The organism is Gilliamella sp. wkB112 (assembly GCF_001690685.1).
Taxonomy (GTDB): Bacteria; Pseudomonadota; Gammaproteobacteria; order Enterobacterales; family Orbaceae; genus Gilliamella; species Gilliamella apicola_J.
The window spans coordinates 1-115,343 of the sequence record NZ_LZGL01000020.1; the positions used below are offsets into that span (position 1 = coordinate 1).

Consider the following 115,343-nt stretch of genomic DNA (forward strand, 5'->3'; position numbering starts at 1 on the left):
TTTCGCTGATTCAGTTTGCTGTCTCAAGGGCTGCGTATACTACGCTACACCTTCTTATTCGTCAAGATCTTTTTTCTAAAATTTCGATCTTGCTCACTAACTTGCCACTGCCTGATTGCTCATCACTGCGTGTCAGTGGATGCGCATTATAGGGGCTTCATTTTTTTTGGCAAGTAAAAAAGATCAATTATTTATTTAGTCGCATAACCTTTAAACACCCAAAATGTTAATTGATTGATATTTAATGAGATTATAGTTTACTAATTTTGGAATTAGTTTTTGCACATATTGATTATACGTTGTACTTAATACAATATTTTCTCTATCAGAACGGAATATCTTATTTGCATCATATTGTGCATTGAGTAAATTATAAACACGAAAAGCAATTGCATGACCCGAATCAATAAAAGTTGCTTTTGGGAAAATTATTTGTAGTTCTTCCTTAATGAATGGGTAATGGGTACAACCTAAAACTATAGTATCAGGTACTGTTGTTAAGCAAAGCCAAGGCTTTAATAGGTACCTCAATTGTTGCATATCTACAGCAATACCTTGTAATTTATTTTCTGCAATAAGAGCTAATTCTGACAAACCAAGCAGATTAACAGTACAATTTTTGGCAAATTCATTAATTAAATTCGTTGTGTAAGCCCGTTGTATTGTTGCTTTGGTCGCTAAAAGTCCAATACATTTATTTTGGGTAATTTGGCTAGCCGGTTTGATGGCTGGTACTACGCCCACAATTGGGAAGGGAAAATTAGCGCGTAAACTAGGTAAACATATTGTGCTTGCGGTATTACAAGCAATCACAGCTAGACTAATTGAATAAGATTTTGTAATTGCTTCAATAACCGAATTTACTCGGTCAATAAGAAACTCAGTGGATTTATCACCATATGGAAACATTTCATTATCAAATGCATAAATGTAATGTAAATTAGGCATTTTTTTGTAAATTTCATTATAGACAGATAATCCACCAATACCAGAATCAAACACTAATATCGATGGAGGTTGTCTTCTAATATTCATACCTGTTAACTAAAAATCGATTATAAAGAAGAATAAATGCGCACTATCGTAAATTGATTACAAATTAATGCAAGTAATTTTATTTAAGCTAATACTAGCTTTTTAGTTTATAAATAATTAGAATAGACGTCTAGATGGTAAAACTGCTAAAATAAAAACCTTACCGCTCTACTTCATATTTTAAGCATTACATCCGATAAATTAAGAAGGTATATCATGTCAGAATTCCTATTTACTTCAGAATCCGTTTCAGAAGGTCATCCAGATAAAATCGCTGATCAAATTTCAGATGCTGTACTTGATGCTATATTAAAACAAGATCCTAAGGCTCATGTAGCTTGTGAAACATACATCAAAACTGGTATGGCTCTAGTAGGTGGAGAAATTACGACTTCTGCTTGGGTTGATATTGAAGAATTAACTAGAAACACAATTAATAACATTGGTTACACTAGTTCAGAAATGGGATTTGATGCCAATTCATGTGCAGTACTTAATGTAATTGGTAAACAGTCACCCGATATTAATCAAGGTGTTAACCGAGGTAACCCTTTAGAGCAAGGTGCTGGTGATCAAGGTATTATGTTTGGTTATGCAACTAATGAAATGCCAAATTTGATGCCCGCAGCAATTAGCTATGCGCATGATTTAATGCGTCGTCAGGCCGAAGTAAGAAAAAATGGTTCACTACCATGGTTAAGGCCTGATGCTAAAAGCCAAGTTACCTTGATATATGATAATAATCAGATTAAAGGGGTTGATACCATCGTTTTATCTACACAGCATTCTCCCGAAATAGAACAAAAAGCACTACATGAAGCTGTAATGGAAGAAATTATTAAACCAACCTTACCTGCCGAATGGTTAACTGCCAGAACTAAATATTTCATTAATCCTACTGGACGCTTTGTTATTGGTGGACCTATGGGTGATTGCGGATTAACTGGACGAAAGATAATCGTTGATACTTATGGTGGTGCAGCAAGACATGGTGGTGGTGCTTTTTCTGGCAAAGATCCATCTAAAGTAGACCGTTCTGCTGCCTATGCAGCCCGTTATGTGGCTAAAAACATTGTTGCGTCAGGGATTGCTGATAAATGTGAACTACAAATATCTTATGCAATTGGTGTCGCCAATCCAACTTCAATTTATGTAAATACCTTTGGTACAGAAAAAATAAATCATGAAAAGATTGTAGCATTAATTAAGGAATTTTTTGATTTAAGACCTTATGGACTTATCCAAATGCTAAATCTTATTCAACCAATTTATCAAAAAACAGCATCTTATGGTCACTTTGGCCGCGATATATTCCCTTGGGAACAAACAGATAAAACAGCAGTTCTACGTGATGCAGCAGGCTTATAAACGAATACCAATCTATTTACATAATCAAGTATTGGCTTGCCTAAGACAGCACTTAGCGCAAGCCAATAACTTTTTACAGATAGAATATACTGAACCCAAAATCACCTATAGACTGAAAGGTAGTGTTGCTGGTAGTGCTTTTTTGAGTCGCTGGGAAATTCAGCTTAATACAACAATGCTTAATGAAAATGACAAAACTTTTATTGAAGAGGTAATTCCTCATGAATTAGCTCACCTAATCGTGTTCAAAAAGTTTGGTAAAGTAAAACCACATGGGAAAGAGTGGCAATATATAATGTCGGTGGTTTTAGGCAAAACACCTAAAACTACACATAATTTTAACGTGAAAAAAAGTAATAATTATTTATATTATTGTTTATGCCAAGAACATTATTTATCTAAAATAAGACATAATAAAATTCTGCACAACAAAACAGAGTATTTATGCAAGAAATGCGGTACTATACTCAAACTTAAAAATTCTATTTGATATATAGTATATTGCATGTGTAAATTAGATTTTCATTTCTACAAAAGTTCTATATTTATAGTAATTCTTAGTGGATTTCTTTATATCATAGGTAATTTTTTCCTACCTTTATATGATGGATTAACTGTAACATTAATAGAACATTCTCAATCCCTGTTTTTATTATTCATGTGTGCTTATACTTACCGTTATACTAAGCGAGTAAGTAATACTCCTGATCTTTATAAATTCTGGATTTGGACAATATTTTGGTGGTTTATGCTGTTTGGACGAGGAATTAGTTGGGGAAGAGATTTTTTTCCAGAAGTGCCTCGCTTTTATTATAAAATAATAGCTAGCATTTTAATGGCAATTCCTATACTGGGAATATTTTTGCCAACTATTCGTCGAGAGATAGTAAGGCGCTTTAAATTTGAACAGATTCCTGTTTGGCATATTATATTTGCATTTCTTTTTTTAGGTATTGCCGATATTGCTGAACATCATCGCATTGGGCACCAATTTTTAGTAATGACTAAAGAACGAAAGGATTTAATTGAAGAATTAATGGAAATACCTTGTTTACTTAGTTTAGCTTTAATCACTTTTTATATGCAAAAAAATGAACAGAAAAGGTTAAACTCATAATGTTAAGTTATCGCCATAGTTATCATGCAGGTAATCATGCTGATGTATTAAAACATATCGTATTAACACTTTGCATTGAAGCATTAAAAGAGAAAGAAAAAGCGTTTTTATATTTAGATACTCACTCCGGTGCTGGAAGGTATTTATTGCAAGGTGAGCATGCAGAAAAAACTGGAGAGTACTTATCAGGTGTTAACTTAATCTGGCAACAGCCAAACATGCCTGATTTACTCAATACTTATATTTCTATTTTGAAACGTTATAATCCTCATGAAACCTTGAAATACTATCCAGGTTCACCATTAATTGCCAAACAGCTATTACGTGAGCAAGATCAACTCAATCTTACCGAATTACATCCAGCTGATTATTCATTATTAAGGCAGGAATTTATTAAAGATAAACGCACCAGAGTTTTACGTGAAGATGGTTTTATCCAACTAAAATCGAAACTACCACCTAAATCACGTCGAGGCATTATATTGATTGATCCATCTTATGAGATCAAAAACGATTACCATCAAATTCCCACATCACTACTAGAAGCATACAAACGTTTTGCTACTGGCGTTTATTTAATATGGTATCCAGTAGTATCTCGTTCCCAAACACAGAGAATGATTGAAGGTATTGTAAATCTAGGTATTAAAAGAATTTCACAATTTGAATTATCTATAAAACCAGATAATAATCAGAAAGGGATGACCTCATCAGGTATGATTGTTGTTAACCCTCCATGGAAATTACAAGAACAAATGCAAATTATTATGCCTTGGTTAACAACTGTTCTGGACATAGAACAAACTGGTAATTTTACTATTAAACAATTAGTTTCTGAGTAGTTACTATTTTAAAAGCGAGGATATCTCGCTTTTTATAGATCTCAGCAATCAAATACTTCATAAAATAAGCACTAAGATAGGTTCGAGTAAGGCAGGATTAAGGAAAAAAGTGACAAGAAAATATATAAATCCACAAAGTCACCATCAATAATAGTGACAAACACACTGCTGCAGAACCATAATCTTTAGCACGTCCTGATAACTCATTCCGCTCACTACCAATTCGATCTACAACACATTCAATCGCACTATTAATAAGCTCAACAATCATCACTACACCAATGGATCCAAGTAATAAAATACGTTCATAGATAGAAAAATTGATTAGCATGACAGTTATATAAGCAACTATCAATAAAATCAATTCTTGGCGAAAAGCGGCTTCGTATTGAATCGCAGATTTAAAGCCTTTTATAGAATATTTAGTTGCATTAATTATGCGTTGTAATCCTGTCGCTTTTTCCATAATAACATTCCAAAATTGGTATTATCTTACATAACCATAATTCATCAGACGTTGAAATCTTCTTTCAAGTAATACTGATAAATCCATGCCTTCAAGTTCGTTAAGATCACTAATTAATTGTTTTTTAAGAGAACTAGCAACTGCAATATAATCACGATGAGCACCACCTAGAGGTTCAGGTATTACAGAATCAATCAAATTTAATTTAAATAATCTATCGGCAGTCATATTCATGGCCTCAGCGGCAATAGGTGCTTTATCGGCACTTTTCCATAAAATTGAGGCACATCCTTCAGGTGAAATAACAGAATAAGTACTATATTGAAGCATATTAACTTTATCTGATACCCCGATAGCTAGAGCGCCTCCAGAACCACCTTCACCGATCACCGTACAAACTGTTGGCACTTTTAAACGAGACATTTCACGTAAATTACGAGCAATCGCTTCAGCCTGTCCACGTTCTTCAGCACCAATACCAGGATAAGCGCCAGGAGTATCAATAAAAGTAATAATTGGCAGTTTGAAACGCTCTGCTAATTGCATTAATCGTAAAGCTTTACGATACCCCTCTGGTGCTGGCATACCAAAATTTCGATAAACCTTTTGCTTAGTTTCGCGACCTTTTTGATGACCGATGACCATTACCGGACGCTCATCAATACGAGCTATTCCACCAACAATTGCTTTATCATCAGCATAGGCTCTATCACCCGCTAACTCATCAAAATCAGTAAAAATTTCTTTAATATAATCTAACGTATAAGGTCGATTGGGATGTCTAGCTAATTGTGCAACTTCCCAAGGAGATAAATTTGAAAATATTTTTTTAGTTAGCTCACGGCTTTTTTGATTTAACTGTTTAATTTCTTTATCTAAATTAATATCTAATTCCACTTGTTGTGAATCAATATTCTTTAAGGAATTAATTTTTAGTTCTAATTCCGCGATCGGCTTTTCAAATTCCAAAAAATTGTTCATAACGATTATGATTGCCTCTTGTTTTATTTTGTATTTTTTATAAATACACAACTATATTTAATATACTGACTATTTCTTAAAATAAAATTAAGCCAATTCTACTATGTAATACTCATTGAAGTCATCTATATTTATTTCATTTACATTAATAATAAAAGATCATATTTATGCTAAATAAGATGACATTATTTATTTTAACCAAATGTTACTAATTAATTTTCACCTATTAAAATTCAAACTCAATACGATCATTACCAAGTAATGTCTTTAATTCAATAATAAGTGCATCTTCTGGTACAATTCTCCAAGCTGTTCCAAATTGGATCCTTACAACGCTATCGTCTCTCTGGTAATAAAGATTAACTGGCACACTACCATGTCGGAAAGATTCAAACACTTGTTGTAAACGCGGTAACATTGCATGGTTTACCTCATTTTCAAGTAAAGTAATGGCTAGTCCTTTAACATATTTAGTCCGAGCATCTTTCAAATCAACAATCTCTCGAACTGACATTTTAAGCCCACCATTAAAATCATCATTGCTGACTTGCCCTGTAACTATTAAGATTTTATCCTTTACTAACAAGTGCTCAAATTTTTCTAATGTATCTGCAAAAAGCATAGCATCTATACGACCAGAACGATCATCTAAGGTGAATAAACCAATTCTATTACCTTTCTTCGTGATTCTTACTCTAGCATCAACTACAATACCAGCAAGAGTTATCATTTTTCCCCACCCAGTTGGAGATGCCTCACTAATACGTACACCTCCGGCATAACGATTTAGTTCCTTTAAATATTGGGTAACTGGGTGCCCAGTTAAATAAAGGCCTAATGCATCACGTTCACCATCAAGTAAAACTTGTTCAGGTAATTCCGGAACAGCGGCATAAGCATGTTCTACTTGTTCTGGTTCTTCTGCTAAAACACCAAACATATCTTCTTGACCAATATCTTGAGCTTTAGCATATTGATCAGCAGCTTGCATTGCGTCACTAATACTATGTAGAATTGCCGCCCTATGAGGTCCTAATTTATCAAATGCACCAGCCATGGTTAGTTTTTCAAGCACTCGACGATTAATTTTCTTCATGTCACTACGAGCACAAAGTTCAAAAATATTTTTGAAATAGCCACCACTATTACGTGCTTCAACAATTGCCTCAATTGGACCTTCACCCACACCTTTTATGGCACCAATACCATAAACAATTTCCCCTTTATCATTTACATGAAAGTGATAAAGTCCACTATTTATATCTGGTGGATTAACTTTTAACCCCATTCGTAAACATTCATCAACTAAACCAACAATCTTATCAGTATTATCCATATCTGCTGTCATTACTGCTGCCATGAACTCAGCAGGAAAATGCGTTTTTAACCATAAAGTTTGATAAGAAACAAGAGCATAAGCTGCTGAATGAGACTTATTAAACCCATAACCAGCAAACTTTTCTACCAGGTCAAATATGTGCATGGAAAGTTCACCGTCCACACCTTGTTTTTCAGCGCCTTCTTTAAATACGGAACGTTGTTTAGCCATCTCTTCTGGCTTTTTCTTACCCATTGCTCGTCGAAGTAAATCGGCCCCACCCAATGTGTAACCTGATAAAGTTTGGGCGATTTGCATTACTTGTTCTTGATATAAAATAATACCGTATGTGGGTTCTAAAATGGGCTTTAAAGACTCATGTTGATGATTAATATCCGGATACGAGACTTCTTCTCGACCATGTTTACGATCAATAAAGTTATCAACCATACCCGATTGTAATGGTCCTGGACGGAATAAAGCCACTAAGGCAATCATATCTTCAAAGCAGTCAGGTTTTAAGCGTCTAATTAAATCCTTCATTCCACGGGATTCTAACTGAAATACCGCAGTAGTTTCTGCCTTTAACAATAATTCAAAAGATTTTTCATCATTCAACGGAATATGGGTAATATCAATTTTTTTCTTACCTTCTCTGTCTTGACGTTCATTAATCATTTTGATTGCCCAATCAATAATGGTTAATGTTCTAAGCCCCAAAAAGTCAAATTTTACTAAACCTGCATATTCAACATCATTTTTATCAAATTGAGTCACCGGATGATTGCCTTCCGGATCACAATAAATTGGTGAAAAATCTGTGATTTTAGTCGGTGAAATCACCACACCACCCGCATGTTTACCGGCATTTCGAGTTACACCTTCTAATTGCCGGGCAATATCAATTAATGATTTAATTTCTTCATTGTTGTCGTATAATTCTTGAAGTTGTGGTTCCACTTCAAAAGCTTTCGCCAACGTCATACCAGGATCTAAAGGAATCAGTTTTGAAATCCTATCCACAAATCCATATGGATGCCCAAGCACTCGCCCCACATCTCGAATAACGGCTTTAGCTGCCATGGTACCAAAGGTAATAATTTGGGACACCGCGTCTCGCCCATACATTTCTGCAACATGGTCAATAACTAGATCGCGCTTTTCCATACAAAAATCGACATCAAAATCAGGCATTGAAACGCGTTCAGGATTTAAAAAACGTTCAAAAAGTAGATCAAACGCTAAAGGGTCTAAATCGGTTATTTTTAAAGAATAGGCAACTAATGAACCTGCCCCTGAACCTCGTCCTGGACCAACAGGAATATCGTTATCTTTTGACCATTGTATGAATTCCATAACAATCAAAAAGTACCCTGGAAAGCCCATTTGATTAATTACGGTTAATTCTGTTTCTAAACGTTCGTCATATTCTGGTCGTCTTTGTTTTCGAATTTCGGGATCTGGAAAAAGGAATTCAAGTCGTTCCTCTAATCCTATACGGGATTTATGTACTAAAAAATCTTCAGTTGACATATCTCCCGTCGGAAATTTAGGTAAAAAATATTCTCCCAACCGAATTGTAACATTACACCGTTTTGCAATTTCAACACTATTTTCCAATGCTTCTGGAAGATCAGAAAATAGTTCACACATTTCTTGTTCGGTGCGTAAATATTGTTCTGGTGAATAATTTTTGGGTCTATTCGGATCGTCTAATGTGTTACCATCATGAATTGCGACTCTAATCTCATGAGCTTCAAAATCTAAAGAATTTAAAAAACGGACATCATTTGTTGCAACAACTGGTAACGTATGTTGTTCGGCAAGCTGCACTGCTGTATGAATAAATAATTCTTCGTTCAGTCGTTTAGTTCGTACCAATTCAAAATAAAAATGATCTGCAAAATTATCGATATAAAATTGTATTGCATTATCAATTATTGTTTGATTGTTACGGATGATTCCAATACCAATATCACTATTCCGTCCAGCCAGTACGATTAAACCTTTACGGTGCTCTATTAACCATTCGTGATCAACAACAGGTAAATCACCAATATAACCTCGTTGGTAAGCCTTTGATATTAATAAAGTAAGATTCTGGTATCCTTCATTATTAACAGCTAAAATTGTTAAATGGTAAATATCATCTGGTAAATTAGCACTTTTAATTGCTAAATCAGCACCTATAATCGGCTTAATTCCTTTGGACATTGCGGAACCATAAAATTTTACCAAGCCACACAGATTACAAAAATCAGTGATTGCAAAAGCGGGCATCTGCAATTTGCTCACTTCATTTATTAATGTACTAACTTTTGCAATGCCATCAACCATTGAAAAGTCACTATGCAAATGAAGATGAATAAACTTAGGTTCTGCCATAATTACCAAAAAAGATTACAATAAAAATATTTGTAATTATAACACAAGCAGTCTAAATATTCTTATTCTCTTTAGGTAGCAATAAACTAGCAACTTCAAACTGATAATAAAAACTCTCGTATGTAAAACAAACGAGAGTTTTTTTTATTAATAAAAAATTTCAGTAGTTTCATAAAGTAAATTTAAAAATTTATTTACGACGTAACCCCTCTGCATTTGCTGCTTTTATTGCAGCAAATACCGTATTAGGATTTACTTCTGCTGGTGAATTATGAATAGATTCACCCTCTGCACAAGCTAATGTGGCTACTTTCATCAAATCTTCATCACTTACATTTGCTAAACCGATTTCAGCTAAGGTTGTTGGTAATCCAACTGATTCACAGAATGCATAAACTGTTTCTATCATATTAGGATCACTATCAATTAACATTAACATCGCTAAAGTACCAATTGAAACTTTTTCACCATGCCAATAATCATGCGTAGCTTCAAGTGCAGTAAAGCCATTATGGATTGAATGAGCAGCAGATAGTCCTCCACTTTCAAATCCAAGTCCAGAAAGTAATGTATTGGCTTCAATTACATGTTCTAATGCTGGTGTCACTATATTCTGTTCACAAGCATTTTTTGCTTGTACACCATATTTTAACAATACATCAAAACAAAATTCAGCTAAAGCAAATGCCGAAATCGGGCCCGGTCGCCCAGTCATATTTCCAGCTTTAGATTGACGACAATCTTCTGCTTCAAACCATGTAGCTAAAGCGTCACCCATTCCGGCAACTAAAAATCGTGCAGGTGCTTTAGCAATAACATTTGAATCGACTAACACCAAATCAGGATTACGTGGCAATACAAAGTAACGTTTAAACTCACCTGTTGGTGTATATATAACAGATAAAGCACTACATGGTGCATCCGTTGAAGCAAGAGTTGGCACAACAACACAAGGATGATTTAGTTCTGCAGCAACAGCTTTGGCGGTATCAATGGCTTTACCACCGCCAATACCAACTATTACATCAATATGTTCAGCTTTAACCAAAGTGCTAATTCTTGCAATCTCTTCATCACAACATTCACGATTAAAAACATCAATGGTAAATTCAATATTACCAGTTAATGACTTTTCAATTATTGCAGATAAATTTTTATGTGCTGATGGACTTTCAAGCAATAATGCTTTTCTACCAAGCCTTGCTAGTTCTTGACCCAAACAATTTTCAATTGCATTAAACCCTTGTATATAACGGTTAGGAAAAAGTGCAGTAGTAATCATAATAACAACTCCTAATATATAAAAATAAAATTAGTTCATAGATATAGCATCTCGTCTTTAACTAATATTGAAAGATACTTATCATTGGAATTAGTGACAACATACACTTTTATTTCCAATTAATCTAACAGGTTATTTTAAAAATGTGGTATAACCCACATTTTATTTAACTACGATTAGCTGTTATTAAAAATAGGCAACGGTGGGGGATTTTCCCATCACTTTTAGTAATGGGAAATAAAAATAAAATTAGATTTTTTTAAACAAAATTGAACCGTTGGTTCCACCAAAACCAAAAGAATTACATAAAGCATATTCTAGGTTGTTAACTTGACGGGCAGTGTGTGGTACATAATCTAAATCACAGCCTTCATCAGGATTATCAAGATTGATTGTTGGTGGCACTGCTTGATCTCGCAATGCAAGTACTGTAAAAATTGATTCAACAGCTCCGGCAGCCCCAAGTAAATGACCAATCATTGATTTAGTAGAACTAACCAACACTTTGTGAGAATTTTCTTTAAAAATACTTTTTACTGCTTGAGTTTCAGCCTTATCACCTGCAGGTGTTGATGTGCCGTGTGCATTAATATAACCCACTTGCTCAGGAGTAATGCCTGCATCTCGGATTGCACATTTCATTGCTAATGCTGCGCCGCTACCATCTTCTGGGGGAGAAGTCATATGATATGCATCTGCACTCATACCAAAACCAACAATCTCTGCATAGATTTTAGCGCCTCGTTTCTTGGCATGTTCATATTCTTCTAAGAACAAAATGCCAGCGCCATCACCAAGCACAAAACCATCACGGTCTTTATCCCATGGGCGGCTAGCACCTTTAGGATTTTCATTATTAGTCGATAATGCACGTGCAGCACCAAATCCACCAATACCTAATGGCGTACTAGCTTTTTCACCACCACCTGCTAGCATAGCATCCGCATCACCATAAGCAATAATACGCGCTGCATGGCCAATATTATGCACACCTGATGAACATGCTGTTGCAATAGTTATACTTGGTCCTTTTAAACCATAAATAATAGACAAATGACCAGCTATCATATTAACAATGGTTGAAGGCACAAAGAATGGACTAATTTTACGAGGACCACCGTTAACTAGTGCACTATGATTTTCTTCAATTAAGCCTAATCCACCAATACCAGAACCAATAGCACAACCAATACGTTCTGCATTTGCTTCGGTAATATCAATACCAGCATCTTGCATGGCTTGCATACCCGCAGCGATACCATATTGGATAAAGTAATCCATTTTACGTGCATCTTTACGGGAAATATTATAATCTTCGCCATTAAAGTTTTTAACCATTGCGGCGAAACGGGTAGCGAAAGGGGCAGTATCAAAGTGTTCTATGAGTTCAACACCACTTTGACCTGCTAATAATGCTTGCCAGGTGGATTCAACTGTATTGCCGACTGGAGATATCATGCCCATTCCAGTAACAACAACTCTGCGTTTAGACACATTGTCCTCCAGAAAAGGATTGAAATGAAATTTGAATCAATGAAAATTTTACTTCTTGATTTTCACTGTTTTGTATCATATCTACATTAATTTTAAAAAATAGACATAAATACAAACTAGGCGATCATCTGACCGCCTATTATGAAAACGCTGGTAACCTTACTGATTTGCAGTAATATAATCAATTGCTGATTGAACAGTAGTGATTTTCTCAGCTTCTTCATCAGGAATTTCAGTATCAAATTCTTCTTCTAAAGCCATAACTAGTTCAACAGTATCAAGAGAGTCAGCGCCAAGATCTTCAACGAAAGAAGATTCATTTTTAACTTCTTCCTCTTTCACACCAAGTTGCTCAACAATAATTTTCTTAACTCGCTCTTCAATAGTGCTCATACTCTTTTTTTTCCTATAAAAATCGCCGAAAGTGGCAGTGAATGTAAGTTTATAAAATGTTGAAAAAGATGCAAACTATTTTTCAACCCAATTGCTTAGTTTTTGTACAAAACATCAAAATTTTAGTCTATTTTACACTATTCTAACTCATTACACCATATACATGCCACCATTGACATGTAAAGTTTCGCCGGTAATGTAAGATGCCTCATCGGAAACCAGAAATGCTACCGCATTAGCAATTTCTGCTGGTTCACCTAAACGTCCAGCTGGAACTTGTGCCAGAGTTAATGCTTTTTGTTCATCCGTGAGTGCTTCTGTCATATCGGTTGCAATAAAACCTGGCGCCACTACATTAACAGTAATACCTCGTGATGCTACTTCTCGTGCTAGTGATTTACTAAAACCAATTAATCCGGCTTTTGCTGCTGCATAATTAGCTTGTCCAGCATTTCCCATAGTACCAACCACTGAACCAATTGTAACAATTCGTCCATTACGTTTTTTCATCATAGTGCGCATTAATGCTTTGGACAAACGGAATACCGAAGTTAAATTCGTATCTAAGATATCTTGCCATTCCTCTTCTTTCATTCGCATTAATAAATTATCACGAGTAATACCTGCATTATTAACTAAAATATCAATATCACCAAATTCTGTTTTGATTGCGCTAATCACTGACTCAATAGATGCTTCATCGGTTACGTTTAAAGCAAAACCTTTACCTTTTACACCTAAATAATGGCTAATAGCTTCAGCGCCATTTTCAGTTGTTGCTGTACCAATAACAGTAGCACCACAAGCAACCAGCTTTTCTGCAATTGCTTTACCAATACCACGGCTGGCGCCAGTCACTAAAGCAATTTTTCCTGATAGATTCATAACTACCCCTGTTTATCTTTTACTTTGTATTTTCAAGTGCAACATCTAATGAAGCTTTATCATTAACAGCACAACTTGAAAGTGAATCAACAATACGTTTAGTTAACCCAGTTAGTACTTTACCTGGCCCTATTTCCACTAAAAGAGTTACCCCTTGTTTAGCCATAAATTCTACTGTTTCAGTCCAGCGAACTGGACTATACAGTTGAGCAATTAAAGCCGCTTTTATATTTTCAGCAGACGTTTCCACTTTCACATTAACATTGTTGATGGCAGCAAATTTTGGCACACTAAACTCGATACTTTTTAAAGTGGTGGCTAATTTATCGGCTGCCGGTTTCATTAACGCACAATGAGACGGCACACTCACTGCAAGTGGCAGTGCTCGTTTAGCACCAGCTTCTTTACATAAAGCTCCAGCACGCTCAACAGCCTCTTTATTACCAGCGATAACAACTTGACCTGGTGAATTAAAATTTACAGGAGCAACCACTTGACCTTGAGCTGCTTGGTCACAGGCGTTGCTGATTGACTCATTATCTAATCCAATAATAGCATACATTGCACCAGTTCCGCTTGGTACCGCTTCTTGCATTAATTTTCCACGAAGTTCAACTAACTTAATTGCATCTTTAAAATCAATAACTCCAGCACAAACTAATGCTGAGTATTCACCCAAACTATGGCCGGCCATAAATTCCGGTTGATTTCCATGTAAACTTTGCCAAACTCTAAAAATAGCTACCGACGAAGCCAGCAATGCTGGTTGTGTTTGCCAGGTTTTATTTAATTCATCCGCCGGGCCTTGTTGTACTAGAGCCCATAAATCATAATCCAAAACATCAGAAGCTTCATCAAATGTTGACTTCACAATCGGATAGTTATCGGCTAAATCTTTTAACATACCGACAGTTTGTGAGCCTTGTCCTGGAAATACCATTGCAAATTTGGTCATCATTAAATCCTTGATCATTCGAAAATTATCTTACTATTAAAATCTAATTAGGGCTGATCCCCAAACAAAACCACCACCAAAAGCCTCTAATAAAATTAATTGGCCTCGTTTAATGCGCCCATCTCGGACACCAACATCTAAAGCACATGGAACTGAAGCGGCTGAAGTATTGCCTTGTTTATCTAAGGTAACAATAACTTTGCTCATATCCATATCTAAACGTTTAGCTGTTGCAGTAATTATTCTTAAATTAGCCTGATGAGGGACTAGCCAATCCAAATCAGTTTTATTGAAAGCATTTTCAGTTAAAAGCTCATCCACTAAATTTGAAAGCTCTTTAACTGCAATTTTAAACACTTCATTTCCGTGCATTGTCATATAAACAGGATTAGTGATATCACGACGATCTACATATGGATATTTTAATAAATCACCATAACGACCATCTGCATGTAGATGTGAAGCAATAATGCCTGGTTCATCGGATGCTCCAACTACAACTGCTCCGGCACCATCACCAAAAATAATGACGGTTCCTCTATCGCTTGGATCAACGCCTCGAGTTAACATGTCAGAACCAACAACTAAAGCATATTTTATGGCGTCGCTTTTGATATATTTATCGGCAATATCTAATGCGTAAACGAATCCTGAGCATGCAGCTGATACATCAAAAGCAATCATGTCAGCAATATCTAATTTAGCTTGTAATTCAGTAGCGGAACTTGGAAAAGCATTAACTGAAGTTGCTGTTGCAACAATTATTAACCCAATTTCGTTTTTATCAATCTTCGCCATATCAATGGCATTTATTGCCGCCGCGTAAGCCATACTAACTACAGTTTCATCTGGATCTGCTATACGCCTTTCTTTAATTCCTGTACGCGTGGTGATCCACTCATCACTGGTATCAACCATTTTTTCCAGATCGGCATTGGTTCTAATGTGTTTGGGAAGATAACTCCCTGTTCCTAATATCTTTGTATACATCTATTTATTCGCTCTTAGGTAGTGCGGAAGAAAGACTGCTAGCAATCTTCTCTGGTATATTTGTTTGTATAGCCAAAATAGCTTGTTCTATTGCTGCAAAAAAGGATTTTTGATTGGCACTACCGTGACTTTTGATCACAATACTTCGAAGTCCAAGCAAACAAGCTCCATTATAACGTCCGGGATCTAAATAACCAAAATCTTTTGCGATCTTTCTTTGTAACCACTTACTCAACAATTTCATGAATAACGAATTTTTCTGTAATGATAATTTAAATGATGACATAAAAATTTTAATCAATCCTTCTACCGTTTTAAGTGTCACATTACCAACAAAACCATCACATACTAATACATCTGTTTTACCCGTTAACAATTCATTACCTTCCAAATAACCGATAAAATTAATTTGGTCATTTGCTTTCAAAATAGTAGCGGCTGAACGGATCTTATCCAACCCTTTAATATCTTCTTCACCAATGTTTAATAATGCTACTCGAGGATGAGGGATCTTAAGCACTGTTTTGGCCAGAATTTCTCCCATTATTGCAAATTGCACTAACATATTAGTATCACATTCGGCATTAGCACCTAAGTCCAGTACTACAGTGTTTTGATTATTTAGTGCGGGTATAGTTGCAACTAATGCAGGACGATCAATACCGGTTAACGAATGAAGCAGTAATTTAGACAGTCCCATCAACGCTCCAGTATTACCAGGACTTACGCATGCTTGAGCCTTATTGTCTTTAACTAACTCGAGGGCTATTCTCATTGACGAACCTTGGCTATGCCGAATGGCATAAGCAGGTTTCATATCATTAGTAATAATAGATGTTGATTCTATGATAATTAAACGATTACTATTTTGATATTGGGTAATAAGTTGAGCGTTTTCTTTGGACAAAAAAATACCAATTTCTGTTGGTTCACCCACCAAGAGAATTGTAAGATTTGGATAACGATTTAGTGCTTGTATTGCAGCAGGAACAACAGTACGAGGACCGAAGTCCCCACTCATAGCATCTAACGCAATGGTTAGATTATCCAAAATGTCACCTAAGGATTTCTAATTATAAGCTAATTACTTAGAAATCACTTTACGACCACGATAATAACCATCAGCGGTTACGTGATGACGTAAATGTGTTTTACCTGATTCATCAACTGAGATATTAGCAGCAGTTAATGCATCATGAGAACGACGCATACCACGTTTTGCACGAGTTTTACGATTCTGTTGAACAGCCATGGACTTACCCCTTATTCTTTAAACTATCTAAAATTGCAAATGGATTTGTTTTTTCATTCTCAGCTGGAATTTCTCCAAATACCATATCTGCCTCTGACACTTCGCAGTGTTTACTATCATGTACCGGTGCTATTGGCAATGAGAGAATAATTTCATCCTCAAGTAATGCCAATATATCTATCTCACCAAATTCGTTTATCAGAACTGGTTCGTAATAATCCGGTAGTGTCTCTGCCTGAGCATCGCTCTTTACAGGACTGAATTTATTCATCACATGAACTTCAGTGATAAAAGGTTTAAAACAACGTTGGCAAATCAGCTCTAACGTTACTTTAGCATCAATTGTGACAACACAAAGCTTTTGCTCATCATAATCAAAAGACAAGCTACACTCAATATCACTTTTTATACTCTCAACCCTAGCTACACTTTTTGCCGGATAATATCCAACATAATCAAGTTTTTTTTGTGCTGCTTTAATTGGGTCAATAGTTAATGGTAATTTATTTTGCATAATATATGCATGCTACCTTTAATTTATTCGGTGTTGTTAAAAATTACACAAAGCCGTAAGGCGCGCATATTACCTTTAAATAAGAACTTCGTCAATGGGCGCACATGATATAATTTGTATTAGTTGCTGATTATTACTTTAATATTAATTTTAATCATCAAATCTTCTATTGTTAAAATGTTTCAGGAATGCTATACGTTTAAATATAAAACCTAATTGTAACTGTTTATTTTAATATTTTAGAAAGATATTTAGTTAAATATTATTACCGATTTTTTATGAATAAAATTGTTAAGATAGCAATTCTTAAAATTTGAATTTTTCTTGTAAAAAAGAAATATCGTTAATATTATCACCAACTTCCTGATGCTCCGCCACCGCCACTACGACCACCGCCTCCACCACTAAAGCTATTGGAACTACCACCAGAACCACCGTTAAAACTACCGCCTGAATGATGATTATTATCATCATTACGATTAATTCGTATTTTGGTTAAAAAAAGAAATCCATAAATGAAAAAGCACATAATTGCACTTGAAATAAAATTCATTAGGAAAAATTCTGGTTGTTCTAATAATGGGGAACCATTCCATAATTCAAACCCACTAATAGAAATACCATTCAAAATTCCAGTAACTAAGGCTCGTTTAATTAATGATTTAAAAGCTAAATGAGAAAAGATAAAACAGATAATAAAAGATATAACAACCCATTGAGAATAATCTTCAGCATATTTAGCAGCTTTCAGATCATCAATCCGATTTTGTTCTTGTTCTTCGGGGTTGGCTAAGGCTTTTTTCAATGCAATAATGGCATTATTGATACCTTGATAATAATTATTTTGCTTAAATTGTGGAGTTAATTGTTCCCGAATAATGCGACTAGCTAATAAATCAGTAATCGTACCTTCCAATCCATAACCAACTTCAATACGCATTCGCCTGTCATCCTTGGCAATCAGTAATAAAATGCCATTATCCAAACCTTTTCTACCTATTTCCCATGTTCTAAACACTCGTTCAGCATATTGTTCAATTGTTTCATTCTCCAGTTTAGCTATCATTAATACTATAATTTGGGCTCCATCTGTTCTTGGTTTTTCAAATTCGATTAAACTTAACTCTAAGTTAAGCACTTGCGTTGAGGTTAAGGTATTGGTAGTATCAACAACTCGTTGCTTCAAAGCAGGAATATCAGTTAAGCCATAGCTACACCAACTGATTATTAACAGAATACTGATTGCCAAATACCTTTTCATTAACTTTACTGTCCAAAATTAACTGCGGGCGCATCCGATATCTGTTTTTCATTATCGACAGTAAATTGTTGCTTCGGTTGCTGTCCTGACATGTCTGCTACCCATTTAGTTGGTAACTTACGAACATAGGTGTTAAAAGCTTGCACTGTTTCAATGTACCGACCACGAGCAACCGCAATACGATTTTCGGTACCTTCTAGTTGGCTCATTAAATCTTGATAGAGCTTATCCGCTTGAAGTTTTGGATAATTTTCACTGACCGCAATCAGATGACTTAACGCAGTACTTAATTCAGATTGTGCCTGTTGAAACTTGGCAAATATTGTAGGATCTGAAAGTTGTTCTGCATTAATTTGAATAGAACCTACTTTAGCTCGTGCTTCAGTTACTTCGGTTAATACTGTTTTTTCGTGTTCAGCATAACCTTTTACGGTATTAACTAAGTTTGGGACTAAATCTGCACGACGCTTATATTGGTTAAGCACTTCTGCCCATGATGCTGCTACTTTTTCGTCTTGAGTTTGAATACCGTTGTAGTTATTAAAAAAGACAAACGCCCCCACAATAACTAACACGAGAAGGATATAAATCGGTTTTAATTTCATTGTAAGCCCTAATAGTTAATGAATTATTAAGCAGTTTAAGGAAAGATAAATAATTATATCAAGATTTGAAAAAATTTATTTTTCCTATGCTGTAGTATTTAAAGATCTAAAACAAAATATCTTGTCCAATTTAAAGCCAACAAAAATATAGTTATTTTTCAAATTATATTCCTTATTATTTTTATTAATAGCCCCTACAAGACAACTTCAAAACATTCTAGTTCAGCTGGTTCAAAGTAAATATCTCTATTATTTGGGCGGCTACTGGTGTTTTTGTGTGTTGCATGAAACTGTTCAGAATTTACCCAAGCTTCGAAATCAGTTTTTGTTTCCCACTCGGCAAAAGATGAAAACAGCGTATATTGTTCTTCTGTTTTTCCTTTTAAGAAATAAAAGCGATTAAAACCCTTCATTTCATTCAAATGTGTTTCGCGATTACGCCATATTTCAATAAAAGCTTCTTCACTACCACGTTTAATTTTAAAACGATTCATGACAATATACATACAAATCCCCCTTTGATATACACATTATAGAAAAAAAAATAGCACGTCTATACGTGCTATTTTATAAACAAAACCTAACTTAGGTCTATTGATTTTCATCAGCAGAATTCAGTAATTCAGCTAAATTAGCTGTTGCTTCTTCTGCCGAAATAGTTGTTTGCTGTTCATCATTAGATGGCATTGCTCGTTTACGTAAACGTTCTTTATGGTAAGCATAACCTGTACCAGCAGGGATTAAGCGACCAACAATTACGTTTTCTTTTAATCCACGTAATTCATCGTTTTTACCTGCAACTGCTGCTTCAGTTAATACCCGAGTCGTTTCTTGGAATGATGCAGCAGAGATAAACGATTCAGTTGTTAATGATGCTTTAGTTATACCTAATAGATCATGTAAGTAAACAATTGGCTCTTTACCTTGCGCTTCAAGTTCACGGTTAATAATCTTCAAGCGTGAAACTTCAAGTTGTTCACCATCAAGTAGACGAGAACCACCCGGATGAATAACCGTTGCTTTACGTAACATTTGACGAACAATAACTTCGATGTGCTTATCGTTAATTTTTACGCCTTGTAGACGATAAACTTCCTGAACTTCATTAACAATATAACGAGTTACTGCATTCACACCACGTAACCGTAAAATGTCATGTGCTGATTCAGGACCATCGGAAATCACGTCACCACGACCAACTTGTTCGCCTTCAAACACGTTAAGTTGACGCCATTTTGGAATCATCTCTTCGTATGGTTCACTACCATCTAATGGAGTGATAATTAAGCGACGTTTGCCTTTGGTTTCTTTACCAAATGAGATAATACCATCAATTTCAGCAAGAATTGCAGGTTCTTTCGGCTTTCGCGCTTCAAACAAGTCAGCAACTCGGGGTAAACCACCCGTAATATCTTTAGTACCAACAGATGCTTGCGGTATACGAGCAAGAGTATCACCAACGTTAATTTCCGCACCATCTTCTAACTGTACTAATGCTTTACCTGGTAAAAAGTATTGCGCTAGCATTTCTGAACCTGGAACGTAAACATCTTTGCCTTTAGCATCGACAATTTTGATTGCCGGGCGTAAATCTTTACCGACACCCGTACGCTCAGCCACATCTAATATAGCAATTGATGATAAACCTGTTAATTCGTCAGTTTGACGAGTAATAGTTTGACCATCAACCATATCTATAAAGCGGACAAAACCTTTGGCTTCAGAGATAACAGGCATTGTATGTGGATCCCAGTTAGCAATAGTTTCACCAGCATTAACTGCTATACCATTACCTTTAGTCAAGATCGAGCCATAAGGGACTTTATAAGTTTCTTTCATTCGACCAAGATCATCGATAATAGTCAATTCCGCATTACGTGAAGTAATTACTAATTTCTTATCTGGGTTAATCACAAATTTAGCATTAGCTAATTTAATACTACCTTTATTTTTAACCTGAATACTTGATTCCGCAGCAGCCCGAGATGCCGCACCACCAATATGGAACGTACGCATGGTTAACTGTGTGCCAGGTTCACCAATTGATTGCGCAGCAATAACACCGATGGCTTCACCTTTATTCACCAAGTGACCACGAGCTAAGTCACGACCATAACATTTCGCACAAACACCAAAATCAGTATCACACGACACTACAGAGCGAACTTTTACACTGTCAATAGATTCAGCTTCAAGTAAGTCACAGTAACCTTCATCAAGTAAGGTATTGCGAGGAATTAAAATATCAGCACTTCCTGGTTTTAACACATCTTCAGCAGTTACTCGGCCTAATACGCGTTCACGTAAAGGTTCTTTAACATCACCGCCTTCAATAACTGGTGTCATTACCACACCTTCTAAGGTGCCACAGTCATCTTCAATAACCACTAAATCTTGTGCAACGTCAACTAAACGACGAGTTAAATAACCAGAGTTAGCTGTTTTTAATGCTGTATCAGCAAGACCTTTACGCGCACCATGGGTTGAAATAAAGTACTGAAGTACGTTCAGTCCTTCACGGAAGTTTGCTGTGATAGGTGTTTCAATAATCGAACCATCTGGTTTTGCCATCAAACCACGCATACCTGCTAACTGACGAATCTGAGCTGCAGAACCACGAGCACCAGAGTCGGCCATCATATAAATGCTGTTGAAAGAAGATTGGACTTCTTCTTTACCTTCACGGTTAATTACTTTCTCGGTGGATAAGTTATCCATCATCGCTTTAGCAACACGTTCATTGGCAGCTGCCCAAATATCGATAACTTTGTTATAACGTTCACCTGCGGTAACTAAACCGGATTGGAATTGTTCCTGAATTTCTGCAACTTCAATTTCAGCTTCATTGATGATCTGTATTTTTTTAGCAGGAATTTCCATATCATCAATACCAACTGATACTCCAGAACGTGCTGCATAAGCAAATCCTGTGTACATAACTTGGTCAGCTAAAATAACAGTTTCTTTCATACCTAATTGGCGATAACAAATGTTTAAGATCCGTGAAATAGCTTTTTTACCAAGTGGTTGGTTAATCACAGAAAAACTCATACCTTTCGGCATAATCAACCATAAAATTGCACGACCAACAGTGGTATCAATGACTGATGTTGTTTCTTCCCATTCGCCAACAGCATTACGATGATTTTCAGTAATCCGTACTTTAACTTTTGCATGCAACTCTACCAATCCTAAACGATATAGTTTTTCCGCTTCTTTAGGACCAGTTAAGATCATGCCTTCACCTTTAGCATTAATCTTATCGCGAGTCATATAGTAAAGACCTAATACCACGTCCTGTGAAGGAACAATGATAGGTTCACCACTCGCAGGTGAAAGAATGTTGTTAGTTGACATCATTAAAGCACGCGCTTCTAATTGCGCTTCTAGAGTTAATGGAACGTGAACTGCCATTTGGTCACCATCGAAGTCAGCATTAAATGCCGCACAAACTAATGGGTGTAACTGAATTGCCTTACCTTCAATTAGAATCGGTTCAAATGCTTGAATACCTAATCTATGCAATGTTGGTGCACGGTTAAGTAATACCGGATGTTCACGAATGACTTCATCTAAAATATCCCAAACAATTGCATCTTCACGCTCAACCATTTTTTTAGCTGCTTTAATGGTTGTTGCATAACCACGACGTTCTAGTTTACCGTAGATAAATGGTTTGAATAATTCTAATGCCATTTTTTTCGGTAAACCACATTGATGCAGTCGTAAATATGGACCTACAGTAATTACTGAACGGCCCGAATAGTCAACACGTTTACCTAATAAGTTTTGACGGAAACGACCTTGCTTACCTTTGATCATATCGGCAAGTGATTTTAATGGTCGTTTGTTTGAACCAGTGATTGCTCGGCCACGGCGACCATTGTCTAATAAGGCATCAACAGATTCTTGTAACATACGTTTTTCGTTACGTACGATAATATCTGGTGCAGCTAAATCTAATAAACGTTTTAAACGGTTATTTCGGTTTATTACGCGACGATAGAGATCATTCAAATCTGACGTTGCAAAACGTCCGCCATCTAGTGGTACTAATGGGCGTAAATCAGGAGGCAACACAGGTAATACATTTAAAATCATCCATTCAGGTTTATTTTCTGATTGGATAAATGCTTCAATAATCTTAATACGCTTAGTTAACTTTTTACGTTTAGTTTCTGAATTCGTAGTAGCTAGTTCATCACGTAGAGCTTCACATTCGGCTTGCACATCGATATTACGCAATAATTCTTGAATAGCTTCCGCACCCATTCGTGCATCAAATTCATCACCAAACTCTTCTAATGCATCTAAATACTGTTCTTCAGTTAAAATCTGACCACGTTCTAAATTAGTCATACCACCATCAAGAACCATAAATGATTCAAAATAAAGTACGCGTTCAATATCACGTAGTGGCATATCAAGTAATAGTCCGATTCGAGACGGCAATGATTTTAAAAACCAGATATGTGCTGTAGGTGATGCAAGTTCAATATGCCCCATACGTTCACGACGTACTTTAGCTTGAGTAACTTCAACACCACATTTTTCACAAATTACACCACGATGTTTTAAACGTTTATATTTTCCACATAAACATTCATAATCTTTAACTGGTCCAAAAATACGCGCACAAAACAATCCATCACGTTCAGGTTTAAACGTACGATAGTTAATTGTTTCTGGTTTTTTGACTTCACCAAAAGACCATGACCGAATCATATCAGGAGAGGCAAGGCCTATCTTGATAGCATCAAAATCTTCAGTTTTTGTTTGTGCTTTTAGAAACTTAAGTAAATCTTTCACAATTGGCTCCTATGGAGTTAAACCAATTAGATAACTTATTATTGCTAATAAGTTATCCCTATAAATAGAAATCATTTTGAGTTAGTAAAGATTACTCTTCATCTAATTCTATATTAATACCAAGCGAACGAATTTCTTTTAATAGTACATTAAATGATTCCGGAATCGCTGGTTCCATACGATGATCGCCATCTACAATATTTTTATACATCTTAGTACGGCCATTTACGTCATCTGATTTAACCGTTAACATTTCTTGTAAGGTATAAGCAGCACCATATGCTTCTAGTGCCCACACTTCCATCTCACCGAAACGTTGACCACCAAATTGGGCTTTACCACCCAATGGTTGTTGAGTAACCAGACTATATGACCCGGTAGAACGGGCATGCATTTTATCATCAACTAAGTGATTTAATTTCAACATGTACATGTAACCAACCGTTACTGGACGTTCAAATTGTTCACCAGTACGGCCATCATACAATGTAATTTGACCAGAAGTTGGTAAATCACCAAGTTCTAATAATGATTTTATTTCTTGCTCTTTAGCACCATCAAATACTGGTGTTGCAAGTGGCATACCATTACGTAGATTCTGCGCTAAAGTCATTACTTCTTGGTCAGTAAATTCAGCCACATTAACTTTTTGTGCAGCACCCAATCCAAGATCATATGCTTTTTGAATAAATTCACGTAATTTAGCTAGTTCTTGCTGTTCTTTTAACATTGCATCGATCTTTTGACCAATACCTTTAGCCGCCATACCCAAGTGTGTTTCTAGGACCTGCCCAATATTCATACGCGACGGAACCCCTAATGGATTCAACACGATATCAACAGGACGGCCTTTATCATCGTATGGCATATCTTCAATTGGATTGATCTTAGAAATAACCCCTTTGTTACCATGACGACCGGCCATTTTATCACCCGGTTGAATTTGACGTTTCACTGCTAAATAAACTTTGACAATTTTAAGTACACCTGGTTGTAAATCATCGCCTTGTGTAATTTTTATGCGTTTTGCTTCAAGTTTTTTGTTAAAGTCCGCTTTAATTTCTTCATATTGTTCAGCAAGTTGTTCTAACTGAGCTTGTTTATCTTCTTTTGCGATACCAATAGTTAGCCATTTTTCATGTGGTAAAGCATCTAATTTATCGGCTTTAATTCCACCAGATACTAATACATCACGGATGCGAGCAAATAATGCAGCCTCTAAGATTTTTAACTCTTCAGTTAAATCTTTTCTTGCTTGTTTAAGTTGCATATCTTCAATTTCTAGTGCACGTTTATCTTTTTGCACACCATCACGAGTGAAGACTTGTACATCAATAACTGTACCAGAAACACCATTTGGTACACGCAATGAAGTATCTTTAACATCAGATGCTTTTTCACCAAAAATAGCGCGTAGTAATTTTTCTTCTGGTGTTAATTGAGTTTCACCTTTTGGTGTCACTTTACCAACCAGAATGTCACCACCTTTAACTTCAGCACCAATATAAACAATTCCTGATTCATCAAGTTTGGAAAGTGCTGCTTCGCCTACATTAGGAATATCAGCAGTAATTTCTTCCGCTCCTAACTTAGTATCACGAGAAATACATGATAATTCTTGAATATGAATCGAGGTAAAACGGTCATCTTGAACTACTTTTTCAGAAACTAAAATAGAATCCTCGAAGTTATAACCATTCCATGGCATAAATGCCACGCGCATATTTTGACCTAATGCTAATTCACCTAAGTCGGTTGAAGGACCATCAGCAAGCACATCGCCACGTTCAACTTTTTCACCTAATTCAACACATGGAATTTGGTTAATGCAAGTATTTTGGTTAGAGCGGGTATACTTAGTTAAGTTGTAAATATCAATACCTGTTTCACCAGCATATATTTCATCAGCATTTACATTCACCACAATACGTGAAGCATCCACATATTGAACAGTACCGCCTCTGCGAGCAACTGCAGTAACACCTGAATCAACCGCTACTGCACGTTCCATACCAGTACCAACAAACGGTTTTTCTGCTTTCAAGGTTGGAACTGCTTGACGTTGCATGTTAGCACCCATTAGGGCTCGGTTAGCATCATCATGCTCTAAGAATGGAATCAAAGAAGCACCAACCGATACGATTTGTTGTGTTGATACGTCCATATAATGAACTTGTTCTGGGCTATATAAACCTGACTCACCATTTAAACGACATGTCACTAATTCTTCTTTGAAACGACCATTATCGTCTAAGTTTGAGTTAGCCTGTGCAATAACAAATTCACTTTCATCAATGGCAGATAAATAGTTAATTTCATCGGTTACTACACCATCTATAACTCGACGATATGGTGTTTCTAAAAATCCATACTCATTTGTACGTGCATAAACCGCTAACGAGTTAATCAAACCAATGTTTGGACCTTCGGGTGTTTCAATCGGACACACTCGGCCATAATGCGTTGGATGCACGTCACGCACTTCAAAGCCCGCGCGTTCACGTGTTAATCCACCAGGACCTAATGCCGAAATACGGCGTTTATGCGTAATTTCAGATAATGGATTGTTTTGATCCATGAACTGCGATAATTGGCTTGAACCGAAGAACTCACGAATTGCCGCTGAAATCGGCTTAGCATTAATCATATCTTGTGGCATCAATGCATCAAGATCGCCTAAAGATAAACGCTCTTTTACTGCTCGCTCTACACGAACTAAACCGATACGGAATTGATTTTCAGCCATTTCACCAACGCTACGGATACGGCGGTTACCTAAATGGTCGATATCATCTACTTCACCATGACCATTGCGGATAGCAATTAACTTCTTCATTACATCGACGATATCACCCTTGGTCAAGACGCTATCACCTTCAATATCATCACGACCTAAAGAACGATTGAACTTCATTCGCCCTACTGCTGATAAATCATAACGTTCATCAGAGAAGAATAAATTATCAAATAACGCTTCTGCCGCTTCTTTTGTTGGTGGTTCACCTGGGCGCATCATTCGATAAATTTCAACTAAAGCTCCTAATCGGTCTCGAGTTGAATCAACATTTAATGTTTCAGAGATAAAAGAACCATGATCAAGATCATTGGTAAATAATGTTTCAATTTTTTTATGACCAGCATTGGTTAATTCTACCAATAACTCTAAAGAAATAGGTGTGTTAGCTAATGCTATAACTTCGCCTGTGTCTGCATTAGCATAATTTTTAGCTAGTACTTTATTGACAATGTATTCAACTGGCACATCGATTTTGGTAATTTTATCTTTTTCTAATTCACGAATGTGACGAGCTGTAATTCGACGACCTTTTTCGGCGTAGACTTTACCTTTTGCTTCAATATCAAATAATGCGGTTTCACCACGTAAGCGCTCAGGGACAAGCTCCATTTTTAACTTGGATTTACCTACTTCAAAAAGAGTCTTTTCAAAGAAAATATCTAAAATTTCTTCTGTATCATAACCTAGTGCACGCAAAATAATTGTTGCTGGTAATTTTCGACGTCGGTCAATACGAGCGAAAAGGTTATCTTTTGGATCAAATTCAAAATCAAGCCAAGAACCACGATAAGGAATAATCCGAGCATTATATAATACTTTACCAGAAGAGTGTGTTTTACCTTTATCACTATCAAAGAACACACCTGGACTACGATGTAATTGTGATACGATAACACGTTCTGTGCCGTTAATCACAAATGTTCCATTGTCCGTCATTAAAGGAATTTCGCCCATATAGACGTCTTGTTCTTTAATATCTTTTACTGTTCCTTCTGGCGCATCCTTATCATAAATTACTAACCGTAATTTAACACGCAACGGCGCTGAGTATGTGATACCTCTAATTTGACATTCTTTTACATCAAACACAGGTTCGCCCATTTTAAAGCTCACGTATTGTAACTCAGCATTACCACTATAACTTTTTATCGGAAATATTGAACGGAAAGCGGCTTCTAAGCCATATTGACCTTCAGGATCTTGCTCAATAAATTTCTGGAACGAATCAAGTTGAATAGAAAGAAGATACGGTATATCCAAGACTTGTGGACGCTTACCAAAATTCTTACGAATTCGTTTTTTCTCGGTATAAGAGTAAACCATTAGTTCCTCAACTTGCTTATCTGCTATTTTAGCATGATTAAATATTCATCAGGGTACTGCTAACAATAACACCTGACACCTCATCGAAAATATCTATAAATATCAATTGATTAGGCTTAATAAATATACTATTTCTTTATTAATAGTCTTCAAATATAATTCTTAGACTTTTTACAGCGCAAAAAGGCTGGAGGTACAAAAACCCCCAGCCATTGATGGTGTTATCGATAATCTTACTTAAGTTCGACAGCTGCACCAGCTTCTTCAAGTGCCTTTTTAAGTTCTTCTGCATCAGCTTTGCTAACGCCTTCTTTAACTGTTGCTGGAGCTGATTCAACAAGATCTTTAGCTTCTTTTAAGCCTAGGCCTGTTGCACCACGTACTGCTTTGATAACAGCAACTTTGTTACCGCCAACATCTTTTAAGATTACATCAAATTCAGATTTTTCTTCTGCTGCTTCAGCAGGACCTGCTGCTGCAACTGCAACTGCTGCTGCTGCAGAAACACCGAATTTTTCTTCCATCATTGATACAAGTTCAACAACATCCATTACAGACATTTCAGCAACTGCATCTAAAATTTGCTCTTTAGTGATAGACATAATATAGTTTCCCAAATTTACATTTTTTTAATTAATAAAATTCACAATCATTCTGCCAATTAAGCAGCTTGTTTTTGATCGCGAACCGCTGCAAGAGTACGAACCAATTTGCCAGCGGCGGCTTCTTTCATGGTTGACATCAAGCGAGCTAATGCTTCTTCATAAGTAGGTAATGTTGCTAAGCGATCAATGTTCGCGGCAGAAATTAACTCACCTTCAAAGGCTGCGGCTTTAATCTCAAAATTATCATTTTCTTTTGCAAACGCTTTAAAAATTCGCGCTGCAGCACCAGGGTGCTCATTTGAAAATGCAATTAGAGTTGGACCAACAAACGCATCTTTTAAGCACTCATATTGAGTACCCTCAACAACTCGGCGTAATAGCGTATTACGAACAACACGCATATAAACACCAGCTTCACGAGCAGATTTACGTAATGCTGTCATTTTGTCTACAGTCACGCCACGAGAATCAGCAACAACTGCAGATAGCGCACCTTTGGCGATTTCATTAACTTCAGCAACAATTTCTTGTTTATTTTGAAGATTTAGTGCCATTGGTATTGCTCCTGGATTAAACTAGGCAAAGCCTAGACTTATTTTAACTAGCTACAAATGTAGTTAGCATAACCACGATGAGCAGAATTCCTGTATTATATCTTATCAGGTTCTGTCACCGTCTACGTAGGAAAATTAAGTAATTAAACTACAACTACACCTACGGTCTTGGACGGGGTCTGGTTAAGGCCAGACACCAACCGATTTTTTGCTTAATTATTAATATATAATTAAACAGCTGCATTCAATGTTGCTTGATCGATCGCAACACCAGCGCCCATTGTAGTTGATAGGCTAATTTTCTTAACAAATACACCTTTAGAAGACGCTGGTTTTGCGCGTTTTAAAGCAACAAGTAATGCTTCTAAATTTTCTTTAAGCTTATCTGTATCAAAGTCAGCTTTACCGATAGTAGTATGAATAATACCATTCTTATCGTTGCGGTAACGAATTTGACCAGCTTTAGCATTTTTAACAGCTTCCGCTACATTTGGAGTTACTGTACCAACTTTAGGATTTGGCATCAAACCACGAGGACCTAAGATTTGACCTAATTGACCAACAACACGCATAGCGTCTGGTGATGCAATAACCACGTCAAAATTCATTTCGCCTTTTTTGATTTGATCTGCAAGATCTTCCATACCCACTAATTCCGCACCCGCTTCTTTAGCTGCTTCAGCATTTGCACCTTGAGTGAATACAGCAACGCGAACACTACGTCCTGTTCCGTGAGGAAGAACAATCGCGCCACGAACATTTTGATCTGATTTTCGAGAATCGATACCTAAATTAACTGCCACATCAACACTTTCAGTAAACTTAGCTGTTGCGAATTCTTTTAATAAAGCGATTGCTTCATTAATTTCATATTGTTTAGTTGCATTCACTTTTTCGCGGATAAGTTTAGCTTTCTTAGATAATTTAGCCATTAATTAACCCTCCACTTCCAAACCCATTGAACGCGCCGTACCTTCAATAGAACGCATCATTGTTTCAATGGTTGCACCATTCATATCTGCAGCTTTTAATTCAGCAATTTCGCGCACTTGTGCACTAGTAACTTTACCTACTTTTTTCTTGTTAGGCTCACCAGAACCAGACTTAATCTTAGCAGCTTTTTTTAATAATACTGCGGCAGGTGGAGTCTTAGTTACGAATGTAAACGAACGGTCTGAATAAACTGTAATAACAACCGGAATCGGTAATCCTTTTTCAACACTTTCTGTTTTTGCATTAAATGCTTTACAGAACTCCATAATGTTAACACCATGTTGACCAAGTGCTGGACCAACCGGTGGACTTGGGTTTGCTGCACCAGCTGCTACTTGCAACTTGATGTAAGCTTGTACTTTTTTTGCCATTTTTTAGTTTCCTTATCTTGGGTGCAAACGCCTCTATTAATAATGACTATTAATAAATAGACAGCTCCCCTAAGTTAAATGAGGGCAGAATTATCCTATAACTAAAGAAAAATTGCAAGACTTATTTATGACTAAAAATTAATAGCAGGGCGATTGCCCTGCATATGAGGATTAAAGTACATCAATCGCGTTAAGTTCTTTGAACGCAAGCTCTAAACGAGCAACCAAAGAATCTTGACCTTTACGTAACCAAACTCGAGGATCATAATACTTTTTATTTGGCGCATCTGGACCTTCAGGATTACCTAATTGACCTTGTAAGTATGCTTCATTCGCTTTGTAATATCCTAAAATACCAGCCCAATTAGCCCACTGAGTATCTGTATCAATATTCATTTTGATAACACCATAACTAACTGCTTCACTGATTTCTTCAGCTGTTGAGCCTGAACCGCCATGGAAAACGAAATTCAATGATTTAGCTGGTAAATTAAATTTTTCAGATACATATTTTTGAGAATTATCTAAAATCTTTGGTGTTAATTTAACATTACCTGGTTTATAAACGCCATGAACATTACCAAATGATGCCGCAATTGTGAAACGTGGGCTAATGGCACTTAAACGTTCATAGGCATAAGCCACATCTTCAGGTTGAGTATATAGTGCTGAACTATCCATATGACTGTTATCCACGCCATCTTCTTCACCACCAGTACAGCCTAATTCTAATTCTAAAGTCATTTTCATGGCAGACATGCGAGCAAGATATTGACAACAAATATCAATATTATCTTTTAAAGTTTCTTCTGATAAATCGATCATGTGGGAAGAAAATAATGGTTTACCTGTTTTAGCAAAATGAGTTTCCCCGGCATCAAGCAAACCGTCAACCCATGGGAGTAATTTTTTGGCGCAGTGGTCAGTATGAACAATAACTGGCACACCATATTTTTCAGCCATAAGATGTACATGTTTAGCGCCAGAAATCGCACCTAAAACAGCACACTCTTGCCCTTCTAGTTTTAAACCTTTACCAGCTAAGAATTGCGCCCCACCATTTGAAAATTGCACAATAACAGGTGATCCTACTTTAGCTGCTGTTTCTAAAACAGCATTGATGGTATTGGTGTCAACACAGTTGACTGCAGGTAATGCAAAATTATTTTCACGTGCAACTTGAAATACTTTTTGCACATCATCACCAGTAACTACACCGGGTTTAACAACATCAGAAATCTTTGTAGCCATTCTATTTCCTATAATTTTATTTATATAAATGAAAGTAAAGGATGATCAAATAACTCATCCTTTTTTATTAAAATTTATATTTACGCTTTTGCTCTATCTTCTAACATTGCAACAGCTGGTAATTTTTTACCTTCCACAAATTCAAGGAAAGCACCGCCACCTGTTGAAATATAAGAAATCTTATCTTCAATACCAAATAAATCAATTGCGGCTAATGTATCACCACCGCCAGCGATTGAAAAGCCCTTACTATCTGCAATTGCTTTAGCAACGATTTCAGTACCACGACGGAAATTAGGAAATTCAAAAACACCTACTGGACCATTCCATAAAATGGTTTTAGCATTTTTAATAATATCAGCTAAAACTTGTGCTGATTTATCCCCTAAATCTAAGATTTGTTCATTTTCTTTAACATCTTCGACAGATTTTTCAGTCGCCGTAGCTGTCTCACTAAACTCAGTTGCAACACGGACGTCAGTCGGTACCGGAATTTCACAGTTGGCCATTAGTTTTTTTGCTTCAGGAATTAAATCTGCTTCATAAAGCGATTTCCCTACATTATAGCCTTCGGCTGCAATAAAGGTATTAGCAATACCACCGCCAACAATAATTTGATCTGCAATTTTTGATAGTGAATCTAGAACAGTTAATTTAGTAGAAACTTTAGATCCTGCAACAATAGCCACCATTGGACGGGCTGGATTATCCAGAGCTTTACCCAATGCATCAAGTTCAGCAGCTAGTAATGGCCCAGCACAAGCAACCGGTGCAAATTTACCAACGCCATGTGTTGAGGCTTGAGCTCGGTGAGCAGTACCAAAAGCATCCATTACATAGATGTCGCAAAGGGCAGCATATTTTTTAGATAAAGCTTCATCATCTTTACCTTCACCTACATTAAAACGGACATTTTCAAGAACAACTAATTCTCCTTCTTTAACATCAACGCCATTAAGATAATCTTTTACTAGACGTACCGGAAAAGAAACATGAGCTTTTAAATAATCAACAACAGGTTGTAATGAGAATTCAGGGTTATATTCTCCTTCTGTCGGGCGGCCTATATGAGAAGTAACCATCACTTTAGCGCCTTTTTTGATTGCTTCCTCAATAGTAGGTAATGATGCTTTAATACGGGCATCAGAAGTTACTTTTCCATTCTTAACAGGTACATTAAGATCTGAACGAATAAATAAACGCTTACCTTTTAGATCAAGATCTTGCATTCTAACAATAGACATGAGACTTCCTCTTGTGAAATAAAAACAAAATAAATTTTTTTGTCATTCTAACATAAAAAATCACTTTAGGTTACTCCCATTGGGGGCTAAATAATAAACATTTACAATTAATATCAATTATCACAAACATTAATTTTTTTACGCGAATGCATTGACAAAAGGCAGAAAATAAGGCATATTCACCCGCCTTATTAATGTATATTTTTTATTTTAACTTGGGAGTTGACTTTGGCTAATATCAAATCAGCTAAGAAACGTGCGGTTCAATCCGAAAAACGCCGTAAACATAATGCTAGCAACCGTTCAATGATGCGTACTTATATTAAAAAAGTTTACGCAGCAATCGCAGCTGGTGAAAAACAAACAGCTGAAGAAGCATTTAAAAACATGCAAACAGTTGTTGATCGTCAAGCGGCCCGCGGCTTAATTCACAAAAACAAAGCTGCACGTCATAAAGCAAATTTAATCAAACAGATCAAAGCATTGGCTTAATGTTTTAGTCTGTTAGTGATAATAATTATAGAAAATCATAAAAAGTGGTGAAAGCCACTTTTTTTATTTGTATACTAATCTAGTATTTAATATCAATAACATCAAAAGAAAGAGAGTATATTGTGGTTCAGCGTGATTATGTTAGAAAAAAAAGCCGAACAAAAAAAAATAAATCTCGGTTCATGCCAAAGTTAATGATATTCATCGCTATTGTTCTCATCGCTTTATTCTCTGCTGTTCTTTACGTTATTTCGAATAATAATAAAACAGACAAAGTTGTAGAACAATCTAAGAAAAAGACTGAACCTCCAGCAATAACTTTGCCTGAACAACCTCAGGAACGCTGGACATATCTAAAGGAACTAGAAACTCCTAACGCTAGTTCAAGATCCTCTTCTAATTCAGTCGCTAGTGAACGACAACAAATTTTAGATAGTTTTGTCAATAATCCTCGAGTTGTTACACCACAAACACAAACGAATCAAACAACACAAGTTGCCAAAGCAACATCAATTTCTACAACATCACAAACTAAATGGTTATTACAGTGTGGCGCCTTTAAAGACAAATTTAATGCTGATACACTAAGGGCTCAATTAGCTATGTCAGGGTTTAGTGGTAATATAACTTCGGGTCAACTATATCGTGTTACAGTTGGTCCTTATACTAATAAAAATGATGCAGATAAAGTTGTTAATTCATTAAAAAGTAATGGTATCAATAGTTGTACTGTTACCAATCAATAACAGAAGCCTATGAAAACATTTAAGCAGATACAGATATTTTCAAAAATGTTGTGGTGTCGTATCAATCAAGACCGTCTAACTACTTCATCTGCAGGACTTGCCTACACAACAATATTAGCACTAGTGCCCTTGATTACTGTTATTTTTTCGTTATTATCTGCTTTTCCAATGTTTAATGAAATTAGTCATTCGTTAAAACAGTTAATCTACAACAATCTTGTGCCCACTGCTGGTGATACTATTCAAAATTATCTTGAACAATTTATTGCCAACACTAAAAAAATGACTATTTTAGGGGTGGTAGGACTAATTGTAACGTCTTTGTTATTAATTAATTCTATTAATAATGCTCTCAATCATATTTGGAAAACTAAACGTAAACGTTCCTTTATTTATAATTTAACCATGTATTGGACCATCTTAACCTTAGGTCCAATTTTAGTTGGTTCCAGCATAGCAATTAGTTCTTATATTTTTTCCTTAAAATGGTTAGCTGCTGCTACAACGGGAAATATTTTACTTGCCACCTTACCATTCATAATTTCAATTGTTGGATTTTGGTTGCTTTATTGCATCATTCCAACAGAATCTATTCCATTCAGGGAATCGATTATTGGTGCTTTTATAGCCGCGATATTATTTGAATTAAGTAAACGTGCTTTTGCCTTTTATGTTACCTCATTCCCAACCTACCAACTTATTTATGGTGTAGTATCATCAATTCCAATTATGTTGGTATGGATTTATTGTTCTTGGTGCATAGTTCTATTTGGCGCTGAATTTGCGGCTACTCTCACTGACTATAATCAACAAAAACAACTCAATATTAATCATGATCAGAAATCGGAGTAACTAAACCATGATTGCCTTAATCCAACGTGTTAAACAAGCCAGCGTTACTGTTGACAGTCAAATTATTGGACAGATTAATCATGGACTTCTGGTTTTACTCGGCGTTGAACAACAAGATGATGAACAAAAAGCAATACGTCTTTGTGATAAGGTTTTAGGTTATCGTATTTTTAGTGATACTGAAGGAAAAATGAATCTTAATGTAAAACAAGCTAACGGTAAAATATTAGTTATTTCTCAATTTACTCTAGTAGCTGACACACATAAAGGAATGCGCCCTAGTTTTACTCGAGGTGCCAAGCCTGAAGAAGCTAATAAGCTTTATCAATTTTTTGTTCAACAATGCCAACACCAAATTGAAACCCAAACAGGCCAATTCGCCGCTGATATGCAAGTATCACTTATTAATGATGGGCCAGTAACATTCTGGTTACAAGTTTAATCTACTTAGGCATTGCGAAGAGAAAATAATAACCACTTATATATTTATTGCATTTGTTTTAACATTTCTAAGGGATTTTGTGTTTCATTCAAACCTAACTCATGTAGTTTATTTACATAAAACTGTTTAACATCCTGCCAACGATAATAAGGATAATTATTAGTTGCTATCGGAATTTTTACTTCCTGTTCATTTAATAACACTTTAACCAAAACTGGCTGATTAGCCTCCCTGCTTTGATAAAAGATCCATTGAATATTAGCTCCCATTGGAATTATTTTATCGGCATGCCAAACAGAAGGATACTCCCAAAGTGTATCTGTTATATTTGCTGTACCTTCTATTTCTAGCAACGTTGCCAAAGGTGAAATTGTTTCAGCATGGGCAAAACGTAGATTAGCATCTATATTAGAGTCAGTCACAGCCGCATCAGCAGTATGTATCATATTCCATAATAATGGTGCAGCAATTTTAATCTGAATACCATTAGAATCGAAAGCCGGACCAATTTGTAGATAATTTTTAACACCTACTACAGTATTAAACCAAATTTGTTCCTTTGTTGTAAAATACATACTCAGATCAAGATTATTATTGGCTAAGACTTGTGGTGGAAACGCTAATAATTCTTGATAAAGTTGATAAATTGCAATCACAAAACCATTGGTCTTAATTGATGACAAACCTAATATTTCAATGCCATTATCTAGTTGACGGGAAAAATCATTGGTAAATATTTTTTTAGCAATCTCATCACTCATTTGTATAGTTTGTGGAGCATATTCTAAAGATTTGATGGCATTTTTAATAGTTTTACTATTTTTATATGCTTTATAATTTGGTGAACAATCAAAAAAACGCAATAACGTTTGCTCATCATCAGGTTGCTGCATTATTTGAATATTAGGATATTTAGTACTAAAAACATGCATAAAAATTTTTGCAGTTTCTTTTGCTCTAGGTGAACTAGATGTCATTACATCAAGTTTTTGACCTTTAAAAACTGAAGGATTATTAGCTAACATTCTTTGACTGATAAAACTAATATCTTGACGACCAAGATCGGTGAGTTCGCCATAATGATTTTTATTAAGTTGTATAATAATTGCAATTTGCCTAAGTAATTCTTTACCCATATCCGTCAATTGATTGTCTTTTTCAGCTAATAGTAAAGTGTTATAAGCTATATCTTCGTATTTTGCTTTACTGATAAAGCGTGATCCATGACGCCCAACATGATCAATATAAAAAGCTTGATAACCTTTTGGTATCGGAGTTAACTTCTGTTTTGTATTGTATTGATAACTAGTTTTAGATCCAGAAACTATCATTTGCTGTGCAAAACTCATTGAAGAAAATAAAAATAATACAATAAAAAACAATTTATTAGCGTTATTCATAAAAACACCTAATTTTTAAATACTTTATTTTATTGCGTAAGGAATTGAAAACTGAGTTAATAAAAATTGTATCAATAAATCTAATTAAATATATTTTTACAAATTATTAAAACTATAGAATAGATGAAATAAATATAACTATTTTTATAACATTAAATTTCGAACAAATTTTATCCTTTAATATTACGTACGTCAAAAAATAAACGATTATTTTAACAACGCTCTTTTATTTTTCGTAAAAAAGATTATCTTATACACTATTGATGATAACCTTAGACATAATTGATTAAAAAATAATGAAATTATATGGATTCACCCGCACAAAAATTTGTTGCGCTTTTATTTCAGCATGTATAACTACACCTTACAATCTCTCCCGTTTCTTTAAAGATTTAATTGCAGGTATCACCGTTGGTATTATTGCTATACCACTAGCAATGGCACTAGCAATCGCTAGTGGTGTGCCTCCACAACATGGGCTTTATACTGCCATTATCGCTGGTTTTGTGATTGCTTTAACTGGAGGGTCACGTTTTAGTGTTTCTGGACCAACAGCCGCTTTTGTGGTTATTTTATACCCGGTATCATTACAGTTTGGCTTATCTGGGCTGTTAATTGCTACGTTGCTGTCTGGCATATTCCTAATTTTGATGGGAATAATTCGATTAGGCAGATTAATTGAATATATCCCATTACCCGTAGTTTTAGGTTTTACCTCAGGTATAGCAATCACCATTGCCACTATGCAAATTAAAGATTTTTTTGGTCTAACTCTTGAACATATGCCTGAGAGCTACATCAACAAGGTAATTGCTCTAGCTACAACTTTTCCAACAATCAATATGGCTGATACAATAGTCGGACTTGTGACCTTAATTGTCTTAATTGTATGGCCAAAAGTACGTGTTAGAATTTCTGGTCATTTACCAGCATTAATTGCTGGGATTGTTGTTATGTTGATATTTAATCAATTTGATTACCATATTGAAACAATTGGTTCACGCTTTACTTATACTCTGAGTGATAATACTGTTGGTCATGGAATCCCTTCTGTATTACCAGAATTTATTTTACCTTGGCAATATGCTGATTTTAATTGGGAATGGTCAACACTTTCAGCTCTTTTGCCAATTTCGTTAACTATGGCAATGCTTTGCGCAATTGAATCATTGCTTTGTGCAGTGGTATTGGATGAAATGACCTATACTAAACATCACTCAAACAGCGAACTGATTGGGCAGGGACTTGGAAATATTATTGCACCATTTTTTGGTGGTATTTCAGCCACCGCAGCAATTGCTCGTTCGGCAGCCAATGTTAAAGCTGGAGCAACTTCACCAGTAGCCGCAATTTTACATTCATTAATTGTATTACTAGCACTTATCTGTTTCGCACCAATACTATCCTTTATTCCGTTATCGGCAATGGCTGCTCTATTATTGATAGTGGCATGGAATATGAGTGCATTCCAAAGGGTTATGTATATAATTAAATGTGCGCCCAAAGATGATATTATAATTATGCTTATCTGCATGTCATTAACTGTATTATTCGATATGGTTATTGCCATAACCCTTGGGATTGTACTTGCTTCAATTCTATTTATGCGTCGCATTGCCCGTATGACTCGCCTAGTTGAATTAAATAAAACTAATAATAAAACCTTAGTACTGCGTATTAATGGACCGTTGTTTTTTGCTGCTGCTGAGCGTACATTTTTAGAACTGTATCAAAAAATTAATGGCTATCATCACATTATATTACAATGGGATGCCGTACCAATTTTAGATGCAGGTGGCTTAAATGCGTTAATACGCTTTATTGATGAATTACCTGAACAAGTAGATTTATCAATTTGTGAATTACAATTCCAGCCGCTTAAAACATTGGCTCGAGCAAAAATTGCACCTATTCCTAATAAATTAATGTTTTTTTCAACTCTTGATGAAGCACTGAAAGATAAAAGCTAGTTTTAAATTTTGCTTTATTATATTTAAGTTTCAACAAACACAATGATGTGATTAATAGTATCATTGTGTATACCTACTAAAGTTCTCTTCTTCTGCCAACAATTGTTGGCAGATCTATTGATTTAAAGATATTTTTACATAATTACTGAAGTTACACATAACTTAATAGGAAAATTTATATGATATCTGAATTAAAAAATATTACTGATCTTAAACAAAAATCAGGTTGGTTTATCTTAGTTGGTATAGTCTTAATTGTCTTGGGATGCTTAGCATTAGGTTACCAGTTTATTGCTACAGTTTTTTCGGTCTATTTCATCGGTTCGTTACTATTAATCGCAGGTATAGCCCAAACTATACACTCATTTAGTATTAAAGGCTTTGGTCAAAGTGCATTATGGGCAATAATGGGGGTCTTATACATTTTTACGGGATTAATGTCATTTTTCCAGCCAATTGCGGTCTCTTCTGCCTTAACTTTAATTATTTCCTTTTTATTAATAATGAGTGGTTCTACTCAAATATTTGCCGCATTTAATAATCGTAATTTCCCTCGTTGGGGATGGGTGTTAACATCCGGGATTATCAATGTTATTTTAGGGTTAGTGATTATTACTGGTTGGCCAAATGATAGTCTTTGGGTATTAGGTATGTTTTTAGGAATTGACTTAGTATTTCAAGGTTGGGCTTATGTCGCTATTGGATTTGCGTTAAAAAGTCGATAATTTTTAATATTGAGAATGCTATTGCCTACTGGTGGTATATTGTAGGCAATAAATGCAAATTAAAAGCAACCGATTTTTAATTCATTTCTTGAAGAATTTTGCTAAATTAAGTTAAGAATATTATTTATAACTTTTATTGGTTTTAGCTTTTACTTCCTGCATCGTATGTAAAATTCGATGATAATTCTCTAACCTAGATGGTGCAATTTTACCTTCTTTGACTGCCTGTTGTAACAAACATCCTGAAGTATTTAAATGGTTACAATCACGAAATTGACAGCCACCTAAATAATCATCGAACTCTTTGAAACCACTGAGAACCTGCTCTGGTTCTAAATGCCACAAACCAAATTCACGAATACCAGGAGAATCAATAATATCACCACCATTGGGCAAATGATAAAGTCTGGTCGAAGTAGTAGTGTGCTGACCTAACCCTGATAATTCAGAGACTACCCCTGTCGTAACAAATTGAGATTGATGAGGTAATAGCAAATTGATAATACTCGACTTACCAACTCCAGACTGTCCAACTAAAATGGATATTTTACCCAGCAAAACTTTTTGCAATAAGGCGATCCCTTGTTCATTTTGACATGAAACTAATAATACTGAATAACCAATTTTAGTATAAACTATTAATTGCTTCTCAACTTCGGCTCGTTGTTCTTCACTTAATAAATCAATTTTATTCAATACAATAATCGGTTTGATATTTATTGTTTCACATGCCACCAAATATCGATCGATAATATTAAGAGATAATTCTGGCAATACTGCTGATATAATTACAATCTGGTCAATATTTGCCGCTACTGGTTTAACACCATCATAAAAATCAGGACGTACCAGTTCGGAATGACGCGGATGTACTGCTTCAATAATACCATTAGTATTCGGCTCTAAACTTTCACGCCATACTACTTTATCACCGGTTACCAAAGACGGTAATGTCCGGCGGATACTACAGCGATAGATTATCCCTGCACTATCTTCAACATCTGCAGATTTACCAAAACGACTAATCACCACTCCATCAAGTGGGAACGAAAAATTCGATAGATTTTCATCTGGTTGAGTCGTTAAACGTTGTTGATGTTTTGCTGCAACACGCCTTTTTTGATTTTGAGAGAGTTTATTTTTTGCCACAATCACTAATTTTTTTCTAAAACAGTTTGTCAGTTATGCTACACTAGTTGGTATTAAAAAGAAATTTCTATAGCAAAATATGACTACACAATCTCAAATTAATAGCAATAATCTTATTTGGATAGATCTTGAAATGACAGGACTCAATCCAAGCGTTGATCGTATTATTGAAATTGCCACAATTGTTACCGATTCAGACCTCAATATTCTTGCTGAAGGTCCAGTTATCGCTGTGCATCAATCAGATGAACAACTGGCACTAATGGATGATTGGAATAAAACTACACATGGTAAATCGGGGCTAATTGAGCGTGTTCGTCAAAGTACCATTACAGAACAACAAGCTGAATTGCAAACTATTGAGTTCTTGAAACAATGGGTGCCAGAAAATAGCTCACCAATTTGTGGTAACACAATTGGGCAAGATCGTCGATTTTTATTCAATTATATGCCAATGTTAGAAAGTTATTTTCATTATCGTTACTTAGATGTAAGCACCATTAAAGAGCTAGCTAAACGTTGGAAACCAGAAATCCTAAAAACAATCAGTAAACAGAGTACCCATCAAGCATTAGATGATATTCGTGATTCTATTGCCGAACTTAGTTATTACCGTCAACACTTTTTTAATCTAACTAATTAGTTTATATGCAAATTTTATATACTATTTTAGTTTATTTAATACAACCATTAGTTTGGTTAAAATTGTTATGTCGGAGTCGCAAAGCCCCCGCTTATCGTCAACGCATACTTGAACGTTATGGCTTTTGCAAAAATAAAGTCAAACCAGATGGTATTTTAGTTCATGCCGTTTCGGTTGGTGAAACCATAGCTGCAATTCCTTTAATTAAAGATTTACAGCGGCAATATCCTGATTTACCAATAACTGTAACAACTATGACCCCAACCGGTTCACAACGAGTAAAAGATCTCTTAAATAATAGTGTTAGTCATGTCTATTTACCTTATGACTTACCTTGCGCAATCAAACGATTTTTAAAAATACTACGCCCAAAGTTAGTAATAATTATGGAAACAGAACTCTGGCCTAACTTTATTAGTCAATGCAATAAAAACCAAATTCCGTTGATTATTGCTAACGCCAGATTATCTGAACGCTCAGCTAAAGGATATCGTAAATTGGGGCGAGCTATTAGTAACTTATTGCCTAAAATTAGTATGGTGGCAGCACAAAATCAACAAGATGGCGAACGCTTTGTTTCGCTTGGTCTACCCTCCAATCAATTATCTGTTACTGGAAGCATTAAGTTTGATATTGATTTAACCGCAGAGCAACAACAAAAAATAACACTTCTAAAACAGCAATGGCAATTAAATCGGCCCACTTTGATTACTGCAAGTACTCATAGCGGTGAAGATGAAATAATTTTAGCAGCATTTAAACGCTTACTTAAACAGCATCCAAATTTGTTATTAATCATTGTACCCCGTCATCCTGAACGTTTTAGAACCGTTGAAAAACTAATTACTGATAATGGATTTAATTATCTATGCCGTAGTGATAATGCAATACCGACTGAACAAACACAAGTCGTTTTAGGCGATACTATGGGGGAACTGTTAGAACTTTATGGGCTTGCAGATATTGCCTTTGTAGGTGGCAGTTTAGTTGAACATGGCGGACATAACCCCTTAGAACCAGCTCTACACCATATCCCAATTATTAGTGGCGAGCACTTTTTCAATTTTCAAGTAATTTGTGAACAATTAATTGCAGCCAAAGGAATGATAGTTTGCACAAATGCAGTAGATTCTTTATATTCAATAATAGACCATCTGTTAAATGATAAGATTATGAGTAAACAAATGGGCGAGCACGCTTATCAAGTATTGAAACAAAACCAAGGTGCTCTTCATCGATTACTTGCAATAATCAATCGCTATCTTACTTCAAAATAAGGATCGCCTGTGGAGAAAAAACACGGCCTGTTACTGATTAATTTAGGTACCCCCAGTGACATAACACCCACTGCAATTAAACAGTATTTAACTGAATTTTTACTCGATCGGCATGTTGTTGATTTGCCATATTTTATTTGGTATCCGATTTTAAAATATATTGTGCTACCTAAACGAGTCCCATATATTATTAATCATTATCGCAAAATCTGGTTAGAAGGTGTTTCTCCTTTATTACATTACAGCCAATTATTACGTGATAAATTAAACTACTATCTACCTAATGTTAGGTGCGAACTAGCAATGACATATGGTGAACCAAATATGCAATCAGCGTTGGAAAATCTTAAATCATGTGATGAACTAACTATACTGCCACTATTCCCTCAATATTCAACCACCACTACACTTGCAGTATTTGACAAATTAAAGCAACTCACATCGACTAATCCCATCTTAGCCCGTGCTCAGTTTATTCGTGATTATGCCGATCACCCAAGTTATATCAATGCTCTATATTTACAAGTAAAACAAGCCTTTTTAAAACATGGTCAACCAGAAGTATTACTCCTTTCTTACCATGGCATCCCAGAACGTTATATTAATAAAAGGCAGGATGATTATATTGAGCGTTGTGAACTGACAACGCAACTGTTAACCGAAAAATGCCAAGCCAATGGTATTAATTTGCCTATACACATGGCTTACCAATCTAAATTCGGTAAAGGTAAATGGGTTGAACCAAATACTAGCGACGTATTGCAAAAATTAGCTAACAGTGGCATAAACAATATCCAAGTTATGTGTCCAGGATTTTCGGCTGATTGTATTGAAACAATTTATGAAATTGATGAGCAAAATCGAACAATATTTTTAGATGCTGGCGGTAAAAATTTTTACTATATTCCTGCATTAAATGATTCCGATATACAAATCAATTTACTCTCAGATTTAATACAACATACTGAAACATATAGTGGACCTTAAACATCTTTACAACACTGTAAGTTGAAATAACGTAAGCAATTCGTTGGATAAAAATAAAGTAGTTTATCATCGCCATGCAAACAAAAAGTAAAATAAAAAGGACACTAATAAGCGTCCTTTTTTAACTAAAATTGAATTAAATATTAAATTGTTTTTAGCCATGCTGTAACGTCCTCACCAAGGCTCTTATGACGCATTGCATATTGCACAAAAGTTTGTACATAGCCAAGTTTATTACCACAATCATGGCTACGACCTTTGATACAATAGGCATCTACGGGATCTTCTTCCAATAACATAGCAATAGCATCAGTTAATTGAATTTCCCCTCCTGCCCCTAATGGCGTTTTGGCTAGCATTGGCCAAATCTTTTCCGATAATACATAACGACCAACTACTGATTGATTGGATGGGGCTTCTTCAATTGATGGTTTTTCCACCACACTATACATTTGAGTAACATTACCAGCGGATAATGCTTCACCTCGGCAATCAACAATACCATAAGAAGAAACTAGCTCTTTAGGTACCGGTTCAACCATAATTTGACTATGCTTAGTTTCATGATAATTGTTAATCATTGCCGCTAAATTATCAGTAGTTAAATCACTCTCATACTCATCAATAATTACATCAGGCAACACCACTGCAAAAGGTTCATCACCGACTAAAGGATAAGCACAAAGTACTGCATGCCCAAGCCCTTTAGCTAAACCTTGACGGACACTAGTAATAGTTACATGTTTAGGCAAAATACCTTGTACTTCTTGCAATAACTGACGCTTAACGCGTGCTTCCAACATTGCTTCTAATTCAAAGCTAGTATCAAAATGGTTTTCAATTGAATTTTTTGAAGAATGAGTTACAAAAATGATTTCGGTAATACCTGCAGCAATACACTCTTTAACCACATATTGAATAAGTGGTTTATCTACAACAGGTAGCATCTCTTTAGGAATAGCTTTGGTGGCAGGTAACATACGAGTGCCGAGTCCGGCAACTGGAATGATAGCTTTTTTTACTTTTCCTGTTATAGAAATATCTAGATTTAATGACATTTTCTTTCCTTAAAACAAATTAATCTATAAAACCCTTATATATTAACTGATTATAATACCTATTAACATATATGGAATCCAATTAACGATGCCAATAACTAATTGTATTAAATTAATAATTAACTGTTATCAACCTTGTGCTGTCTTTACTATTGAATTTTCAAGTTATTTAATAATCGTTAAATCTGCCGATTCAATCAATTGAGGATTATCTCTATTGGTAGCTAAAGAATCAATTGAGATATACACGATTTCACAGTTTTGTAGTACAGCTTGTCTTACTACAAATTTGGCTTTGCGATCACGTTTTTCTTTTTGCTTTGCACTAATATAAAGATCATCATAACCATCATCATATAAAGTTGCTCGCTCTAATAAAGTTGGCGCTCGCCAAAAAGTTTCTTTCGGATAATCGCGTACTAAAATCTGATCGGTCAACTTACCTTTCATACCTGCATATGCTGCAGGCAAAACTCGACTATCTCGACTTTGAGCAACATAAATATGTTGATAACTTGATATATTTTTTGGCAATTGATTAAATAAAAATTCCACCCCCGGATGGGTTGAATATTGACAATTTTGCATGACTAAAGGTGCGGTTCGATAATTTAAAAACGAACCGCAACCAACGAGTAAAAATAGCGTTACTATGATTAAAACTCGCTGCATTTTTCCGAATCCATTTATTATTCTAAATATAAGTGTACATAATATTTGCTAACTTACATTTTTTCACTAACTTTTTCAGCTGATTTAGAAATGGCCTTACCACCAGATTGAACATCTTGACCAACTCCTTTAACAGTATTACAACCTACAACGAGGGTCGCCATAATAACACCTAACATTAGAACGAACATTTTATGAAACATAAATAATACTCCTTTCAATTAATAACGTTATTATTTTAATGCAGCAAATGCTTCTGCTACACGGTAAATATTATGGTGATTTAAACCAGCCACACACATCCTTCCGCTGCCCACCAAATAAACAGCAAAATTCTTCCTTAAATAATTAACTTGTTCTTGAGTAAAACCAGTATAACTAAACATACCTCGTTGCTTGACCAAATAATCAAAATCACGATCTGGTACTGCTTTTTTTAAGGAGTCAACTAAAGTAGATCGCATTAATGCGATACGTTCACGCATTAACGCAACTTCTTCATACCATTGCATTTTTAGGTCTGAATTATTCAACACATGTGATACCAACTGGGCACCATAAGCCGCAGGACTCGAATAATTTCGTCTTACTGTTGCTTGAAGTTGGCCAAGGATCCGATTAGCTGCTTCGCTATTTTCACATAGTACAGATAACCCTCCAACTCGCTCACCATATAGCGAAAATGTTTTTGAAAATGAATTGCTTACCAAACCACATAATTTTTTTTCAGCTGCTTTTTTAATAGCATAGACATCATCATCAATACTTTCACCAAATCCTTGATAAGCAATGTCCATAAAGGGAATAAGGTCACGAGCCAACAACACCTCAATTACTTTATCCCACTCGTCATGTGTCAAATCAGCTCCAGTTGGATTATGACAACATGGATGAAGTAACACGATACTTTTGGCTGGTAATTTATTCAATGTTGCTAACATTGCCTCAAATTTAACACCACAGGTTTGTGGATCAAAATAAGGGTATTTATTAACCTTAAATCCAGCTCCATTAAAAATCGCAATATGATTTTCCCAAGTTGGATCACTAACCCAAACCTCGGATGTTGGGAAATAACGAAATAAAAAATCAGCCCCTACTTTCAATGCGCCGGAACCACCTAAGGTTTGAATGGTAGCAATACGTTTATCTTGATATGCAGGATTATTTTCACCAAATAATAAGGATTGAATAGCTTGACAATAACTAGGTAAACCACTCATTGGCAAATAGAGTTGTGCTTGTTTTTGGTTATTATATAGATAATCACGAGCGACTTTTATACATTCTAATTGTGGAATAACTCCATGCTCGTCATAGTAATAACCAATACTTAAATTTGTTTTATCTTTTCGACTATCATTATTAAAATCAGTCACTAATGATAAAATCGGATCTCCAGCATATGACTCAACTTTTTCAAACATATTTATAACCTAGTTTCTCAATAATCTACAATAATTTATTGTAGATTATTGCACCAAGTCAAGTGGCAATCAATCACTAAATAATAGTTTATTAACAGATTATTTTATTGATTATAAAAAGTAAATTTATAGTGTAATTAGAGATATTTTAGGAAGATTATATTAATAATAACATTATTAATATTCTTAAGACTCATACTAAAGCATTAATCTTAAATGAAATATTTTTCCACATTAGATAACTAGTATTAGCACTATGATGTGCTAATACTAACAAGTCTATTTAGCGACAATCACTTCAATTTCGACTTTAGCATCTTTTGGTATTCTGGCCACTTGTACACAAGAGCGCGCAGGGAATGAGGCATTATTTTCAGTAAAGAATGCCTCATAGACACTATTTACCGCTACAAAATCATTCATATCAGCTAAAAAAATAGTGGTTTTGACAATATTATTTACTGCATAACCTGCCGCAGTAATAATTGCTTTAACATTAGCCAAACTTTGTTTAGTTTGTTCTTTAACACAACTGGGCATTTCTCCGGTAGCTGGAATTATTGGAATTTGCCCTGATGCAAACATAATATTGCCTAAATCAACAGCCTGAACATAAGGACCAATCGCAGCAGGTGCTTGGTCTGTATTAATAATTTTTGCCATATCTTTTTATCTCCTGTATAGCTATTCTTTTCCTGATGACTAAAAGTCACACTTTTAGCTTATGACATTTGAACAGGATCATAATTTTATGTCAAGGTAGTACAAAATTATGATCATGGGACTTCTAACAATTTTCTGATATGATAATCAAAATTTTTTTAATTATTGAGATTAACTATGTTTGAGAATTTGACTGACCGTTTATCACAGACATTGCGAAATATTAGTGGTCGTGGGCGATTGTCCGAAGAAAATATTAAAGAAGCGCTACGTGATGTACGTATGGCACTACTTGAAGCCGATGTTGCATTGCCCGTTGTACGTGAATTTATTAATCAAGTTAAAACCAAAGCTGTTGGTCTAGACGTTAATAAAAGTTTAACCCCGGGCCAAGAGTTTATCAAAATTGTACAATCTGAGCTCACTAACGCAATGGGTGAAGTGAATAGTTCACTTAATTTGGCAACGCAACCACCAGCTGTAATTTTAATGGCAGGTTTACAAGGTGCAGGTAAAACTACCAGCGTGGCTAAATTAGCTAAATTCCTTAAAGAAAAACAGAAAAAGAAAGTGCTGGTAGTGTCTGCTGACGTATATCGTCCGGCAGCGATTAAACAACTAGAAACGCTTGCTAAATCCATAGATGTAGAATTTTTCCCATCTGATATCAATGAAAAACCTGTTAATATTGTTAACAAAGCTATTAGTCATGCTAAATTGCAATTTTACGATGCGTTAATTGTCGATACGGCAGGTCGCTTACATGTTGATAGTGATATGATGGATGAAATTAAAGTTCTTCATCAAGCAATTAATCCTATTGAAACCTTATTTGTAGTTGATGCCATGACCGGGCAAGATGCCGCTAATACCGCTAAGGCTTTTAATGATGCCTTACCACTTACCGGGGTTATCCTAACTAAAGTTGATGGTGATGCTCGTGGGGGGGCTGCCCTCTCAATCCGTCATATTACCGGTAAACCAATCAAGTTTTTAGGGATGGGTGAAAAAACTGACGCTTTAGAGCCATTTTATCCAGATCGCATTGCTTCACGAATTTTAGGCATGGGTGATGTAATTTCATTAATTGAAGAATTACAAATTAATGTTGATCGTGAAAAAGCGGAAAAAATTGCCAAAAAGCTGAAAAAAGGCGATAAATTCGATTTTAATGATTTCCAAGATCAGCTTAAACAAATGCGCAATATGGGTGGAATGGGGGCAATGTTAGCTAAATTACCTGGCGTTGGTCAATTACCCGATCATATTAAGGCACAAATGAATGATAAAATAACGATTAAAATGGAAGCAATTATTGGTTCTATGACTTTAAAAGAACGCGCCAATCCTGAAATTATCAAAGGATCACGCAAACGTCGCATAGCCAATGGCTCTGGTACTCAAGTGCAAGATGTCAACAAACTTCTTAAACAGTTTGAAGACATGCAAAAGATGATGAAAAAAATGAAAGGCGGTGGCATGATGAAAATGATGCGACAAATGAAAGGTATGATGGGTGGTGGTATGGGGTTTCCTCGTTAATTAAATATCTCCATCTAATTTTTTGTCATTAACATAAATTGAAATTGTACCACAATAACAATTTACTGGTTTCTATTAAACAATCGCGCTTATGTATGCGCGATTGTCACATAACAATATTACGATTTAATTATTTAATCGATTTAAGTTTAGTCGGTCGATTCATAGTTAATACAGTACCTATAGAAGATATAATAATAAAACCTATAGCTAACCATTGATAACCATTTAACTGTTCATGCAAAATAATTAACCCCGAAAATGCTGCAAAAACAGGTGATAAGCTCATTAAAGTACTAAATGTTTGTGCCGGTACTCTTGGTAAAGCAATCATATCCAAACCATAAGGAATAGCAGATGCTAGTAATGCTACCACAAAAACTAATGGCAAAAGATCTACAGAAAACATCAATCCACCACATTGCCACACTCCGATTGGAAATATAAGAAACGAGGCTATTACTGAACCAATAGCAACACTTGACGAACCATGAAGAGCTCCAGCCTTACGACCAAATAAAATGTAACCAGCCCAACAACTACCTGCTCCTAATGCCAATAAAATACCAATCGGATCTAAGTCACTTGATGCTTGATGAATAGGTAATAATATTACTAAACCTGTTACAGCAATACCTAACCAAATAAAGTCAGTTAAACGGCGGGAAGAACACATTGCGACCATGATTGGTCCGGTGAGTTCAATTGCTACTCCAATACCAACTGGGATCCGCGCTATTGCATTATAAAAACATAAATTCATACACCCCATTACAATGCCGTATAAAAAAATGTACTTCAATGCTAACTTAGTTATTGGTTTACGCCAAGGCTTGAAAATGATAACTAACAGAACAGCAGAAAAGGCTAAACGCCATGCAGTCATTCCTTCCGGTCCAAGTAGCGGAAAAAGATATTTAGCCATCGATGCACTACCTTGCACCGAAATCATCGAAATAACAATTAATAAAACCGGCCAAGACCGTTTCAACATTAGTATTACCTTAATTTATGTAGTGGATTATAATTTGCACAGTTAATAACAAAATGTTTCAGGAAAGCCTTATGTTTAAGTATAAAAATGTACCATGTAATAACTAGTTTTCTCTTTTAACTGAAAGTAAAGCTAGATCTTGTAATGCTTGTTTATATGGGGAATCTGGTAAAATTGCAATAACATCAAAGGCTTTTTTTGCTTCTTGCTGTGCAGCTTGTAAAGTAAACTTAAGCGACCCACATTCATCCATTATTTGCAAAATTCGATTTAGCAAATGTCTACCATTACCTTGTTCAATAGCTTTCCGAATTAGACGTGCATCCTGAGTATTTTTAGTATGATGCATAGCATGTAAAAGTGGTAATGTAGGTTTACCTTCATTAAGATCGTCACCCAAATTTTTACCTAATTTTTGATTACTGTCGGCACTATAATCAAGCAAATCATCAATAATTTGAAAAGCAGTTCCTAAATATTTCCCATACTCTTTCAGAGCAAATTCTTGACGTTCATCTGCTCCAGCAAGTACTGCGGCTGAATGTGAAGTAGCTTCAAATAAGCGGGCGGTTTTACGATAAATAACTTCTAAATATTTCTCTTTGGTAATATCAGGATCATTACAATTGATTAATTGTTGTACTTCACCTTCAGCTATCACATTGGTTGCCGCTGACATAATAGTTAATACTTTAAATGATTCAGTACGGACCATCATTTGAAACGAACGAGTATAAATATAATCCCCCACCAAAACACTAGCAGCATTACCAAAAAAAGCATTAGCTGTCGATTTACCACGACGTAAATCTGACTCATCCACCACATCATCATGTAACAAAGTTGCAGTATGAATAAACTCAATAAAAGCGGCAGTAATAATATGCTTATCACCCTGATAATTAAGAGCTTTTGCTACCAATAAAGCAATAATTGGACGAATACGTTTACCACCACTACTAATAATGTAATTACCTAATTGATTAATTAAAGCAACATCAGAGCTCAGTTCTGCTTGAATTGCTGTATTAACTTTAATTAAATCTTCTTCAACGAGCTCAATAATGTGATTTATTGATGGATTATTCATCAGTTTAACCGTTATAAATAATAGAAAAATATCTAATAGATATTATCTGATAAATATTCTCCTACAACAAGTTTTGATATTGGTTATTTTATTCTTTCAAGAAAATGCTACAAATGATAAGCATTTTCATTTAAACTAACCACCTTAAATTAGAAATGATAACCGTTATGAAGATTAACTTTGATATAGACATCAATAATAAGGAGATTCCTCAATCTCATACAAATAAAAAATTAAAAGGCGTTTATTTATATACATCGCTTTCAGTTTTGTCACACTTTTGTTTTGCTGGTTTACTATTTAGTTCGGCTCTATTTGCCAACAATATTGTAGTTGATGAAGGTAATGACAGTATTAAAGCAATAATGTTAGATTTAACACAAATGGCGGCTCCGGAACAATCATTAGTTGAAAATACGCCCGAAACACAAAATAATGAAATAATTGAAACACCTCCTGTTGAAGAACCAATTATAGAGCCAGTTACTGAACCAGAAGTAGTTAAAGAAGAAGTAAAACCTGAACCAACACCAGTAAAAGAAGCTGTTATTAAACAAGAACAAGAAGTAAAACCTAAAAAGAAACGACCTCCCGCACAGAAGTCTCAACCCCAAAGAATTAGGCAGGAAATTGTGAGTAATAATATTGCAAAAACAGCTGTAGCACCGTCAATTTCTGATAATCGCCAATTTTCGGCAACACCATCGCCCATTAGTCGCAACCAACCAGAATATCCACGACGAGCTCTAGATATGCGTTTAGAAGGATATGTAATAGCGATTTTTGATGTAAACAGTGATGGCCGGGTTGAAAATATACGTATTGTCGAAGCCAATCCTAATAATATTTTTAATCGCTCAGTTATTACTGCAATGAAAACATGGAAGTATAAGCCTATAGCAGCCAGCAATTTAAAAATAAAAATTATTTTTAATCGAGATAAATCAATCAATTTAAATGGTGTTTAAGTAAACTAGCTTTATAGTATATTGTTTTAATTAAGCATATATCAGTTAGTGATATTAACACGATGATATAAAAAAAATTTTTTTAATCGATAAATTTATTTTTTCATCAATTTTTCAATTTGGTCCGGATCTTTAGGAACATCAGCAGTAAGTACCTCGTTTCCGTACCTTGTAATCAAAATATTATCTTCTATACGAATCCCAATACCTTTATAACGCTCGGGAACATCAGCGTCTTGATTTATATACAAGCCCGGTTCAACGGTTAATACCATACCTGGTTCTAAAACGCGATCTCGTCCACTACCGACATCATGCACATCCATTCCTAACCAATGCCCCAAACCATGCATATAGTAAGTAATGTATGCTCTATCGGCAATTAATCTATCAATACTACCTTGAAGTATACCCAGTTTGACTAAACCTTCAACCATGGTTCTAACTACATGATCATTAACTTCTTTAATTGATGTACCAGGTTTAAATAATGAAATAGCTTGATATTGTGATGCTAATACAATGTCATATATTTCGCGTTGTGCTTGACTGAATTTACCATTAATCGGAAAGGTACGAGTAATATCACCTGCATAATATTGATATTCACAGCCAGCATCTATCAGAACCAATTCACCTTCTTTTAATTTGGTACTATTATTTTCATAATGTAAGATACAACCATTATTGCCACCACCAACTATAGTGTTATAAGATGGCCAACGAGCGCCATGTATAGCAAATTCATGTAAAATTTCGGCCTCTAATTGATATTCATACAGATGCGGTTTACATTTTTGCATCGCCCTTATATGTGCTTGAGCACTAATCTTGCAAGAGTCTCGCAAAATTGCCATTTCAAATTCAGATTTGAACATACGCATCTCATGTACTATAGGCCGCCAATCAATCACTTTAGTGGGTGCGGATAAATTTAATCTTGTACCTTGTCGCAAAGTTGTTAATGCTTTCTTGACAATTTGATCGGCAAATCCATATTGTTGATCAGCGTGATAGATTGCTGTTTTGCCATTTAATAAATCAGGAAGTACACCATTTATTTCATCGAAAAGATACGCTTCATCAACCCAAATTGAATCTAAAGCAGCTTGCTGCCCTAAACGATAACCTGTCCATGTTTCTGCTAATGGATCTTTTTTCCGATTAAATAGTACACACCTAGAACTATTATCTGATTTTTTTATAACAACAAACAGCGCTTCAGGTTCAGAAAAAAAAGTAAAGTACCAAAAATCACTATTTTGTCGATATGGATAGTGAGTATCATTACTACGTACTACTTCTGGAGCAGCAAAAAAAAGTGCAACACTATTAGATTCCATTTGTGCTAGCAATTTTTCTCGGCGAGTTAAAAGCTCTGTTTTGAATTCCGCTTTTGTCATCATGATTACCTTAAGTATGATTAGCCATAAATCTTAATGAATAGTTGGAGAGATATCTGCATCATTAAACTCGTCAAAGCACAATATAGATGTGATGCGAACATACTCTTTAATCTCTTCAAATGCAAATCCAAGCTCATCTGGATCTTCATTTTCATCATAGCCAAGTTTAACAATTTGCCGTAAATCATATATAGCTTCACCAACATCGCCTTTAAGGCGATTAAGTTTAGGTTGAACTAACCCAATTCCGAGTAAAAAATGATTTACCCAACCGACTAAATCATCTATTTGTGTAAATAAATCATGCTCACTTAATAACAATTGAAATTCAAAATTTTTATCTGCCAATTGTTGCTTAGTTAAGCTATATAGCTGTTTAATCTGTTGATTTAAAGGATCAATAATAACTTGTCCATTATTTAACATATCTTTAACTAATGGGTACCAACTTTCATCATGATTTCCACCAGCTAAAATCCCTGATATAAAACCATGTAGTTCAGCTGCAGTGATACCAAGTTTATGGTGCACTAGTTGACGATTAAACTCGTCATAATTAATCTTGTCAGTCATACATTCCACCCTGCACTTTAACTCAATATTAGTATATAATTCCTATCTCAAATTATAAATGATAAACAGATTAAGCTGTGAGATAAAGGAATTATTTTGGACATTATAAGATTACCTTTGAAAATGACTTTGCTATTTATAATGGTTATTATATTTTTAACTGCTTGTAGTTCTTGGTGGTCAAATCAAGGAATAATTACTCTTGATGTACATGATAAAGCACAAACTTATGTGACAAGCCAAAACTTACCTACTTATTACAAATTAAGCAATAGTGAGCAAGAACTTAAAAAGTTTGAAACTAATTGTCGAGAAGAGATTAAAGCCTCACAACTTGATGGTAGTGAAGAATTAGTTTTCGAAAATATCAAACACGGAATCCATGGTCAGGTTGAATTCAAAAAATGTAGTGATAGAATCACTCGAATTTACCGATATTAATAGATAGAATATGCATATTTAAGTGTGTTAATGTGGATAATATTAACAGTTTTTAAAGATATATGAAATCTTACTAGCCTTTCTAGAGGTTTTTATTTATATTGTTCAGATCGCACAAATGAAATAATTTTGGGAGTAAAACAACTATGTATAAACAAGATGTAACCATTACTGCGTCCAATGGTCTTCATACCCGCCCTGCCGCACAGTTCGTAAAAGAAGCAAAAAACTTCAATGCTGAAATAACTGTCACTTCGAATGGTAAAAGTGCTAGTGCTAAAAGTCTTTTTAAATTACAAACTTTAGGTTTAACACAAGGTACAGTAATTACTATTTCTGCTGAAGGAGAGGATGAAAAAGAAGCAGTCAATCATTTAGTAAAATTAATTCCTGAGTTGGAATAATATCTCCCAATTAGCAATGAACAGTTTTAAAATTACATAAGGATTAAATGTTATGATATCAGGTATACTTGTTTCCCCAGGCATCGCTTTTGCTAAAGCATTATTACTAAAAGAAGAACCGATTGTTATTAATAATAAACAAATTATTGATAATAAAATTGATGCTGAAATTGAGCGTTTTAAAGAAGCCCGACAAAAATCAAGTGAGCAACTTCATGCTATTATGACACGTGCTAAATCGACTCTAGGTGAAGATAAGGCTGCTATTTTCGAAGGACATATCATGCTTCTTGAAGATGAAGATCTTGAACAAGAAGTTATTTCTCGTATTCAAAGCAAACATTCTACCGCTGATGCCGCAGTCCAATCTGTATTTGAAACTCAAGCTAAAGAACTTGAAAACCTTGATGATGAGTATTTGAAAGAACGTGCTGCAGATATTCGTGATATTGGCAAACGTTTACTAAAAAATATTTTAGGTATGGAAATTGTTGATTTAAGTGCTATTAGTCAACCGTGTGTTTTAGTTGCTAATGATCTTACACCTTCAGAAACTGCTCAATTAAATCTAGATATGGTTTTAGGTTTTATTACTGATGCTGGTGGACGAACATCTCACACTTCGATTATGGCTCGTTCATTAGAAATTCCAGCTATTGTCGGTACTTCTAATGCTACTCAAGAAATTAAACAAGGTGATTTTATTATTTTAGATGCTATTAATAATGCTATCTATATTAACCCAGATCACACTACACAAGAAAAACTAAAACAAGTTCAAGCCAAATTTATTGCCGATAAAGAAGAACTAGCAAAATTAAAAGACTTACCTGCAGTAACACTTGATGGTCATCAAGTCGAAATTTGCGGCAATATAGGAACTGTTCGTGATATCGCTGGTGCTGAACGCAATGGTTATGAAGGCGTTGGACTTTACCGAACTGAATTTTTATTTATGGATCGTGATGCGTATCCTGATGAAGAAGAGCAATTTAAAGCATATAAAGAGGTCGCTGAGTCAACTAATGGCTTATCTGTTATAGTTAGAACAATGGATATTGGTGGTGATAAAGACGTACCATATATGCATTTACCAAAAGAAGAAAATCCATTTTTAGGCTGGCGAGCCATTCGAATTTGCCTTGACCGTAAAGAAATACTGCATGCACAATTAAGAGCTATTTTGCGAGCATCAGCATTTGGCAAATTACGTGTTATGTTCCCAATGATTATTTCTGTTGAAGAAATTCGTTTATTAAAATCTGAAATTAGTATTCTTAAAGAACAATTAAACCTCGAAGGGAAAGCGTTTGATAAAAATATTGAAATTGGTGTGATGATTGAAACACCTGCTGCGGCTGTTATTGCCCATCATTTAGCCAAAGAGGTTGATTTCTTTAGTATCGGAACCAATGACTTAACACAATATACCTTAGCGGTCGATCGTGGCAATGAACTAATTTCTCATCTTTATAATCCACTTGCACCATCAGTATTGACTTTAATTAAAAATGTTATTGATGCTTCTCATAAAGAAGGTAAATGGACTGGTATGTGTGGCGAACTAGCTGGTGATGAAAGAGCTACTATTTTACTACTAGGTATGGGACTTGATGAATTTAGTATGAGTGCAGTATCAATTCCAAAAATCAAAAAATTGATTCGTAATACCAATTATGCAGAAGCTAAAAAACTTGCTGATTTAGCGCTTGAGAAAGCAACAACAAAAGAAATTCTTGATTTGATTGAAAGTTATACGACAGAAAAACAAGTTATTTAGGAGGATATAATGGGGTTATTTGATAAAATAAAGCAATTTGTATCTGATGATAATAAAAATAGTATTGAGATTATTGCTCCATTAAGTGGTGAAATTGTTAAAATTGAAGATGTACCTGATGTCGTTTTTGCAGAAAAAATTGTTGGCGATGGCATTGCAATTAAACCGGCAGGTAATAAAATTGTAGCTCCATTAAATGGTAAAATCGGTAAAATTTTCGAAACTAATCATGCTTTTGCAATTGAATCAGATGAAGGTATTGAGCTTTTTGTTCATTTCGGTATTGATACTGTGGAATTAAAAGGAGAAGGTTTTACTCGCATTGCTGAAGAAGGGCAACAAGTTAAAATTGGTGACACAATTATTGAATTCGATCTACAACTACTAGAAAGCAAAGCCAAATCAGTTTTAACTCCAGTGGTAATTTCCAATATGGAAAGTATTACTGAATTAACCAAACTATCTGGTACCGTTGAAGCAGGTAAAACACCAGTCATGCGGGTAAAAAAATAAGTATCTTTCATAAAAAACCTTTAGCTTACAACTAAAGGTTTTTTTATAGTATAAAATTCGTATATTCAGTTATCCTTGTTAACGCCACTTCTTATATTGATTAATCAAATTATTAGTTGAATCATCATGAGACGTCACTGGTTTATCATCAGCTAATTCAGGTAAAATTCGCCCAGCTAACTGTTTACCTAATTCAACGCCCCATTGATCAAAACTAAAGATATTTAAAATAATACCTTGGGTAAAGATCTTGTGCTCATACATAGCGACTAATGCACCGAGTGTATAAGGAGTGATCTTTTTAACTAAAATAGAGTTGGTCGGTTTATTACCTTCAAATACCTTAAATGGAACAATTGCTTCTACTTTATCAAGTGTTTTTCCTGCAGCAATAAATTCTTGTTCAACTTGCTTAGCTGTTTTACCAAAAGCTAATGCTTCAGTTTGTGCAAAGAAGTTAGAAAGTAATTTTGGATGATGATCACCAACAGGATTATGGCTAATAGCAGGGGCAATAAAATCACAAGGAATAAGTTTAGTACCTTGATGAATTAATTGATAAAAAGCATGTTGCCCATTAGTACCTGGTTCTCCCCAAATGATCGGCCCAGTAGTATAAGTGGTTTTATGACCGTTGCGATCTACACTTTTACCGTTTGATTCCATATTACCTTGTTGGAAGTAAGCTGCAAAACGGTGCATATATTGATCATAAGGTAAAATAGCTTCGGTTTCTGCACCGAAAAAGTTATTATACCAAATACCAATAAGTGCTAATAAAGTTGGAATATTTTTATCAATTGGCGCATTTTGGAAGTGCTTATCCATAGCATGACCACCAGCTAAAAATTGTTTAAAATTATCAAAACCTATTGATAGCACGATTGATAATCCAATCGCTGACCAAGATGAATAACGACCACCAACCCAATCCCAAAATTCAAACATATTGGCAGTATCAATACCAAATTTTTCAACTTCTTTAGCATTAGTTGACAGCGCAACAAAGTGCAGGGCTACTGCTTTGTTATCTTTGGCTGCTGCAAGTAACCAATCACGCGCAGTTTGTGCATTGGTCATGGTTTCTTGTGTCGTAAAAGTTTTTGAGGCCACTAGAAATAGAGTTGTTTCTGGGTTTAAACCTTTAAGCGCCTCTACAATATGAGTACCATCAACATTAGACACAAAATGCATAGTTAAATGGTTTTTATAAGGTCTTAAAGCCTCTGTTATCATATGTGGACCAAGATCAGAACCTCCAATCCCAATATTTACAACATCAGTAATGGCTTTTCCTGTGTAACCTTTCCATTCACCACTTATAACTTTATTACTGAATTTTTCCATTTTTGCTAGCACAGCATTAACATCATCCATAACATTTGTACCATCTACATAAATAGGGGTATTTGATACATTACGAAGGGCCACATGTAATACTGCTCGATTTTCTGTTCGATTAATTTTTTCACCACTATACATAGCTTTAATTGCACCATTGAGGTCACATTCATCAGCAAGCTTATAAAGGATTTCTAATGTTGCTTGTGTAATTCGATTTTTGGATAAATCAACTAGAAATTCATCTTCAAAAGGAATACTAAGTTTCTCGACTCGCTTTGGTTCTTCGTTTAAGATTTGTGCAATCGTTTTACTTTTGTCTTTTTCGTAGCTAGTTTGTAGAGACTTCCAAGATGATGTAGTAGTTGGATCTATTGACTTTAACATAATAAATTCCTTAGATAATATGCGTTGTGTTCATAATATAACTATGCCAAAGATGATGCAAGATAAGGATTTTATGAACTAATTTCTAGGTATAACATCAAAACTATTTCTTTAGGTGGATAAATACCTATGTTCAAAATCTCTCTATTAGTTTTTTTATTTAATCATCAATTGTCATATTACGAGTGGTTAAATCAAATGGCGTTAATTGATAAACATAATAATTAAGCCAATTGCTGAATAAAAGATAAGCATGGCTACGCCAAGTTGCTTTAGGTATTAAATGTGGATTATTTTCAGGAAAATAATTTGCTGGAATTTCTGGTTTAATACCAGCTTTTAAATCACGGTAATATTCATTGGCTAGTGTAAAAGAGTCATATTCGGGATGACCTGTCACAAATGCCATACGTTTATCTCTAGTAGTCATTAAATAAGCGCCAGTAATGTCAGATTCAGCTAAAATATTTAAATCAGTATAGGCTTTAATTTTGTCCAAAGGGAAATCAGCATTACGCGAATGTGGAGCTAAAAATGTATCATCAAAACCACGAGTCAAAATAGCATTTGGCTCGATTGTATTGTGCTGATACACCCCTGATAATTTATGAGTACGTGTTAATTTTGGGAGATCATATAAAACATTTAAAGCCGCTTGTACCGCCCAACAAACAAACATGGTTGAAGTTACATGTTCTCTTGCCCAATCAATAATTTCAACTAATTTAGGCCAATAAACCACCTCAGAAAAAGCAACTTTTCCTAATGGAGCACCAGTAATAATTAAGCCATCAAAATTCTGTTCACGAATATCATCAAAATTACAATAAAAGCTATTTAAATGTTCTATTGGCGTATTTTTTGATTCACGCTGATCAATACGTAATAACTTGATATTAATTTGCAAAGAAGAATTAGATAATAATCGCAAAAACTGGTTTTCAGTTTCAATTTTTTTAGGCATAAGATTTAGGAATAGAAGCTTTAATGGGCGAATTTCTTGTGTATTTGCTCTAGATGAGGTCATCACAAATACATTTTCATTACGAAGTACATCAACAGCTGGTAGAGAATCAGGAATACAAATAGGCATAACACAAGCTCCTAAAAAGCATTAATCTATTTAAAATAACTTTCCAGAATAGACGTCTAGAAATCTATATAGCTAAATATAGTGTGTTTTAAATTATTTGTCGAGACTTTTTATGAGACAACAATTGATTAAAATATAATAAACAAATCTGATATTAAAATGCCCTTGTATCAGTCCGCCAAGTATCAGCCGTCAATGCTTCACCAAAATAACTGTGAATAAGTTTTTGCGTAATATCGCTTAATGGTGAAGCTAATACTTCAGCGGTATTACCATATTCAACCAAATCACCATTATGCATTACTAAAATCTCATCACTTATATGCTTCATCATCCCGATATCCTGAGTTACATAAACATAAGATATTTTTTGATCTTCTTGTAATGACAACATCAAATTTACTATTTGAGATCGCATTGAAATATCTAAAGCAGCTAAAGCTTCATCAAGAATAATAACTTTCGGCTTCAAAATTAATGCTCTGGCAAGTGCCACCCGTTGTTTTTGACCCGCGGCCATAACTGAAGGGTAATATGACGCATGTTCCGGTAATAACCCCACTTGCTTCAATACAGCATTAATTAGCTTTTCGCGTTCAATTGCATCATAATTAGCATTACGTTTTAATGGAATTTCTAGTAATTGTCCAATACGAAGTCTTGGGTCAAACGAGCTTTCAACATGCTGGAAAATCATACGAATAAGTTGGCAACGGCTACTATAATCACCATATTTAACTTTAAGGTCATTAATCCAAATATCACCACTATCAGGTTTTATCATTCCCACTAACATTTTAGCAAGCGTTGATTTTCCTGAACCATTTTGTCCAATAATAGCGAGAGTTTTTCCCTCATTAAGCGAAAATGATAGCGGTTTAACTGCATCAATACGCAAATGTCCAAAAATACCTTTAGGAACTAAAAATTGTTTGGATAAATTACGCACTTTTAAAACTGGATTCATGGTTATTCCTTCTAAATGAATAGCTATTCCTCAGTATTCAAAGGGAAATGACAGGCAACAGAATGGTCTTTTATTGGTATCAATTCTGGGGTTTGAATACATTTTTTTTGTGCATAAGGACAACGTGGGCCTAATCTGCAACCAATAGGCAAATGCTCAAGCGACGGTATTACTCCAGGTAAAGCATTCAATGGACTTTTGTGAGGCATGGCTTTTCCAAAATCAGGAATTGCATAAATTAGCGCTTGAGTATAAGGATGATAGGGTGATTTAAACAAGTCTTTACTATCAGCTATCTCCACCATTTGCCCACAATATAGCACGTTAATGCGATCCGTCCATCTGGTTACCATTTGTAAATCATGACTAATCAATAAAATTGTGGTTCCCATATTTTGATTCATACTTGCGAGTAATCGAAAAATTTGCGCTTCTGTTGTAGCTTCCATCGCATTAGTAGGTTCATCAGCAATAAGTAGTTTAGGCTGATTAGCAAGCGCAATAGCAATCATCACCTTTTGACATTCGCCTTCAGTCAATTCAAAAGGATAAGATTTGAGTATTTCTTTATGATCTTTAATGCCTACTCGATGTAGTAACTCAATAGCACGATTTTTACGCCAAAATAACCGTTGCCACCAATGACCTTTGAATGTCCTTCTTGGGATTGCATCGATTAACTGCTGTCCGATTTTCATTGAAGGATCTAAACAAGATTGTGGTTCTTGGAATATCATTGAAATATTAGCACTAATCACTTTACGTCGTTGCTTTGGCGTAAGACTTAATAAATCAATATTATCAAAATGAAATCGATCGGCAGAAATCTTCCAATTGTTATTAGTTACCCCTAAAATAGCTTTTGCTATCAAACTTTTACCAGAACCAGATTCACCCACTAATCCTCGAATTTCGCCTTCAGATAATTTTAGATTCACTCGATCAATCGCTCGTAAAAGACCGTCAGGAGTAATAAATTCAATAGTCAAATTACGGATATCTAATAATGCCATAACTAATTACTCGCTTGACGACCATATAGGCCAAAAATAAACAAATAAACTAATGTAATAGTAATGGCTACAGCAATTCCTGGTGATAAAAAAGCCCAGTAATTTGTAGTAATAATATCTTTCATTTGAAACATCATCATGCCTAGATCTGGTCGGGAAATGTCATTTGCAAAACCTAAAAATGTTAAAGTGGTAATGGCTAAAATAGCAGTCCCAAATAACGATACAAGTTCAGTTAAATAAACAGGTAATATATTAGGAATAATATAGCTATTTAAAATTGTAAACGCTGATAATCCATCTAATCGATAAGCTGTAATATAGATTTTATGCCATTCCCTGATCATTTGTTGGTAAATATTGTAAATAAAACGAGGCATATAGGATAAAACAATAACTACTAGCATATTCGTGATATTGTCTTCAATTAATAAGCTGATTACTATTACTGCCAACAATGGAGGAATCACCATACAAAATCGAAATAATAATAATATTACTGCCCTTAAAATTGGAATAAAAAACATTATATAATTTAATATACTACCAACCAAAACCACATAAAATACAGCTTTCATGGTCATTGCAATAGTTGATCGGTATCCTATCAATAGGTAATAAAATATATCTTGTCCTTGAGCATTAGTTCCAAGAATATGGTTGATATCACCATTTATAACCCAAGCTGGTGGCAGAGAAACCGCATAAATAGGATCTAAATGGGCATGAAAAAACCAACGAGTTGATAACGCTACAAACATAATTGCCAAAATTCCATAGAACCCTATCATAGAATAAAGATCACTATGTAATTTCTTAAAACATAGAGTTAGCTTATTAAGTAACTTGATTCGCCTAAACATAATTTTCCTTATGCCTCATAGGATAAATCACAATAGCTGAAATTTCACCAAACAATGTCAATAAACTAATCAAAGATCCGCATGCTAAAATTGCAATAGCAATGATGGAATAGTTATGGTGATAATAAGCCATCATAATCCATTGCCCTAGCCCTACCCGATTAAATAAGATCTCAATAACCATCGTTGAAAATAATAATGTTGTAGTATTATAAGTTAATAATGGAATAGTTGCTGGAATTGAGTTAGGTAATAAATGTTTACGTAAAATTTTAAATGGTGAAGTTTCACGAATAATCGCCATTTTAATAAAATTTTGTTGAGCTGTATTTTTCACATTTTGGCTAACTAATTGAATAGTTACAATACTGGGTTGAATAGATAAAATAGTAATGGGTAAAAGCAAATATTGCATTTGTTCAAGTAGTAATTCTATCTTATCTGTTTTAGATGAAAGAATAATATCTAATAAAGAAGCACTAGTAACTGGAGGCGCAATATTAAAATTAATAAATAATGACCATGTAGATGATGATAAATACATAGCAACAATAACAATTAGTACTAAAGGGCATGAGTAAAGAAGTAAACAACTTAATCTAATAGTGTTATTTAACCAATTAATATTACTTAACCCCAAAAAAACACCTAAAGGAATACCAATTAATAACGTAATAATTAAAGCTAAAATACAAAGCTCAAATGTAGCAGATAATGTCTGTAAAAATGGAACATGTTCTCCTGATAACAATATGAATTGACCTTGTATTAACTGCTTAAAAAAAGCAGTATAGGCATCAAAAAAACTTAAATTGAAAAATATTGAATCGGGAACAAAATAAACAAGACAAAAGCTAATCTGAGCCAACACACAGACAATGAATAAGAATGTTACTATTTTTCTTAAAATATAGATTATCATTATACATCTTTATTGTAATTAATGCCCCAAATAGAAACAGTGGGAGATATATTTCTCCCACTTTATTAATAATAGTTTTTTAATCAGATGGTAATATTGGTTTACTTGCCTCTGCATATGCATGATCTTGTGCACTTAAACCGCCAGCATTACCTTTACCATTAAAATGATATTCCGACTCCTCACGAAGTTTTATTGCCACCTCAGATACTAAATATTCAGGGGCTGGTGCTTTAGTCATAGCCGATGAAGAATAACCAACTATTTTTTGATGATCAATAATCGGAGAATCACTATCACTAACATTTTGTTCACCAGCTTCATAGTCAATATTCAATTCAATAGCAACAGGGGGCTGATTTTGTAGTGTTTCATTAATTTTATTAGAATCAACAATATTATTAGTACTACCATTCTCAATTTTATCTTTAACAATAACTGGTAACAATAATGATGGAATAACCGGAACAATATCATTTGGTTCATCATTATTATTAATTAAACTACTATAATCAATTACCACTCTTCCCAATGCTAATTCTAATGAAGCAGCAGCAAATGGTAATGGAACTGGAGATTGTTTAAGATAATTATTTTTAACACGTCTCTTATTTCGTTGCCCATTCATCCGTAAATGTCTAGATGTACGACGTTGGCGTTTTGGTTGTTGCTCTACAGCCGATACATCTATTGTTTCTGATACAATGACTGGTAACAATACCGAAGGAATAATCACTTTATCTTGCACAACCGGCACGACTGATATTTCATTAGTCATATCAGCTGTTTTAATTCGTACACTCTTAGTTAATGATCGCTGTTGGCGCCTTGGTTTGACTTCACGTTGTTTAGTTTGAACAACTTCATTAACAACTTTAGTTGTGTTATTTGAGGCAGAATTAGCTATATTATTATTTTGTTTAGCCCGACGATTATTATTTTTAACAGTTTCTTTTAGATCTTCCGTTGCAATATTGCTACTGTTGGTAGTTGTAGTATTATTCTTATTATTACGTTGACGTCGATTATGTGATCGTTGATTATCACGTCTTTTAGTTGGTTGTGCCTTTACTATTGGTTGAGGTTCAGTCTTTTCGGTCACAAATAATTTACGTAACCTTGAAATTAGACCATTAAAGAAACCAACTGATTTTTCAGGTTTAGGTTCAATTTTAGATGTGGTATTCGTTTCAACTTTAGGTCCTGAAAGTACTGCTTGTTCAACTATAGTTTCAGCAATTTCTTCTTCTTCCTCTTCTTCTAGCTCACGAATAAGTTTAGGTAAATTATAACTTAGTACATCAGTTTCTTCACCACTACGTTTACGAATTACTTTATAGAGTGGTGTTTCCATTTCTTCATCGCTAGCAATCACAATTTTGACATCAGGATGCATGCGTTCAATATTAGTAATAGCACGGCGTTTTTCATTCAATAAATAACTAGCAATAGGTACCGGAACAATTACATCAATTTGCACGGTATTATCTTTCATCGCTTCTTCTTGAATTAACCGAAGAATAGAAAGAGATAGTGAGTTATTATCCCTAACAGTACCTGTTCCTTGACAACGCGGACAAATATGATGAGTAGCTTCACGCAAAGAAGGACTTAAGCGTTGGCGCGACATTTCAAGCAAACCAAACCGTGAGATTCGTGTAGTTTGAATTCTAGCTCGGTCTGTTTTCATTGCTTCTTTAAGGCGGTTTTCGACTTCTCGTTGGTTGCGAATTGGAGTCATATCAATAAAATCAATTACGATTAATCCACCAAGATCGCGTAAACGTAATTGACGAGCAATTTCTTCTGCAGCCTCAAGATTAGTATTAAAAGCAGTCTCTTCAATATCACTACCACGAATTGATTTTGCTGAGTTAATATCAATAGCTGTTAAAGCCTCAGTCGCATCAATAACAATCGAACCACCTGAAGGTAACCTAACTTCACGTTGAAATGCCGACTCAATTTGACCTTCGATTTGAAAATGATTAAATAATGGTACATCGCCTTCGTAGAGTTTAAGGCGACTAACATATTCTACACGCCCTAAATCCACTAACCGTTTTTTAGCTATTTCAAGTACTTTCGGATTATCGATCAGAATATCGCCAACATCATCACGTAAATAATCGCGAAATGCTCGAGTGATAATATCACTTTCTTTATGAATTAAACTTGGCGCAGGATGATTTTTAGCTTCATTTTGAATGGCAGACCAATAATTAACCAAAGCATCAAGATCTTGTTGTAACTCTTCTTGAGTTTTACCAACACCAGCTGTTCTAGCAATAACCCCCATCCCTTTTGGTTTTTCAATCGCATCAATAATCCGCTTCAGATCAGCTCGTTCTTCACCTTCAATACGACGTGATACCCCCCCTGCACGAGGATCGTTTGGCATTAAGACTAAATAACTCCCGGCCAAGCTAATATACGTTGTTAATGCCGCGCCTTTTTTGCCACGAATCTCTTTTTCAATTTGAATTAATACTTCCTGACCTTCTTGTAAATGTTTGATGCTACGGCGTCCAGAAATATTGGAAGGGAAATAGCTTTCAGCAATTTCTTTTAATGGTAAAAATCCATCACGTTCACCACCATAAGAAACAAAGGCTGCTTCTAAACTTGGATTGATTTTAGTAATTTTACCTTTATAAATATTAGCTTTTTTTTGCTCATGACCAAGGCTTTCGATATCTAAATCATATAACCTTTGACCATCGACAAGAGCGACTCGCAGCTCTTCTTGCTGGGTTGCGTTGATTAGCATTCTTTTCATTATTCTACACTCTTAATTAATCTTAATTAATTGTAGGTAGAATCCAATTATTTATAGAGTGCTTATTTTAACAATGGTAACCAATGATACTAAATTCAGCGCGTTTATACGGTATTCATTATTTTATTTGTGTTATTTTTGTTATTATTTTATGTGAATCCGCTATTATTTACCTAATAACAATTCTATATTTCAGGCACAACTTTCAATCCGAAAACTTTGCATATTTTTCGAACTATCCCTAAAAATATAATCCATTGATATCATTTTATGGTTAATTTGCAATCCAACTTTTTTATCGGTCTTTGGCAAACAAACTAAATCTTTTTTAATTGTTTAAAATAAACATGTTATCTAACTATAATGGTTCTACTTACACTATTTTCTTTTAGAAATTTGTAATGTCTAACGCCATTGCTGCATTACAAGGATAAAATTATCCATCTCTATTATTCACGTTTCAGCTAAGGATAGCAAGCAAATTAAATCCACTACTATTAAATAAAAAATTAATAATTATTCTTCTGTTCTGAGCGACACTACAAACCTTGCCCCACCTAATGGGCTAGTTACAACAAAAGCTTTACCATTATGAAATTCAGCCATTAATTTTACATAGGCCAAACCAAGCCCATATCCCCCCGTTGCGCGAGTTCGGCTGGTATCGAGTCTAGAAAAAGGCATAAAAATCTTTTCGCGGGCATCAAAAGGAATACCAGCTCCATCGTCATCAATTTCAATTACTACACTATTCTGTTGTTTACTCAAATTCAAAATAGCTTTATGTGTTGCATATTTGAACGCATTAAGTAATAAATTTTTGACAATTGTTTCCATAAGATTAGTGTCAATTAATGCCTCAACATCTTGGCAATTACAAACTAATTCAAACTTTGGAGGTTTGAAAAGTTCTAATGACTGACAAACTTTATCACCCCATTCTTTTAATGATACACAACTTAGATTTAACTCAATATTACTTTGCTGCATTTTGAAGTAATTTAAACTAGCGTTAATCAGTGTTTCTAGTTCATTAATATCATCGCTCATACCTTTTTGTAAGAGAGACCTTTCTTGTTGATCATTCGATTCTTCTAGCATGCTTAGTTCAAAGCGCATTCTAGCAAGAGGTGTACGTAATTCATGAGCCATAGCATGTGAAATAGTTTGATTGGTACTAACTAAATGTTCAATATGGGTTCCCATATTATTAAGAACATTTGCTAGTGGTTTAAATAACCAACCTTTAACATTTTCGGTGCGTGCATGTAGATTTCCTTGCCCTAATTGTTCTGCGGTTTGACGAATATTCACTAAGTCTTTCCAGACTGCACTAAAAGCAAAATAAATCAAAATAAAAAAGATAATAGCACTAAATAATGCCCAGATAATAAGAAAAACACTCAATGACATCGTGTTAGATTCTAAAATATCACGCATTACAATAGGACCTAATTGCAGCAAATTACCATCGTTCAAATCAACATATACAACCTCTCTATCACTATCATACGCAAAACCCAGTTTTACTAATTCGTTATGTACAGAATGAGGTAGTGATGTATTAATTGGCTGTATCTCTATTGGATAGCCAAAATAAGGTTGCAATTCATCAACAACTTGCTGTAGCGGTCGATCCTTATTTTCATTAATTTGCATTCGGATTAAATTAACCGTTCCTCGTTGAGATTCACGGAACACAATATGATCATCTGGCATATCAGTTAATGAGGACGGTAAGGAATCAAATACTAATAAAGCACCATAAGCAATAATACACTGCAATGAAAGTAAAATAACCAGATAAAATATAATACGGCGATTAAAAAACAATGGTTTAGCTAATAGCTGGCTCAATGGTTATCCCCTTCTCGCAAGAATAGATAACCTTTACCGCGTACCGTTTTGATTCGTAATGGATTATCTGGATCATCGAGTAATTTACGACGAAGTCTTGAAATTCGAGCATCAATCGAACGATCACTACCGTCAAAATCAATACCTCTAACCTGAGAAAAAATATCGTCTCGTGATAGAATTTTGCCGGCATTACTAGCAAGTAACCATAAAAGGTCAAATTCAGCTGTAGTTAAATCGATTTCTTGATCTTGTAATGATACTTTACGATTTTCAGCATCAATTACCAGATTATCAAAAACTATTATTTTGTCATTAAAAGACATAATCGATTCTTTATTATCTTCTTTATCTAACTCAATCTGTTTCCGTCGCAGTAAAGCGCGAATTCGAGCTAAAAGTAATCTCGGTTCAACTGGTTTAGCTAAATAATCATCAGCTCCCAATTCAAGCCCGACGATTTCATCGATATTATCTTCACTTGCTGTCATTATAAGAATAAAATTATTAAACCATGTACGTATATCACGGCAAATATCAAACCCCGATTTTTCTGGTAACATGACGTCTAAAATCACCAGATCTGGATTGAGTTTTTGAATTTTTTCTTCTGCCCCTTCACCACTATTATGCCATTCAACAATATAACCTTGCCTAATAAGATAAACTTGAATTAGATTAGCTAATCGCTCATCATCTTCGATGATTAATATACGTTCACTCATTTTTCCTTCTTATTACTATAAGGTATAATTAGAGATACCTCATTATACAGACAATTTCATATCCGTTACAAAATATATACAAAGAGCCTACAAAGTTTAAAATCACTCTATGAGAAAATTTGCACATTTATATAAATTGAATATGTTTATTAACAAATGAATACTTTTTCATCGATTGCAAACCATATTTATTATCCTTCTTATACACAATATCAAACACCAATTGTTTTATGTGACTTTGACGGCACCATTAGCGTGAAGGATGTCACTGATACTTTACTGAGCCATTTCGGTCAAGATGGTTGTGACGAATTAGAAGAATTATGGGTTAATGGTAAGATTGGTTCTCAAGAGTGCATGAGTAAGCAAATTGCATTAATGAAAGCCAACCTTGATGAGCTTAATTATGTCTTGTCACAAATTGAAATTGACCCAACATTTAAAGCTTTTATTGAGTATACCGAAACAAATCATATTCCTGTGCATATTGTCAGTGATGGATTAGATTATGCTATTCAGTTTATTTTAAAACGTCATGGCATGGAACATTTACCGATTTTTGCAAATAAACTATTGCATGATAATGATCGCAGCTGGCGATTAGAATTCCCTTATGCTAATAAAAATTGTATTAAACAAAGTGGTAATTGCAAATGTAATCATGTAAAACAGCAACATTTTAATCAAATACTTTATGTTGGCGATGGTACTTCAGATTACTGTGTGTCACATAATGTGGATTTTGTTTTTGCTAAGGATAAACTCATTCATTATTGTAAAAAAAATAAGATTGAATATAGTGCGATTAATTGTTTTGCTGATGTAACCAAAGCATTGAAGCAAGCACAGTCAACAGCAATTCCATACATGATGGTAAAGTAAATTAGGAATTATAATGGATACAGCACAAGATTTGTCTTATTTTTTACCGGGTAACAAAAATGGGGTGCTTTTGGTTCATGGGTTAACTGGCACACCAAATGAAATGCGTATTTTAGCCAATGGACTACATAAAGCCGGATTTACTGTTTATGCAGTACAACTAGCTGGTCATTGTGGTACTGAAGCAGATCTATGTAAAACAACATGGCAAGATTGGTATAAAAGTGTGCAAGATGGTGCCGATTATTTAGCTCAACATGTTGATAATGTTTTTGTTGCTGGATTATCAATGGGTGCCCTACTTGCATTACAACTCGCCGCGGATAGACCTGAACAAGTCAAAGGAGTGGGCGTTCTTGCGCCAACATTTTATTATGATGGTTGGAGTATGCCATTTTGGGCTAAAAAGTTTTTCTTTTTGTTAGTCTATTTTAAAAAACTCGGTATTTTTCAAAAAGTTTCATTTATTGAAAAACCACCTTATGGACTAAAAGATGAACGTATTCGCGCGGTAGTATCTGAAAGTATGCTCAGTGGTGATAGTGGAGCTGCTGGACTAGCAGGTAATCCATTTCCGGCTCTAGCTGAAATGCAGTTATTGGCCAAACATGTACGTAAGCAATTGCCCAAAGTAACTTCACCTTGTTTAATTATTCATTCCGGTAATGACGATATCGCTAATATTGAAACCAATGCTAAATTAGTTGAGAAAAATGTCTCTGGAACCAAGAAACTTATTGTACTTAATGATAGTTACCACTTAATCACTATTGATAGTCAAAGACGAGAAGTCATTAATGAATCCGTTTCTTTTTTCAATAAAATTGCAGCAAGGATAAAAGTGTAATGTCACCATTAGTTATTATACTTTGGATCAGTAATATCTGTTTTGATACTCTTGGACAAGTTGCTTTTAAATTTGCCGCTATTTCACCCAATAACCGTGATGGTTGGTATTACTGGTTAGATCTTGCAAAAAATATTTGGATCTGGGTCGGAATTATTGCTTACATTGTGGAATTTTTGTTATGGCTAGCATTTTTGACTCTAGTTCCTCTTTCTCAGGGAGTATTACTTGCTTCATTTAATATTATTACCATAATGCTAGTGGGGCGTGTTCTTTTTAAAGAATTATTAACTTTATATCGAATAATAGGTATGTTGTTAATTACATCTGGTGTGATTTTTGTCGGGATGAGTTGATATGGTCAGATTCTATTTAATCGGTTTTACTGTATTACTAATTTTTGATACCATTGCCCAGTGCAGTTTTAAACTAACGGCAATTCATGCTCAACCTTTAGCGATGAGTATAGAATGGTTAATTAGAGTGTTTACTAATCCTTGGATATATATATCTATAGCAGGTTACATTTTAACTTTCTTTACCTGGATGACATTGTTAAAAAAGGCACCTGTTGGCCCTGCTTTTGCTGCTTCACATTTCGAAATAGTAACAGTGATGATTGTCTCAGTTTGGTTATTCCATGAGCCTATTACGCAGTATAAATTAATTGGCGCAATATTAATTATTTCAGGTATTTTATTTTTAGCAATTGCTGAAAGCAAGTTATCTAAACAGGCCTCAAATTAGCAGAATTAATTTAAAGATTGTTAAATTCAAATACTAACTCGATTCCTGATTATATATTGAAACGTATAGCTGACCTGAAACTTCTTTACAAGCTTATTCAGAACTACATCAGCGCTTTTAATAATATCAAATTCAGTTGATGCTGTTCTTGTTGCCAATTATTAAGGTTTGCTGGTGAAATTGTAGGTTGTTTATCCAATGAACTTAACAAGCGTTTAAACCAATTGGATGATTGCCATATTGACAGTTCACCAGTAATATCACTACCAATAATTCGTTGTTTTATTGAAGTAATCGTGTCGAGTATATGATAAGTTTGTAGCTTGCCTTGATCCCAATTAGTATGAATAACATCTTCGCTCAATACATCTTTATCAATAGATAAGTAAACTGATTGAGTATTATGGTATTGTTCTGATAAGAAACTTGCAATTAAATCGTCGGGTGTAGCAAAATGCCGAAAGGCATGACTTAAACCGATTTTTTGCGCCCATGAGACATTAACATTTAAACTCCAATAAGTGAGTTTTTTATGGAAAAGTGGCTGCCATCTATTTTCCCAAAAATGAGAAAGTCCAATATCATGTGAGGTAATCCCTAATACATGCACATGACTAACAAATGGTAAGCTTGCAGCATAACTTACCCATGAACCACAATGAATGCCAAACAAATAACGCATGTTATCTGGATGATTATCAAAAATTACCACTTGGATAGGATTCTCTGCTGAATATTGCTCTGCTAGACGCTCAATAAGTAACAAAGAAATATGGTGATAATCACCGCTACCCATTAGCACTGTACCATGATTTTCGGGTAATAATTGTTGAAGAGATCTAGCAAGTTCTCTGAACTTTTTTTCAGAACAACCAAAGCGAATATCATCTTGCCAATGAGTAACATCGATCATATTAGCATGCTTAATCTCACCTACACTCTGATCGAAATTGAGTATAACAGGAAATGTCATGCCACTTTCTCCTTATCATTTTCAAAATGACCAATCATGCTACGCAAAGCCATTCTTAATAATGGATTGCGAATATAAACTAAATGTTTGGTTAAGGTGAAACTTGCGCCTAACGATGCTTTTACTTCAGGATCGGTCCAACCTGCAATGTAGTGACTAAATCCTTGTTGTAACGCATATTCAAGATTAATAAACCAACTTACATAATAGAGATTTAAGTCTCTTGCTTGAGGATAAACTAACCCAATATATTTATCAATCAACATGTTATTAACCACAAAACAGATATTAAAACCAATCAATTCACCATTGTAGTGGTAAGTAAAAATGCGAGCTTGAGCGGCTTTGTTTTGTAATAATTGAATAAAAAAAGGTTTAGTTAATAAATCAAAATGTACTTCACTTTGCTGATAAACATTTAGATACAGCTGATAATATTTATCTAATATTGCATCGTCAAAAAAACAATCATCACCGCTTTGTAATATATCGATTGCTAATTTTTCACGAGCTTTTAATTTTCGTCTAAAGTTTTTACGACGACTATATGAAAAACGAGTAAATAAATCATCAATACTAGTAAAATTAATCGGTACCCAAGCTAATGCTTGCCCTTCAACTTCAATAAAGCCTCGTTTTTTTAGCGACGAAATAAGTTGTTGAGAATATTGATTATCCTTTTCATTAAGTAATGGAGAAGCTAAAGGTAAATCTTTAACAATTAAAAAAGGATATTGTTTGGCATAAGTCGTTTTTAAATTATTAGCTAACTGCTCTACATTAATGTGATGATTGAGTAAAGTATATTCTGAAACAGTAGTACCAATAAAACAGGTATTTGGTTGTAGCCAATGTTGCCATTTTTTAAAAAAAGGGAGTTTCTGGATTTTATTTTTGAAATTATCATCAGCCGTTGTTAATAAATCAAATTTAGCCGAAAATGCAGGTACACCATCTTCACTTAGCCATGCACAAAAGTGCTTAGGTGGATGAGCTAAAAAATTATCTATTAATTGATTAGGTTCTAACTGATTAAGATATTTCATTAGTATTTATATATGATTAATTTTGATACAACTATCCCGGCAACATAAAGTCGACGGGAAGTTAGAAATTAGAAAACGAATATTAATATTAAAGTTCTTTTTTAGCTCGTGTTATTAATTGGTCAAGCAACTCAATACCTTGGTCTATTTCTTGACGAGAAATATGTAATGACGGTGCAAATGTGATTACATTTTTATAATAACCACCAATATCAAGTACTAAGCCCATTTTAGTGCCTTTCCAATCAAGATCACCTGACATACCAATATCGACCATTTTATCCACTAATGCTTTATTAGCGGTGAAGCCATCCTCAGTACAAATTTCTGCTCTAAGCGCTAAACCTAAACCGTCAACTTCACCGATTTCTTTATGTTTCTTCTCTAGCGTTTTTAATCCTTCAAGGAAATAAGCACCACTATCCATCACCATTTTTTCATAATCAGTTTCTGAGGTCATTTTTAATACTTCTAAACCAACAGCCGTACCGAGTGGGTTTGAAGCAAATGTTGAGTGAGTAGATCCAACTGGGAATACTTGTGGATTAATTAACTCTTCACGCGCCCATAAACCACCTAATGGATTTAATCCGTTAGTTAATGCTTTGGCAAACACTACCACATCAGGTTTTACATCGAAATGTTCAATTGACCAAAGTTTACCAGTACGATAAAAGCCCATTTGAATTTCATCCACTACTAATAAAATTCCATATTGATCCAAGACTTTTTTAAGTCCTTTGAAATAATTACGTGGCGGAACAATATAACCACCGGTTGCTTGTAAAGGTTCTGCATAAAATGCTGCATATTCAGCCTGTCCAACTTTTGGATCCCAAACACCGTGATATTCTGTTTCAAACAAACGTGCAAATTCAGCAACTAAATGTTCACCATACTCTTCAGCAGTCATGCCTTTTGGTCGACGGAATGGATATGGGAATGGTACAAACATCGCACGATCACCAAAATGACCATAACGACGACGATAACGATAACTTGAAGTGATTGATGATGCACCAAGTGTTCTACCATGATATCCGCCTTGGAAAGCAAACATTAATGATTTACCACCAGAAGCATTGCGAACCAATTTCAACGAGTCTTCAATACATTGTGAACCACCAACATTAAAATGCACACGACCTTCATAACCGAATCGCTGTTGCATACCTTGAGCAATGGTTTTAGCTAATTCTATCTTGGTTGGATGCAAATATTGACTTGCACATTGCGGTAGGGTATCAATTTGTTTTTTGAGAACATTATTTAAACGTTCATTGGCATAGCCAAAATTACACGCAGAGTACCACATCTGAAGGTCAAGGAAGGCTTTACCTTCTTTATCATACATGTAACTACCTTCACAACCATCAAAAATTTTTGGTGGTTCAACATAATGTACGGTATCACCAAAAGAACAATATTTAGCTTCATCAGCAAGTAGTGTCGCATCATCAGGGCGACTATTAATCATTTCTAAAGTTGGTTTACTCATAAGTTATCTCACTAATCCATATTCAAACATGATAAAATGTGGCATTATTATCTAAGAGATCTACTTGTTACAATGTGCAATTAATGTATAGATTTTGTGACGGTATATTCACCTAAATGCAGACTATTAATATAAAATGCTTTAAATACCTTATTTGTAACATTTGGGATAAGTAAAAAAACACTTATTGAAGAGTATCAAAAAATGAAAAAAACGCTATGTATTACGCCTATTTTATCAGTAATTACTTTAGGATACGCTTTAAGTGCCGCAGCAGATCCTACTTCCTTAGGTGTTGGAGTTGGCTGGACAGACTCACCTTATAAAAAATATAGCTCAAACCTTTATCCTATACCGCATATTGATTATGATAATGGTTCATTTTTTATAGATGATTTATCAGCTGGTGCCTATATTTATCATACTGATAATCAAAGCATCTCCATAGGTGGGCGTTATTTAACTAATGAATTCAAACCTCATGATTCATCCAATCATAAGTTAAAGAAATTAGATAAGCGTTACTCAACTTTATTAGCTGAAATTGAATATAATCTTAATACTAGTTGGGGAAGTTTTTCTAGTAACGTTGGTGCTGATGTATTAGATGAAAGTAACAGTATTTTAGTCAATGCTGACTATACTCTCCCTGTTGCAGAAGGTGATCTAATTCTACTCCCTACCATAGGCATTAACTGGGCTAATAGCAATCACAATAATTATTATTATGGTATCTCCCATAAAGAATCAAACCGTTCAAAATTACGTTATCATAATGCCGACAATTCTTTTACACCTTATGCAGAATTAGGCGCACAATATAAGTTGACTAATCACTTTGCAACTTATGGTGGTATTCATATAGATAAATTAACTGGAGATGCAGCTGATAGCCCTATGGTAGACAATAGTGCCATAACTTCTATTTACATGGGAGTATCTTATAATTTTTAATTATTACTATTCTTCTTTTGTAAACTAATCAATAACATTATCACTAGTTTTAGTATAAACGTTATGCAATATTAATCGCGATAAATTATTATTTCGAATCAAAAATCAGGAAAATTATAGTATGCTTTGGTTTAAAAATGCCATTATTTATCAAATAAATAATGATACTTTACTTAATAAAGAAACAATTGATAAAGCGATAAAGTCGCACCCATTTATACCATGTGGTAATTTAGATAATAATAAAATGGGTTGGGTGTCACCATACAATGACAATAATCAAGATGATTTTATTGTCGATATGCAAGGACATTTACTATTACGAATAAAAAAAGAAACTAAAATATTACCTTCACCTGTTATTAAACAAGCTTTATTGGAAAAAATAGATAAACAAGAACAAGTATTAAATAGAAAGCTAAGCAAAAATGAAAAAGCTACCTTGAAGGATGAAGTCATGATTGATTTGATGCCTAGAGCATTCAGCAAATACAATTATTACTGGTTATGGATCGATACCAATAACAAGCGAATTATTGTAGATTGTAATAGTTTTAAGCAAGCAGAAGATATTTTAGCTATTTTACGCAAAGAACTTGGTTCACTTGCATTAACACCTTTATCAATTGATAAACCTTTGGAGCAAATAACCACCAAATGGGTTAAAGAAAAGCTTAGCTTTTCTCCATTTATATTAGGTAATCAAGTTGAACTAAAAGATCCACTTGAAGGTAATGGTATCATTGTTTGTAAAAACCAAGAGATCACTTCCGAGGAAATATTAATCCATTTTACTTCAGGTAAATGGGTCACTAAAATTCAAATAATAGATGAACGTGGGGTAAGCTTTATCGTTAATACTGATTTAACCTTTAAACGTATTAAATTTGATGTAAGTATTTTAGATGAAAATGTAGATATTAGTCCTGATGAATCAGATAAACGTCTTGAAGCGGATTTTTTCATTATGGTCAAAATATTATCCAATACCATTAAAGATTTTTATACTGTTATTAATAAAATTATTTGATAATTTTATTTAAATATTTTTATCTACAATATCAATAATTATAGATTTGCATATTAATTGTGCTATAATCTCGGTAGATTATGCATAGCATAATTAATAAAAATAAGTAATTTTTCTTTTGATTAAAGTAATATTTAAACAAAAGAAAATAAAACAACGTCTATAACAACATATAGTTGAGGCAATAAAATGAAAAAAACAACGTTAGCTCTTGCAATCGCAGTAGCAAGTTTAACTGCAACTGCAGCGAATGCAGCATATGAAGATAATACGTTCTACATTGGTGGTAAATTAGGTTGGTCTGAAATGTATAATTTAGATGCCAATAAAGTTCGTGGTGATGATAAAAGTGAAGTGGGTATTAAAACCTCCGATCGAAGCAACATTGGTGGTGGTGCATTTGTTGGCTTCCAAGCTAACCCTTACCTTGCATTTGAATTAGGTTATGACTGGTTAGGTTCTGCTAGATATAAAAGAACTTGGAAAGATGACAACACTAATTATGGAAAAAGTAAAATTGATGCACAAGGTGTATCTTTAACTGGTAAAGTAAGTTATCCACTATCATTCTTAACTGATGACTTAGATATTTATGGTCGTGCGGGTGGAATGGTCACTATTGCTAAATGGAAAAATAGTGGTGACGTTAAAGAAGATTATGGCCGTGGTGGCTCTAAAACTGATGTTTCTCCAGTGTTTGCTTTAGGTCTTGATTATCGTCTATCTGAAGATTTTTCAACTCGTTTAGAATATCAATATGTTAACCATATTCATACTAAAACTGATGCATCTCCAGACAATGGCTTGTTAACTTTAGGTATTACTTATCGTTTAGGTTCACCAGAAGTTCCAGCTCCAAAAGTTGAAGTAAAAACACAAGAAAATCGTTATGTATTAAACGAAGATGTTTTATTTGCTTATGCAAAAGCTGATCTTAAAGAAGAAGGTCGTCAAGCATTAGACAATTTATTAACATCATTAGTTAAAATTAACCCAACTCAAAGTGCGGTAGTGGTTATTGGTCATACTGACCGAATTGGTTCAGTTAGCTATAACCAAAAACTATCAGAACAACGTGCTAATTCTGTAATGCGATACCTTGTTGCTAAAGGTGTTCCATCTAACTTAATTAGTGCTCGTGGTATGGGTAAATCTCAACCAGTGACTGGAACTAAATGTAATGCACTTCGTGGCGCTGAGTTAAAAGCTTGTTTAGCACCTGATCGTCGTGTTGAAATTGAAGTTAAAGCACGTAATGTTCAAGAAATTAAAGTAATTGAATCAACTAATTAATATCAATATAATTAATTTCCCTAAAACCCGGTTAAAACCGGGTTTTTTATTTTCTATTTATAATTTGTTAGTAACTAAATTATATATTGGTTTTACTCTATAAATTATCCACAAAAAAGCTTATACTAACAACCATACTGTTAGTAATCAAAGTTAAAAGGAGTTACTGTGCCTACCGCTATCTGGCAAGATTGTCTTTCTCAATTACAAGAAGAAATTCCCACAACGGAATTCAATTTATGGATTCGTCCACTGCAAGCGGAGCTGGTTGATGACAAGCTGTATATTTATGCACCTAATCGGTTTGTCTTAGATTGGGTAAGAAATAAATACCTAACCACTATATCTCTATTGTTAAATAAATTATTTGATAATGATAGTTTAAAATTATATCTTGAAGTTGGTTCTACTTTAGCAACAAATAAAAAAGTAAAAAATAATGAGCCCAAAGAATCTATTAAACCCACATGGAAAACAACTAAAGAAAATAATAAAAATAATCACATTTACCATTCAGGAATTAATTATAAACACACCTTTGATAGTTTTGTTGAAGGAAAATCTAATCAACTTGCAGTTGCAGCAGCCAAACAAGTAGCTGAAAACCCTGGAAAAGCTTATAACCCACTATTTTTATATGGTTCAACAGGTTTAGGTAAGACCCACTTATTGCATGCCGTTGGTAATCAGATAATGGCTGCCAAAAGCAATTCTAAAGTTGTCTATATGCATTCTGAACGATTTGTCCAAGATATGGTAAAAGCTTTACAAAATAATGCCATTGAAGAATTTAAAAATTACTATCGTTCTGTTGATGCTTTACTTATTGATGATATACAATTTTTTGCTAATAAAGAAAGATCTCAAGAGGAGTTTTTCCATACCTTTAATTCTTTATTAGAAGGTAATCAACAAATTATTTTAACTTCAGATCGTTATCCAAAGGAAATTAATGGTGTAGAGGATCGTTTAAAATCACGTTTTGGTTGGGGCTTAACTATTGCTATTGAACCTCCCGAACTCGAAACCCGTGTTGCTATTTTGATGAAGAAGGCCGAAGAAAATAATATCAAATTACCCGAAGAAGTGGCCTTTTTTATTGCTAAACGTTTACGCTCTAACGTTCGAGAATTAGAAGGAGCTCTTAATCGAGTCATTGCTAATGCAAATTTTACTGGCAAATCAATAACTATTGAGTTTGTTAAAGATGCTTTAAAAGATCTACTTGCATTACAAGAAAAATTAATTACTATTGATAATATTCAAAAAACTGTTGCTGAATACTACAAAATTAAAGTTTCTGATTTATTATCTAAACGGCGTTCACGTTCAGTAGCAAGACCTCGCCAAGTAGCAATGGCGCTGGCTAAAGAATTAACTAATAAAAGCCTTCCTGAAATTGGCGATGGTTTTGGCGGACGAGATCATACAACAGTATTACATGCTTGTCGTAAAATCGCTGAATTGAAAGAAGAAAGCAATGATATTAAACAAGATTATTCTAATTTAATTCGAACATTATCAACTTAAAAAAGAATCAACATTATGAAATTTATTATTGATCGCGAAAAACTCATCAAACCATTACAACTTGTTAGTGCACCGTTAAGCAGTCGTCCGACATTACCAATTTTAGGCAATTTATTACTACAAGTTAGTGATAACACTTTATCAATGACAGGAACAGATCTTGAAATAGAGATGATATCTCATTTGCCTCTTATTGAAACAAATGAACCTGGAGCAACAACAGTACCGGCTAGGAAATTTCTTGATATTTGTCGAAACCTTCCAAACAACGCTCAAATTTCGATAACCGTTGATGATAATCGATTAATAATTCAATCCGGTCGGAGTAAATTTTCTTTAGCTACTTTACCGGCAAGTGACTTTCCTAATTTGGAAAATTGGCAAAGTGATATTAATTTTTCGGTACCACAGAAAACTATCAAACGACTTATTGATGCAGTTCAATTTTCCATGGCAAATCAAGATGTAAGGTATTATTTAAATGGAATGTTATTTGAAATTGAAGACGGTTTATTAAAGACAGTAGCCACTGATGGTCATCGATTAGCTGTTTGTGCGCAGCCAATTGGTCAAGATGTCCCAACATCCTGTTCGGTTATTCTACCAAGAAAAGGAGTAATTGAACTGGCAAAATTAGTTAGTGATAATGATGAACCAATTAACGTACAAGTTGGTAACAACAATTTGCGCGTAAATCTTACCGATTTTACCTTTACATCTAAACTTATCGATGGTCGATTTCCAGATTATAAACGAGTACTACCACGAAACCCAGACAAACCACTTGAAGTATCATGCGAAGAATTAAAAAATGCACTTTCACGGGTGGCGATTTTATCAAATGAAAAATTCCGTGGGATAAGGCTTTATGTTAACAATAATCAAATAAAAATTACTGCAAACAATCCAGAACAAGAAGAAGCAGAGGAAGTTATTGACGTAAAATATGAATCATCTGGGTTAGAAATTGGTTTTAATGTAACCTACCTATTAGACATATTAAACACATTAAAATGTGATAGTGTTCAACTGCTATTAACAGATGCTACATCAAGTGTGCAAATTGAAGATATCAATGATCAATCTGCTACTTATGTCGTTATGCCAATGCGACTATAATTCTATCAAATTATATATTCCGGCTTCGGCCGGACAATTTAGATCGAGGTTATGACTCTTTCACAAATCAAAATTCATCATTTTCGTAATATTGATTATGCTGAATTAATTTTATCCCCCAACTTCAACTTTATAGTTGGTAATAATGGTAGTGGAAAAACTAGCCTTCTTGAAGCTATCTATATGTTAGGGCATGGTAGATCATTTAGGCATATTCAATCAAATCGTATTATTCAACATGATCATCCTGAATTAGTTTTATATAGCAAAATTGAATCATCAAATAACCAAACGCATTCAATTGGCCTATCAAAAACCCGCAATAATGATAATAAAATAAAAATAGATGGTAATGAAGGTTTTCGATTAACTGATTTGGCAAAATTACTGCCAATTCAATTGATTACACCTGAAGGTTTTGATTTACTCACTGGTGGTCCTAAATACCGACGTGCGTTTATTGACTGGGGTTGTTTTCACCATTATCCAGAATTTGTCTATCTTTGGAATAATCTAAAACGTTTATTCAAACAACGCAATGCATTATTAAAACAATCAAATAACTATAATCAGTTATTGCCATGGGACAAAGAACTTGCTCCTATAGCACAAAAGATTAGCCAAATAAGAGAAGATTATACCCGACAAATTTTTCCAGAAATTATACACACAAGTCAGGACTTTCTACCCGAATATCAACTTAATTGTTTATATTACCAAGGGTGGGATCACGATATCGATTACACTGAAATATTATATAGGCAATATGAGCGAGACAAGCTAATCAACTATACTTCGTCAGGACCTCATAAGGCTGATATCAAATTACGCATCGAAAACATCCCGGTTGAAGATTTGTTATCTCGAGGACAACTTAAATTATTGATGTGTGCGTTACGTTTATCACAAGGTGAATACTATACTAAACAAACAAAACAATCGTGTATTTACTTAATTGATGACTTTGCATCTGAATTAGATCACCTTAAACGTAATTTATTATCGCAACGATTAAAATCTGCTCAATCACAAGTTTTCATCACTGCCGTCAGCCAAGACCAAATTACCCAGATTATTGATGAAAATGATAAGATTTTTTACATAAAATCTGGTATAATTTCCTAATTATACAAAACGATAAAAAAAATTAAATAAGTCGAGAAATTCATGTCTAATTCTTATGATTCATCTAGCATAAAAGTGCTTAAAGGTCTTGATGCCGTACGAAAACGTCCTGGCATGTATATTGGTGATACTGATGATGGGACAGGACTTCATCATATGGTTTTTGAGGTAGTTGATAATGCCATCGACGAAGCATTAGCTGGTTATTGTAGCCATATAGAAGTAACCATCCACCCTGACAATTCTGTTTCTGTGCGTGACGATGGTCGTGGGATCCCAACAGGTATACATGAAGAAGAAGGCATTTCTGCTGCTGAAGTTATTATGACTGTGCTTCATGCTGGTGGTAAATTTGATGATAATTCTTATAAAGTATCGGGTGGTTTACATGGAGTTGGGGTTTCTGTGGTTAATGCTCTATCAGATAAATTAGAATTAGTTATTTACCGGGATGGGAAAATACACAAACAAATTTATCATTTAGGTGTTCCAGAAGAACCTTTGAAAGTTATTGACGAAACTAATGAATCAGGTACTTATGTTCGTTTTTGGCCTAGCCCTGAAACATTTACCAATATAGAATTTGTATATGAAATATTAGCTAAACGTTTACGCGAACTCTCCTTCTTAAATTCTGGTGTTTCCATTAAATTAATTGATGAACGCAGTGGAAAAAGTGAACATTATCACTATGAAGGTGGTATTCAAGCCTTTGTTGAATATTTAAATAAAAACAAAAACCCAATTCACCCTAAAATATTCTATTTTAGTACGGAAAAAGACAATATTGGTGTTGAAGTGGCATTGCAATGGAATGATGGTTATCAAGAAAACATCTATTGCTTTACTAATAATATCCCGCAAAGAGATGGTGGTACCCACTTAGCTGGATTTAGAGGTGCTATGACACGTACGTTGAATAATTACATGGAAAGTGAAGGTTATAGCAAAAAAGCTAAAATAAGTGCTACCGGAGATGATGCCCGTGAAGGTTTAATTGCTGTAGTATCAGTTAAAGTACCGGATCCTAAATTTTCATCACAAACCAAAGATAAGTTAGTTTCATCAGAAGTTAAAGCCGCTGTTGAATCGGTAATGGGTGAAAAATTAACCGAATATTTACTTGAAAATCCGTCTGACGCCAAAATTGTTGTCGGAAAAATAATTGATGCAGCAAGAGCCCGTGAAGCAGCACGAAAAGCTCGGGAGATGACTCGCCGAAAAGGTGCATTAGATTTAGGTGGATTACCTGGCAAACTTGCTGATTGCCAAGAAAAAGATCCGGCTTTATCTGAACTTTACTTGGTGGAAGGGGACTCTGCGGGAGGCTCGGCTAAACAAGGGCGTAACCGTAAGAATCAAGCAATTTTACCGCTTAAAGGTAAGATTTTGAATGTCGAAAAAGCGCGTTTCGATAAAATGCTATCCTCTCAAGAAGTAGCAACACTTATTACAGCGCTAGGTTGTGGTATCGGTCGAGATGAATATAATCCTGACAAGATGCGGTATCATAGTATCATCATCATGACCGATGCCGATGTCGATGGTTCACATATCCGGACTTTACTTTTAACCTTCTTTTATCGCCAAATGCCCGAAATCATCGAACGTGGATATGTTTATATTGCTCAACCACCGCTTTACAAAGTTAAAAAAGGCAAACAAGAACAATATATTAAAGATGATGATGCCATGACACAATTCCAAATAGCATTAGCTCTTGAAGATGCATCATTACATGTAAATAATCATGCTCCAGCTTTAGCTGGTCAAGCATTAGAAAAACTCATTGCTGAATACCAAAAAGTTGAAAAACTTATTACTAAAATGGAACGTCGCTATCCTAAATCTTTGCTGTCTGAATTGATTTATCAAGATGTATTAGATGAAAATATATTAAAGAGTCAACAGCAAGCTGAAAATTGGGCGAAATCCATTGTTGAGAAGTTATCCAGTAAAGAACAACACGGTAGCACCTATCGTTATTCAGCCAAATATAATGAAAAAACTCAATTATATGTACCGGTTATTAAAGTTAGAACTCATGGTGTTGATACTAATTATGCATTAGATCAAGTATTTATTCATAGCAACGAATATCGCAATATTTGTCATTTGGGTGCGCAATTACAAGATTTACTTGAGGAAGGTGCTTTTATTAAACGAGGTGAACGCAATCAACCAGTAAGTTCTTTTGAAGAAGCTGTAGATTGGTTAATCAAAGAATCGCGTCGTGGACTAACAATTCAACGCTATAAAGGTCTGGGTGAAATGAATCCAGAACAATTATGGGAAACAACTATGGATCCGACCAGCCGTCGCATGTTACAAGTTACAATTAAAGATGCCATTGAGGCAGATCAATTGTTTACCACACTAATGGGTGACGAAGTTGAACCACGACGGTTATTCATTGAAGAAAATGCCCTTAAAGCAGCTAATTTAGATTTTTAAATAAATTTTTTTGTCGGATCCGGAAATTAATGAAATAATTCCAGAGTACGTGAAATAAAATCCAGTAATTACTGAAATAAAAAACCAGACTCAATGTCTGGTTTTTTTATTTTACTATACAAATTAGAGGAAAATAACATTAAGTCAATAATACCTAATTAGAAAATTCTATTTATCAAAAAGATAAATTTATGTAGACCATTATTATTCCGTATTATATATAATACGGAATAATTTTATTTTAAAACAATAAGTTAAATTATATTTATAGTATTTTTTATTTCTTTTTTATGATAAATTACGTGTAATAATAATTTAAGGATTTCTATTCATGACTCCATTTGGTGCTTATTTAGAAAAACTAAGGAAATCGAGAAAATTGGGACAAAAAGAGCTTGCTTATGGAGTAGGTGTCAACGCTAGTTATATTAGTTCTCTCGAAACAGGAAGAAAAGCACCACCTCAACATAATATACTTGATAAACTTATTCAAATATTAAAACTCACCAGACAAGAACAAGAAACACTCAAAGAAAAAGTTGAACTGACTCAGCTAACACGACGTATACCAAACGAAATATCCGAAGATGAATTTATCGTCATCCATGAACTTTGGAAAAATCTAGGTTTTCTTAAAAGCGAACAGATTACGATCATCTTAAATACATTAAAACTAGGAAATCATATCGTCAATAAAAGGAATATCAGTATGTAGAAAACAAAACGGGACTTGTTAGCCCCGAAATGTGAAAGGTAAAAAACCTTTGTGTGCAGACAAAGTATCTCCTTTCTCATTTCTAAAGTCAAGCAAGTCATTCTCACAACAAGATAGATAGTCACAATTATTACCATAATAGGTAAGGAGTTACTGTGTCTTTAAAAAGAACTGCAATATCGTCTGATATCTGGCAGATAGAATACTTATCATCTCAATTTAATTACAACGAGCAACATAATCGAGTAAGAGAGCCGATTACTCGCTCTAGAGGACTGGTTCGAGGACAGTTTCCCTCTAAAAAGATGTCTAGAATGATTGTTTGGGAATCTCAATTAGAACGAAGAGCGTGTTACCTATTTGAGTTTTCATCAGTAATTAAATCATTTAGAGAACAGCCGATAACTTTTACAGTTAAAATTGGCGATAAAATTAAAAAATATACACCTGATTTTGAACTAGTGTGGACTAACCATCAGATTTGGTACGTTGAAGTTAAACCATTTTCAAAATTATCTAGTCTAGAAAATCAGCTACATTATCAAGCTGTCTCGTCTCAACTGAGAAAAGAGAATTATAAATTTATTGTTCTCACTGAGAAAGAACTGATTAATCCCATTTTAGAACATAATCTTCTGATTTTAAGGAGTTATTTAAACGAAGAGATCCCATCAAAAACGATACTAGACGTTAAAAAAAGATTACAGATAGAGCCAAATCTAACGCTTGGTCAGCTACAACAAGTATTCGATATAACAATATTACTAGGCCTTATTGCTCAAGCCGTTATTTCAATTAATTTTTTTAAACCTATTTCATCAAATTCAGTCCTTATGGAGGCAAATAATGAAAATCGACTATTTTCATACCGATACTATGATGATTTTAGATAATGTGACTTACCGTATTTCAAGAATTACGGAAAATAATCAATGTATACTAGAAAAGCTAGATAACTTATCGTTAGTACAAAAAAGTAAAGATGAGCTATTGCGATTATATCAAGCGGGAAATTTAGCTTTTCGTAGTGTTATTACTCATAACCAAACAAATCAAAATATGGTTCATCCCGATAATAACCGAATTTTTCATGAATATTATTGTTATATTCAAGCAGCTCAAAGAAAACTTGGTAACAAACCTACAACAGTCGGGCTACAAGAAATTATTGATTTAGAATCAAGTGGAAAAACAGCTAATCATAAGAAACCTTCAGCCATAACTCTTTATCGATGGTGGTCTAAATGGGTTAATAGCGGATATGATAGCAATGCTTTTCAAAATAAAAAAAGAGGCCCGATATTTTCTACTTCATTTAATAATCCTGTTGTTAAGCGTATATTTGATGAAGTAGTCGATACAGTCTATCTAACAAGACAAAATAATTCCATTAAAAAAACCTATGATACATTTCGGTTCCTTATTCTAGAAAATAATAAAAAAAGTATTAAGGCCATTAAATGTCCTTCTCGTTCTCAATTTTATGAAAAGATTAATCGATTAGATAAAGAACTTGTCATTTCTTCTCGAAAAGGGAAAAGGATCGCTCAGCAATACTTTCGTCAAACAGGGCTAGGAGTGGCAGTGGCTCACATTCTAGAGCGAGTTGAGGTTGATCATACTACATTAGATATTATGGTTTTTAATGAAAACACCAAACAAGTTGATGGCAGACCAACACTAACAGCCTTGATTGATGTTTATTCTCGAATGATTCTAGGGATAGAAATTGGCTTTGAACCACCTTCTCAACTATCTGTTATGCGAGCTCTCAAAAATTCCATATTACCAAAAAATATTAAACCAGAAGAAAAATTAAATAAACATGATTGGCCTGCTTATGGTATTCCCATTACTTTAGTATGTGACAATGGTATGGAGTTTCATGCGAAAGATTTGCGTAGGATGTGCGCGGAGCTCAATATTGAACTAATCTTCTGTCCTAAACAACAACCACACTATAAAGGTCATATTGAGCGGTTTATGGGAACATTAAATCGCCAGGTATGTCATTTAATTCAAGGAACAACGTTTTCTAACATTACAATGCGTGGGGATTATAATTCCATAGATTCAGCAACGATCACATTATCAGAGTTAAAACAGCTCATTTATCAGTGGCTCATTACTGATTATATCCAATCCCCTCATAAAGGTATTGGCACTATACCGATAAAAAAATGGCAAGAAGGATTATCAATATTGCCACCGAGACTACCTGAAAGTGCAGAATATCTAAATTTTATATTAACCATTGAATTTGAACGACTACTATCTCATGAAGGGATACAATTTGAACACTTATTTTATAATTCTCATGAAATTAAAGCATTACGAATATTATATGGAGATAAGCGGAAAATTAAGTGCCGATATGACCCTGAAAACTTAGGTTATATTTGGGCTCAAGAACCTCAAAAAAAATACTATATCAAAATACCTTGTGTCCAATTTGAATATGCTAAAAATACAAGTCTTTTTCAGCATAAACAGGTCTTACAAGAGAAAAATCAAATACGAAAAAGTAGTCATAATGAATCAGAGTTACTGACATCTCGAAGCGCTCTTTATGCAAAGATACAGAGCATTAATAAAAAACAACCCATTAAGAAGCGAACTTCAGCCAGATTATTTAATGAACAAAATATTTCATTTTTAAGCGACACAAAAAAAGAGTCAACAATTGAACATAATATTAATTTAACTGATTTTTTCTTTGACGAGGATGATGAGTTTGAGGTCGTTTACAATGATAAAGATGAATAAAAAAAACTACTATTCAAGCATTAAAAAACTAAGCTCAGGAGTTATTTACCACCATGAATTCCGGTTGGCTTATGAACAAATTAAAGAAGCCTACAATATGAAACAGGAAATAGGAATTCCTACTCATATTATTTGTACTGGAGAATCAGGGACAGGAAAGTCAACATTAAAAAAACAGTTAACAAAAGAGTTTCCTCCATATTTAATTCAAGATAGAAAAATTATTCCAATCCTAGTTGTTGATACCCCAGCTATTCCGACAATAAAGAGCTTATCTGAAGCCGTTTTAATCGAACTAAATGACCCTCTATTTAAAAATGGTTCAGCCATGGAAAAAACACAAAGAATTTTACTTTATCTCAAACAATTTAACGTAAATCTTATTATTTTTGATGAATTGCAACATTTTATTGATCAAGGTAAAGAAAAGGGGTTATCTAAAGCATCCGATTGGTTAAAGATGATTATTGACCATTCTAACTCTTCAATTGTTCTAATGGGACTCACTCGCAGTGAATATTTACTCACAATCAATGAACAGTTGCGCAGGAGATTTAGTTCAAGGGTAGAACTTCCTCCATTTTCACTAAATAGTCAGAAAAATATAAAGATATTTGTTACGGTACTTTCAATGATTGAAAAAAGTATCGATTTCCCTTGCAGTTTTTCAGTAAAAGATACCTCAAATATTGAGGCTTTCTATTATGCGACTAATGGCATCATCAGTTATATCATTAAATTGTATGAAGGTGCTATCGAATATGCATTTAAAAATGGTACAGTAACAATTGATCGATTATGCTTTGAATACGCATTTACTTATAAAATTTGGAATCTTGGTGTTAACGAATTAAATCCATTTCATCCTAAATTTAATCGTCAACTTTTAGATAAACCTAATATGCCTTTTTATAAAACGAGGTAACGAGTAATGCAAAGAATAAATGAAACCCCGTATTATAAACACGCTAATTTTTTGAGTCAGCAATATGGACTAATTAAACCGCTCATCTATAATCGATGTTATTATAATGAGTGGCCTTTTTCTTATATTAATCGATTATCGATCATGAATGGATATAGTAAAACAAATTGGTTAGTACAAAATAAATTAGGCGCTCCACTCAAAAATAAAATCAGCAATTTATTAGCATATAAATTAGCATATAAAAATGATTGGTCTATTCCAAATATATCGTTAAAAGGAATTCGTACTCTTTCGGCTAATTTAAAATATATTAATACACAAACATTACGAATTTGTCCACTATGCTTAAAACTTGCCTTGTATATTCGATATGAATGGGTATTTTTATTCTCTAGTATGTGCTTAATTCATAATATTTTATTACAAGATGTTTGTCCTGATTGCAGCAAACAAATTGATTACGTAAGTGTTTATCATAATAAATGTGAGTGTGGTAAAAAGATAACAGAGTTTCCAGTACAACCCGTGTGTGAGAAATTCGACCTAATTCAAAGAGTGATTGAAAATAAAACAATAAATCATCAAACAATAGATAAACTTAATCATATTAATAAGTTAAATATTGTATATTTTATTTTTTTTATTATTTCTCCTAAAAATATTCAATTTAAAGAAAAATCGAGCATTACTATGCGGGATAATATTATTATCGTTGAACGATTAGCTTATATATTATTTAGTGGTAAAGAAGGTTTTTGGTATTTTTTAAATCATTTTATCCACTCGATTAATAGTTACTCTAAAAAGTTAATGCCTTTTTACCGCCAATTTAATAGACAATTTAAGTCTAATTTATTTTCTGAATATAAGCGTTACCTTGATGAGTTCATTAATTTATATTGGAGAAATCATATTACGGATAAAAACACATTATTTTCAAAATCAATATTGGCTAACCATGCATGGATCTCCATTTCAAAAGTTAAAGCTCAATTTAATCTTACCGAATCGTTAATTATCAAAGCTACAGTAAAAGGGCTTATTCGTTCAGAAACTATCTATAATGAACAAAATTTTATGGTGCATCATAAACCTAGATATTATCGTTTGTATTACAAGCCAGACATCATCAAACAGTTACCTATGTTACAAGGCACAATTTCATTCAAAAAAGTTTGCCTTTTATTAGGAACAACTAAAAAACAACTTAATAGTTTAATAAAAAATAATCATTTCAACTTCATTATTGCACCTGAAGAGGCTTATATATACTTAGAAGATAAATACAACAGCCTAATTCATATAATAGAAAAATATGGATATCTCATTAATGAATGTGCTTCAAAAGGAAATTCATGGTTATTTTTAAAATCAGAAATTGAGGGTTATTTGCAACATATATTAAAACAAGCATTACATTCTGGTGATTTAAAAGATTCGTTAGCTTTACCTGATGCAATGAGAGTTATTGGTAATAAAATAAAAGAAGCATATAAAGAAATTATTACTGCAATGATAAATCAAGAATTACATTTATTTATACCAGAAATCGATAAGCCGACACTAAGAAATATTCATATTCCAACAAAAGCGCTTATTAGCTGGATCAATCAAAAAACTAGACAACATACTTATATGACAATTCCACAAATGGCCAAGCATCTAAGAATTAGTCAACAGTTTGCTTATGATCTGGTTAATTATGAACTTATGCCATATACCATAATTGAAGAAAATAATACTCGTTGGATAACTAAAGAAAATATCAACGAATTCAATAAAAATTATATTATTGTATCTAAACTTGCTAAAGAAAAAGGAATTTCATCAAAAAAAATAATAGAACAATTAAATAATAATAAAAATTATAAAAAATTATCATATAAATTAAAACAGATGGTATATAATCAAATTTAATATTGATTAAATTCATCAAAAATATCGGAATATTATATAGTATTTTCTCAAATAAAAAGGAGTATTAGTTATATGCGACTATCTATTGAAGGATATAAATCAATAAATACTAAACAAGGAATAAATATATCTGGATTGTCAGTTATTGCTGGTAAAAATAGTTCAGGTAAATCTAGTTTTATGCAACCATTTCTAATTCTGAAACAAACGTTTGAAAGTAATACTGACAGTAATGCTCTTATAATTAATGGTGAAAATACAGATCTAACTAAAAAAGATCAATTATTATGTAAACAAACAAAATCAAATAAATTTTCTATTTATATAGAATATGATGATGGAAATAAAACTAAAAAAACATCACAAGTTGTATTCGAATATGATGAAAAAAAAGGTTTTATTTCAACCAGCTCACGCTTCACTAGTAAAAAGCAAGATATAACTTTGTCTTTAGATATGTCGCAATTTGAAATTGATAATTTGGTATCAGAGTTGGAAAAAAATGACTCTACATTTTCACGTATATATCGTAATTTTGCTAAAGATAAACTTAAGTTAATTAATAGAATAGATAATAATGAATTATTCTTAACTTTAAGAATTGAGCCTAAAAAACAACAAAATAAAAAAGAAAATCAATTTAATTTAGGAGTCGTATTTGAATTTAATCCAAGTGGATTTCTAAAGAGGTTTGCAGAAAATATTATTCATATATCGGGTATAAGACAATCACCTGTAAGAGAATATAAGCTTACAAAATATAATAAGAACTACCAAGGTCTGTTTGATAAATATACAGCCACTATAATATACAATTGGTCGACAGAAGATGAAAAAAAGCTTAATAAATTACAAACCTTAATCGAAGATTTGGAGTTAGCAACAAATATAACTACACGAAAAATAGACGAAGCTTATATTGCTATAGAAATTTCACGATTTATGCAATCACCAAAAACTGATACAGTTAACATATCTGATGTTGGGCTTGGATTATCACAAGTACTTCCTATTCTAGTTGCATTAATTGAAGCTAAAGAAAATAATATAATTTATATAGAACAGCCAGAAATACACTTACACCCCAAAGCACAATTTAAATTAGCTAAGATATTTTGTAATTTTGTTAAAAACGGAAAAAAAATAATTGTTGAGACTCATAGTTCGATTTTTATTCGAGGATTACAAATAGCAGTTGCTAATAACGAGTTAAGAGGCGATTTATTTTCATTAAATTGGTTTCATCAAAATGAAGAAGGAAATTCTATAATTACTGAAGCTAGTTTGGATGAAATGGGGGCATTTGATGATTGGCCTTCAGATTTTGATGATATCTATCTGGATGTAGAGGGGCAATATTTGGATGCTGTTGAAAAAAAAATGGCCAGGGGATAAAAATGGGATTTGTTATTGATGCTGATATAGCTAGAGCTTCAGGAACATCAGAACACCCAGTTTCAAGTTCTTCACGACTTTTATTAGATGCAATAAAAAAAAATGGAGCTATGATCTGTTTTTGTGATGAGTTACAAAAAGAATGGAATGTTCATAAATCACGTTATGCAAAAACATGGCTTGTTAGCATGTATTCTAAGAAAAAAGTACAAATTAAAAAAATCTCTGGATATACAAAATCTCATTTAGAAAAATTGAATGAATCAATTGAGCAAAAAGCAGCTATAAAAGATGCGCATCTGATAGATTTGGCTTTTTTATCACAAAAGATTGTATTTTCTAACGATGGTAAGGCGAGAGAAGCTTTTTCTCAATTACTATGTAAGAGGGATGAATTTAATATTTATTGGATGTCAGCAAAAGATCATATTAATGATATTGTTCTGTATCCATTAAAAGGTAAGAGAATACCCCAGAAGTATCATTTATTTTATATAGATCCAAATACCGTGACCGTAGAAAACTAAGCTCTATTTATATTAGAGTGATTTATTCATCAATTATCCAATTTATAGCGATTCATATCACAAATTATCGGATTTTTAGCACATATAAAAATCCGATAATAATTGAAAGGCCTTGATATAGTTGAATCGTTCATTTCATTAATTCCCGGATCCGACAGTTAAGAAATTTAAACTAATTAAAATAAAACAACCAGATTTATTTCTGGTTGTTATTAATGAATCTAACACTTATTAAACTAAATAAACGATTTTAGATAAGTAAATTTTATTTACAAACTGGCCTATTTAATTTCAGATCAGAAACGGCCTTATTCATCTGTTTAATCATATCATTGGGATTTTGAGCAATATAAACTTTGCCTCCAGTCATATTAGCCACACAATCAATTTTGTGTTCACCAGCTATATCAACTATATTAATTTTCAACTTCGGTTTTTGTGTTGCAATATAATTAACTAACGTACAGATATTTTTCTTTGCGCAAGTATCCTCACCGTCACTAATAACCAGAATGTAATCATCACGTTTTACTCCATCAAGCATTGCACTAGCTTTTTCAATACCACTATAAAGTGCTGTTCCAGATTTGACAGAATTAATTGGAATTAAACCATTAATTTTACTCTTCAAAGTACCTCGATTTGCATAGCTATAAAACGGTGTAGTATCTGCTGTAGGACAAGTTGATAAGGTAACAAGTGAAATATCAATATTTTGCTGTATTTTATCAATACTTGATAGTGCAACTTTTTTACTTGTTGTTAAACGAGTTGGTAAACGGGTCATTCTATTTTCAAATGCAGTTATATCCTGACTAGTCATATAATTCGGATAACCTATTTCAAAATGATAACGAAGATATTTTTCAATCTCTGATGGTGGTTCTGCCAAAGTTATATTCATAGATAACGAATTATCAAATACCAACACCATTTTAGATGGATTCGGATTATTTATCATTTCTTGTTTTGATATACAATTAGGTGGATTCTTAACTTTAGGTTTTGGATCTTCTTTGGCTACAGGAACTGGTTTTGGTTCTATTTTTGGTTCAGTTACAGTAACAACATCTGACTCAACCTTTGGTTCTGAAGTAACAACAGGTTCAACCTTTTGTTCTTGTGGTGGATCAATAGCTTGAACAAGTTCAGGTTTCTTTTCTTCTATTGGTTGTACTACAACTTGTGATGGATCAGGTACTTTTTCTTTTCCATATGGACCAAAGAAATACCAAAGTAAACCTAGTAAACTCAATAATCCAATTAATAATAAAGCTAACAACAAAAAATGCCACCAGCGCCACAATGCTTTTGGAGGAATAACTGCCGGTACTATAGCTGGTTTAGGTAACACTGGTTCTTCAAAAGAATTAACAATGACGGGATCATCATTGATAACATAAATTTGGTTACCTAAACTTTTAATTCTAGGTAACCAAGACGCGATCAATTTTTGTTGTTCACTAGTTAATGCTATTGACTTAATAGTCGTTTCAATATCATTAATACGTGTTTTAAGTGTTTCTTCTATCTGCTTTTTACGCACTTCATCAGTTAAACTGCTTAATAAAATAGGTTGGCCTTCAAGGTGAGTATACCAACCAACATATCGATCGTTATCGATCAATTTGGGGATTGGCAAAATCGAAAAAGTTCGTTCAGTTAAATGTGGCTTTAAAAAAGATAACAAGAAATTATATTGATCCAATAAAGACATTTTATTTAAATCATTATTATCTAATACAATCCGCGTTATCCGTTGCATCATTAACTTCCTTTCTAAATATCTGACATTTATTTTTGTTTAAAACAACATAACTTAATAGCTAAATTATAACATTAGTTTAGCTGTAAAATTATTCTGTTAAATAGCCTGTTATTATACTTACTCATTGACACAAAGGACGACTAATCTTTAGATCTGAAACTGCATTATTCATCTGTTTAATCATATCTTTTGGATTTTGCGCTATATAAACCTTTCCTTTGGTCATTTTAGCTACACAATCAATTTTATGTTCACCAGCTATATCTATAATGTTAATTTTTAATCTTGGTTTTTGTGCTGCTATAGATTTAGCTAAAGTACAAATATTTTTCTTTACGCAAGTATCTTCGCCATCACTAATAATGAGAATATAATCATCATGGGTAACACCATCAAGCATTTTACTCGCTTTTTCTAAACCACTATAAAGTGGTGTCCCAGATTGTGCTGAATTATTAGGTATATTAACTTTACTTTTTAAAACATTACGGTTGGCATAACTAAAATATTCGGCATTAATAGGTTGGAGGTTATTAATTCTATTTTTTAGCGTACCTCTATTTTGATAACTAAAAAATGAAGTTGCATTAGCTCGCGGACAACTAGATAGTGTAACTAGTGAAATATCTATATCCTGTTGTATTTTATCGATACTGGATAATGCAACCTTCTTACTCGCTGATAAACGACTTGGTAAACGAGTCATCTTTTTTTCATATGCTACTATTTCTTGTTTTGACATATAAGATGGATAACCATAACCCAAATATTCAAAATATTGTCGAACTTTAGATGGTGATTCAGCTATGGTAGCAATCATTGACAATGAATTATCGAATACAAGTACCATTTTTGAGGGATTTGGATTTTTACTAATCTCTTCCTTACTAATACAATTAGGTGGATTAATAACTTTTGGTTTAGGATCTGGGGATTGTTGCGATTGTAAATTCGGATCTGCTGTTACAATAGGCGCAGAGTCTGATGTAACAACTGCTTTAGGTTCTTCCTGCCGATCAATAGCTGGTTCAGGGTCAGGTTTTATTTCTACTACAGGTTGTTTTACTATAGATAAGGAATTAGGTACTTTTTCTTTACCATATGGACACAAAAAATACCAAAGCAAACCCAAAAATCCAATTAATAAAAAAGCTAACAATAGAAAATACCACCAGCGCCAAAATGTTTTTTGAGTAGTGACGGGTGGCACTATAGCCGGTTTAGGTAACACCGGTTCTTTGAAAGAATTAACAATGACGGGATCATCATTGATAACGTAAATTTGGTTACCTAAACTTTTAATTCTAGGTAACCAAAACGAAACCAATGTTTGCTGTTCATCAGTTAATGACATTGAATTAATAGCCAACTCAAAGTCATTAATAAGTGTTTTAAGCGTGTTTTCAATCTGATTTTTACGAGCATCACCCTTTATACTACTTAGTAAAATGGGTTGACCTTCAAGGTGGGTATACCAACCAACATATTGATTATTATCAATCAGTTTTGGGGTTGGCAAAATCGAAAAAGTGCGTTCTGTTAAATGAGGCTTTAAAAAAGATAACAAGAAATTATATTGTTCCAACAAAGACATCTTGTCTGAACTATTAGGATCAATCAAAATTCTTGTTATTCGTTGCATAGTTAGCGGTTCCCTTAATATCAAACTCTATGTTTTCACTAAAACATATTTTCCAACTGCAACAGTTCTATATATTTAATGCTTTCTGTAATTGTTGGAGTTTTTTATTTAATTTATCTAACTCAACTTGCTTTTCAATCTCAGAACCATTCGATGTATTGACTTTCTTCAGTTGCTGTTCAATATCATTAACTTGAGCTTGTAAATCATCGCGACCTTTAGCTTTTTGTTTTACTTCATTAGTTAACTTAGTCAAATCAGTTTTCAACTTTTGCATCTGAGCCTGTTTTTGTTTGATACTTAATGACGTATCATTTTTTTGCTTTTCTATAGTTGCATAAATCTCTTTAAACTGTTGATTAGCTCTTATTTCATTGTCTAAAATCTGTTGTTTCTGGTCAATTCTAGCTTGGTAATTTCCTGAATAATTACAACTAATCTTATCCATAATACCTATATTAGTATTGGTTGGATCACATTGCTCAGGAGTTGTTGAACAACCCGCTAATAGAACTAGCGGACAAAGTAAAGTAAGATATTTTTTTTTCATAATTAGCCCACCCTTACTGCTGAACGTTGTTGAGTTACAAGGTTAATTTGTTTTTCTAGACCTGCTATTTGTTTATTTAATTGATTAATTTCTTTATCTAATTTCGACACATTAACCCCTGATTGCTTCTCTTTAGCTGAAAGTGAAACCCAATCTTTTTCGACTTCTTTCATGCGGGATAATTTATCAGTTAAATAAGCGATATTAGCATCAATTTGAGTCAGATCATTTTGAGCTTGTTTAGTATTTACCGAAGAATTTTTGATTTGTTGGTTTAAAACTTTTAGTGTAGCTAAATTTTTATCTAATACACTTTTGGCTGATTGTGTCACAGCTTGAACTTCTAATGTATTTTTTTGAACATCTTGTATATAAGCATCAACGCGCATCTCTTCATTTGCATATTCAGCACGTTTTGAATCAAGATAGTAGTTTGCTCCCATCATTACACCACAACCTACCGCCGCCGAAGCAACACATGCCCCAGGTTTACCACCAAGCAATAGACACCCAACACCACCTACGCCGGCACCAATAGCACAAGATTGCCATGCTGATTTACTAAAGAATTGAGCAGAATTACTTTTAGTTAATGCTGGATCAACATCTTTAGTATTAACACCAGATGAAGATTGGCAACCAGTTAATATCAGTGACACACATAGTGTTATTATTAGCATAATTTTATTCATTATTTATTTCCTTTTACTTCATTACAAGTTTTCAGCCAAATTGTACGTTCAATATTCCCTGATTCAATATATTGATTAATATGTTTGAAATAGAGTTTTAAATAGTCACTCATATTTGCTTTACCACTGTTTTCGAGAATAAATTGTGTTGCTTTCGCTTGACCATTAATGGTACTTTTTTCATAGTTTGATACAGTGTTAACAATAGTATCCGAATAATATTTTAAAATAAAATCTCGCGCATTTTTCGAATCATCTAGCACTTGTTTTAAGTTATTTAATTTCGCTTGCGAACACATATTATCATTATCCACATTTTCAGATTCTTTAACATCACAAATTTCATTAGTCATCGTATTGTATAAATTATTATTGTATTCATACTTACTATTAAGATCTGAAACATTGGCACATAAAAAAGCACCTAATTGCAAAGCAGATTGAATAGAGCGATCACGCTGTTCATCACGAGCCTGATTAGCACTACGCAACAAAGTATTTAATTGATTTAATTCTTTTTTAGTTTTTTCATCTTCTACTTGTTTAGTTATTTTTTCTAGTTCATTAACAACACTGCCATTCTTTGAAGATTCAGCGTCATCACCTAGTGCATTCCATTCCTTATCTAACTCTTTAATTAGATCATTAGAATTCATTATTTCTGTGGTGTAAAGCACGCGGAATCCAACGTCCTTACTTTTGTATGCGCCTTTATCATTGTAAAAAGGTTTTTCAGTACGAAAAGACGAGTTAGTTGCTGATTCAGAGGTCAAATAACTAGCTCCACGAACAGTTATTCCACCGAGTTGACCATGATAACGATCTAGCTTATTCATTCTAAAAGAGTCAAACATCATTTCACTGGCATTTCCCAAAATATCATAGAGATCAAGAGGGTTAGGTTCAAGTTTACCAATAAGTTGTAATTTCCCATTCGCCGATTTTGCGCCCGAGAACCATGCATAATTTTCTAAAGTATTAACCATTGGGAAACGTGCCTCACGAAATTCTGATTCGGTCACTTTAGAGCCCCCTCGAGCGGCATACTCCCATTCTGTATTATTAGGTAAACGCAGATAACCTTTAGGTACACTATTGGCTTTAATTTTTGACTGATTTGCAATTAACCAACGATTATATTTATCAGTAAATGCAACAGCATCAAACCAACTTACCTCTGTCATAGGGAAAGAAAGTGTAATTTTTGCTGTTGGGCAAGTATCATTCATTACCGCTTGATACTGTAGTATGGTCAGTTCATATTTACCAATTAGAAAATACCGTTCATTACCGGTATCAGAAAAACTACCAGAAATATAGTTAGGGGTTGCATACTCAGCAAAACCTAATTCTTTTTGGTTACTACCTAACACAACTTTAACATCATCTAAAGGTTTACTAGTTGGTGTAAAAACCTTTTTCATTACCAGACTACCATCACAAGGCATAGGTAAAATAACATCATCTTTAGCTGGTTTTGGGTTATAAAATTTACTATCCCATGGTTCAGCATAGCTTAATAATGGGAATAGACTTATTACCAAACCGCAAAAAATATATTTTATCTGATTAAACTTCCCGTAAACTTTCTGCTGGTTGAATCCTAACGGCACGCCGGCCTCCTATAATAACTACTATACTTGAGACGCATAAAGTTAGTAAAAATGCAATAGTAAGATGATAAAATTGTAATTGACTTACGATAGGTTGTGAAACTAAATTTTTACCTAAAACCATATTAAATGCATAATTCCCAAATAAAAAGAATATACAAGATATAAAAAACGCTAAACAACTCAAAATGATAGTTTGGATAATTAAATACAGCATAATTTCTTGTGACTGAAAACCAATCAATCGCATAAAAGCAATATCTTTACGCTTACGATCAATATTAGATAAAAAAGATCCTGTAAATGACAAAATACATCCAAAAATAGCTGTAATAGCAATGACACTAAAAATAAAAGTAAGGACTCTATCAATAGCTTGCATATTTTCAATTGCATTTGCCTGAGTACGCGTTTCAATATGTTGTTCACGTAATTTAAAAGATAATGGGGCAACATCATCTAATGAATTAGCATAAATTCTCGCTCTTGCAAATAAGGTATGCTTGGATGGATTTTGTAGGCCGGTAGCAGTTTGAAAAATTGTACTTTGATAACCATCATAAAAATTTTCCATTTCAATAAGCAAATCTAATGTAACAAAGGCGGCGGCACGATTATAACGACTCTCTGGTATAATACCTTTTACTTCTAATTGAGTAATTCCCTTCTCAATTTTACCATCAAGTTGCCGTGTAATAATCATTTTTACCCAACTACCTATAGTTGCTTGCATTTTTTCAGCGGCAAGGGCACTCAATAAAATTTGATTGTTACTATCAAGAGAAGGGAAAGTTAGAGTGATAGGATCATGAGAATCAGTTGGGATAATCTCTGCATTATTAACAAAATGACTAGAGTCACTAATTAGATCTGCTTGAGTATTTAGCGAACGAGTAAGAGGAATAACAAAAGCTGTTTCAGGCTGTTTTTTTATCCAATCTAACTTAGTATTATTAAGTTGTAAATTACCAACTATTTTAATTTCTAAATTTTGTGGATCACTAAGCAGTTGCTGACGCAGTTGTGAAACTACGCCATATTTTAAACTAAATAACAGTAATAACGGTGTAATTACAGATATAACTGAGGCTATAATACAAAATGAAACTTTCTTGTCATACCATAAATCGGCTAAAGATAAACGGATAATAAGTAGCCATTTAGCTATAACATTAATCATCTTTACCTACCTTAGCTTGTAGTGGCAAAAATACAGATGATTGCTGGGAAACTAAATTAGCTGATAAGGTGAATAGCCCTTTATTGGCAATACGTTGCCAATCATGAGTAACAATCATTGCGGCAATATTATCTTGCTGAGCTTGTTGTATGATTAAATCAAAAAGCAAATTGGCATTATATGGATCAAGAGCCGAAGTAGGTTCATCAGCCAGTAGTAAAGCTGGTTTATGAATAATTGAACGAATAAAAGAGGCTCGTTGCCTTTCACCAATTGATAACTGCTTAGGATATTTACTTAATAAATGAGAAATACTTAATTTTTCAACCAAATAGTCAAAACGGATATAATCAATCTTTTGTTGTAACAATCTAAATGGCAATAAAACATTATCGCGTATGGTCAGAAATGGTAGTAAACCACCAGTTTGCAACATAAATCCACAATAATGAGCTCTAATTTTAGCTTGCAGATCAATGTTATCGTCATTAATGAGTGAAGCAATATTTATATTTTGATCATCAACTATGAGATTATAACAATCTACCGCATCAGGCTTGAGGATCATACCAATCATTTCTAAAAGAGTACTTTTACCACTACCACTATCACCTTTAATGACCACGACTTGACCTGCTTTAACCATTAGTTCCGGCAGGCAAACCTTAAATAATGATTTGCCGGTAGATCGTGAAATTGCCAGTTGCTTTATGGTTAACATTGGTTTTACGGTAACATTTCTAAAGGAATAGGATAAACATTTTCACGTGGATCACTGCCTTCAGCTAACGAAATCCAACGATCTACATCCGCATTACATTTTTGGTAATAACGAATTTTACTATTTAAATTACGGATAAATTTTTCTTGTTCTAGACCACTCATGCTTTTCCATGTATCTTGATCAAGTCCGGTTACATCACTTTTATATGGAATATTATCTAAATATTCACCAAGCAAACCTAAGTCGGCAATTTTAGTCACCGAATCTGATTTCAATTTACTTGGATCTTGTCCCATAGCTGCCGCAACGGAACGAAGTTGTGAAAACATATTATCGGCAGAAATCAAACCATCATTAGCTGCATTAGCAATTTTACTCACCACATCACTCAAATCACTTAGTTGAGATTTAGTTAATAATACCCGAGGTTCAGCGGTTGGGATAGTCGGTTTAATGAAATCTTTATCTGCAATCCACGCTTTAAAAACTGTTGGTGCTTTCGTTCCTTTAGTATCACCTAAGTAAGCCAATTGCATTGCTTTACTTAATAATAAAGCATCTTTTAACATATCAGAATTATCGTCTTTAGCATTAAGTACATTACCAACCGATGCTTCACCTTTATAAGCAAGTTTAACTTGCTCAGATAATGCTTTTGCCAACGAGTCAACTTTCTGACCAAACTCATTCACATCACCAGCATTAACAGGATAATATAATGACTTATGAATGAAATCATTATAAGTTAAGTCAGAATACTGTGTCGCTGCAACTTGATGATCTTTCTCGCCACTTGGCGTTTTTAAATGTAAAGCATAAATTGCCACACCTTTATGTTGTGCTTCTAATCGAAGTTGTGCGGCATCCATTCCTGTACTAGAAAGTTTATCATCCCCTGGAATTGCACTCGCATCCGTAATTAAAATCATGTAACGTGCACCAAAGTTATTCCAATTAATATCATTTAATGCTTGCGAAATCCCAGCATAAGAATCTTCAGCAAAATAAGCTGTTGAAACAGTGGCCTGTTTTAGGGAGGCGCTTAAATTTTTAAAATCTTCTTTGGTATTAACTTGGTTAGGATCGGCAAACACCTTAGTAACATATTCAAGTTTATCCGATGCTTTTAGACTTGAACGGAAAGATATCAAACCAAATTTTACTTGTTCTTGTAACTTCTCTTTTTCAATATGTTGATAAACACGTTCAACCGCTTCTTTAGTTCGGGAAATATAAGGATCCATAGAAATAGTTGAATCAATCACAAACACAATAGCAGCTTTAAATGGTGCAACTTGATTAGCATTTTTATCTGCTGTTTGGGGATCGGTAGATTTACTATTTTTTTTAATTAATGCATCTTGTTTACTTACAGAAGCAATCTCTAAAACCCGTTCATAAAATCCTTGCCCATTCATTACCTCTTCACCTTGTAAAATAGGCAATAAATAAAAGTTATTTTTGAAATCTACATATTCTTTAGGTTCTTGAGCAATGACTTCTGCTGTTGGTTTATCCGCTTTTAAAGCATCACGGATAGGTTTTAACAAAGATTCTGGTTGGCTAGCATCAATAATATTAGTTAACGAAGTTTTATCTTTAAAAAATAATAATGGATCACGATCAACAGGATTAGTAAATACCAACGTCATTTGCATATTCCAAGGAATAGCACACGCATTATTAAGCCAGCCAATGGTTTTCCCATAAGAATCAGGTCCAACATTGAGCCATTCTTGATTATTATCATTTTTACGTTCATAAACATAAAAACGCGAAAAAGCTGCTACAGAAGTACCGGTTGTATCAGTAATATTTTTTTTTAACTCACAGGTTGGTGTACTAAGAATGCGCTGATATAGTGTTGTTTTACCTTCCTGTTTAAGCGGCTCAGCTGCAAAACTCATCCAAGGAAGGCAAATTAAACTTACTGTGATAAATATATTTGAGATTACTGATTTTTTCATATGCTATTCCTAACTATTTTTGTAACTCAGATAAACGCTCTTTAGCTAATGTATTATTAGCATCATGGGTTAAAGAAGTTTCATACCAATAAATAGCTGTTTCCTTATCGGCTTTAAAACAATTATTACCTTGATAATACTTGTCGTCATACTCTTTGGCATAAAGCATAGCAATTTTTGCATTTTGCTGTGCTTGATTGGCATATAAACGCTGAGCGATATTACATTTGTCAGTTTTTTTAGCTTCATTTATTAACTGAATAATTGCATCAACATCAGGTTTTGTTTGCAAACATTGTTGAATAAAACTTAAATCATCTCCTGTAGCATTATTTAAGCTACATTGGCTATTAATTTGTACTGAAGGAGTGTCTTTTTGTTGATTTCGAGAAAATAAAAAATACCATGTAGCAATGCCTATTCCCACTAACAGTAATAAAATAACCACAATAGCAACCATTAATCCTAACTTACTTTTAGATTTAATTGGTTCATTAATCTGTGGCGTTATTATCGGTTTTGCAGCCAATTGCTCATCGGGGGTGTGATCAGGTAGAACTTCCTGCTCAATAGTAGATTCTTGTTGTAATGTATCAATGGTCTGTTCAACCGATAATTCTGGTTCTGGTTCTGGTTCTGGTTCTGATTCTATTTCAACTTGGTTATTATCAGTCAATGAAGAAGAATTATCTAATGCAGAAGACGCTAATACTGACTCAGTAATATTGACAACACCACCATCAATATAGTTTTTATTTTGGTTATCCCGTACCTGGATAAAAAATCTGACAGAATTATCTTGGGATAATAACGAATCAACTAACCATTCACTAACTTCTCCGCTTAATTGCTGGTTATCAACCATTAAATTAGTAACCGGATGCCAAGTTTTTTCAGGACCCCACTGTTTTAGACCTAATAAATAATAACCATCTTGATTGCGTTGAATAAGCATATCAATATCAGAACTACCATCCCAATTTTTAGCTAAAAACTTAGCTATACCTGGTTTATAGCCATCTAATTCAATTCGTAATGCCATGATATCCTCTATATTTATACCTAAGTACCATTCCATTAACATTTATAAGAAAGGTAATTATCTATAAGGGCACCGCCCCACTATCTTATTTTTAATTATCTAATCAATCATTTTCAGACTACTTTAATTTATCTGAGACTGTTTAAATGTCTTTAAAATCTCACCTAGTTGACTATTTTGTTCCTGACTTATTTCACGTCCGGCATGATGCCCAACATTTTCTTGAGCCAAAATCGCAAAAGCAATAAACCAATCAAATATGGCATATTGAGAATAATTCTTTGTTTTATCATCCAATTTTGGTAAAGGGTGGGTTGATTGATTGGTAAACTCGCTTACTGGTGAAGAAAATATTGGTTTACCTTGATTAACTCGACTCATCGGTATATCGGTTACTTGTCCTTGGATAAAACCGACCCATGCAATAAAATCAGCTAGTAAAGTATGAATTGTACTGAGCTGTCTAGACTCAAGATCATCTCGTTTATTACCAGTATTTTCATTTTTCAAAATTCGTTCACTTAAATTGTTTTCCAGCTTTAAACGATTGGCTGCGGTAATAAGCTCTTCAACTACAAACGAGAGCGTTTTTTGTTCTAAACCAAAAAACTGTACTATATGTTTATCCAACACAATATTTCTTAAATAATCTAACCATGCCGTAAATACTGTCTTAGCAAATTTTGATTCAATGGGTAAAGTAGTGGTTGGTTGAATATCTAAAGGCGAATTATTATCTGAGAATAATTCAAAATCAGTATTTAATCCAAAATCATTGGTTAAATCATCTACATTATTGTCTTGATTATCTCTAGTTATCTCACTATCTGCTTGATTTGAGTGGTAAAGAGCTCTGACAGTCTGTTCCGGTAATTCAAGTGTTTTCAGTAATTCACCAAGTAATAAAGCTTTACCTTGTAATTTTTTAATAACATCTGCAATAATTTGTTTTTTCTTACCTAATTCTTCATCGCTATCAGCTTGATACCAAGTATCAAAACGCATATTGATGATATAATCAATTTTCTCGTTAAGTTGCTCAACAATACGTTGCTGTTTTACTTCGGTGATAGCAACTTGTTCTAGATATTGACTAATACGTTCTATTCCACCATCATTCAACTTTAACATAGCATCCCAAGTTATAGCTGGTTCATTCACATATTCTTGAATATCAACATTGTGAACAAAAGTATTTTTCAGCATAAGCATCTTTTCTTGATAACTATCATTATAAGATTGCTCTTGATGAGTAACAGGATCCACTGTTAAAAACGGTACATCAAATCCAGGTTTACGTACTAGAAAAACATTGTTAAATTTACGATCATTAGACCAATTGGTTAACCAATCATAACTACCAAAACGTTCAAGAATAGTTTGTTGAAGCAAACCACCTTTACCCCAACTGTTTTTAAGATTATCTTCTGATAGTGTTAGCGACGTGCCAATACGCTTGTCAAACATCGTGATAGCCCATAACAATCCTGCTTTTTTAGTAGCTCTTTTTTCGGCTGTTTCACCTTGAGTTTTGTCAATCCAGCGCTCAAGTACAGGCCCAACATCATTAACATCTGACTGTTTATCTGAAGGAGTGCAAACAACTAAAACATTCATTTCTTGACTATCGGTGTATTTTTCAAAAAGATAAGCGACTTTACCCCGCAACAGAAGTTGTGCAATAGGGTTACCCTCTTTAACATCCGCAATGGAAAGCAAATTTAAACGACCTCGATAACCAGGAAAATCCAATAAATCTACATTTTCAAAGGTTGTTACTCGCGTCTTATTAACTAATGGGAAAATTAACTCTGCAGTCAAAAAAGCCAATTGCGCTAAAGAAATTGAAGTTGGAACACCATTAAGTGGGGTTATAGTTACAGTGGAATCACGAGCAGTGTTTAACCGTTCAAGAATATCCACATTCATAATACTGTCAATTTGTGACTTAGTACCATTATTGTCTTTAATTAAGACCGTCAGTGGTGCATATACGTTACTAGCATGGTTTAAGCTAGATAAAGTAGTGGCTAATTGTACATAAACTATTGTCAACTCACTAATTCCACCCCAGAGAACAGCTAAAAGTTCGCCTCGCTCTACAATCGAAAGGTAAGGTAGTAAGTGTATCGCTTTTTCCCAATAACCACCTTTTAACCCTTCAAGTGAATTACCAAAATTTTCTGATAAATAATCATAAAGATCCACAATATCATCTTCGGTAATACCACCGGTTTTATCCGCTTGTTTTTTATTTTCTAACCGTTGAATCAATTGGTTTAGTTGTGAAAATTCTATGTTATTGGTTACTTTTTGTTGATCGAAATCTTTAAAATAGGCATTAATAAGGATTTTAACAATTTCAATTTCTTGGAATAATTTTAACTCTAATGGATAGTTGGCAATGCCACCTTTGGCAATTCGACTAAAGCGCGTTACCAAACCAGTCGCTTCTTTACCACTACCCACTGGGTTAACGTGATCGATAAAATCTAAAACTTCATTATCGACAACAGTTTCAAGTTTACCATTGGCCCCTGCAGCTAATGCGGAGATAAGATAAGATTTCCCCGCTTGTGATAAGCCAAAAAATCCTACCGCCACAGATTTAGTTGATACATCACCTAATCTCTTAGCACTATTACGTAAACGACGTAATTCAAGAATTAAACCATCCGCCTCATTATGCAAACGTTTTGATGAGGCGCGAGTTTGTTCCACCCATGTAATTGCTTTAGCTGACGCTTGATAAACCTGATCCCAAGATTTAGGAAGTTGTTCGTTTAAATTTTTCATCGTTTTATCATTCCACTATCCAGCCAATACTGTGTACTAATTAAGCCCGAATTAACCATTGTATTTAAATTCAGTTTAATATCCTGATTTTTACTACATGAACGGCCATCCGAGGCACTTACATTTTTGATATAAAAACTTTCAACAGATTTTTGTCTATTATTAATCCCTAATGTAACTTCAAGCACGGCACCATCAGCACTAAGCCGTTTAGCTACTTCACTATTCTCAATAGTTATTGTATAAATTGGTGATGCTGGCCAACGTTCAATTTCTAATTGTTTAAAACCAAGTCTAGTCGTTCCCCTAATTTCAAAAGAAATCTCTGGGAAATCATAATCTGGATCGTCTAAATCAATGTCGCGATAATAGACATTTTCTTTTTTTATCATATTTAGGTTATCTAACAACCCAATAAACTTAACCGTTGAATACAAATTTATATTAGACGATCTAAAATAGAAATTAGGAAGCCGTAGGTTCTTACTTAAAAAACAAAGCATCGCACCTACTGCTGCGGTAGTTTTTGGATCATCTATCCGTTCCTGTTTATGGAATGGGTACCAACTACCGGTATAATAGCCATGAAGAGGTAAAATACGCCCAGCTGGAATTGATAATCGGGAACGGAAATAACTTTGGACACCAGGTAACCGTGAAGGCCTACCCGTTAATAGCAACACATCACATTGATAACAGCTAATAATCTCAGATAATGCATCAAATGTTTTACAAATATTGTAATAGTCACCACGAATAAACAAATGGTGAATACGTTTTAGGTTAATTTCAATATTCAAATCAAGTACTGAAAATTCCGGGTTATTTAATGCACGTCTAATAGGTTCATTAATAAAATTGAGTACATTGTCAGTCATTATATGATGTTGTAATAACTCCTTAAAAGTCGCGTTATAAACATGTTGTTCCGCACGTAGAGGATCGTAGAGTTCGTACGCTTTTAATACCTGTAAACCAATCGGTGTGAATAACTGTAATGTCAGCTGTTGTCGTAAAACGGCATCTTGAATAGAAAGTTGCTGTGAACCAATAATGGTTGACAAAATTGGATTAGGATCAGCGAGACCTGCTTGTTTTAAGCCATTGGTTAATGCGGTTAATACTGTATCTTGTATAAAATCAAGTAAAATATCATCACCAGCAACTTTAAAACCATCTCGAAAACACTGCGTTGGCACAATATAAGCATTACTACTATTTACTTGATTACTTGCTCCATAATCAAGTTCATAATCATTGATCACTAAATCAGTAGTGCCACCACCAATATCTACTGTTGCAATCGTTAGTTTTTGCTTATTAGGTTTATCCGGACGCACCATTGAAGCAATAAACTCTTCTGATCGACCATTATAATTATTTTGGGTTTCATTAAATAGGTAAACAACTTGACCACAAGTTGCTTCATCCCATTGAACATGAACCTCAGGAATATTAGGCCAAACATTTTTTAATTGTTCGGGATTGTTAAAATCAATATTTTCATCGGAATTATCCCAACCAAGACTTTTCCATACTAGGCCAATGGCTTGGTATACACACGATTTGAATATAGCTTGCTCTGGTTTAGGCATAGCCGGTGGAATGGTTAAAATAATTGAGCGTAAATTCCGCGGCGTTTTGGCGTGTTCAAGTTTATTGCGTTGAGCAACACTATTCATCTGCATTAAAGCATGCATTAACACTTCACATAGCATAAATGTCATCAAAGAACTACGTGAATATTTAGGATGGAAAACCGGCATTTTACGATCATATTCTTCGGCAATATCATTACTTAGAATATGCAAAGCTTCACCATATTCGTTAATTAAGCTAGAAAAAGGTTCTGAAGTTGCAAATGGTTCATGATCACTTTTTACATAATGAGAATTAAAACGCCAACCTTGTTCATATTTAGCCTGATCCCAAAGATAACGTTTTGGACTAGAGAGCCCCGTTGCCCCTTCATTTCCTTCTCGTCGGCTGGCCAGACGGCTGGCTTCTTTACCCACTCGAACAATACTTGGCCATCGGAAAGTATCTCGGCGCCCACTCTGTAATGAAAAATGTTCCTTACCAAAAAAAGTTTGCGCAAACTCTACTCTGCTTTCAAAAGGTTCGTTATAAATATGCTCTGGTTGGGTCAAATCTCGGATTTCAAGCTCATATCGGCGATTTAAGCTATCTTTATCCTGAACATGATCTTCAATTAAAATCCCGCAAGTTCTAGAATTACCAACATCAAGAATCATATCTACTGGAATCGATTTGACAATATCATCTCTATTATTGGAGACGATCTTAATGGTAGGCATATGTAATGAATCAGCTAGTAAATGAATAATATTTAAATAATGACCATAATAGGCTTTATTATTAATTTCTTGGTTAATATCATCTTTGTGCATTTTCAAGCGCTCTGGTTGTGGCGCTAATTCTTTAAATAAGTCGATTAACCAGTTGGTTATCCATTTAAGTTCTAAAAACCATGAAACTTGATCTGAACGATGGGCTAAACTAAATACCGAGCCAGTTTTAACATCATTATCGGTTGGAGCAAGATAAGCAACATCCTGCATATTAGCAAAAATTTTAGTATCAAATGCAAAGGAGATACGATGAGTGTTACCATCGGGATCTTCCCCTTCGGGAATACTAACAATCCTAACTCGACTCCAATTATGAGGGCCTTTATCAAAACGTTCAGGCGGTATTGATCTTAACACCGGAATCGGTAACCAAATACCATCATACAGTTTCAAGGATTGATCAACACTAATTTCTTGTGTTGGCGTAACAGCAAAAGATAGATTATCAGGAGCAAAAAATTTACCATTATCAACATCTTCAATCAGTCTAATTAGGGCGCCACTTTCTGAAGGGTCGATAAAACAACCATTTAATTTATTACGCCATTGATTATCTTTCCAATTTATTTTTAGTGCAAAATCAAGAAATTGAATACCACTATTCATAATTAAAGTGACTTCTTGACCATAGTTGCGTATTTCCGGAAGCATATACAACCCTATTGTTGTTTCATAGTAATTGGGAACGAAATCCCGTTATTATAAATTCCCTGACAATTAGCTTGATTATTTTTGCCAGATGTACACTGAATTTTTGGTAATTGATATTTAGTATTATCACTACAGATAGCTTCGGTATTACTAGCAATATTTAAATTGGCATTTTGAATACCGCTACTAACTTTACCAACACATTTAACACCGTCACTGCGTGTTACTGTGACTTCACCATTCCCTTGATTAAAATTATAAGATAACTGTAATGGTTTGCCAGTTGCCTTATCTTGAATACCACCACCTACAGACCATTGACCATTCAGAAATTTTGTTGAGCCTTGTTGCATTGCATCTTTAGGTAAAGTTAACTTATTAGGATCAACATTGGCATTGGCATTATTATCTTTATTTGCTGGTATCGAAGTCTGATCTTTGTTGTCAGTACCAGTTTGCGGTTCTGGTGGATTATCTTTGTTATTCAAATCAGCCGGATTTGGTTGTTGATTTTGACTGTCTGGATTATTAGAGTCAGGATTATTAACTTGACCATCGTTATTTGGTTGAGCGCCTAAATTTTGGTTATTATCACTACCATTTTTATCTGCATTAGCTGCATTATCAACATTGGCATCTTTTTCATTAACATTCGTTGCTACACCATTAGGATCAATCGCGGTAGTACCATTGGTTGTAGTCCCATTAACAACACCAACGTTTCTATCAATAATAACGTCTCTAACTTGTGGATCTTTTTCTTTTTGTTGTTCAGTTACTGCCGCAGGTAAGCTGGTATTATCATTATTTAATGACAGATTGGGATTAAGTGAAACTTGTGGTTTTAGAAAACAACCTCGGAGCCAAAATATTGCCAACAATAGTAACAACAAAGGTAATAAACCTAGTAACCATACCCACCAACGTCGCCACCAAGGTTTTTTATCTATAACGGGTCCCTCACTCGCAGGAATAACAGGCGGTACGGTTGCTAGTTGTTTTTTTACTGGCTCTAAGCAATAAAATGGCGAACTGGCTTGTGGAGTTTGTGAATTAATAAATCCCCAAAAGGTAATCACTGGTTTGCCATCAACAATATAAACAAACTGATTACTTGGGAAACGTATTGCCATCAAATTAGGTTCAAGACTATTAGCATCATGCTTAGGATCATAAATCAAACGACTAAAAAGTAATTGATCCCCTTCCAAATTAGGGTTACTGGCTAACTTCTCACCTAAATTCACAACCTGTTGTTCAAACTCTTTAAGCAAAATCAGGGCCGAGCGTTGTTCCTCTTCACTAGCGGATGTCCACGGTATAATATCGTACTGCCCTTCGGGTTGACTTGCGTCAAAAGGAATATACCAATCAACAATATTTCCTTGATCATTGCGTTGGGGAATAGCTAGAAAATCTGCATATTGTTTACCTAATTTTACTCTAAACATTTCCCTGATTTGAGTAGCGACTAAATAAGCCGCTTTACCATCATGGCCGAGTATTTTAAAATCCTTAATATCACCACTTCTTAGTAATGTATTTGCCATATATTCCTTGGTATAGTTTAAATAATCGAAATTATTCTAGCAGAAAAACTGACAGTTGTAATTGCTAGAGAAAAGGATCTGATAACTTATTAAAATTCAAATCATTACAAAATGATAATATATGACATATAACTAATTATATTAATTGTTTTTACTGATATGGCCTTTATAAATTGAATTTGAAAGACATAGGTTATTTGTTTTCTTTAATATAAAAATACTATTAGCATGATGAATAATATATTTATAAAACGGAAAAGAGAGATTTTGTAATAATAAAATTATACACCCAAGCTGTTTCTCATAAATTATGAAAAACAGCTTATTTTATTTATGGTTGAGTAAACTGAATTTCAATTTCTTCTAAAGTTTTTCCTCGTGTTTCAGGTAAATACCGTACAATTAATAGAATCATTACGATATTAACACAGCCAAACAACGCAAAGGTAATACTACTTCCTACCCAACCTAATAATATTGGGAAAAAGAGTGCAACAAAGAAGTTTACAACCCAATGCAATAATACTGTCCATCCCATTCCCAATCCACGCATACTGAGTGGAAATATTTCAGATAACATAAGCCAAAACACAGGACCAAGACAACCTTGCATAAAGAGCAAAAAAACAAGCATAAATAACAATACAACATAACTGGCATATTCGAAACTAGCGACAATAACATTTTCACCATTAATGATTTCTGTATGGAAAAAAGCATTAAATGAAAAAGCAATTGCAAATAATGAGATTGTACATCCAATCTGACCTGTCAAAAACATCCGACGACGATTGATTTTGGCAATAATTGATAGGCCAATGATAGTTGCACAAACAGAAACAAGTCCATTACCAATTGTAGCAACCAGTGCGGCTTCTGTACCAAGTCCTGTTGTTTTTAGTACCGTTGGTGCATAGTACATAATAGCGTTAACGCCAGTAATTTGCGAAGCCACAATAATTAACGTACCAATCCATAATAAATTTTTAGCCCATTTTTGTTGTAAAATTTCACGAAGATTACTTTTATTTGTTGTGTCTAATTTTGCAATAAGACAAATATCTTTATATTCATCTTCAACATTATCAATTGCCTTATCTCGGAATTTATCAAGCATCGCTCTTGCTTCATTAAGGCGTCCTTTTTTAGCAAGCCATCTTGGCGACTCCGGCCCTAACATCATACCTATCCATAATAAAACCGCTGGGATTGCTGGAATAGCAAGCATCCATCGCCAATTGTGGGAAGCTTCAGGAAAAGCCACTGCAATTCCTGCATTGACCGAATAAGCCATTAATTGTCCTGTTACAATCATGACTTCATTCACTGATGTAAGTGTTTCCCTAAAACGTGCTGGAGTTATTTCACCGATATAAACAGGTACAACAACAGATGCACCTCCAACTGCAATACCTAACAAAATTCGAAACATTATCATGCTAGATAAATCCCACGCAATTGATGTTCCTATTGCTCCAAAAATAAATAAAATTGAAACTAATCTAATTAATGTTCGTCGCCCTTTTGCATCAGAAAACCAACCACCCAGTAAAGAACCGATACAAGCACCAATCAGTAGTGATGAGGTTACCCAGCCTTCAGTAACAGGGGTTAAATGTAGATCTTCTCCCATAAAAAGTAATGCACCTGAAATAACACCAGTATCATATCCAAAACAAAGTCCACCAATTGCAGCAATTAATGGCATATATTTAATTCGTCTATTTATCGATTTTTCGTTCATAATGTGTAATCCTTTATTTTTTAGGCAAAAAAATCCTTAGTTAGCATTAAATAATGCTAATTATTAACAATGTTTTTATTTTTTTAGCCTTTTAAAATTTTTAGAAAATCGTCTTTATTGCTTACGGATGATAATGCTCTTGTCACCAACTCATTGGACAATAACGAGGCGATATCTTTAAGAATGGTTAGATGTTCTTGCTCTTGTGCTGCAACAGCAATAACTAAAAACGCAATATGAAATTTATCCCACCTAATACCGTGTGGAAATTGAAAAATATGTACACCACTATGTTGTACAATATTTCTTTGGTGATCTGAAATATGAGGTAAGGCGATACCATTACCTAAATATGTTGAAATTTGCTTTTCTCTTGCCTCCAATTGTTCTAGACATTTCGATGAAGTAAAGCCCTTAGTTTGAAATACTTGACAAACTCTGGAAAGCACCTCTGATTTACTTTGTTCTTGGCATCCTAAAGTGATGTCGTTAGTGGTAAGTTCTAACATACATAGTCCCCTTTTCAATTATGAATATATCTCTCATATCGTGTATCTCATCATTGATAGGTATACGAATGAGAGATTTTGAGCTGTAAGGGATTTCTCAACAGCTCACCTTTTTCTATCAACATTGTTGACTGAAATTTAATTCATATGATTCTTAAAATAGTTTCAATTTATTCAGTACACAATCTCTGATAATTTGACGACTCTTTTTTCTTTAAATGATTTTGTTGCAGCGGCAGCAATTAGTACTGAATACAAACCATCTACTCCAGTTGCTTTTGGTTCTGTTTTATTTTTAACTGCGTCACAAAAAGCTTCAATTTCAGCAATAAAAGCACCTCGATAACGGTCCCACATACCTTTGATAATCGTGTCAGTCACCGTTTCATGTTCCCCCCAAACTTGAGCTGTTGATGATGTATCATTACCATTAATTGCACAGCCTTTCGAACCGAACACTTCAACGCGCTGATCATAACCGTAAACAGCCTGGCGGCTGTTATCAATCACAGCAATCGTCCCTGATTTAAATTTTAAGGTCACAACCGCGGTATCCACATCACCGGCTTCACCGATCGCCTTATCCACTAATACTGAGGCACTTGTGTAAACTTCTTCCACTTCATCATTCGCTAAAAATCTCGCCATATCAAAATCATGAATCATCATGTCATAGAAGATACCTCCTGAGACTTTGACATAACTGATCGGTGGAGGTGAAGGATCTCGTGAGCTAATTTTAATAATATGAGGAGTACCAATTTTGCCTGCTTGTACAAGGTCATGCACAGATTTGTGGTTATGATCAAAACGTCTGCAGAAACCTATTTGTAACGTAATCTTGTTTTTTTGAGCTGCATTTAATGCTGCTTTTATTTTATCGAGATCATAATCTATCGGTTTTTCACAAAAAATATTTTTCCCTGCATTTGCTGAGTCAATCAATAAAGAAGAGTGAGTATCGGTTGAAGAACAAATTAAAACAGTATCAATCTCTTTATCATTTAGAATTACATTACAATCATTTGTAATAACGGGTACATTAATCTGTTTACAAAAATTTACTGATTCTTCACTCATAAAAGGATCAGCAATCGCTTTTATGTGAATATCAGGGAAATAGCGAGTAATATTTTCTGCATGTACCTTTCCGATACGACCAATACCAAAAATTCCAACAATCATTTAAACCTCCAAAATTTTAATCACTGAAATAAATTTTGTAATCTTTATGTGTAAGTACTACTAATTGTTATTGCAATGATTATGCCAACCATCAAAATTATTTTTATATATTGATTTTTCTATTTATTTCTAATTTAATTAAAATTTATATGTGTAATTTTTCAACATGTATAAATTGACATGTTTGTATACTGAACAATAATTTATGCAAATAAATACTTTGCCACTTCATATATTGAAATGTACTTTTATCTTTAAAATATTTTTACAATTAAAAAATAAAAAGATGCGCATTTGGCGCATCTTTTAGTTTTAAGTAATTAATCTTTTTGCAGAAAATTTAATAAGACATAATGGCTTT

At 34.1% G+C, this 115,343-nt stretch carries 100 protein-coding genes (1 of these 100 running past the window's edge); 37 read left to right on the forward strand and 63 right to left on the reverse strand.

Features of this window, described 5'->3' with window-relative positions; translation table 11 throughout:
- Positions 1-210: 210 nt before the first annotated feature.
- Positions 211-1,035 carry a glutamate racemase gene (gene murI, locus A9G12_RS10555; protein ID WP_065564153.1) on the reverse strand — a complete coding sequence of 275 codons (825 nt, stop codon included), beginning with the start codon at positions 1,033-1,035 and terminating at the stop codon, positions 211-213.
- A gap of 216 nt (positions 1,036-1,251) precedes the next feature.
- Here murI and metK point away from each other — a divergent pair, with 216 nt between their 5' ends.
- From metK to A9G12_RS10575, 4 genes are read left to right on the forward strand one after another with little or no spacing between them, the layout of a single operon-like run.
- Positions 1,252-2,403: a methionine adenosyltransferase gene (metK, locus tag A9G12_RS10560; protein ID WP_065565818.1), complete on the forward strand. Its 1,152-nt coding sequence runs from the start codon at positions 1,252-1,254 to the stop codon at positions 2,401-2,403.
- On the forward strand, positions 2,387-2,893 hold the full coding sequence (locus A9G12_RS10565; RefSeq protein ID WP_065565819.1) for a SprT family zinc-dependent metalloprotease: 507 nt from the start codon (positions 2,387-2,389) through the stop codon (positions 2,891-2,893). The genes metK and A9G12_RS10565 overlap by 17 nt, the downstream gene beginning before the upstream one ends.
- A 15-nt stretch (positions 2,894-2,908) precedes the next feature.
- Positions 2,909-3,520: a hypothetical protein gene (locus A9G12_RS12285; protein WP_141674159.1), complete on the forward strand. Its 612-nt coding sequence runs from the start codon at positions 2,909-2,911 to the stop codon at positions 3,518-3,520.
- Positions 3,520-4,362: a 23S rRNA (adenine(2030)-N(6))-methyltransferase RlmJ gene (locus tag A9G12_RS10575; RefSeq protein WP_065565821.1), complete on the forward strand. Its 843-nt coding sequence runs from the start codon at positions 3,520-3,522 to the stop codon at positions 4,360-4,362. The genes A9G12_RS12285 and A9G12_RS10575 overlap by 1 nt, the downstream gene beginning before the upstream one ends.
- 97 nt (positions 4,363-4,459) lie before the next feature.
- Here A9G12_RS10575 and A9G12_RS10580 read toward each other — a convergent pair whose 3' ends face one another.
- The 23 genes from A9G12_RS10580 to pgk form a co-directional block, all read right to left on the reverse strand.
- The gene (locus A9G12_RS10580) at positions 4,460-4,828 is read right to left on the reverse strand and encodes a diacylglycerol kinase (RefSeq protein ID WP_065565822.1); all 369 of its coding nucleotides are present in this window, start codon (positions 4,826-4,828) and stop codon (positions 4,460-4,462) included.
- A gap of 21 nt (positions 4,829-4,849) precedes the next feature.
- Entirely contained in the window at positions 4,850-5,809 is a 960-nt protein-coding gene (gene accA / locus A9G12_RS10585) for an acetyl-CoA carboxylase carboxyl transferase subunit alpha (RefSeq protein WP_065565823.1), read from the reverse strand.
- 226 nt (positions 5,810-6,035) lie between these two features.
- Complete coding sequence (gene dnaE, locus A9G12_RS10590; protein WP_065565824.1) at positions 6,036-9,512, reverse strand: DNA polymerase III subunit alpha; 3,477 nt, start codon at positions 9,510-9,512, stop codon at positions 6,036-6,038.
- 190 nt (positions 9,513-9,702) lie between these two features.
- Positions 9,703-10,794, reverse strand: a complete 1,092-nt coding sequence (locus A9G12_RS10595) for a glycerol dehydrogenase (protein ID WP_065565825.1) — start codon at positions 10,792-10,794, stop codon at positions 9,703-9,705.
- A 249-nt stretch (positions 10,795-11,043) separates the two neighbouring features.
- Positions 11,044-12,288, reverse strand: a complete 1,245-nt coding sequence (gene fabF / locus A9G12_RS10600; protein WP_065565826.1) for a beta-ketoacyl-ACP synthase II — start codon at positions 12,286-12,288, stop codon at positions 11,044-11,046.
- Between the two features lie 159 nt (positions 12,289-12,447).
- The gene (gene acpP, locus A9G12_RS10605) at positions 12,448-12,681 is read right to left on the reverse strand and encodes an acyl carrier protein (RefSeq protein WP_034948180.1); all 234 of its coding nucleotides are present in this window, start codon (positions 12,679-12,681) and stop codon (positions 12,448-12,450) included.
- 150 nt (positions 12,682-12,831) lie between these two features.
- Positions 12,832-13,566 (reverse strand): 3-oxoacyl-ACP reductase FabG, encoded by a 735-nt coding sequence (gene fabG / locus A9G12_RS10610; RefSeq protein ID WP_065565827.1) that lies wholly within the window; start codon positions 13,564-13,566, stop codon positions 12,832-12,834.
- A gap of 19 nt (positions 13,567-13,585) precedes the next feature.
- Positions 13,586-14,521 carry an ACP S-malonyltransferase gene (gene fabD, locus A9G12_RS10615; protein WP_065565828.1) on the reverse strand — a complete coding sequence of 312 codons (936 nt, stop codon included), beginning with the start codon at positions 14,519-14,521 and terminating at the stop codon, positions 13,586-13,588.
- A gap of 36 nt (positions 14,522-14,557) precedes the next feature.
- Positions 14,558-15,511: a beta-ketoacyl-ACP synthase III gene (locus tag A9G12_RS10620; protein ID WP_065565829.1), complete on the reverse strand. Its 954-nt coding sequence runs from the start codon at positions 15,509-15,511 to the stop codon at positions 14,558-14,560.
- A 4-nt stretch (positions 15,512-15,515) separates the two neighbouring features.
- Complete coding sequence (plsX, locus tag A9G12_RS10625; protein WP_081299755.1) at positions 15,516-16,562, reverse strand: phosphate acyltransferase PlsX; 1,047 nt, start codon at positions 16,560-16,562, stop codon at positions 15,516-15,518.
- Between the two features lie 33 nt (positions 16,563-16,595).
- Positions 16,596-16,763, reverse strand: a complete 168-nt coding sequence (gene rpmF / locus A9G12_RS10630; RefSeq protein ID WP_065557369.1) for a 50S ribosomal protein L32 — start codon at positions 16,761-16,763, stop codon at positions 16,596-16,598.
- 4 nt (positions 16,764-16,767) lie between these two features.
- Positions 16,768-17,280 carry a 23S rRNA accumulation protein YceD gene (yceD, locus tag A9G12_RS10635; protein WP_065565830.1) on the reverse strand — a complete coding sequence of 171 codons (513 nt, stop codon included), beginning with the start codon at positions 17,278-17,280 and terminating at the stop codon, positions 16,768-16,770.
- A 349-nt stretch (positions 17,281-17,629) separates the two neighbouring features.
- Entirely contained in the window at positions 17,630-18,538 is a 909-nt protein-coding gene (locus A9G12_RS10640; protein ID WP_065565831.1) for a TPM domain-containing protein, read from the reverse strand.
- 5 nt (positions 18,539-18,543) lie between these two features.
- Positions 18,544-19,143 (reverse strand): LemA family protein, encoded by a 600-nt coding sequence (locus A9G12_RS10645; protein ID WP_065565832.1) that lies wholly within the window; start codon positions 19,141-19,143, stop codon positions 18,544-18,546.
- 194 nt (positions 19,144-19,337) lie between these two features.
- On the reverse strand, positions 19,338-19,649 hold the full coding sequence (locus A9G12_RS10650; RefSeq protein ID WP_065565833.1) for an antibiotic biosynthesis monooxygenase family protein: 312 nt from the start codon (positions 19,647-19,649) through the stop codon (positions 19,338-19,340).
- An 85-nt stretch (positions 19,650-19,734) separates the two neighbouring features.
- The gene (gene rpoC, locus A9G12_RS10655) at positions 19,735-23,952 is read right to left on the reverse strand and encodes a DNA-directed RNA polymerase subunit beta' (protein WP_065565834.1); all 4,218 of its coding nucleotides are present in this window, start codon (positions 23,950-23,952) and stop codon (positions 19,735-19,737) included.
- 91 nt (positions 23,953-24,043) lie between these two features.
- Positions 24,044-28,072, reverse strand: coding sequence for a DNA-directed RNA polymerase subunit beta (gene rpoB, locus A9G12_RS10660; protein ID WP_065565835.1), 4,029 nt, complete (start codon positions 28,070-28,072; stop codon positions 24,044-24,046).
- A gap of 233 nt (positions 28,073-28,305) precedes the next feature.
- Positions 28,306-28,674, reverse strand: a complete 369-nt coding sequence (rplL, locus tag A9G12_RS10665) for a 50S ribosomal protein L7/L12 (protein WP_065557352.1) — start codon at positions 28,672-28,674, stop codon at positions 28,306-28,308.
- A 59-nt stretch (positions 28,675-28,733) separates the two neighbouring features.
- Complete coding sequence (rplJ, locus tag A9G12_RS10670) at positions 28,734-29,231, reverse strand: 50S ribosomal protein L10 (RefSeq protein WP_065565836.1); 498 nt, start codon at positions 29,229-29,231, stop codon at positions 28,734-28,736.
- A gap of 230 nt (positions 29,232-29,461) precedes the next feature.
- Entirely contained in the window at positions 29,462-30,163 is a 702-nt protein-coding gene (gene rplA, locus A9G12_RS10675; protein WP_065565837.1) for a 50S ribosomal protein L1, read from the reverse strand.
- 3 nt (positions 30,164-30,166) lie between these two features.
- Positions 30,167-30,595 carry a 50S ribosomal protein L11 gene (gene rplK, locus A9G12_RS10680; RefSeq protein ID WP_065565838.1) on the reverse strand — a complete coding sequence of 143 codons (429 nt, stop codon included), beginning with the start codon at positions 30,593-30,595 and terminating at the stop codon, positions 30,167-30,169.
- Positions 30,596-30,766: 171 nt separating this feature from the next.
- Positions 30,767-31,846: a class II fructose-bisphosphate aldolase gene (gene fbaA / locus A9G12_RS10685; RefSeq protein ID WP_065565839.1), complete on the reverse strand. Its 1,080-nt coding sequence runs from the start codon at positions 31,844-31,846 to the stop codon at positions 30,767-30,769.
- 80 nt (positions 31,847-31,926) lie between these two features.
- Positions 31,927-33,090, reverse strand: coding sequence for a phosphoglycerate kinase (pgk, locus tag A9G12_RS10690; RefSeq protein ID WP_065565840.1), 1,164 nt, complete (start codon positions 33,088-33,090; stop codon positions 31,927-31,929).
- A 228-nt stretch (positions 33,091-33,318) separates the two neighbouring features.
- Between pgk and rpsT the strand changes: the two genes are divergently transcribed.
- The 4 genes from rpsT (at position 33,319) to dtd (ending at position 35,622) form a co-directional block, all read left to right on the forward strand.
- Entirely contained in the window at positions 33,319-33,582 is a 264-nt protein-coding gene (rpsT, locus tag A9G12_RS10695) for a 30S ribosomal protein S20 (protein ID WP_065557346.1), read from the forward strand.
- 122 nt (positions 33,583-33,704) lie between these two features.
- Positions 33,705-34,328 carry an SPOR domain-containing protein gene (locus tag A9G12_RS10700; protein ID WP_065565841.1) on the forward strand — a complete coding sequence of 208 codons (624 nt, stop codon included), beginning with the start codon at positions 33,705-33,707 and terminating at the stop codon, positions 34,326-34,328.
- 9 nt (positions 34,329-34,337) lie between these two features.
- Positions 34,338-35,180 carry a virulence factor BrkB family protein gene (locus A9G12_RS10705; RefSeq protein ID WP_065565842.1) on the forward strand — a complete coding sequence of 281 codons (843 nt, stop codon included), beginning with the start codon at positions 34,338-34,340 and terminating at the stop codon, positions 35,178-35,180.
- Positions 35,181-35,187: 7 nt separating this feature from the next.
- Positions 35,188-35,622 carry a D-aminoacyl-tRNA deacylase gene (gene dtd, locus A9G12_RS10710; protein WP_065565843.1) on the forward strand — a complete coding sequence of 145 codons (435 nt, stop codon included), beginning with the start codon at positions 35,188-35,190 and terminating at the stop codon, positions 35,620-35,622.
- Between the two features lie 44 nt (positions 35,623-35,666).
- Here dtd and A9G12_RS10715 read toward each other — a convergent pair whose 3' ends face one another.
- Positions 35,667-37,022, reverse strand: a complete 1,356-nt coding sequence (locus A9G12_RS10715; RefSeq protein ID WP_065565844.1) for a histidine-type phosphatase — start codon at positions 37,020-37,022, stop codon at positions 35,667-35,669.
- A 296-nt stretch (positions 37,023-37,318) separates the two neighbouring features.
- Between A9G12_RS10715 and dauA the strand changes: the two genes are divergently transcribed.
- Both dauA and A9G12_RS10725 read left to right on the forward strand, forming a co-directional pair.
- Positions 37,319-38,992, forward strand: coding sequence for a C4-dicarboxylic acid transporter DauA (dauA, locus tag A9G12_RS10720; protein WP_065565845.1), 1,674 nt, complete (start codon positions 37,319-37,321; stop codon positions 38,990-38,992).
- 179 nt (positions 38,993-39,171) lie between these two features.
- Positions 39,172-39,717, forward strand: coding sequence for an HdeD family acid-resistance protein (locus A9G12_RS10725; protein ID WP_065565846.1), 546 nt, complete (start codon positions 39,172-39,174; stop codon positions 39,715-39,717).
- Positions 39,718-39,837: 120 nt separating this feature from the next.
- Here the strand turns inward: A9G12_RS10725 and rsgA are convergent, their stop codons facing one another.
- Positions 39,838-40,866, reverse strand: coding sequence for a small ribosomal subunit biogenesis GTPase RsgA (gene rsgA / locus A9G12_RS10730; RefSeq protein WP_065566030.1), 1,029 nt, complete (start codon positions 40,864-40,866; stop codon positions 39,838-39,840).
- Positions 40,867-40,945: 79 nt separating this feature from the next.
- On the opposite strand from rsgA, the gene orn reads away from it, so the two are divergent.
- From orn to hemH, 3 genes are read left to right on the forward strand one after another with little or no spacing between them, the layout of a single operon-like run.
- Complete coding sequence (gene orn / locus A9G12_RS10735; protein ID WP_065565847.1) at positions 40,946-41,509, forward strand: oligoribonuclease; 564 nt, start codon at positions 40,946-40,948, stop codon at positions 41,507-41,509.
- A gap of 5 nt (positions 41,510-41,514) precedes the next feature.
- Positions 41,515-42,786, forward strand: coding sequence for a lipid IV(A) 3-deoxy-D-manno-octulosonic acid transferase (waaA, locus tag A9G12_RS10740; RefSeq protein ID WP_065565848.1), 1,272 nt, complete (start codon positions 41,515-41,517; stop codon positions 42,784-42,786).
- A gap of 9 nt (positions 42,787-42,795) precedes the next feature.
- The gene (gene hemH, locus A9G12_RS10745) at positions 42,796-43,773 is read left to right on the forward strand and encodes a ferrochelatase (protein ID WP_065565849.1); all 978 of its coding nucleotides are present in this window, start codon (positions 42,796-42,798) and stop codon (positions 43,771-43,773) included.
- 143 nt (positions 43,774-43,916) lie between these two features.
- Here hemH and galU read toward each other — a convergent pair whose 3' ends face one another.
- From galU to A9G12_RS10765, 5 genes are all read right to left on the reverse strand, one after another.
- Positions 43,917-44,831, reverse strand: a complete 915-nt coding sequence (galU, locus tag A9G12_RS10750) for a UTP--glucose-1-phosphate uridylyltransferase GalU (protein ID WP_065565850.1) — start codon at positions 44,829-44,831, stop codon at positions 43,917-43,919.
- A gap of 165 nt (positions 44,832-44,996) precedes the next feature.
- Positions 44,997-45,503: a hypothetical protein gene (locus A9G12_RS10755; protein ID WP_065565851.1), complete on the reverse strand. Its 507-nt coding sequence runs from the start codon at positions 45,501-45,503 to the stop codon at positions 44,997-44,999.
- Positions 45,504-45,556: 53 nt separating this feature from the next.
- A complete protein-coding gene (locus A9G12_RS12155) occupies positions 45,557-45,706 on the reverse strand; it encodes an entericidin A/B family lipoprotein (RefSeq protein WP_081299756.1) in 150 nt (49 codons plus the stop codon).
- 30 nt (positions 45,707-45,736) lie between these two features.
- A complete protein-coding gene (locus A9G12_RS10760) occupies positions 45,737-46,930 on the reverse strand; it encodes an amino acid aminotransferase (protein WP_065565852.1) in 1,194 nt (397 codons plus the stop codon).
- 279 nt (positions 46,931-47,209) lie between these two features.
- The gene (locus A9G12_RS10765) at positions 47,210-47,593 is read right to left on the reverse strand and encodes a RidA family protein (protein WP_065565853.1); all 384 of its coding nucleotides are present in this window, start codon (positions 47,591-47,593) and stop codon (positions 47,210-47,212) included.
- A gap of 177 nt (positions 47,594-47,770) precedes the next feature.
- On the opposite strand from A9G12_RS10765, the gene ffh reads away from it, so the two are divergent.
- Positions 47,771-49,135 (forward strand): signal recognition particle protein, encoded by a 1,365-nt coding sequence (gene ffh, locus A9G12_RS10770; protein WP_065565854.1) that lies wholly within the window; start codon positions 47,771-47,773, stop codon positions 49,133-49,135.
- 130 nt (positions 49,136-49,265) lie between these two features.
- On the opposite strand, the gene A9G12_RS10775 is transcribed toward ffh, so the two are convergent.
- Both A9G12_RS10775 and ispB read right to left on the reverse strand, forming a co-directional pair.
- Positions 49,266-50,129 carry an EamA family transporter gene (locus A9G12_RS10775; RefSeq protein WP_065565855.1) on the reverse strand — a complete coding sequence of 288 codons (864 nt, stop codon included), beginning with the start codon at positions 50,127-50,129 and terminating at the stop codon, positions 49,266-49,268.
- Positions 50,130-50,232: 103 nt separating this feature from the next.
- A complete protein-coding gene (gene ispB / locus A9G12_RS10780) occupies positions 50,233-51,219 on the reverse strand; it encodes an octaprenyl diphosphate synthase (RefSeq protein ID WP_065565856.1) in 987 nt (328 codons plus the stop codon).
- Positions 51,220-51,386: 167 nt separating this feature from the next.
- On the opposite strand from ispB, the gene A9G12_RS12370 reads away from it, so the two are divergent.
- The gene (locus A9G12_RS12370) at positions 51,387-52,187 is read left to right on the forward strand and encodes a TonB family protein (protein WP_065565857.1); all 801 of its coding nucleotides are present in this window, start codon (positions 51,387-51,389) and stop codon (positions 52,185-52,187) included.
- A 95-nt stretch (positions 52,188-52,282) separates the two neighbouring features.
- On the opposite strand, the gene pepP is transcribed toward A9G12_RS12370, so the two are convergent.
- Positions 52,283-53,590: a Xaa-Pro aminopeptidase gene (gene pepP, locus A9G12_RS10790; RefSeq protein WP_065565858.1), complete on the reverse strand. Its 1,308-nt coding sequence runs from the start codon at positions 53,588-53,590 to the stop codon at positions 52,283-52,285.
- Between the two features lie 33 nt (positions 53,591-53,623).
- Positions 53,624-54,166 (reverse strand): UPF0149 family protein, encoded by a 543-nt coding sequence (locus tag A9G12_RS10795; RefSeq protein WP_065565859.1) that lies wholly within the window; start codon positions 54,164-54,166, stop codon positions 53,624-53,626.
- A gap of 96 nt (positions 54,167-54,262) precedes the next feature.
- Here A9G12_RS10795 and A9G12_RS10800 point away from each other — a divergent pair, with 96 nt between their 5' ends.
- The 4 genes from A9G12_RS10800 to crr all read left to right on the forward strand — a co-directional run bounded on the left by A9G12_RS10800 (position 54,263) and on the right by crr (position 57,304).
- Complete coding sequence (locus A9G12_RS10800; protein ID WP_141674162.1) at positions 54,263-54,607, forward strand: hypothetical protein; 345 nt, start codon at positions 54,263-54,265, stop codon at positions 54,605-54,607.
- A gap of 146 nt (positions 54,608-54,753) precedes the next feature.
- Entirely contained in the window at positions 54,754-55,011 is a 258-nt protein-coding gene (gene ptsH / locus A9G12_RS10805; protein ID WP_065557325.1) for a phosphocarrier protein Hpr, read from the forward strand.
- A 52-nt stretch (positions 55,012-55,063) separates the two neighbouring features.
- Positions 55,064-56,791: a phosphoenolpyruvate-protein phosphotransferase PtsI gene (ptsI, locus tag A9G12_RS10810; protein WP_065565861.1), complete on the forward strand. Its 1,728-nt coding sequence runs from the start codon at positions 55,064-55,066 to the stop codon at positions 56,789-56,791.
- Between the two features lie 9 nt (positions 56,792-56,800).
- On the forward strand, positions 56,801-57,304 hold the full coding sequence (gene crr, locus A9G12_RS10815) for a PTS glucose transporter subunit IIA (RefSeq protein WP_065565862.1): 504 nt from the start codon (positions 56,801-56,803) through the stop codon (positions 57,302-57,304).
- 78 nt (positions 57,305-57,382) lie between these two features.
- On the opposite strand, the gene pgi is transcribed toward crr, so the two are convergent.
- The 9 genes from pgi to A9G12_RS10860 form a co-directional block, all read right to left on the reverse strand.
- Positions 57,383-59,032, reverse strand: coding sequence for a glucose-6-phosphate isomerase (gene pgi / locus A9G12_RS10820; RefSeq protein WP_065565863.1), 1,650 nt, complete (start codon positions 59,030-59,032; stop codon positions 57,383-57,385).
- Positions 59,033-59,192: 160 nt separating this feature from the next.
- The gene (gene metA, locus A9G12_RS10825) at positions 59,193-60,125 is read right to left on the reverse strand and encodes a homoserine O-acetyltransferase MetA (RefSeq protein WP_065565864.1); all 933 of its coding nucleotides are present in this window, start codon (positions 60,123-60,125) and stop codon (positions 59,193-59,195) included.
- Positions 60,126-60,279: 154 nt separating this feature from the next.
- On the reverse strand, positions 60,280-61,092 hold the full coding sequence (locus tag A9G12_RS10830; RefSeq protein WP_065565865.1) for a peptide ABC transporter ATP-binding protein: 813 nt from the start codon (positions 61,090-61,092) through the stop codon (positions 60,280-60,282).
- Between the two features lie 23 nt (positions 61,093-61,115).
- On the reverse strand, positions 61,116-62,105 hold the full coding sequence (locus tag A9G12_RS10835) for a peptide ABC transporter ATP-binding protein (protein WP_065565866.1): 990 nt from the start codon (positions 62,103-62,105) through the stop codon (positions 61,116-61,118).
- A 2-nt stretch (positions 62,106-62,107) separates the two neighbouring features.
- Positions 62,108-62,866 (reverse strand): ABC transporter permease subunit, encoded by a 759-nt coding sequence (locus tag A9G12_RS10840; RefSeq protein WP_176701763.1) that lies wholly within the window; start codon positions 62,864-62,866, stop codon positions 62,108-62,110.
- Positions 62,867-62,960: 94 nt separating this feature from the next.
- Positions 62,961-63,890 (reverse strand): ABC transporter permease subunit, encoded by a 930-nt coding sequence (locus A9G12_RS10845; RefSeq protein WP_065565868.1) that lies wholly within the window; start codon positions 63,888-63,890, stop codon positions 62,961-62,963.
- Between the two features lie 79 nt (positions 63,891-63,969).
- Positions 63,970-66,669 (reverse strand): ribonuclease E, encoded by a 2,700-nt coding sequence (gene rne / locus A9G12_RS10850; RefSeq protein WP_065565869.1) that lies wholly within the window; start codon positions 66,667-66,669, stop codon positions 63,970-63,972.
- 516 nt (positions 66,670-67,185) lie between these two features.
- Positions 67,186-68,526 (reverse strand): ATP-binding protein, encoded by a 1,341-nt coding sequence (locus A9G12_RS10855; RefSeq protein WP_065565870.1) that lies wholly within the window; start codon positions 68,524-68,526, stop codon positions 67,186-67,188.
- Positions 68,523-69,251 carry a response regulator transcription factor gene (locus tag A9G12_RS10860; RefSeq protein WP_065565871.1) on the reverse strand — a complete coding sequence of 243 codons (729 nt, stop codon included), beginning with the start codon at positions 69,249-69,251 and terminating at the stop codon, positions 68,523-68,525. The genes A9G12_RS10855 and A9G12_RS10860 overlap by 4 nt, the downstream gene beginning before the upstream one ends.
- Positions 69,252-69,407: 156 nt before the next feature.
- Between A9G12_RS10860 and A9G12_RS10865 the strand changes: the two genes are divergently transcribed.
- Genes A9G12_RS10865 through A9G12_RS10880 form a run of 4 tightly spaced genes read left to right on the forward strand, consistent with a single transcriptional unit; the run spans position 69,408 to position 71,727 of the window.
- The gene (locus tag A9G12_RS10865; protein WP_065565872.1) at positions 69,408-70,133 is read left to right on the forward strand and encodes an MtnX-like HAD-IB family phosphatase; all 726 of its coding nucleotides are present in this window, start codon (positions 69,408-69,410) and stop codon (positions 70,131-70,133) included.
- A gap of 13 nt (positions 70,134-70,146) precedes the next feature.
- Complete coding sequence (locus tag A9G12_RS10870) at positions 70,147-70,980, forward strand: alpha/beta hydrolase (RefSeq protein WP_065565873.1); 834 nt, start codon at positions 70,147-70,149, stop codon at positions 70,978-70,980.
- A complete protein-coding gene (locus A9G12_RS10875) occupies positions 70,980-71,336 on the forward strand; it encodes a hypothetical protein (RefSeq protein WP_065565874.1) in 357 nt (118 codons plus the stop codon). Before A9G12_RS10870 ends, A9G12_RS10875 begins: the two co-directional genes overlap by 1 nt.
- Before the next feature lies 1 nt (position 71,337).
- A complete protein-coding gene (locus tag A9G12_RS10880; RefSeq protein WP_065565875.1) occupies positions 71,338-71,727 on the forward strand; it encodes a DMT family transporter in 390 nt (129 codons plus the stop codon).
- A gap of 103 nt (positions 71,728-71,830) precedes the next feature.
- Here A9G12_RS10880 and A9G12_RS10885 read toward each other — a convergent pair whose 3' ends face one another.
- The 3 genes from A9G12_RS10885 to A9G12_RS10895 all read right to left on the reverse strand — a co-directional run bounded on the left by A9G12_RS10885 (position 71,831) and on the right by A9G12_RS10895 (position 75,244).
- On the reverse strand, positions 71,831-72,700 hold the full coding sequence (locus tag A9G12_RS10885) for an arginase family protein (protein ID WP_065565876.1): 870 nt from the start codon (positions 72,698-72,700) through the stop codon (positions 71,831-71,833).
- Positions 72,697-73,746: a GNAT family N-acetyltransferase gene (locus A9G12_RS10890; protein WP_065565877.1), complete on the reverse strand. Its 1,050-nt coding sequence runs from the start codon at positions 73,744-73,746 to the stop codon at positions 72,697-72,699. The genes A9G12_RS10885 and A9G12_RS10890 overlap by 4 nt, the downstream gene beginning before the upstream one ends.
- An 88-nt stretch (positions 73,747-73,834) precedes the next feature.
- The gene (locus A9G12_RS10895; RefSeq protein WP_141674163.1) at positions 73,835-75,244 is read right to left on the reverse strand and encodes an aspartate aminotransferase family protein; all 1,410 of its coding nucleotides are present in this window, start codon (positions 75,242-75,244) and stop codon (positions 73,835-73,837) included.
- A 204-nt stretch (positions 75,245-75,448) separates the two neighbouring features.
- On the opposite strand from A9G12_RS10895, the gene A9G12_RS10900 reads away from it, so the two are divergent.
- From A9G12_RS10900 to A9G12_RS10965, 14 genes are all read left to right on the forward strand, one after another.
- Entirely contained in the window at positions 75,449-76,198 is a 750-nt protein-coding gene (locus A9G12_RS10900; RefSeq protein ID WP_081299758.1) for a MipA/OmpV family protein, read from the forward strand.
- A 121-nt stretch (positions 76,199-76,319) separates the two neighbouring features.
- A complete protein-coding gene (locus tag A9G12_RS10905; protein WP_065565878.1) occupies positions 76,320-77,228 on the forward strand; it encodes a recombination-associated protein RdgC in 909 nt (302 codons plus the stop codon).
- Between the two features lie 189 nt (positions 77,229-77,417).
- Positions 77,418-78,521 carry a porin OmpA gene (ompA, locus tag A9G12_RS10910; protein WP_065565879.1) on the forward strand — a complete coding sequence of 368 codons (1,104 nt, stop codon included), beginning with the start codon at positions 77,418-77,420 and terminating at the stop codon, positions 78,519-78,521.
- Between the two features lie 168 nt (positions 78,522-78,689).
- Positions 78,690-80,051, forward strand: coding sequence for a chromosomal replication initiator protein DnaA (dnaA, locus tag A9G12_RS10915; RefSeq protein WP_065565880.1), 1,362 nt, complete (start codon positions 78,690-78,692; stop codon positions 80,049-80,051).
- Positions 80,052-80,066: 15 nt separating this feature from the next.
- Entirely contained in the window at positions 80,067-81,170 is a 1,104-nt protein-coding gene (gene dnaN / locus A9G12_RS10920) for a DNA polymerase III subunit beta (RefSeq protein WP_065565881.1), read from the forward strand.
- Positions 81,171-81,221: 51 nt separating this feature from the next.
- Positions 81,222-82,295: a DNA replication/repair protein RecF gene (gene recF / locus A9G12_RS10925; RefSeq protein ID WP_065565882.1), complete on the forward strand. Its 1,074-nt coding sequence runs from the start codon at positions 81,222-81,224 to the stop codon at positions 82,293-82,295.
- A 42-nt stretch (positions 82,296-82,337) separates the two neighbouring features.
- The gene (gene gyrB, locus A9G12_RS10930) at positions 82,338-84,749 is read left to right on the forward strand and encodes a DNA topoisomerase (ATP-hydrolyzing) subunit B (RefSeq protein WP_065565883.1); all 2,412 of its coding nucleotides are present in this window, start codon (positions 82,338-82,340) and stop codon (positions 84,747-84,749) included.
- Positions 84,750-85,080: 331 nt separating this feature from the next.
- Positions 85,081-85,464, forward strand: a complete 384-nt coding sequence (locus A9G12_RS10935; RefSeq protein ID WP_065565884.1) for a helix-turn-helix domain-containing protein — start codon at positions 85,081-85,083, stop codon at positions 85,462-85,464.
- Between the two features lie 155 nt (positions 85,465-85,619).
- Entirely contained in the window at positions 85,620-86,357 is a 738-nt protein-coding gene (locus tag A9G12_RS10940; protein WP_065565885.1) for a TnsA endonuclease N-terminal domain-containing protein, read from the forward strand.
- Positions 86,311-88,230, forward strand: coding sequence for a DDE-type integrase/transposase/recombinase (locus A9G12_RS10945; RefSeq protein WP_065565886.1), 1,920 nt, complete (start codon positions 86,311-86,313; stop codon positions 88,228-88,230). Before A9G12_RS10940 ends, A9G12_RS10945 begins: the two co-directional genes overlap by 47 nt.
- Positions 88,214-89,155, forward strand: coding sequence for a TniB family NTP-binding protein (locus A9G12_RS10950; RefSeq protein ID WP_065565887.1), 942 nt, complete (start codon positions 88,214-88,216; stop codon positions 89,153-89,155). Before A9G12_RS10945 ends, A9G12_RS10950 begins: the two co-directional genes overlap by 17 nt.
- Before the next feature lie 6 nt (positions 89,156-89,161).
- Positions 89,162-91,075: a TniQ family protein gene (locus A9G12_RS10955; RefSeq protein WP_065565888.1), complete on the forward strand. Its 1,914-nt coding sequence runs from the start codon at positions 89,162-89,164 to the stop codon at positions 91,073-91,075.
- Positions 91,076-91,147: 72 nt separating this feature from the next.
- Positions 91,148-92,470, forward strand: a complete 1,323-nt coding sequence (locus A9G12_RS10960; RefSeq protein ID WP_065565889.1) for an AAA family ATPase — start codon at positions 91,148-91,150, stop codon at positions 92,468-92,470.
- Positions 92,471-92,472: 2 nt separating this feature from the next.
- Complete coding sequence (locus tag A9G12_RS10965) at positions 92,473-92,997, forward strand: hypothetical protein (protein ID WP_065565890.1); 525 nt, start codon at positions 92,473-92,475, stop codon at positions 92,995-92,997.
- A 265-nt stretch (positions 92,998-93,262) separates the two neighbouring features.
- On the opposite strand, the gene A9G12_RS10970 is transcribed toward A9G12_RS10965, so the two are convergent.
- The 16 genes from A9G12_RS10970 to A9G12_RS11045 form a co-directional block, all read right to left on the reverse strand.
- A complete protein-coding gene (locus A9G12_RS10970; RefSeq protein ID WP_176701764.1) occupies positions 93,263-94,765 on the reverse strand; it encodes a hypothetical protein in 1,503 nt (500 codons plus the stop codon).
- Positions 94,766-94,886: 121 nt separating this feature from the next.
- Positions 94,887-96,407, reverse strand: coding sequence for a hypothetical protein (locus tag A9G12_RS10975; protein ID WP_065565892.1), 1,521 nt, complete (start codon positions 96,405-96,407; stop codon positions 94,887-94,889).
- 67 nt (positions 96,408-96,474) lie between these two features.
- Positions 96,475-96,957, reverse strand: coding sequence for a hypothetical protein (locus A9G12_RS10980; RefSeq protein WP_065565893.1), 483 nt, complete (start codon positions 96,955-96,957; stop codon positions 96,475-96,477).
- 2 nt (positions 96,958-96,959) lie between these two features.
- On the reverse strand, positions 96,960-97,649 hold the full coding sequence (locus A9G12_RS10985; RefSeq protein ID WP_065565894.1) for a hypothetical protein: 690 nt from the start codon (positions 97,647-97,649) through the stop codon (positions 96,960-96,962).
- Positions 97,649-99,262, reverse strand: a complete 1,614-nt coding sequence (locus A9G12_RS10990) for an SUMF1/EgtB/PvdO family nonheme iron enzyme (RefSeq protein WP_218056640.1) — start codon at positions 99,260-99,262, stop codon at positions 97,649-97,651. The genes A9G12_RS10985 and A9G12_RS10990 overlap by 1 nt, the downstream gene beginning before the upstream one ends.
- Positions 99,219-100,442 carry an ABC transporter permease gene (locus A9G12_RS10995; RefSeq protein ID WP_065565895.1) on the reverse strand — a complete coding sequence of 408 codons (1,224 nt, stop codon included), beginning with the start codon at positions 100,440-100,442 and terminating at the stop codon, positions 99,219-99,221. Before A9G12_RS10995 ends, A9G12_RS10990 begins: the two co-directional genes overlap by 44 nt.
- Positions 100,435-101,163, reverse strand: a complete 729-nt coding sequence (locus tag A9G12_RS11000; RefSeq protein ID WP_065565896.1) for an ABC transporter ATP-binding protein — start codon at positions 101,161-101,163, stop codon at positions 100,435-100,437. Before A9G12_RS11000 ends, A9G12_RS10995 begins: the two co-directional genes overlap by 8 nt.
- Before the next feature lie 5 nt (positions 101,164-101,168).
- Positions 101,169-103,133: a vWA domain-containing protein gene (locus A9G12_RS11005; RefSeq protein WP_065565897.1), complete on the reverse strand. Its 1,965-nt coding sequence runs from the start codon at positions 103,131-103,133 to the stop codon at positions 101,169-101,171.
- Between the two features lie 13 nt (positions 103,134-103,146).
- A complete protein-coding gene (locus tag A9G12_RS11010) occupies positions 103,147-104,175 on the reverse strand; it encodes a hypothetical protein (RefSeq protein ID WP_065565898.1) in 1,029 nt (342 codons plus the stop codon).
- A gap of 123 nt (positions 104,176-104,298) precedes the next feature.
- Positions 104,299-106,971, reverse strand: coding sequence for a putative virulence factor (locus tag A9G12_RS11015; RefSeq protein WP_065565899.1), 2,673 nt, complete (start codon positions 106,969-106,971; stop codon positions 104,299-104,301).
- On the reverse strand, positions 106,968-109,994 hold the full coding sequence (locus A9G12_RS11020) for a virulence factor SrfB (protein ID WP_065565900.1): 3,027 nt from the start codon (positions 109,992-109,994) through the stop codon (positions 106,968-106,970). Before A9G12_RS11020 ends, A9G12_RS11015 begins: the two co-directional genes overlap by 4 nt.
- Positions 109,995-110,002: 8 nt before the next feature.
- Positions 110,003-111,544, reverse strand: a complete 1,542-nt coding sequence (locus tag A9G12_RS11025; RefSeq protein WP_065565901.1) for an SrfA family protein — start codon at positions 111,542-111,544, stop codon at positions 110,003-110,005.
- 331 nt (positions 111,545-111,875) lie between these two features.
- Entirely contained in the window at positions 111,876-113,288 is a 1,413-nt protein-coding gene (locus A9G12_RS11030) for a sugar porter family MFS transporter (protein WP_141674164.1), read from the reverse strand.
- Positions 113,289-113,371: 83 nt separating this feature from the next.
- A complete protein-coding gene (locus A9G12_RS11035) occupies positions 113,372-113,797 on the reverse strand; it encodes a PTS sugar transporter subunit IIA (RefSeq protein ID WP_065565903.1) in 426 nt (141 codons plus the stop codon).
- 174 nt (positions 113,798-113,971) lie between these two features.
- Complete coding sequence (gene iolG, locus A9G12_RS11040; protein ID WP_065565904.1) at positions 113,972-114,982, reverse strand: inositol 2-dehydrogenase; 1,011 nt, start codon at positions 114,980-114,982, stop codon at positions 113,972-113,974.
- A 340-nt stretch (positions 114,983-115,322) separates the two neighbouring features.
- Positions 115,323-115,343, reverse strand: the 3' end of a protein-coding gene (locus A9G12_RS11045; protein WP_065565905.1) for a hydroxypyruvate isomerase family protein. The gene runs 765 nt beyond the window's last position; only the last 21 of its 786 coding nucleotides appear in the window; the start codon falls outside the window, past its right edge; the stop codon is at positions 115,323-115,325.

Excerpts from the sequence above, each read along its gene's own strand:
- A9G12_RS10705 (WP_065565842.1), top strand. The coding sequence starts at position 34,338 with ATGAAAACATTTAAGCAGATACAGATATTTTCAAAAATGTTGTGGTGT.
- accA (WP_065565823.1), bottom strand. The coding sequence starts at position 5,809 with ATGAACAATTTTTTGGAATTTGAAAAGCCGATCGCGGAATTAGAACTA.
- A9G12_RS10890 (WP_065565877.1), bottom strand. The coding sequence starts at position 73,746 with ATGAAATATCTTAATCAGTTAGAACCTAATCAATTAATAGATAATTTT.
- A9G12_RS10565 (WP_065565819.1), top strand. The coding sequence starts at position 2,387 with ATGCAGCAGGCTTATAAACGAATACCAATCTATTTACATAATCAAGTA.
- waaA (WP_065565848.1), top strand. The coding sequence starts at position 41,515 with ATGCAAATTTTATATACTATTTTAGTTTATTTAATACAACCATTAGTT.
- A9G12_RS10760 (WP_065565852.1), bottom strand. The coding sequence starts at position 46,930 with ATGTTTGAAAAAGTTGAGTCATATGCTGGAGATCCGATTTTATCATTA.
- rplK (WP_065565838.1), bottom strand. The coding sequence starts at position 30,595 with ATGGCAAAAAAAGTACAAGCTTACATCAAGTTGCAAGTAGCAGCTGGT.
- acpP (WP_034948180.1), bottom strand. The coding sequence starts at position 12,681 with ATGAGCACTATTGAAGAGCGAGTTAAGAAAATTATTGTTGAGCAACTT.
- A9G12_RS10885 (WP_065565876.1), bottom strand. The coding sequence starts at position 72,700 with ATGACATTTCCTGTTATACTCAATTTCGATCAGAGTGTAGGTGAGATT.
- A9G12_RS10715 (WP_065565844.1), bottom strand. The coding sequence starts at position 37,022 with ATGAATAACGCTAATAAATTGTTTTTTATTGTATTATTTTTATTTTCT.
- dnaN (WP_065565881.1), top strand. The coding sequence starts at position 80,067 with ATGAAATTTATTATTGATCGCGAAAAACTCATCAAACCATTACAACTT.
- dtd (WP_065565843.1), top strand. The coding sequence starts at position 35,188 with ATGATTGCCTTAATCCAACGTGTTAAACAAGCCAGCGTTACTGTTGAC.
- A9G12_RS11005 (WP_065565897.1), bottom strand. The coding sequence starts at position 103,133 with ATGAAAAAATCAGTAATCTCAAATATATTTATCACAGTAAGTTTAATT.
- gyrB (WP_065565883.1), top strand. The coding sequence starts at position 82,338 with ATGTCTAATTCTTATGATTCATCTAGCATAAAAGTGCTTAAAGGTCTT.
- A9G12_RS10905 (WP_065565878.1), top strand. The coding sequence starts at position 76,320 with ATGCTTTGGTTTAAAAATGCCATTATTTATCAAATAAATAATGATACT.
- A9G12_RS10875 (WP_065565874.1), top strand. The coding sequence starts at position 70,980 with ATGTCACCATTAGTTATTATACTTTGGATCAGTAATATCTGTTTTGAT.
- A9G12_RS10970 (WP_176701764.1), bottom strand. The coding sequence starts at position 94,765 with ATGATGCAACGGATAACGCGGATTGTATTAGATAATAATGATTTAAAT.
- metK (WP_065565818.1), top strand. The coding sequence starts at position 1,252 with ATGTCAGAATTCCTATTTACTTCAGAATCCGTTTCAGAAGGTCATCCA.
- A9G12_RS10895 (WP_141674163.1), bottom strand. The coding sequence starts at position 75,244 with ATGAGTAAACCAACTTTAGAAATGATTAATAGTCGCCCTGATGATGCG.
- ispB (WP_065565856.1), bottom strand. The coding sequence starts at position 51,219 with ATGAATAATCCATCAATAAATCACATTATTGAGCTCGTTGAAGAAGAT.
- A9G12_RS10595 (WP_065565825.1), bottom strand. The coding sequence starts at position 10,794 with ATGATTACTACTGCACTTTTTCCTAACCGTTATATACAAGGGTTTAAT.
- A9G12_RS10645 (WP_065565832.1), bottom strand. The coding sequence starts at position 19,143 with ATGAAATTAAAACCGATTTATATCCTTCTCGTGTTAGTTATTGTGGGG.
- A9G12_RS10725 (WP_065565846.1), top strand. The coding sequence starts at position 39,172 with ATGATATCTGAATTAAAAAATATTACTGATCTTAAACAAAAATCAGGT.
- A9G12_RS10765 (WP_065565853.1), bottom strand. The coding sequence starts at position 47,593 with ATGGCAAAAATTATTAATACAGACCAAGCACCTGCTGCGATTGGTCCT.
- A9G12_RS10960 (WP_065565889.1), top strand. The coding sequence starts at position 91,148 with ATGCGACTATCTATTGAAGGATATAAATCAATAAATACTAAACAAGGA.
- A9G12_RS10755 (WP_065565851.1), bottom strand. The coding sequence starts at position 45,503 with ATGCAGCGAGTTTTAATCATAGTAACGCTATTTTTACTCGTTGGTTGC.
- A9G12_RS10870 (WP_065565873.1), top strand. The coding sequence starts at position 70,147 with ATGGATACAGCACAAGATTTGTCTTATTTTTTACCGGGTAACAAAAAT.
- A9G12_RS12285 (WP_141674159.1), top strand. The coding sequence starts at position 2,909 with ATGTGTAAATTAGATTTTCATTTCTACAAAAGTTCTATATTTATAGTA.
- A9G12_RS10640 (WP_065565831.1), bottom strand. The coding sequence starts at position 18,538 with ATGAAAAGGTATTTGGCAATCAGTATTCTGTTAATAATCAGTTGGTGT.
- A9G12_RS12370 (WP_065565857.1), top strand. The coding sequence starts at position 51,387 with ATGAAGATTAACTTTGATATAGACATCAATAATAAGGAGATTCCTCAA.
- dnaE (WP_065565824.1), bottom strand. The coding sequence starts at position 9,512 with ATGGCAGAACCTAAGTTTATTCATCTTCATTTGCATAGTGACTTTTCA.
- crr (WP_065565862.1), top strand. The coding sequence starts at position 56,801 with ATGGGGTTATTTGATAAAATAAAGCAATTTGTATCTGATGATAATAAA.
- A9G12_RS11010 (WP_065565898.1), bottom strand. The coding sequence starts at position 104,175 with ATGGCATTACGAATTGAATTAGATGGCTATAAACCAGGTATAGCTAAG.
- fbaA (WP_065565839.1), bottom strand. The coding sequence starts at position 31,846 with ATGGCTACAAAGATTTCTGATGTTGTTAAACCCGGTGTAGTTACTGGT.
- ompA (WP_065565879.1), top strand. The coding sequence starts at position 77,418 with ATGAAAAAAACAACGTTAGCTCTTGCAATCGCAGTAGCAAGTTTAACT.
- A9G12_RS10580 (WP_065565822.1), bottom strand. The coding sequence starts at position 4,828 with ATGGAAAAAGCGACAGGATTACAACGCATAATTAATGCAACTAAATAT.
- A9G12_RS10980 (WP_065565893.1), bottom strand. The coding sequence starts at position 96,957 with ATGAAAAAAAAATATCTTACTTTACTTTGTCCGCTAGTTCTATTAGCG.
- ffh (WP_065565854.1), top strand. The coding sequence starts at position 47,771 with ATGTTTGAGAATTTGACTGACCGTTTATCACAGACATTGCGAAATATT.
- fabG (WP_065565827.1), bottom strand. The coding sequence starts at position 13,566 with ATGAATCTATCAGGAAAAATTGCTTTAGTGACTGGCGCCAGCCGTGGT.
- dauA (WP_065565845.1), top strand. The coding sequence starts at position 37,319 with ATGAAATTATATGGATTCACCCGCACAAAAATTTGTTGCGCTTTTATT.
- pepP (WP_065565858.1), bottom strand. The coding sequence starts at position 53,590 with ATGACAAAAGCGGAATTCAAAACAGAGCTTTTAACTCGCCGAGAAAAA.
- A9G12_RS11000 (WP_065565896.1), bottom strand. The coding sequence starts at position 101,163 with ATGTTAACCATAAAGCAACTGGCAATTTCACGATCTACCGGCAAATCA.
- rne (WP_065565869.1), bottom strand. The coding sequence starts at position 66,669 with ATGAAAAGAATGCTAATCAACGCAACCCAGCAAGAAGAGCTGCGAGTC.
- A9G12_RS10945 (WP_065565886.1), top strand. The coding sequence starts at position 86,311 with ATGAAAATCGACTATTTTCATACCGATACTATGATGATTTTAGATAAT.
- ptsI (WP_065565861.1), top strand. The coding sequence starts at position 55,064 with ATGATATCAGGTATACTTGTTTCCCCAGGCATCGCTTTTGCTAAAGCA.
- A9G12_RS10865 (WP_065565872.1), top strand. The coding sequence starts at position 69,408 with ATGAATACTTTTTCATCGATTGCAAACCATATTTATTATCCTTCTTAT.
- A9G12_RS10880 (WP_065565875.1), top strand. The coding sequence starts at position 71,338 with ATGGTCAGATTCTATTTAATCGGTTTTACTGTATTACTAATTTTTGAT.
- A9G12_RS11030 (WP_141674164.1), bottom strand. The coding sequence starts at position 113,288 with ATGAACGAAAAATCGATAAATAGACGAATTAAATATATGCCATTAATT.
- A9G12_RS10620 (WP_065565829.1), bottom strand. The coding sequence starts at position 15,511 with ATGTATACAAAGATATTAGGAACAGGGAGTTATCTTCCCAAACACATT.
- A9G12_RS10955 (WP_065565888.1), top strand. The coding sequence starts at position 89,162 with ATGCAAAGAATAAATGAAACCCCGTATTATAAACACGCTAATTTTTTG.
- rplA (WP_065565837.1), bottom strand. The coding sequence starts at position 30,163 with ATGGCTAAATTATCTAAGAAAGCTAAACTTATCCGCGAAAAAGTGAAT.
- A9G12_RS10900 (WP_081299758.1), top strand. The coding sequence starts at position 75,449 with ATGAAAAAAACGCTATGTATTACGCCTATTTTATCAGTAATTACTTTA.
- A9G12_RS10575 (WP_065565821.1), top strand. The coding sequence starts at position 3,520 with ATGTTAAGTTATCGCCATAGTTATCATGCAGGTAATCATGCTGATGTA.
- ptsH (WP_065557325.1), top strand. The coding sequence starts at position 54,754 with ATGTATAAACAAGATGTAACCATTACTGCGTCCAATGGTCTTCATACC.
- metA (WP_065565864.1), bottom strand. The coding sequence starts at position 60,125 with ATGCCTATTTGTATTCCTGATTCTCTACCAGCTGTTGATGTACTTCGT.
- A9G12_RS12155 (WP_081299756.1), bottom strand. The coding sequence starts at position 45,706 with ATGTTTCATAAAATGTTCGTTCTAATGTTAGGTGTTATTATGGCGACC.
- A9G12_RS10985 (WP_065565894.1), bottom strand. The coding sequence starts at position 97,649 with ATGAATAAAATTATGCTAATAATAACACTATGTGTGTCACTGATATTA.
- rpoB (WP_065565835.1), bottom strand. The coding sequence starts at position 28,072 with ATGGTTTACTCTTATACCGAGAAAAAACGAATTCGTAAGAATTTTGGT.
- A9G12_RS10835 (WP_065565866.1), bottom strand. The coding sequence starts at position 62,105 with ATGGCATTATTAGATATCCGTAATTTGACTATTGAATTTATTACTCCT.
- A9G12_RS10950 (WP_065565887.1), top strand. The coding sequence starts at position 88,214 with ATGATAAAGATGAATAAAAAAAACTACTATTCAAGCATTAAAAAACTA.
- A9G12_RS10775 (WP_065565855.1), bottom strand. The coding sequence starts at position 50,129 with ATGTTGAAACGGTCTTGGCCGGTTTTATTAATTGTTATTTCGATGATT.
- murI (WP_065564153.1), bottom strand. The coding sequence starts at position 1,035 with ATGAATATTAGAAGACAACCTCCATCGATATTAGTGTTTGATTCTGGT.
- A9G12_RS10965 (WP_065565890.1), top strand. The coding sequence starts at position 92,473 with ATGGGATTTGTTATTGATGCTGATATAGCTAGAGCTTCAGGAACATCA.
- A9G12_RS11035 (WP_065565903.1), bottom strand. The coding sequence starts at position 113,797 with ATGTTAGAACTTACCACTAACGACATCACTTTAGGATGCCAAGAACAA.
- A9G12_RS10845 (WP_065565868.1), bottom strand. The coding sequence starts at position 63,890 with ATGATAATCTATATTTTAAGAAAAATAGTAACATTCTTATTCATTGTC.
- A9G12_RS10830 (WP_065565865.1), bottom strand. The coding sequence starts at position 61,092 with ATGAATCCAGTTTTAAAAGTGCGTAATTTATCCAAACAATTTTTAGTT.
- A9G12_RS10975 (WP_065565892.1), bottom strand. The coding sequence starts at position 96,407 with ATGCAACGAATAACAAGAATTTTGATTGATCCTAATAGTTCAGACAAG.
- recF (WP_065565882.1), top strand. The coding sequence starts at position 81,222 with ATGACTCTTTCACAAATCAAAATTCATCATTTTCGTAATATTGATTAT.
- A9G12_RS11020 (WP_065565900.1), bottom strand. The coding sequence starts at position 109,994 with ATGCTTCCGGAAATACGCAACTATGGTCAAGAAGTCACTTTAATTATG.
- rpmF (WP_065557369.1), bottom strand. The coding sequence starts at position 16,763 with ATGGCTGTTCAACAGAATCGTAAAACTCGTGCAAAACGTGGTATGCGT.
- fabD (WP_065565828.1), bottom strand. The coding sequence starts at position 14,521 with ATGACCAAATTTGCAATGGTATTTCCAGGACAAGGCTCACAAACTGTC.
- iolG (WP_065565904.1), bottom strand. The coding sequence starts at position 114,982 with ATGATTGTTGGAATTTTTGGTATTGGTCGTATCGGAAAGGTACATGCA.
- A9G12_RS11025 (WP_065565901.1), bottom strand. The coding sequence starts at position 111,544 with ATGGCAAATACATTACTAAGAAGTGGTGATATTAAGGATTTTAAAATA.
- A9G12_RS10995 (WP_065565895.1), bottom strand. The coding sequence starts at position 100,442 with ATGATTAATGTTATAGCTAAATGGCTACTTATTATCCGTTTATCTTTA.
- rplL (WP_065557352.1), bottom strand. The coding sequence starts at position 28,674 with ATGTCTATCACTAAAGAGCAAATTTTAGATGCAGTTGCTGAAATGTCT.
- orn (WP_065565847.1), top strand. The coding sequence starts at position 40,946 with ATGACTACACAATCTCAAATTAATAGCAATAATCTTATTTGGATAGAT.
- pgk (WP_065565840.1), bottom strand. The coding sequence starts at position 33,090 with ATGTCTATTGTTAGAATGCAAGATCTTGATCTAAAAGGTAAGCGTTTA.
- A9G12_RS10935 (WP_065565884.1), top strand. The coding sequence starts at position 85,081 with ATGACTCCATTTGGTGCTTATTTAGAAAAACTAAGGAAATCGAGAAAA.
- A9G12_RS10840 (WP_176701763.1), bottom strand. The coding sequence starts at position 62,866 with ATGTTTGTAGCGTTATCAACTCGTTGGTTTTTTCATGCCCATTTAGAT.
- rplJ (WP_065565836.1), bottom strand. The coding sequence starts at position 29,231 with ATGGCACTAAATCTTCAAAATAAACAAGAAATTGTTGCTGAAGTTAAT.
- A9G12_RS10795 (WP_065565859.1), bottom strand. The coding sequence starts at position 54,166 with ATGACTGACAAGATTAATTATGACGAGTTTAATCGTCAACTAGTGCAC.
- A9G12_RS10860 (WP_065565871.1), bottom strand. The coding sequence starts at position 69,251 with ATGAGTGAACGTATATTAATCATCGAAGATGATGAGCGATTAGCTAAT.
- galU (WP_065565850.1), bottom strand. The coding sequence starts at position 44,831 with ATGTCATTAAATCTAGATATTTCTATAACAGGAAAAGTAAAAAAAGCT.
- A9G12_RS11015 (WP_065565899.1), bottom strand. The coding sequence starts at position 106,971 with ATGAAAAATTTAAACGAACAACTTCCTAAATCTTGGGATCAGGTTTAT.
- pgi (WP_065565863.1), bottom strand. The coding sequence starts at position 59,032 with ATGTTAAAGTCAATAGATCCAACTACTACATCATCTTGGAAGTCTCTA.
- A9G12_RS10650 (WP_065565833.1), bottom strand. The coding sequence starts at position 19,649 with ATGTATATTGTCATGAATCGTTTTAAAATTAAACGTGGTAGTGAAGAA.